Below are 113,611 nucleotides of genomic sequence, written 5' to 3'. Positions count from 1 at the left end.
GCCCACCACGGCACCCTCACCGCGCCGATGCCCGGCACCGTCACGGTGGTCAAGGTCGAGCCCGGCGAGCGGGTGAACCGGGGGCAGGCCCTGCTGGTCCTGGAGGCGATGAAGATGGAGCACGTCATCTCCGCGCCGCACGACGGCACCGTCGAGGACCTGCGGGTCACCGCCGGCGCGACGGTGGCCATGGACGCGCCCCTGGTGACGGTCACGGCGGCCGAGGAGCCGTCCGTCCCCGCCGAGCCCCTCCCGGAGGCGGCCCGATGACCGCCACGCCGTCCGGGCCGACCGCCCCCGCGTCCACACCCACGACCACGCCCTCCGCCGCAGCCGAACCGACCGTGCTGGAGCTCGGCCTCCCGCAGCCGGTGCGCGATCCCGGGCTGCCCGCCCGGGTCCGCATCCACGAGGTCGGCGCGCGCGACGGGCTGCAGAACGAGGCGGCCCGCGTCCCCGTCGAGGTGAAGGCCGAGTTCATCGCCCGGCTCGCCGCCGCCGGGCTGCGCACCGTCGAGGCGACCAGCTTCGTCCACCCCAAGTGGGTGCCGCAGCTGGCGGACGCCGAGGAGCTGATGCCCCGGCTGGCCGACCTGCCCGCGCGGTACCCGGGCCTGCGGCTGCCCGTGCTGGTGCCCAACGAGCGCGGGCTGGACCGGGCGATGGCGCACCACGCCGCCGAGGTCGCGGTGTTCGCCAGCGCCACCGAGACCTTCGCCCGGCGCAACCTCAACCGCTCGGCGGACGAGGCGATGGCGATGTTCCGTCCGGTGGTCGGGCGCGCGGCGGACGCCGGGATCCCGGTGCGCGGCTACCTGTCGATGTGCTTCGGCGACCCCTGGGAGGGCCCGGTGCCCATCGAACAGGTGGTCCGCCACGGCCTGGCGCTGCTGGAGATGGGCTGCGCCGAGCTGAGCCTCGGCGACACCATCGGCGTCGCCACCCCCGGCCACGTCAACGCGCTGCTCGACGCGTTCACCCGTTCCGGCGCCCCGGTCGAACGGCTGGCCGTGCACTTCCACGACACCTACGGGCAGGCGCTCGCCAACACGCTGGCGGCGCTGCGCTCCGGCGTGGCCGTGGTGGACGCGTCGGCCGGCGGCCTCGGCGGCTGCCCGTACGCCAAGAGCGCGACCGGCAACCTCGCCACCGAGGACCTCGTCTGGATGCTGCACGGCCTGGGCATCGAGACCGGCGTGGACCTCGCGGCACTCGCCGCGACCAGCGGCTGGATGGCCCGTCACCTCGGCCGCCCCAGCCCGTCGAGGACGGTCCGCGCCCTACTCGGGCCGACGTCCTGATCCTCGACACCCTCCGACTCCCCACCCTCACTAGGCCCACCAGGCCGCGATCCCGGGAGGATCAGCCGTGCTCGACCACCGCCTGAGCAGTGAGTACGAGGAACTCCGCCGCACCGTCGAGGAGTTCGCCAACGATGTGATTGCGCCGAAGATCGGCGAATACTACGAGCAGAATGAATTCCCGTACGAAATCGTCCGGGAAATGGGGCGGATGGGCCTGTTCGGACTGCCGTTCCCCGAGGAGTACGGCGGCATGGGCGGCGACTACTTCGCGCTCTGCCTGGTCCTGGAGGAGCTGGCCCGGGTCGACTCCTCGGTGGCGATCACCCTGGAGGCCGCGGTCTCGCTCGGCGCGATGCCGATCCACCTCTTCGGCACCGAGGAGCAGAAGCGCGAGTGGCTGCCGAAGCTGACCTCAGGCGAGATGCTCGGCGCCTTCGGCCTGACCGAGCCCGAGGGCGGTACGGACGCCGGGGCGACCCGGACCACGGCGCGCTACGACGAGGCCACCGACGAGTGGGTGATCAACGGCAGCAAGTGCTTCATCACCAACTCCGGCACCGACGTCACCGGGCTCGTCACCGTCACCGCACTGACCGAACCGATCACACATTCGAGTGAAGGATCGGCAAATCACTCGCCCACCAGGGAAATCTCCTCCATCATCGTTCCCACTGGGACTCCCGGGTTCCAGGTGTCGAAGAAATATTCGAAGGTCGGGTGGAACGCCTCGGACACCCGCGAACTGTCCTTCACCGACTGTCGCGTACCCGCCGCCAACCTGCTCGGACGCCGGGGCCGCGGTTACGCCCAGTTCCTGCGCATCCTCGACGAAGGCCGCATCGCCATCGCGGCCCTGGCCACCGGCCTGGCCCAGGGGTGCGTCGACCAGTCCCTCTCGTACGCCGCCGCCCGCCGCGCCTTCGGCCGGCCGATCGGCGCCAACCAGGTCATCCAGTTCAAGCTCGCCGACATGGAGATGCGCGCGCACACCTCCCGCCTGGCCTGGCGGGACGCCGCCTCCCGGCTGCTGCACTCCGATCCCTTCAAGAAGGAGGCAGCGATCGCCAAGCTGTACGCGTCCGAGGCTGCGGTCGACAACGCCCGCGAGGCGACCCAGATCCACGGCGGCTACGGCTTCATGAACGAGTACCCGGTCGCCCGCATGTGGCGCGACTGCAAGATCCTGGAGATCGGCGAGGGAACTTCGGAGGTCCAGCGGATGCTCATCGCCCGTGAACTCGGCATGACGTCCTGAACCGCACCGGTCAGGATGGGAACGGGGGCAGGGCCGAGGCCCCGGCGTTGCGGTCGATCTGGTCGTAGCGCTCCAACGCCAGTCGGAACGCCGTCGGCTGAACGCGTGCCGCGCCGGAGAACGGCCCGCTCATCACCGCCACCATGCTCACCCCGAACGCCACGGAGGCGCCCACGAAACACATCAGCACCAGGTTCCGCGGGTTGGAGGTCAGCCCGATCACCGAGGGGGTGGCCAGCACGAACACCGCCCCCACCAGCAGACCGCCGATCGCCAGCGCGGGCACGGACGCACGGAGATCACCCAGCCGCGCGTTCCGCTTGGCGTTGACGTCGGACAGGCTCCGCAGCACGTCGGTCCGGGCACTCGCCTCGGCCTGGCTGTGCACGGCGGCCCGGTCGACGGCGGCCCGCACCTGGTCGACTGCCCGCCAGGCGGCCTGACTCCCGGTGCCGTGCCGCATGGTGGCCCACTCGTCGTCGATCACCACCCTGGTGTAGGTCCGCAGCCTGTCCCGCACGGCGGGGCGGTCGGCCTCGGGCAGGCCGCCGGCGGTCCAGTAAGCCTCCGTGAGGGCCCGCGACTCCTCATAGGTGTGCTGGCGCGCCGAGTTCAGCTGCTGCCAGGTGCCCGTGATGCTGAACCCCAGGAAGAGCGCGAAGAAGCCGAGGATCGCCGCCCCGGCAAAGGACATCGCCTGCGGTGTCGTCGCCCCTTCCCGCGCCCGCTTGGTCCGCCCCAGCAACAGGCCGATCACCAGCGCCAGCGCCGCGCCCGACACCGCGGCGAGGGCGACGGTCAGCATCGCGGCCCGACCGTGCCGGCGGCTGCGCCTGCCCTGCCGCCGGCCTCAGGAGCGCGCTCCGAACCGTTCCTTGACTCGACAAGAATGCCAACAGGACCGCTGGGGCGGCGCCGTGTGCTCCGCCACGGTGCCGCCACCGCCGCCCGCGCCGTCGCTGTCCCCGTGGTCACGGCCGTCCCCGCCGACCGCGGTTCGGTGTGGTGAAGGCCGCCGCCAGCACGCACAGCACCGGCAGGAGGACCGCCAGCAGGAGCATCATCACCTCGGCGCCGTCCCAGGTGTCGTCCTCGCCTCCCCGGGGCCAGTCCTCCTCCGCGAACTGGCTCTGTGCCTGCACGCCCGGGGACCGGCCGGTGGCGGGCGTCGACGGCTGTCGGCCCGCCGCGGTGCCGGAGGCCCGGTCGGGCTCCCGGCTCGGGCCGGAGACGGGGGTGGAGGCGAGGGCGGAGGAAGATGCGAGGGCGGAGGCGATCCGGCTGTCCGTCGTGCTCGCCGCCGGGTTTCCGGAGAAGGGGTTCGCCGCACCGGACCGTCCCGGCGCGGCGAAGGGTAAGGCGGGCGAGGCGAAGGCGGTCCCGCCTGGCAGCAGCACCGGCGCCTGACCGGGGAGGAACGGTACGAGCAACTGCCCTGCCAGGACCGGGGCTCCCGCCGCGGGCTGCGCCTGCCCTGCGACGCCGGGCTGCTTCCCGACCGCAGCAGCCTCCGGTCGGGTGCCGGGCGGGACGGAGACCGGGAACAGCCCGGGCGGGACGGTGTCGTTCGAGAGCGCCGGAGCCGTGCCCGTAGCAGCGGTGCCACCGGTGCCCGTCGCGCCGGGAGCGGCAGGCCCGGCACCGGCAGCCACACCGCCGGCCTGCCCCTGGCCCTGGCCCTGGCCTTGGCCCGCGCCTGCTCCCGGTCCGGTGACGGGACCCGAGCCAGGGACGGTGCCCGGCCCGGCCCCCGAGCCGGAACCGACCCCCTGGCCGACGGGGGCGGGCTCGGTCGGCTCCGGGTTGGACGGGGTCGGTCGCAGCCCGTCGTAGGCCCCGTCCGCCTCGGCGGAGACCTGGCGGGGTGCTTGGCGGTTGCCGTCCGGGCCGACGGTCGCATCGTCCGCCAGGCCGACCGCCCGGGCCGTACCGGTCTGGCGTCCCGGGCGGGCGGTCCCCGTTGCCCGGCAGTCGACGGCCTGCCCGGGGGGAAGGGTGTGCCCACCGTCCGGGCCCGCACAGTCCACCGTGCCCAGGCCGGGTAGTCCCTCGGTGACCGAGGCGGCGGTGATCGGGACGTCACCGAACGCCTCCAGGCGGTACTGGAGTTCAACGGTGCCGCCGACACCGGCAACCGCCCTGGTCGCAGGTCGGGTGGCCGCACCGGTCGTGGGACCGGAGGCGGTTCCGGTCGCGGATTCGGCCGTGGATCCCAGGACGGATGCGCGAGTGGATTCGAGGATGGATCCGCGGAGATCGCTCGGGGGCGTCCGAGGTGCAAACCGGCGGGACAGGCCCGTGCCGCCGGGCGTGCCCACCCGGGTGAGGCGGATGCCTGCGGCGATGCCCAGGTAGCCGGTGAGCGTTTCGGTGTGCGCCTGCGGCAGGTGGTCGGGCGCCTCGGCGACTGCCGCGACCTGCGCGGTCTGCGGGCCGGCCGCAACGGTGAAGGTGGCGGTGCAGTCGAGGGTGCCGCCGGGCGGGATGCTCCGGTCGGCGCCGCACGAGAGCCGCCCGCCGGGGAGTTGGGGGTCGCTCAGCACCACGCTGCCGAGCGGGTACTCGGCGTGGTTGCTCAGGTGGTACGTGCGGGTGGCGGGCTCCCCCGCCCGGAGCCGCACGCCGGGGTCGGTGCCGGCGTTGGTGCTGACGTTCAGCCTCAACTCGTTGTGCACCTCGCCACCGCGGGTGGTGCCCGCCCCCGACGTCCAGGTGCCAAGGACGGCGGGGGCCAGCAGCGCGATCCCGAGCACGGTGGGCACGGGGCGGTGTGGTGCGGCTGTGGCGAGGCGCCGTCGAGCAGCCAGTACGTCGATATGACGATTGGTCACTTCGGCATGATCGGCCAAGAGGGCGATCGTCCCTTGGCGCGGCGCACCGGTGTGGTGGGGAACGACTCGATCGGCCGATACCGCCAGGTCGCGCGGTAGCAGCCCTCGTCCTGGCGGTGGGACTGCCGGAGGGCGGGACGGGGCAGTGCGGGGGCGGGGCGGTGCGAGCCCGGTCGGGGCGGTGCGGGGCGGTCAGGGGATGACGATCACCGGACGGTTGGCGCGGCGGGCGAGTCGGCCGGAGACGGAACCGAAGAGCTTGCCGAGCAGGCCGTGGGTGCTGCCGACCACGATGGCGTCCGCGGCGTACTCGCGGCCGACCTCTTCGATCTCGTGGCAGATGTCCCCGCCGCGTTCGATCAGGATCCAGGGGACGCCGGAGAGGAAGTCGGCGCAGGCGAGTTCGAGGCCGAGGATCTCGGTGCGCTGGTCCGGGAGGTCCACGAAGACGGGCGGTTCACAGCCGGCCCAGACGGTGGTGGGGAGCCGGTTGGCGACGTGGACGATCACCAGGCCGCAACGGGAGCGTCGGGCCATGCCGACGGCGTAGGCCAGGGCGCGCTCGCTGGAGAGCGAGCCGTCGAAACCGACCACCACGCCGTGCTGGAACTGCGGGTCGCAGGCGCGCGAACCGTGTTCCTGGAGCCGGGGTTCGCCTTCGCCGTCGCGGCGACCGACGGTGGGACGGGATCGGTCGGTCATCGCGTCCTCCGCAGTACCGGGTCGTGGTCCGACGACGGCGTCCGCCGCAGGTCCGGGGGTGTCGTTTCCTGGGGTGTCACGTGCAGGGGTCCCACGCTCCGGGCCGCGCCGCGACCGACCGGGAGCAGGGTCCGGGTCGGGGGCGGACTCAGCGGCACGGTCCGGCCCAGGGGCAGGGCCGGGGCCAGGGTCGGCGTTGCGGCGGTGGGCGGCGCGGCCGAACAGTCCGGCCCAACCTGCCCGACTCGCCCGGCCGGAGCGGGCGGCGGGCACGGGGGGACGGACGGGCGGCGGAGGCGGGGCGAGCGCGTCCGCAGGGGCTGCGGGAGCGGCGTCGGGGAGGTGCGGGCTGTCCTCGTGGTCTGGGTCGGGACGGGGTGACTCGTGGCCGGAGGCGACGCCGAGGCCGAGACCGGGTCCAGTTGCAGGTTCGGGGGCAGAGACGGGGGCGGGGTCGGCAGGCCGGGCGTCGGGGTGACGTGGCTGATCGGCGAGCGGCGGAACGCCGGGATTCTCGACAGCTGACCTGCTGTCGTGCGGGCTGCCGTGGGCAGAAGCGGAAGGCTCTTCACCGGCCATGGCTCAAAACTCTTCAACTGAAACGGGCCTACGCAGGGGGACGCGGCGGGGGACCGCCAGGCCCCGGTGGCAGGAACGGCAGCGGTGGCGATGCGTCCGGGAACGACTGGCACCGTTGGCGACCTCTGCCTTTCAGAGTACGGCTCGGAACGGGCCCCGCCCAGCGACGGCACCCTCGTGCGATGAGGTTCCCGCTTGTGGGGGAAACACGCGCTCTGGCGTGCGCCCCCTCGCGGCGTGTTCCCAGGAGCTTGACCGACGGGACGCGATGCGCGCAACAGTGCGACGACACAACGTGACCCGACTGTCATCGCTCCTGCCGATGGGCGGCGCACGGTAGTTGCCCGTCGGTCGCACCCCGCCCGGTGTCCTCCGGTGCCCGGCTGTCCCGGTCGGGGCCGTCCGGCCGGGTGCCGGAGCGGGTGTGGCGATTCGGCCTGGTTCCGGCCCGCGCGAGGTTCCTTTTGGGATCATGATCCGGGTTGCCCGCGTACCGACCGGATTCGGCCAATTCGCGGAAATTCCAATGACCTTTGGCAATTGCCACGTGCATACATGCTGGCCGCTGGCAGCATGCTCGGCATGCCGCTGCTCCTGCTCGACCTCGACAACACCCTGCTGCCCAGGGACGCCGCGTTCAGAGCGTGGGCGGAGGGCTTCCTCGCCGAGAACGGACTGCCAGCCGGAGACCTCGACTGGCTGGTCATGCTCGACGGCAGCGGCTACGTACCGCGCAGCACCGTACTGGGTGCGGCGAAGCGCCGCTACGGCATCGACCGGTCGGTCGACTCGTTGCTCGCGCACTACCGGAAGGGCGTCAACTCCCACATCCAGTGCCCGGATTCACACGTCGCGGCGCTCCGGGAGGCGCGCGAGGCGGGGTGGACGCTGGGGATCGTCAGCAACGGCGGGACGCTGCCCCAGCTGGAGAAGATCCGGCTGACCGGGCTCGCCTCGCTGGTGGACGGGTGGGTGATCTCGGAGGAGGCCCGCTGCCTCAAGCCGGACCCGTTGATCTTCGAGGTTGCGGCGCGGCGGTGCGGCTTCCGGCCGGCCGGGGACTGGAAGGCGCAGACCTGGATGGTCGGCGACTACGGTCCGGCCGACATCGCGGGGGCGGAGGCGACGGGGCTGCGCAGCGCGTGGCTGCACCACGGTCGGCCGTGGGCGGAGCGGGCCTACCGTCCGACGGTCAGCGCGCCGAGCCTTCCGGAGGCGGTGCGGGTGATCCTCACCGCAGGTGAACACCCCCTCGTCGGGCGGGGGTTCGCCGCGGCCACGCCCGCCCGACCTCAGCGGTCGCGTGGCCAACTCGCCATCCCGGCATCCCGGTTGACGCCGCATGGTCCGAGTACCTCGAACATTCCGAGCGTCCCGAACGCTCCGGCCGCGTCGAAGTCGCCGCTCGTCCCGGTCACTCCACTCGCCCCGGCAGCCTCGGGCGCACCGCTCGCCCAGCCGGTCCTGCGGACGAAGGCCGTAGCGCTCATGCCGATCGAGTCCGCTCCGGCTCCGACCTCGGCCGCCGTCGCCCAGGTCCGTTGGAACGACACCGCGACCGCCGCGAGCTGACCTGACGTCGGACCCGGATGGGGCTGGGTGGAGTCGGTGCGCCGGTTCGACGGTCCGGGGGCTTCGGGGCGGGCCGGGGCGACGCCGGTGCCGGTCTGCGGGCGCGGGGGTCGGGTGAGCGGTGCGGAGGGGCGGCTCGGCGGCAGCGGAGGCTGGGCGGGGTGATGGCGGGGTGCCGCCGGGGCGTGGCTGCGTGGCGCGCGTGACCGCCTCGGGAGGGATTGGATTCGGACGAATGTGCGGCGTCCGGGTCGACGGGCCCGGGGTTTCGGGGCGGCGAGGAAGCGACGGGGCGGCCGGGGCGGGTGGGGGTCGTGGTGCCAGTGGGGCGCAAGCGGAACAGAGGGGTTCAAGTGACGGAGTGTGAGGTGAGAGGCGTTCGGGAGTGGCCGGTTCGGGTTGGGCCGGGGGGCTGACGGGGCGCGGAGATCATGGCTCAGGTGTGCGCTGTGGCGCGTGGAAGACGGTTTCACGCCCCCGATTTGAACCGTACGTTTTCGGCCAACTTGCCTCACTGCCCTGCTGTTCGGGCAAATCCGCAGCACACAGCGGGCGGTGGGTGCACCGTCGACGGGTGAATCGCCGACAGGTCGTGCGACAACCGGCCACGGTTGTTCGCGCCCCCTTCACAGCGGGGTCGACGGGTGCCACGCTTCGTGATCGAATGCTTCACGCCAAATTGCCATGTCGACATAGCGTCGGATGGTGAACTTGTCACAACGGCAACGGTCCACCAAGTAGATTCGATCTTGGCTCGCAGAGCGGCAGCCGAGACCACCACACCACCGAGGGGGCTGGAGCGCCTTGAGCAGGGTGAGCAGGAGCGACGCGGGTCCTGAAAGCGGCCGCCAGCCGTCGTCCCATCCCGGTGGCACGGCGAGACTCGGCAAGTTCGGTGGCGCGTCGACCGGTTCGCTGGGTGGCAACCCCGGCGGTGGCCACGGCTCCGGAACCGGTATCGGCACCGGCACCGGCACCGGTGGCCCGAACGGCGGCCAGCTCCAAGGCGGTCCGGGAGCGGTGACGGGCGCTCAGCACGCCGCGACCCAGTCCCCCGTGCAGGCGGCCTCCGGCCACGGCGGTCTCACCCCGGGCGGCCACGCCGCCCACAGCTCCCACAACTCCCATGGCGCTCACGGCGGTGCGGCCACCGCGACGGCGGGCGGCGCGGGCGGCGCGGGCGCGGGCGGTGCGCCGGACGTGCTCGCCGGTCCCGGTCTGCTCTCCTCCCCGCGCAAGCTGGCCGGACGGCGGCGGCGCGAGACGGTGGCGGTGCTGCTGTTCAGCGGGGCGCCGATCTTCGAGAGCTCGATCCCGCTGTCGGTCTTCGGCGTGGACCGGCAGGACGCCGGCGTCCCCCGCTACCGCCTGCTGGTGTGCGCCGGCGAGGAGGGCCCGCTGACCACCACCGGCGGCCTGACGCTGACCGCCCCGTACGGGCTGGAGGCACTGTCCCGGGCGGGCACCATCGTGGTTCCAGCTTGGCGGTCGATCTCGCAGCCGCCGCCGGTCGAGGCGATCGCCGCGCTGCGCAAGGCCCACCACGAGGGCGCCCGGATCATCGGCCTGTGCACCGGCGCCTTCGTGCTGGCCGCCGCCGGGCTGCTGGACGGCCGCCCGGCGACCACCCACTGGATGTACGCGCCGACGCTGGCGAAGCGCTACCCGCGGGTCCACGTCGACCCGCGCGAGCTGTTCGTGGACGACGGCGACGTCCTCACCTCCGCGGGCACCGCGGCCGGCATCGACCTCTGTCTGCACGTGGTCCGCAGCGACCACGGCGCCGAGGCCGCCAACGCGCTGGCCCGCCGGCTGGTGGTGCCGAACCGCCGCGGCGGCGGAGGTCAGGCCCAGTACATCGATCAGTCTTTACCTGAGGAGATCGGCAACGACCCGCTGGCCGAGGTGGTCACCTGGGCGTTGGAGAACCTCAACCAGCAGTTCGACGTCGAGGTGCTGGCGGCCCGCGCGTACATGTCGCGACGCACCTTCGACCGCCGCTTCCGCACCCTGACCGGCAGCGCGCCGCTGCAGTGGCTGATCACCCAGCGGGTGCTGCAGGCGCAGCGGCTGCTGGAGACCTCGGACCTGTCGGTGGACGACGTCGCCCGCCGCTGCGGCTTCCGCTCGCCGGTGGCGCTGCGCGGGCACTTCCGGCGGCAGCTCGGGGTCTCCCCGGCCGCGTACCGGACCACCTTCCGGGCCCGCCGCCCGGCCGCCAGCGGTCAGGTGGCCCCGGTGGTCCCGAACAACGCCCTGGCCGAGCGCGGCCCGGGCCAGAACGGGCACGCCCCGGCGTCCCACGGGCCCGCCGTCCACGGCGCTCCGGCGCACGGGCCGGTGACGCACGGTCAGCCGACTCCGGCCGGTGCCGGTTCGGCGGGCGGTCCGTTGGGCGGTCCGCTGGGCCGGCCGACCGGTCCGGGCGGGGGTGCGGCGGGGCAGCAGCGTCCGCGTCCGCTGGTGCCGCCGCAGGCCGGTCCGCCGCCGAGCGCCTTCGGTGCGCGCTCGGCGGAGCGTCCGGGCGACCCCCGGTACGCGGGCCGCGGCACCGGCCCGGCGGCGCACGGCGGCCAGTCCGGTCAGCCCGGTTACAGCAGCCAGCCCGGTCACAGCGGTCAGGCGGGCCACGGCGGCGGCCAGCCCGGCCAGGCCGGGGGCCCGTACCCCGGCGCCCAGCAGGGGTCGTCGCCCGCGCACGCGCACGCGCAGCCCTCTCCCGGGCAGCCGGTGCGGCCGAGCGCGGCGTACCCGGGTGGGCGCGGGTCGGGTCCGGCGGAGCGCCCGGACCGTCCGGTGGAGCACGCCATCGCGGAGGACGCGACCGGCGAGCAGCCGAGCGCCCGGGGCCGGCAGGCGGCGCACCGCCCGGAGGCCGAGCCGGAGCGCGGGGCGCGCGACGCGGCGGACTTCGCCCCGGACGGGGCGCGTGCGGTGTCGGGGGCGCGCGATCGCGCCGTAGGGTGAAGGCGTGAATGACCGTCTGGTATGGATCGACTGTGAGATGACCGGCCTCGACCTCGATCGGGACGCCCTGATCGAGGTCGCCGCCCTGGTGACCGACTCCGAGCTGAACGTGCTCGGCGAAGGCGTGGATGTGATCATCCGCCCGCCCGCCGAGGCGTTGGCGAGCATGCCCGAGGTGGTGCGGCAGATGCACACCTCCTCGGGCCTGCTCGACGAGCTCGCGGACGGTCTGACCATGGCCGAGGCCCAGGAGCAGGTGCTGGCCTACGTCCGCGCGCACGTCCCGGAGGCCGGCAAGACCCCGCTGTGCGGGAACTCGGTGGCCACCGACCGCGGCTTCCTGGCCCGGGACATGCCCGAGTTGGAAGGGCACCTGCACTACCGGATCGTGGACGTCTCCTCGATCAAGGAGCTGGCCCGCCGCTGGTACCCGCGCGCCTACTACAACAGCCCGCAGAAGGGCGGCAGCCACCGCGCGCTGGCCGACATCCGCGAGTCGATCGCCGAACTCCGCTACTACCGCGAGGCGGTGTTCGTCCCGCAGCCCGGCCCGGACAGCGACACCGCGCGGGAGATCGCCGCCCGCCACCAGGTGCCCACCACCTGACCAGCGGACCGGTCCGATCGGTCGGGGAAACCCTGGCGCGAGCATCCCTCCGCATCCTGTAGAGTTCTTCCTGTCGGAGCGGGAACGCGAGAGCGGGAAAGCACCTGACAGATGGTGGGTGTAGCTCAGTTGGTAGAGCACCTGGTTGTGGTCCAGGTGGCCGCGGGTTCGAGTCCCGTCACTCACCCCATCACACGAAGGCCCCGGTCGAGGAATCGACCGGGGCCTTCGTCGTTCCCGCTCGGAACGCCAGTAAGCCGGTAAGCCGGTAAGCCGGTAGGCCGGCACACCGAAACGCCGAAACGGCTGCGGCGGCGGCGGCGGCGATTCGGGACGGGGGCGCACCGGTCGGAGCGGTCGGTGCCGCGCGGCGGGAGGGGGCCGCCGACCGGGCATGGACGGCCAAACTACCCGCTAGTAACATCGCGGCATGACCACTACTGCGATCGGCGAGCTGCTCACGTCCACCGTCCCGATGGTGAAGACCCTGCAGCTGGAGTACCTGGAGACCACCCCGGAGCGGGCCGTGCTGCGGCTGCCCGACCTGCCGGAGTACCGCAACCACGTGGGCGGGCCGCACGCGGGGGCAATGTTCACGCTGGCCGAGTCCGCCAGCGGGGCGATCGTGCTGGCGGCGTTCGGCGACCAGTTGGGGCGCGCGGTGCCGCTGCCGACGGTCGGCGAGATCTCGTTCAAGAAGCTCGCCCGCGGCGTGGTGACCGCCACCGCGACGCTCGGCCGGCCGGTCGCCGAGGTGATCGCCGAGCTGGACGAGGGACAGCGCCCCGAGTTCCCGATCACCGTGGAGATCACCCGCGAGGACGGCGCCGTCACCGGCGTGCTGGAGATCGTCTGGACCCTGCGCCCCAACTCCTGAGCACCCGGCGGGCCGACCGGGCCGGGGCGACCGCACACCCCGACCCGGGCGGCACGCGGGGAGACCGCGCCCCACGCCCGCCCCCACGCCCGCCCCCGGAACGCCCGCGTCCCACGCCCACCCCCAGCCCGCCTCCCCCGAGCCCGCCCCGCCGTCAGGCGGAGTCGCGGACGATCAGCTCGGTCGCCAGCACCACCTGCCGCCGGGCCCGGCCGCGTTCGTGGATCTCGTCGAGCAGCAGGCGGGCCATGGTGCGGCCCATCTCCTCGATCGGCTGGCGGACGCTGGTCATCGGCGGGTCGGTGTGCCGGGCCACGATCGAGTCGTCGAAGCCGATCACCGCGACGTCGTCGGGGATCCGCCGCCCGGCGGCCCGCAGCACCTGCATCGCGCCGGCCGCCATCACGTCGGAGGCGCAGAACACGCCGTCCAACTCGGGCTTTCGGTCCAGGAGTTCGCGCATCGCGACCCGGCCGCCCTCCTCGGTGAAGTCGGCCAGGCCGACCAGTTCCTCGTCGTAGGCGTGGCCGGCCTCCTCCAGGGCCCGGCGGTAGCCGCCGAGGCGGGCCTGGGCGACCTCCATGTCGAGGGGGCCGGTGAGGGTGGCCACCCGGGTGCAGCCGCGCCGGAGCAGGTGGCGCACGGCCATCCGGGCGCCGCCGGCGTTGTCGGCGTGGACGTAGCTGAGCGGTTCGAGGTCGCTGCGGCGGCCGGCCAGCACGGAGGGGATCTCCAGGCTCTCCAGCAGCCCGGGCAGCGGGTCGTCGCGGTGCACCGAGACGACCAGGACGCCGTCGACGCGCTGGGCGGTCAGGTAGGCCGAGAGCCGGTCCCGCTCGCGCTGGTTGCGGACCAGGATCAGCAGCAGCTGCATGTCCGTCTCGGCGAGTTCGGCCGAGACGCCGCTGATGATGTCGGAGAAGTACGGCTCGGAGAACAGCCTGGTCTCGGCCTCGGGCACGACCAGCGCGATCGAGTCGGTGCGCGAGGTGACCAGGGTGCGGGCGGCCCGGTTGGGCACGTAGCCGAGTTCGGCGATGGCGGTCTGGACGGCTTCGCGGGCCTTGGCGCTGACCCGGGGGGAGCCGTTGATCACTCGGGAGACGGTGCCGCGGCCGACGCCGGCCAGCGCGGCCACCTCCTCCAGGGTGGGGCGCGCGGTGGCTCTGCCGCCGGCGCCCGGATGGAGCGCGTCGGGGCGCTGTGCGGTCGGGCTCATCGCTACACCTCTCGGTCTCTGGGACGGACGGGACGGACGGGGCGGACGGGATGGATCCGGTGGACCCGCCCGGGCCCGTACGGACTGTTCATTGTGGCCGGTCCCGCCGCGTTTCCGACCATCCGGGGCGGTCCGGAGCGGTCCGGGGCGGTCCGGGGCCGACCTGGGCGGGAGCCCGGGAGCGCCGGCGACGGCGGTGACGGGAGTGGAAACGCTCCGGCAACGTTTATGTCACCACGTCTTGACACTCACCCCCGCGACACAGCAACCTTCCGGCATGCCAGCTGTGGGAGCGCTCCCACACTGTAGCCAAGATTCGGCGCACCAAGAACACCCGCGAAGCTCTCGTTTCCCGCTCGGTCAGACCCGCGTCAGACCGGCGTCAGACCCGCATCAGATCCGCGTCACACCCGCTCCAGAACCGCGTCACACCCACGCCACACCCACGGAAGACACCCGGACAAAGGAGTTCGCCCCCATGCGCACCACCTCCCGCCCCCGCAGGGCAGCCGTCGCCGCCACCGCCGTGCTCGCTGCGTCCACCCTGCTGCTCACGGCCTGCTCGTCGAGCTCGGACAAGGGCGGCTCCACCGACGCCAGCGGGAAGATCACCCTCAACGTCGGCGACTTCGGCACCTTCGGCTACGTGGAGGCCGGCCTGTACGACGAGTACATGGCCGCGCACCCGAACATCACCATCAAGTACGACACCGTCCAGGACGGCCAGAAGTACTGGGACGCGCTGACCACCCACCTGGCCTCGGGCAGCGGCCTGGCCGACATCCAGGCGGTCGAGGTCGGCTACATCGCGCAGGCCACCAACACGCTGGGCGACAAGTTCGTCGACCTCGGCAAGACCGAGGGCGTCAACCCGGCCAACTGGCTGGACTGGAAGTCGAAGCAGGCCACCACCCCGTCCGGCTCGCTGATCGGTCTGGGCACCGACATCGGCCCGATGGCGATCTGCTACCGCACCGACCTGTTCCAGCAGGCCGGCCTGCCGACTGACCGCGCGGAGGTCGCGAAGCTGTGGGCGGGCGACTGGTCCAAGTTCGTCGAGGCGGGCAAGGCGTACCAGGCCAAGGCCCCGGCCGGCACCTTCTTCACCGACTCCGCCTCGGGCCTGTTCAACGCCGCGCTGTCGGCCCAGCCCGAGCAGTACTCGGACGCCTCCGGCAAGCTCGTCTACAAGACCAGCGCCGGCGTGAAGACCGCCTGGGACCTCGCGGTCGCCGCCTCGCAGGCGAAGATCAGCGCCGGTCTGCGCCAGTTCCAGGACCCGTGGAACGCCGCGTTCGCCAACGCCAAGTTCGCCACCGTGGTGTGCCCGTCCTGGATGACCGGCATCATCAGCAAGTACTCCGGCGACTCCGGCAAGGGCAAGTGGGACGTCGCCGCCCCGCCGGTCGCCTCCAACTGGGGCGGCGCCTTCCTGACCGTCCCGAAGGCCGGCAAGCACACCAAGGAGGCCGCGGCGCTCGCCGCCTGGCTGACCGCGCCGGAGCAGCAGGCCAAGGTCTTCACCAAGGTCGGCAACCTGCCCTCGACCGTCGGCGGCCTGCAGCAGCCCGCCGTCCAGGGCGCCAAGCAGGAGTACTTCAACAACGCGCCGACCGGCCAGATCTTCGCCGCCGCCGCGCAGTCCATCAAGCCGGCGCCGATCGGCGAGCAGGACGGCAACGTGAAGACGATCATCACCGACAACGGCGTCCTCGACATCGAGGAGCACGGCACCGACCCGGCCAAGGCCTGGGCGAACGTGTCCAAGCTGATCGACGACAAGACCAGCAACTGATCCGGGCCGGCCGCGCGCCGGTAGCCGGTCCCTACTGCCCGGCCGGGTCCGCCCACCCGGCCGGGCGCCGTTCCGCCGCCCCTCGCCACCTCCGGGAAGGAAACCCCAAGTGGCCACCCACGTCCGCGCCGAGGCCCCGCCCGCGCGCCCCGCCTGGCGCTCCCGCCTGTACCGGTTCGACCTGAAGGCCTCCCCGTACGCCTTCATCGCCCCGTTCTTCCTCTGCTTCGCCGCCTTCGGCCTCTTCCCGCTGATCTGGACGGGCTGGCTGTCGCTGCACTACGTCGACCTGCTCAAGCCGGACGTGATGGAGTGGCGGGGCTTCGGCAACTACACCCGCCTGTGGTCGAACGACCAGTTCTGGACGGCGCTGCGCAACACCTTCACCATCGGCGTCATCTCGACCGTCCCGCAGCTGCTGACGGCGCTCGGGCTGGCCCACCTGCTCAACTACCGGATGCGCGGCCGGGGCTTCTTCCGGGTCGCGATCCTCGCCCCGTACGCCACCTCGATCGCCGCCGCGACCCTGGTGTTCGTCCAGCTGTTCAACCCGGACTACGGGTTCGTCAACTGGATGCTGGGCGCGGTCGGGATCCACCCGAACTGGTACTCCGAGACCTGGCCCTCGCAGATCGCCATCTCCACCATCGTGACCTGGCGCTGGACCGGCTACAACGCGCTGATCTACCTGGCCGCGATGCAGGCGGTGCCGAAGGACCTGTACGAGGCGGCCAGCCTGGACGGGGCCAACCGCTGGCAGCAGTTCACCCGGATCACCGTCCCGTCGATCCGCCCGACGATCATGTTCACCATCATCGTCTCCACCATCGGCGCCACCCAGCTGTTCGGCGAGCCGATGCTGTTCGGCGGCGGCGTCGGCGTGTCCGGCGGCTCGGCGCACCAGTTCCAGACGCTCAGCCTCTACCTGTACGAGCTGGGCTGGCCGTCGCGCCAGCTGGGCCGCGCCTCGGCGGTGGCCTGGACGATGCTGCTGCTCCTGCTGCTGCTCGGCCTGGTGCAGTACCTGATCACCCGTTACCGCAAGCGCCACGAGCTGGGAGGCTGACATGGCCGCCACCCTGTCCACTCCTTCCACCCGCGGGGCGGTGCCCGCCGAGCAGGACCGTCCGCGCGGCCTGTTCCGGCGCGGGGCGGGCGACCACGACAAGGCGGGCCCGGTCGCCTACCTGCTGCTCGGGATCGCCGCCCTGGTCTCGCTGTTCCCGCTCTACTGGACCTTCGTCGCGGCCTCCAGCACCGGCGAGCGGGTCGCCCAGTCGCCGCCGCCGATGGTGCCCGGCGGCGAGCTGTGGACGAACATCACCACCGCCTGGGACCAGGCGGACATGGGCACCGCGCTGCTGAACTCCACCGTCGTGGCGGGCTGCGTGTCGCTGTCCACGGTGCTGTTCTCCACGCTGGCCGGCTTCGCCTTCGCCAAGCTGCGCTTCCGGGGCCGCAACGCGCTGCTGACCCTGGTGGTCGCCACCATGACCATCCCGCCGCAGCTCAGCGTCATCCCGCTGTACCGGATCGTCACGAAGCTGGACTGGGGCAACCACCTGCAGTCGGTGATCCTGCCCTCGCTGGTGGCCGCGTTCGGCGTGTTCTTCATGCGCCAGTTCCTGACCGAGGCGCTGCCGTTCGAGCTGATCGAGGCGGCCCGGGTGGACGGCGCGAACAGCCTGCGGATCATCTGGCACGTGGTGTTCCCGATCGCCCGGCCCGCGATGGCGGTGCTCGGCATGCTGGTGTTCGTGCAGTCCTGGAACGACTTCTTCTGGCCGTTCGTGGTGCTCACCCAGCAGAACCCGACCGTGCAGGTCGCGCTCTCCGCGATCGGCGGCGGCTCCGGCCACGACATCAACCAGGCCGTGATCATGACCGGTGCGCTCGTCGGCACCCTGCCGCTGCTGTTGATCTTCGCCGTTCTGGGGAAGCACATCGTGGGCGGCATCACCTCCGGCGCCGTCAAGAGCTGATCCGCCGGAAGTCCGGATACACCGCCTTGTCCACCCTCGAACCATGGGAGCGCTCCCGTATGACCATGACCGATCGGCCCACCGCCGCCCACTCCTCCGTGGCGGCCCCCCGGGTGGCCTTCCCGCCCGGCTTCGCCTGGGGCGCCGCCACCGCCGCCTACCAGATCGAGGGCGCCGCCGCCGAGGACGGCCGCACCCCCTCCATCTGGGACGCCTTCGCCAGGACCCCCGGCAAGGTGCTGAACGGCGACACCGGCGACGTCGCGGTGGACCACTACCACCGCTTCCGCGAGGACGTCCGCCTGATGGCCGACCTCGGCCTCACCTCGTACCGCTTCTCGCTCTCCTGGCCGCGGATCCAGCCGACCGGCCGCGGTCCGGCCGTCGAGCGCGGCCTCGACTTCTACCGCGCCCTGGTCGACACCCTGCTCGAACACGGCATCTCCCCGGTCGCCACGCTCTACCACTGGGACCTCCCGCAGGACCTGGAGGAGGCCGGCGGCTGGCCGGTCCGGGAGACCGCCCACCGCTTCGCCGAGTACGCGGCGCTGGCCGCCGGCGCGCTCGGCGACCGCGTCCCGGTCTGGACCACCCTCAACGAGCCCTGGTGCAGCGCCTTCCTCGGCTACGGCTCCGGCGTCCACGCCCCCGGCCGCACCAACCCGGCGGACGCCCTCAAGGCCGCCCACCACCTCAACCTCGGCCACGGCCTGGCCGTCGGCGCGCTGCGCGAGGTGCTGCCCGCCTCGGCGAAGGTCTCGGTCTCGCTCAACCTGCACCTGGTCCGCCCGCTCACCGACACCCCGGAGGACCGCGAGGCGGCCCGCCGGATCGAGGCGGTCGGCAACCGGGTCTGGACCGGCCCGATGTTCAAGGGCGGCTACCCCGAGGACCTCAAGGCCGACACCGCCCACCTGGTCGACTGGGACGAGCTGGTGCGCCCCGGAGACGAGGCGGAGATCGGCCGTCCGATCGACCTGCTCTGCCTCAACTACTACAACCCGACCGTCGTCTCGGCCCCGCGCGCCGACGCCGCGGGGAGCGCCGAGGCCGCCCGCAACGACGGCCACGGCGACAGCGAGTTCAGCTGCTGGCCGGGCTCCGAGGACGTGGTCTTCCACCTCGCCAACGACGACGTCACCGCGATGGGCTGGCCGATCGACGCCTCCGGCCTGACCGACTCGCTGGTCGGCATGCACCGCGACTTCGGCCTGCCGCTGATGGTCACCGAGAACGGCGCCGCCTTCGACGACGCGGTCGGCCCGGACGGCGAGGTCCACGACCCGGAGCGGGTCCGCTACGTCGAGCTGCACCTGGCGGCCGTGGCCGAGGCGATCGCGGCGGGTGCCGACGTCCGGGGCTACTACCTCTGGTCGCTCCTGGACAACTTCGAATGGGCGTACGGCTACAGCAAGCGCTTCGGCATCGTCCACGTCGACTACGAGACCCAGCGGCGCACCCCCAAGACCAGCGCCCGCTGGTACGCGGAGGTGATCCGGCGCGGGGGGCTCGCCTGAACTCCCGTGCGCCCGCACGGTGTGACGGAGGGTGGGCGACGGGCGTGACCGCGGGGAGTCCCGCTCGTTCTCCCCTGGTGTGCGGACCAACCACGCGAAGCGACCGCGACGTTCGGACACCACCCGGCAGCGGTGGGGCCGGCCCGGGGCACTGGCGGCGGGCGGCATGCTCGCCGCCCAGGTGCTGGGCCTCGGCCTCGGGGCGGCCGACGCCCGCGCCGCCGACACCGGGCGCCCGCCGCACCACCCCGGCCGCGCCCTCGGCACCGTCGTCCGCCCCGGCTCGGACGACGGCGACCCGCTCGACGGGCCGGTCGGCGAGGCGGCGGGCGCAGCCGGTACGGTCGGCGCCGTCGGTGCGGCCGGTGCGGCCGGTGCCGTGGACGCCCTCGACCCGGTCGGCACCGCGAGCGGCGCGGGCGGCGCGCTCCCCCTCGGCTCGGGCGGCGACCGGCCGGTCCAGGGCCTCGGCGCCGCCCTCGGCCACCACCTCGGCACCGGCGAACTCCCGCTCCCCGGCCACCACGCCGACGCCTTCTCGCTCGCCGCCGGCCTGCTCTCCGGCGTCCCCCCGCAGTCCCGTCCCGAGAACGGCCCCCGCGCCTCCCGCTCCGGCCCCGCGAACGGCCGCGAACCCGACGGGAGCACCGCCCCCGGCACTGCCGCGCCCACCGTCCCGGCCCAGCGCACCTCCGCCGGCACCCCCGCCACCACCGCCGCCGCGGCCCTGCCCGCCGCCCCCGCCGAGCCCCGCACCCCGGCCCCCCGCCCCGCCCCGCCGCTCGGCACCCCGGCCCCGCGCCCCGCGCCCACCGCCCCCGACCGCGTCGCCCTCACCGCCGCCCCCACCCGCCCCGCCGGCGAGGGCACCGTCGCCGTCCTGCTCCCCATCGCGGCCGGCCTGCTGCTCACCGCCGCCGCCATGTACAAGCACCGCGGCCTCCCGGGCGGCGGCCACTGACCCGGTCTCCCCCTGGTATCGCCGAACGGCGCCTGTGGAGACAATGGAGGCATTCCGCTCCACGGCGTCGAAGGAAGGTAGGAAGGATCGTGAGTGTCGCCGTTTCCGATCACCCTGGGCCGTGGACGGTCGAAGACGTTCTCGCCCTGCCCGAAGACACCCGCCATCGCATCGAACTGGTCGGGGGGGCCCTGCTGATGAGCCCCAATCCCGGAGTTCCGCACCAGCGAATCAGCTCGCGGCTGTGGGCACTCCTCGATGCCGCAATCCACACCTCGGGCGCCCCGTTCGAGGTGCTGGAGGCCGTCAACGTGCTCGTCCCCGACGGCCTGCTGATCCCCGACCTGGTGATCGCCGACGCGTCCGCCGCCGCCGGGGCGGGGGCCACCCTGCACGCCGACGACGTGGTGGTCGTCGTCGAGATCGCCTCGCCGTCCACCAGGGTCATCGACCGCCGCACCAAGCCCGGCCTGTACGCCGCCGCCGGCATCCCGCACTACTGGCGGCTGGACCTCGACCCGCTGCCCGGCCTCCACCTCGGCCGGCTCGACCGGGACGGCGGCTACCTCGACCGCACCGTCCGGCCCGGTGAATCCACCGCCCTCACCGACCCGTTCCCGCTCGATCTCGATCCGGCCGTGCTGCGCCGCTGACCGCAGGCTGCGGACGGCGGACGGCGGATCGGCGGGGGGCTGTCAGCCGAAGGCCCGCGGCGGCGGGGCCGGGGACGGGACGGCGGTGCCGTCGGTGGTCGGGATGGTGCCGGCCGTGAAGTCGGTGAGGTCGCGGCCGTGCAGCAGGCGGGCCTGGGCGGGGTCGGTGGCCAGGCGGCGGGTGAGTTCGGGGAGCGGGAGGGGGGTGTGGGCGGCCAGCAGGACGAAGTTGCCGAAGCGCTTGCCGCGCAGGACGGCGGGGTCGGCGATCAGGCAGAGTTCGGGGAAGACGGCGGCCAGGGTGGCGGCCTGGGCGCGGGCGAAGGCGAGCGGGCCGCCGTCGGTGATGTTGGCGGCGTAGTGACCGCCGCCGGTGAGGGCGCGGGCGGCGTGGCGGGCGAACTCGACGGTGGCGCAGTGCGCGGGGACCCGGGCGCCGGCGAAGACGTCGGCGATGACCAGGTCGGTGGAGTCGTCGGGGGTGCGTTCCAGGGCGGCGCGGGCGTCGCCGCCGCGGACCTTGATCTGCCAGCCGCGGTCGAGCGGCAGTTCGGCGCGGACCAGCTCGGTGAGCCCGGTGTCGATCTCGGCGACCTGCTGGCGGGAGCGCGGCCGGGTGGCGGCGGTGTAGCGGGCCAGGGTGAGCGCGCCGCCGCCGAGGTGCAGGGCGGTGAGCGGCTGCCGGGCGGGGGCGGCCAGGTCGATCAGGTGGCCGATCCGGCGCTGGTAGGCGAAGCCGAGGTGGCCGGGGTCGGCGAGGTCGACCAGGGACTGCGGCGCGCCGTCGAGGAGCAGCTGCCAGGCGTGCGGCCGGTCGCGGTCGGGGCGGAGCTCGGCGGTGCCGGAGGCGACGGCCGCGGTGAGCGGGCCCTGGCTGTGCGCGCGGCCGGGGACGGCGGGGGTGGTGCGTGGACGGCCCATGGCCCCATTATCCGGTGCCCGCCCCGGAGTGGTCGCCGGTCGGGGTCGCGCCCCGTCGCAGCGCGGGCGGAGCGGCGGGGGGCCCGTCGACGAGGGGGCCCGTCGACGAGGGGATGCGACGGTGGGTGACGGGCGCTGCCCGCTGCGGGGTCGGGCGTTCCGCCCGCTGAGACGACGGTTGCATGCCAACTGGCGTTTCGGGCAGGTTCTCTGATGAGCCGTCAGGAGAAGTCCGGGCGCGCTCAGAGCGGGCCGAGACCGCCCGCGGTGAGGGTGGTGGCGGCTTCGCAGAGCGCGGAGCGCAACACCCAGGCGTCGGTGGGGCGCGGGTACGGCTGGGAGCCGGAGGGCGGGATGATCCAGCGCGGGTCGGTGGGCGGGAGCAGCTCGGCCCCCGGGGTACAGGCGGAGCCGGACAGGTGCCAGCGCAGCGCGGTGCCGGCCGGGACCAGGAAGGCGATCGCGCCGCCGGAGGCGGTCTGCTGGACGGCCCCGCAGGCGCGCCGCAGCCGGAGGATGTCGACCGCCTCCAGGCCGTGCCGGACCTGGACGGTGACGGTGTCGTACTGGACGACGCGGGCGGCCGAGCTCACGGGCGCGGGGGCCGGCGGCGCGGCGGGGACGGCCGGCCGTCGGTACTGGGGAACTCCGGTGGCCATGGGGGACCTCCTGTCGCCTCGGGTCGCGCGGAAACCGGACGGCGCTCCGTCACCCGGTCGTGCGACGGGTGCCCGGTGCGGGAGGGGGCCCGCACCGCCGGTGTCCATGTACCAGGACAACGCGGGACCGGGCGTCCAGGCCACGGCCTCCGATACAGCAAGCCATGGCATTTCATGGCACAACGCGGCAACTAGGTCCGTATTGTCCGCAATTGACCCACCTACTCTCCGCAACTCGACGTGTTCACGCGGTGACTGCCGGTACTGTCGTGGCGACGCGGCGGCCCTCCCCCAGGGGCCGGCGCGACCACCCCGGCACGACCTCGGAGTGCAGCATGGCAGCCACGCGAACCGGCGGGCCCCGTCCGGCGCCCGTCCCCAACCAGGCGATGCGCGAGCTGCGCGGCACCCTCTCGCCGGGGGAGTTCGCCACCCTGGTCCGCCGGGCCGCCCGGGAGATCGGCGAGCACGTGTCCTGCGACGCGCGCTACGTCGGACGGGTCGAGTCCGGCGAGATCCGCTGCCCCAACTACGCGTACGAGCGGGTGTTCCGGCACCTGTGGCCGGAGAAGTCGCTGGCGGAGCTCGGGTTCGCCCCGCGCACGGCGGTCCGCCGCCGGGCGCCGGCCACCGAACCGTCCGTCCCGGCGCACCCGCCGGACGCCCCGCTCCGGTCTGACGAGGAGAACGACGACGTGCTTCGCCGTACGTTCCTGAACGGCGGTCCCACCGCCCTGGCGGCCGTGCTCGGCCTGGACCAGGCCCCGCCCTCCGCCGCCGCCCCGCTGCCCGCCGCCCCGCCGCCCGCGGCCCCGCCCCGGCCGGAGCGCCGCCGGGTCGGCGCGGCCGAGGTGGAGGGCGTCGAGCAGGCGGTCCGCGACATCCGGCTGCTGGACGACGCGCACGGCGCGGACGCCCTGTTCGAGTTGGCCGGGCAGTCGCTGCGCAGCGCCTACGTGCTGCTCAACGACGGCGAGTACAACGCCGCGACCGAGCGCCGGTTGCAGGGCGGAGCGGGCGAACTCGCCATCTCGGTAGGCTGGTTGGCCCACGACTCGAACCGGCTGACGGACGCCAGGTCGTTCTACTCGGAGGCGCTGGCCACCGCCCGGATGGCCCGCGACCCGCACCTGGAGGCGCACGTATTCAGCAACAGCGCCTTCCTGGCCCGGGACGCCGGGCGCCCCCGGGAGGCGCTGCGGGCCGCCCAGGCCGGGCAGGCCGCGGCGGACGGACTCGGCTCGGACCGGCTGCTGTCGCTACTGGCGCTGCGCGAGGCGGGCGGCTGGGCGCTGCTCGGCGACCGGTCGGCCTGCGAGCGGGCGCTGGCCCGGGCGTACGCGCTGTTCGACCGGGGCGAGCGGCCGGACGACCCGGAGTGGATGTCCTTCTTCGGCGAGGCCGAACTGGCCGGGCAGGAGGCGCAGTGCTGGTCGGCGCTGGGCGAGTGGGACCGGGCCGTTGACCGGGCCGAGCGGGCGATCGGCCTCCAGGAGCCGCACTTCGTGCGCAACCGGGTGCTGTACACCGCCGAGTTGGCGCACGACCGGCTGGGCCGGGGCGACCTGGCGGGCGCGGCCGAGCACGGCGCGGCGGCGGTGGCGCTGCTCGACCGGGTCCGGTCCGCGCGGATCCGCGGCATGCTGGCACGGACCGCGGACCGGCTGCGCGGCCACGTCGCCGTGCCGGAGGTCCGGAACTTCCTGGACGGCTACGACGCGGCGGCGGCCTGAGCGGGCGTCAGCACCCGGACTAGCGTCGGCGCTCGCCCGGACGCCAACACCCGGGCGGACGCGAACACCCGGGCGGGCGTCAGCACCCGGGCGGACGTCGGCGCTCGCCCGGACGCGAACACCCGACCGGACGTCAGTGCCCCAGCCGCTCCAGGTGGCTGTGGTCGTTCCAGACCTCGACGGCGGGCAGCCCGTACTCCCAGGACAGCACGCAGAGCGCGGCGGTGCCGAGCTTGAGGCGCTGGCCGTACTCGGCGGGCAGGCCGAGCCAGCGGGCGGTCAGGATGCGCAGCAGGTGGCCGTGGGCGAACAGGACGACGTCGCGGTCCGCGCAGTGCATCGTGGTGGTGTCGGGGTCGGGCGTGCCGTGCTCCGCGTTGAGTTCGGCGAGGAAGCCGTCGACCCGGCCGGAGACCTGGGCCAGCGTCTCGCCGCCGGGCACCCCGTCGCGCCAGATCAGCCAGCCGGGCCGGTCGGTCTCGCGGATCTCGGTGCCGGTGCGGCCCTCGTACTGCCCGTAGTCCCACTCCAGGAGTTCGGGGCGGACGGTGGCGCGGTCGCCGAAGCCGGCGAGTTCGGCGGTCTCCCGGGCCCGGGAGAGCGGGCTGGTGTAGACGGTCGCGTCGGGCAGGCCGTTCCACGGGGCGCGGGCGAGGCGTTCGCCGAGGGCGTGGGCCATGGCGCGGCCCTCGTCGGTGAGCGGGACGTCGGTGCGGCCGGTGTGGCGGCCGGTGGCCGACCAGGAGGTCTCGCCGTGGCGGACCAGCACGATGCGGGCGGGCATGCGGGGTACCTCGTTCGGAAGGGTGCGGTTCACTGGCCCCGCCGTCGAGGGCCACCGCCCCATGATCCCCCACCCGACCCACCGGACCGACCTCCGGGCTCCGCGTTGTCGGCTGCGGATGCGAGACTGGGCCGCACCATGAACGTCTCGCACCTGGGGCAGGCCACCCCGCCGCTGCGGCGGCTCTCCGAGCTGCGCGGCCCGGCGCCGCAGCGCAGCCTCGACGCCCGGGCCCTCGCCGCCCTCGCCGCCAATCCGGGGTGCCGCCGCCGCACCCTGCTGGACGCCGCAGGCGTCGACAAGACCGCGCTCGCACGGCAGTTGGGGCGTCCCGCGCCGTTCGGCCAGTCGCCGTTCGCGATCCGCCGCGGCCTGCAGTTCGAGTCCTGGCTGAAGCGGGACGGCTACGCGGTGCTGCTCGATCCGCTGCGCCGCCGGCTGGGGGTGGCGGCGGACGAGGCGTCCTCGCCCGCCGTGCCGGACCTGCTGCCCGCGGCGGCCCCAGCGGTCCGCGCGGAGCGGACGCTGGCGGCGCTCGCCGAGGCCGCGGCCGATCCGGCGGCCTGGACGCTGCTGGACCACCCGATGCTGCGGCTGGACGTGGCGGGCAGCCCGGCCTACCTGGAGCCGGACGCGCTGGTCGTGCACGCCGGGCGGTGCACCGTGGTGGAGATCAAGTCCTTCCCGGTGCTGGACGGTTCGGCCGATCCGGCGCACGTCGGCGCGGCGGCCCGGCAGGCCGCGGTGTACGTGCTGGCGCTGCAGGAGGCGGCGGCCCGGCTGGCCGGCCGGCCGCTGTCCAGCGACCCGTACGCCGTCCAGGAGCTGCCGGGGGCACCGGAGTTGACGGTGCTGCTGGTCTGCCCGAAGGACTTCTCCGCGCAGCCGGTCGCCGTCCCGGTCGACGTGCGGCGCGAACTGGCGACCACCCGGCGGCAGTTGTCCCGGATGACCAGGGTCGAGCAGCTGCTCGCGGCGCTGCCCGAGGGGGTGACCTTCGACCTGGCCCGGGACGACACGGGCGCGCCGACCCGGCCGGTCGGGGAGCTGACGGCGGCGGTCGACGCGGTGCCCGCCGCGTACGCCCCGGAGTGCATCTCCACCTGCGAGTTGGGCTTCCACTGCCGGGCGCAGGCGCGCTGCGCGGGCGCGGTGGAGCAGTTGGGCCGCGGGGTGCGCGGCGAGCTGGGCGCGCTGCGCACCGTCGAGGAGGCGCTGGCGGCGGCGGAGTCCGGGGCCGCGGTGGAGTCCGGGGCCGTGACGGAGTCCGGGGCCGCGGCGGGCCTGGAGCCGGAGCCGGCGGCCGGGTCGGGCCTGGACGAGGCGTCCGAGCGGCTGGCGTACGCGGCCCGGCTGCGGGCCGAGGCGCTGGCGTCGGCGGAGGGCGCGCGGTGAGCCTGCTGTCCACGCTGGCCCGGTTGGAGGCGGTGCGGGCGCAGCGGGCGCGGCCGTCGGCGACGGTGCGGCACCGGCACCTGTCGGAGCGTCCGATGGTGCTGGTGCCGTTGGCGGCCGCGGGCGAGGCGGGGGCCCCGCTGGCGGTGCTGCTGGGCACCGACCGGGAGGCGCCCCGGCTGCACTTCGTGCCGCAGCCGCTGAACCGCACCCAGCGTGCGGAGTTCCTGGCCGCGGTGGCCCGGGACGTGGTGCCGTACCTGGAGTCGTTCGGGGACGAGGTGGAGCTGCTGGAGGGCTCCGAGAAGGACCCGGTGAGCGGCGAGAAGGTGCCGGTGGTGCGGGAGTTGTGCGCGGACGCGCCGCAGCTGGTGGTGCCGAACGCGGGGGGCGTGGCGCACCTGGCGCTGCTGGGCCGCTCCACCCGGTTCCGCCGCACGGCGCAGGACCCGGATCCGGGCGAGTACCCGGCGCCGACCGAAGTCCCTTTGCTGGGGCGCTGGTTGACGCACCTGACGGACCGGGCGCAGGTGCCGGGCTCCTCGATGCTGCTGACCGTGACCGGTCTGCTGGCGCGGCACTGGGCGACCGGGCAGAGCAACCTGGAGGACCAGCACCTGGCGGCCCGGCTGGCCTGGCACCTGCCGCCGTCCGGGCTGGAGCCGGCCGCGACCGGGGCGGCGGCGGCCGAGTGGGTGGAGTCGGCGCGGGACGGCGACGGCCTGCTGCTGCACCCGCCGGCCGGTCCGACCACCGATCCGAAGTTCGACGAGCGGGTGCTGGCCCCGGCGATCCTGCGGCACGACGCGGCGGTCGCGGTGCGCGAGCGGGCCGAGGCCGCCCGGGACGGCGCGGAGTCCCGCCGGGCGGCGGCCCTGGTCGAGCAGGCGCGGGCCGAGCTGGCCCGGGTGCTGCGCGCGGCGACGCTGCCGACCTGGCACGACGTCTGGTGCGGCCTCGACCTGCTGCGGGCGCTGCCGGCGGCCGGGCACCTGCCGGAGCGCTGGGAGGGCGACCGCTGGTCGTTCACCATGCACCGGGACCGGGTGGCGGCGGGCGAGCCCCCGCAGCCGCGCCGGGACGACGCGGTGACGGCGGCCCGCAAGCTGGCCCAGCGCGAGCGCGAGCAGGCCAGGTTGGAGATCCAGGAGTCGCTGGACGACCCGCTGGCGATGGCGGAGCGCCGGCTGTCCGGCGAGGCGTTCGCCGGCGAGGTGGTGGACGTCGTTCCGGAGTGGTCGGCGGGCCGCTCCCCCAAGCCGCGCCCGCTGCTGGTGGTGCGCACCGACGACCGTCCGCACGCCGATCCGGGCCGCGAGGTGCACCGGGCGCACGCGGAGCCCGCCCAGCGGGCCGAGGTGGTCTCGGCCGCGCCGGGCGAGGTGGTGGTGCGGCTGCTGTCCGGGATGGGGCGCCGCCGGGAGCCGGAGCCGGGCAGCGTGCCGGAGCCGGGCACGGCCGTGGTGTTCACCCTGTTCGAGTTGGCGCCCCGGCAGTCCGCGCCGCTGCCGGACCCGGCGGACACGCCGTGGACGCACGGCGGCCCCCCGGTGGCCGTCGAGGAGGTGTCGGCCGGTGCGGACGAGTGGGAATGATCAGCGCATGGACCTTTCCGGAGCGCCGGTGACCGGCCGTCAGACCTCCTCCCCCGCCGGGCCGGCCCCGGGCGAGGCCGCCGACCGGGCCGTCGCGGGCATCCTGGACGCCGTGGTGCGCCCGGTGCCGGGCGCGCCGCGCGGCGTGGTGGTGGACTCCCCGCCGGGTGCGGGCAAGTCGACGCTGGTGGTGCGGGCGGCCCGCGAGCTGGTCGGCGCGGGCGAGCGGCTGATGATCGTCGCCCAGACCAACAGCCAGGTCGACGACCTGGTCGACCGGCTGGCGTCCAAGGCCCCCGGGATCACCGTCGGCCGGCTGCACGCGAGCGACGCGCGGCCCGCGCCGGAGGCGCTGCGGCATCCGAACGTCACCGCGAAGGACAAGGTCGCCGACCTGCTGGAGCAGGACGTGGTGATCTCCACCGCGGCGAAGTGGCAGTGGGTGCGGACCGAGCAGCCCTGGCGGCAGGCCATCGTGGACGAGGCGTACCAGATGCGTTCGGACGCGCTGCTGGCCGTCGCCCGGCTCTTCGAACGGGCGCTGTTCGTCGGCGACCCGGGCCAGCTCGACCCGTTCACCGTGGTCGGCACCGACCAGTGGGCGGGCCTGTCCTACGACCCGTCCTCCTCCGCGGTGGTGACCCTGCTGGCCCACAACCCGGCGATCCAGCCGCACCGCCTGCCGGTCTCCTGGCGGCTGCCCGCCTCGGCGGCACCCCTGGTGTCCGCCGCGTTCTACCCGTACACGCCGTTCCGCTCCGGCACCGGCCCGGGCGACCGCACCCTGCGGCCGGGGCTGCGCGGGGACGGTTCGGCGGTGGACGCGGCGATCGACGAGGCGGCGGGCAGCGGCTGGGCGCTGCTGGAGCTGCCCGCCCGGCACACCGTCCGCACCGACGTCCAGGCGGTCGCCGCCGTCGCGGCGACCGTCCGCCGGCTGCTGGAGCGCGGGCTGACGGCGCACTCCGAGCAGGGCAGCGCCCCGCTCACCGCGGGCCGGGTCGCGGTGGGCACCGCGCACCGGGACCAGGCCGCCGCGGTGCGCGCCGAACTGGCCCGGCTCGGCGTCCCGGTCGACCCGGCGGCGGGCGAGGCGGTGACGGTCGACACGGCGAACCGGCTGCAGGGCCGCGAGTACGACGTGACGGTCGTGCTGCACCCGCTCTCCGGCCGGCCCGATGCCACCGCGTTCCACCTGGAGACCGGCCGGCTCTGCGTCCTGGCCTCCCGGCACCGGCACGCCTGCATCGTGGTCGCCCGGGCGGGCATCCCCGAGCTGCTCGACGACCACCCGGCCACCGAGCCGGTCCAGCTCGGCGTGGCCGTCAAGTTCCCCGACGGCTGGGAGGCCAACCACGCGGTCCTCGCCCACCTGGCCCACCACCGCGTCCGGCTCTAGGGCCCGTCCGGCCGATCTCGCCGAGCGCTGCCGGGGGCGCGCGGAGCCACCCGTACGCCCCCGGCGGGGAATAGCGCTCGCGGGCGCACCGTTCCGGTTCTGGCGGTCCGCGCGCGACAATGGACGGCGGCCGTCTTTCCCCCGTCACCCCCGGAGGTGCCCCCGTCATGCCCGACTCGCATCCGCAGGCGTCCGACCAGGGCGGTTCGCCGACTCCGGCGGTCGTCCCGCCGGTGCCGGGGCCGGCCCGACGGATCCGTCCGGCTCAGCTGATCTTCGAGCCGGAGGGCGCGGCGCCCGAGCCGGAACGGTTCTTCGACCTGGAGTCGATCGACGACCCGTCCGAACTGCTGTCGCGTTCCACCCAGTTGGCCCTGGCGTTCCGGGCCGCGGCGGAGCGGGCGACGGACTTCCAGGCGCTGGCCGCCGCCCAGCTCGCCGATCCGCGCCGGTTCGACGCGCTCTCCGCGGAGCAGATCGCCGAGCGGGCGGACTGGACGCCGGACTACGCGGTGAAGATGGTCGAGTACGGCCGGTCGCTGCAGCGGCGCGGCCCGGAGGAGTAGGGCCCGTCCTCGAACCCCCGCCGCCGGCTCCGCCAGGCCGCTGGCATATGCGGCGGACGATGATACGCCCGGACCGCCGCCGCTGTCCGGCGAACGCCGTTTTCGGCGCGCCCGGCCGCGCCGCCGGGCCACCCTGGCCGGGTGGACATCTGGACCTATCAATCGGTGGAGTACGTCAGTGTCGCCGGGGAGGCGTGGCTCGCCTCCGCCAGCGAGTACCCGAGCAGCATGCGCGCGCTGTGGGAGGCCCGCCCGTGGGCGCCCGCGGTCCTGCCGTGCGGCCGGGTCTTCGACGTGATCAGCCTGCCGGCGGTGTTCGGCCGCCGGGTGCTGGACGAGCTGTGGACCTCGGGCCCGGGCTGCGGCCCGGTGGCGGCGTACCGGGGCCGGACGCTGCTGTTCGTGCAGCCGGGGACGGCGGCCCGGCTGCGGTCCCTGCTGGCCTGGGAGGAGTGGGCCCGGGACGTGCCGCCGCTGCTGTGCCACGGCCCGGGGGACGCGATCACGGTGCCGCCGGTGCAGCGGGCGATCGACGAGCCGGAGTCCTCGTCCAGCCGGTGGATCGTCGCGCCGGACACCGGCGAGCCCTGGCTGCCGGGGGCCTCGGTGGTGCTGTGGGCGTGCGTCCGGGCGGCGCGCGGCCGGACCCGGGAGGCGGGCGACCCGGGGTCGAACGCGCGCTGAACGGGGGGTGCCGTCCGGGCCGGAATCGATTTGGGCCCCGGCCCCGGCCGCTGCTAGAGTCTTCCACGTCAGCAGGCGCCGCTAGCTCAGTTGGTTAGAGCAGCTGACTCTTAATCAGCGGGTCCGGGGTTCGAGTCCCTGGCGGCGCACCGACAGCGAGAGGCCCCCCTTCACCGGGGGGCCTTTCGCGTTGCGCCGCACACCCGGAGGGTGTGTAAAGGGCTGCTAATGTCCGGGTCATGGCGTCCGACGATCTTCACTCCGACTGGGCCGCCTGGCTCGGCGCGGAGCTCGCCGAGGCCGAGGCGGCCGCCCTGCGCGCGCACCGGCGGGAGCGCCGCAGACGGGGTCTGGGCCGCGCGCTGGCCTGGACGGGTGCGGTGGCGCTGGCGGCCGGCCTCGGCTTCGGGCTGGTGTACACGGCGCAGCACGGCCCGGCCCCGCGCCCGGCGGTCTCCGCCCCGCCCAGCCCGGCCGGCTAGCCCGACCCGTCCGGCGAGCCCGGCCCTGCCGCCCGGTCCAGCAGGACGACCACCAGCCGGCGGGGCCCGTGGACGCCCTTGACCCGGATCATCTCGATGTCGGCGGTGGCGGACGGCCCGCTGACGAAGGTGAGCGGCCGGGCCGGGTCGAGCCGGGCGAGCGCGCTGGGCAGCGCGGAATGCACCTGTTCGGCCCGGACCACGCACACGTGCAGGTCGGGCAGCAGGGTGGCGGCGCGGCGCCCCTGGGCGGGTCCGCCGTCGAGGACCAGGGTGCCGGAGTCGGCGACGGCGACCGCGCAGGCCGTCAGGACGGCGTCGGTGGCGTCGAGTTCGGCCTTCCCGAGCGGCGGCCGGTCGGTGCGCACCTCGCCGTCCCACCCGGCGGGCAGCCACCCGGCGGGCAGCCCGTCCGGGACGACGAGGCTGCGGGCGCCCTCGTCCGCGAGCGCCCGGGCGACGGCGGGGCCGGGGTCCGCGGCGCGCAGCACGGTGGCGCCGTACTCGGCGAGCCGTTCGGCGAACAGCGCGAGCACGGCGGGCCGGTCGCCGGGGTCGAGGCCGGGGGCGTGCCGGAGGTAGTCGCGGGGCGGTGCGGGGGCGGGCGGGACGGCGGCGGCGCGGATGCGGCGCAGGATCTCGTCCCGGGCGGTGCCGGTCATGCGTGTCCTCCTCGGTTCCGTGCGGCCCGCCCGCCGGGTTCGTCCGGCCCGCCGGGTTCGTCCCGCCCGCCTGGTTCGTCCCGTCCGCCACGCCCGTCCCGTCCGGCGCGCTCGTTCCGCTTCCACCAGCTGCGGAAGGACTCCCCGGGGATCTCGGGCAGCGCCCGGTTGTCGGTCCAGCCGCCGAGCGGGCCGGGCAGCGCGGTGCGCCGGGGCAGCAGCGGTCCGACCAGTCCGGCGCCCTTCACGGCGGCCTTCCACACCGCGGGGCGGGCCATCACCGCGCCGACGGTGTTCAGCGCGGCCCGTTCCACCGGGTGCCGTCCGCCGTCGGCGACCTGGGCGCGCAGGTCGAGCAGCACGTCGGTGAACCGGATCCGCACCGGGCAGACCTCGTTGCAGGCGCCGCACAGCGTGGAGGCGTACGGCAGGGAGGCGGTCTGCGCGTCGTCGAGGCCCTTGAGCAGCGGGTTGAGGATCGCGCCGATCGGCCCGGGGTAGACGGAGCCGTAGGCGTGGCCGCCGGTGCGCTCGTAGACGGGGCAGGTGTTCATGCAGGCGCCGCAGCGGATGCAGCGCAGGGCCTGCCGGCCGACCGGGTCGGCGAGGGCGCGGGTGCGGCCGTTGTCGACCAGGACGAGGTGGACGTCGCGCGGTCCGTCGCCGTCCGTGGTGCCGGTCCAGGTGCTGGTGTAGGGGGCCATCCGCTCGCCGGTGGCGTTGCGGGCCAGCAGTTGCAGGAAGACTTCGAGGTCCTGCCAGTCGGGGACGGTCTTCTCCAGGCCGACGACGGAGATCAGGGTGTCGGCGAGGGTGAGGCACATCCGGCCGTTGCCCTCGGACTCGACGACCACCAGCGTGCCGGTCTCGGCGACCACGAAGTTGGCGCCGGAGACGGCGACCCTGGCGCCGAGGAACTTCTCCCGCAGGTGCAGCCGGGCGGCTTCGGCGAGTTCGGCGGGGTCGTCGGTGAGCCCGTCGGGGGCGGGACGGCCGTGCCGGCCCATCTCGCGGGCGAAGATGTCGCGGATCTCGCTGCGGTTGCGGTGCAGCGCGGGGACGACCACGTGCGAGGGCAGGTCGTCGCCGAGCTGGACGATGGTGGCGGCGAGGTCGGTCTCCCGGGCGTTGATCCCGGCGGCCTCCAGGGCGGCGTCGAGGCCGATCTCCTCGGTCAGCATCGACTTGACCTTGACGATCTCGCGCTCGCCGGTGGCCCTGACCAGGTCGGTGACGATCCGGTTGGCCTCGGCGGCGTCGCGGGCCCAGTGCACGGTGCCGCCGGCCGCGGTGACCTTCTCCTCGACCTGGAGCAGGTACCGCTCCAGGTCGGCCAGCACCCGGTCCTTGATCGCGGCGGCGCTGTCGCGCAGCTGCTCCCAGTCGGGGCGTTCGGCGGCCAGCACGGCCCGCTTGCCCCGGATGGTGTGGGTGGCGCGGCGGACGTTCTCCCGCAACTGCCGGTTGTCGACCTCACGTTCGGCGGCCTCGGGGAACGCGGGCCAGCCCAGGAACGACCTCGTCATCGCACGGCCTCCGCCACCGGGACACCGGGCAGCGGCCCGTCCTGGGCGGTGCGGGCCAGGATCTCCACCAGGTGCAGGGTGCGCACCCGGTGGCCGTCCCGGGTGAGCCGGCCGCCGATGTTCATCAGGCAGGAGTTGTCGACGGCGGCCAGCACCGGCGCCCCGGTCTCCAGGACGTGCCGGGCCTTGTCGCCGTTCATCGCGCCGGAGACCGCCGGGTTCTTCACCGCGAAGGTGCCGCCGAAGCCGCAGCACTCCTCCTGCGCGGGCAGTTCGACGAGGTCGATGCCGTCGACGGCGCGCAGCAGCCGGTGGGGCCGGTCGCCCAGCCGGGCGGCCCGCAGGCTGTGGCAGGTGGGGTGGTAGGTGACCCGGTGCGGGAAGTGCGCGCCGACGTCCTCGACGCCCAGCCGGTCGGTCAGGTACTCGGTCAACTCGACTACCCTGGGGGCGAGTTCGGCCACCTCCCGGGCCAGCCCGGGGTCGCCGACAGCGGCCAGGGGGTACGCCTCGGCGGGCATCCCGGCGCAGGAGGCGGAGGGGACGACGATCTCCTCGTAGCCGCCGAAGGTGTCCACGAAGTGCCGGGCGAGCCGGGCGGTCTCCCGGCGGTAGCCGGTGTTGAAGTGCATCTGCCCGCAGCAGCTCTGGCCCGGCGGGAAGTCCACCTCCACGCCCAGCCGGCGCAGCAGGGTGACGGCGGCGCGGCCGGTGCCGGGGAAGAGGGTGTCGTTCAGGCAGGTCACGAACAGGGCGGTCCGGGAGCGGGGGGCGTTCGGAGGCATGCCCGCATCATAGATGCAAGCTTAGATGCAAGCCAGCGGGCGTGGCAGAATGACGACGTGAGCGACCCCGCCCTCCCCAGCGCCGACCCCGCCCTCCCCAGCGCCGACCCCGCCCGGCCCAGCGCCGATCCCGCCCGGCCCAGCGCCGACGCCGTCCTCCCCACCGCCGACCGGGCCTACCGGCACGTCCGCACCCGCCTGCTGGACGGCAGCTGGCCCGGCGGCACGCTGCTCTCCGAGGGCGTCGTCGCCACCGAGCTCGGGCTCTCCCGCACCCCCGTCCGCGAGGCGTTCCTGCGCCTGCAGTCCGAGGGCTTCCTGCGCCTGTACCCCAAGCGCGGCGCCCAGGTCGTCCCGATCGCCCCGGGCGAGGCCCGTGACGTCCTCGCCGCCCGGGTCCTGTTCGAGCACGCCGCCGTCGACGCCCTGGCGGCCCGCGGCCCCGCCGCGCTGGCGGCCGCCGCCGCGGAGCTGCTGGCCGCCTGCGAGCACCGCGACCCGCACCCCGTCGAGGCCGGCCGGCACTTCCACCTCACCCTGCTGCGCGCCGCCGGGAACCCCGTCCTGACCTCCCTCTACGAGACGCTCTGGGACCGGCAGGTGCGGATCTCCGCCACCGCGACGGCCTCCCCCGCGCACGCGGAGCGGGACCACGCCGAGCACCTGGCGCTGGCCCGCGCCCTGGCCGCCCCCGACCCGGCGCTGGCCCGCGAGCTGGTCACCGCGCACGCCGGCTCCCTGCTGGCCCGGGTCACCTGAGGCACCCGGAGCCCGGGGCGCCCCCGGCACAGGACGCTCCCGGCCCGGGGCACGCGAAGGGGGACGGCCGGAGCTCCCGGCCGTCCCCCGCTCCCCCGTCGGGTCCGAAGGGCCCTACTCCCGGCCGCGCAGCTCGCGGTACCGGCCGACCAGGTGGGCGGTGGAGGCGTCCAGCGCGTCGGTGCCCTCGCCGGTGAGCAGCACGGGCTCGATCTTCTTGGCGAGCACCTTGCCGAGCTCGACGCCCCACTGGTCGAAGGAGTCGATGTCCCACACCGCGCCCTGGACGAACACCTTGTGCTCGTAGAGGGCGATCAGCTGGCCGAGGACGTGCGGGGTCAGCTCGGGGGCCAGGATGGTGGTGGTCGGGTGGTTGCCGCGGAAGGTCTTGTGCGGCACGAGTTCGGCGGGCACGCCCTCCGCGGCGACCTCCTCGGCGGTCTTGCCGAAGGCCAGCGCCTGGGTCTGGGCGAAGAAGTTGGCCATCAGCAGGTCGTGCTGGGCGACCAGGCCGGGCTGGAGGTCGGCGACCGGCCGGGCGAAGCCGAGGAAGTCGGCGGGGATGACCTTGGTGCCCTGGTGCAGCAGCTGGTAGTACGCGTGCTGGCCGTTGGTGCCGGGGGTGCCCCAGACCACCGGGCCGGTCTGCCAGGAGACCGGGTTGCCCTCGCGGTCCACGGACTTGCCGTTGGACTCCATGTCGAGCTGCTGGAGGTACGCGGTGAACTTCGACAGGTAGTGCGAGTACGGGAGCACGGCGTGCGACTGGGCGTCGAAGAACGCGCCGTACCAGACGCCGAGCAGGCCCAGCAGCAGCGGGACGTTCTCCTCCGCGGGGGCGGTGCGGAAGTGCTCGTCGACCAGGTGGAAGCCGGCCAGCATCTCGCCGAACCGCTCCGGGCCGATGGCGATCATCAGCGAGAGGCCGATCGCGGAGTCGAAGGAGTAGCGGCCGCCCACCCAGTCCCAGAACTCGAACATGTTGGCGGTGTCGATGCCGAAGTCGGCGACGCCCCGGGCGTTGGTGGAGAGCGCCACGAAGTGCTTGGCGACGGCCTCCTCGCCGGCGCCGAGCCGCTCCAGCAGCCAGTCGCGGGCGGCGACCGCGTTGGTGACCGTCTCGATGGTGGTGAAGGTCTTGGAGGCGACGATGAACAGCGTCTCGGCGGGGTCCAGGTCGCGGACCGCCTCGTGCAGGTCGGCGCCGTCGACGTTGGAGACGAAGCGGACCGTCAGGTCGCGGTCAGTGTAGGAGCGCAGCACCTCGTAGGCCATCGCGGGGCCGAGGTCGGAGCCGCCGATGCCGATGTTGACGACGTTGCGGATCCGCTTGCCGGTGTGGCCGGTCCACTCGCCGGAGCGCACCCGGTCGGAGAAGGCGGCCATCTTGTCGAGGACGGCGTGCACGGCGGGCACCACGTTCTCGCCGTCGACCTCGACGACGGCGCCGCGCGGGGCGCGCAGCGCGGTGTGCAGGACGGCGCGGTGCTCGGTGGTGTTGATCTTCTCGCCGCGGAACATCGCGTCGCGCAGCTCGGCGACGCCGGTGGCGGCGGCCAGTTCGCGCAGCAGGTCCAGGGTGCGGTCGGTGACCAGGTGCTTCGAGTAGTCGACGAAGAGGTCGCCGACCTGCAGGGTGTAGCGCGTGCCGCGGTCGGGGTCGGCGGCGAACAGCTCGCGCAGGTGCTGTTCGCCCAGCTCTGCCCGGTGCTTCCCCAGCGCGGCCCACTGCGGGGTGCGGTCCAACGGGGTCCGGCCGTTGGCGGGGGTGTCCGACATCGGTTGCTCCTAGCGTCGTCGGGTGCAGATACCGGCTGGTTCCGGCGGGAGGGTGGCGCCGGGCCCGGCGGGTACGGGTGCCGGCGCCGTCGACGGCCTCGCCCGCCTCCAACCCTATGCCCTGGATGCGGCCGGGCAGTGCTGCACCGCGAGGGGTCGACGGGGCGTCACTTCCGGGCCGACTGGAGGTCGAGCGCGCGCAGCACCCGGTCGGCGACCTCGGGGTCGGCGCCGGCCTCGCCGCGGGCGACCAGCACCTCGCGGCGGGAGGCGGCGATCATCTCCTGCTCGATCGCGAACGCCTGCCGCCACTGCTTGCCGCGGCGCTTGGCCTCCAGCGCCTCCTCCTCCTCGTACTTCTCCGGGCAGAGCCGGGCGAGGCGGTCGTGCTGGCGCTCGCGCAGGCGCTCGGTGATCTCGGGCGGGAGCTGGTCCTCGTCCTCCAGCTCGGCGAGCCGGTGCAGCCCGGCCCTGGCGGCGCGCCACCACAGCTCCCGGACGGCCCGCTCGTGCTCGTCTCCGGTGTCGTCGATGCGCAGCAGCCTGACCACGTACGGCAGGGTGAGGCCCTGCACCACCAGGGTGAACAGGACGACGCTGAACGCGATGAAGACGATCTCGCTGCGGGCCGGGAAGTCCAGCCCGTTGTGCAGGGTGAGCGGGATGCCGAGGGCGAGGGCGACGGTGGCCACCCCGCGCATGCCGGACCACCACAGGACGACGGTCTCCCGCCAGCTGATCGGGGTGTCCTCCTCGCCGTGGGTGACCCGGCGGGAGAGCCAGGCGGCGGGCAGCAGCCAGAGCAGGCGCAGCACCACGACGACGGCGATGACGGTCGCGGTGTCGCCGATCATGGTGTGCCAGGTGTCCCGGACGTCCTGCAGGACGGTGGACAGCTCCAGGCCGATCAGGCCGAACGCGACGCCGGTGATCAGGGTCTCGACGATCTCCCAGAACGCGTTGCCGACCAGCCGGTAGGAGACCTCGTCGGCGTCGGAGGCCCGGTCGGCGAGGTAGAGCGCGCAGACCACCACGGCCAGCACGCCGGAGCCGTGCGCCTCCTCGGCCAGGGTGTACGCGGCGAACGGGACGAGCAGGTTGAGCGCGACCTGCTGGGTCGGGTCCTCCAGGAACCCGGCGATCTTGGCGTTCAGCCAGCCGAGCCCGATGCCGACGGCCACCGCGACCACGGCGGACAGCAGGAAGCGCTCCGCGGCCCGGCCCACCGACAGGTCGCCGTCGACCACGGCCTCGACGGCCAGCGAGTAGATCACGATCGCGGTGACGTCGTTGAACAGGCCTTCGCTCTCCAGCACCGCCGTCAGCCGGCGCGGCAGCCCGACCTCGCCGGCCACCGCGACGGCCGCGACCGGGTCGGGCGGCGAGACCAGCGCGCCCAGCGCGACCGCGGCGGCCAGCGGCGCGGCGGGCACCAGCCAGCTGAACACCCCGGCCACCGCGGTGGTGGTCACCACCACCAGGGCGACGGCCAGCAGCAGGATCGAGCGGATGTTCGCCTTGAAGTACCGCACCGAGGAGCGCCGGGCCACCGCGAAGATCAGCGGCGGCAGCACCAGCGGCAGGATGAACTCGGGGTTGATCTGGATGTTGGGGATCTGCGGGATCAGCGCGAAGGCCAGGCCGACCAGGGTCATCAGCACCGGCTGCGGGATCCTGGTCCGGCGTGCCAGCGGCATCGTCACCACCGAGGCGAGCAGCACCAGGAAGAGCAGGGTCAGCTGGCCCACGGTGGTTCCTCTCGGCAGGTGCGGGGTGCGCCGACCTCAGCATACGTCGGCGCCCCGGCCGGGCCGATTGTGTGTTTCGGGCGCTGACCAGGTAATGTTCTCTCCGTCAGCACGCGCCGCTAGCTCAGTTGGTTAGAGCAGCTGACTCTTAATCAGCGGGTCCGGGGTTCGAGTCCCTGGCGGCGCACCGACAGCGCGAAGACCTCCCTCCGGGGAGGTCTTCGGCGTTTCCGGCCCCTCTCACTCCGCGGGCAGTTCGTTGACGCACAGCACGTTGCCGTCCGGGTCCTTGAACCAGGCGGCCCGCATCCCGTCGGCCTCGGCCACCCCGTCGAGGGTCTTCAGCCCGGGCTGGTCGTACTCCTCGAACACCACGCCTCGGCCGCGCAGTTCGGCCATCTCCGCGTCCAGGTCCGCGACCTTCCAGCTGGCCAGGGTATGGCCGGCCCGTCCGCCGTACGGCGTCTCGTACATCCCGAACTCGGTGCTCCCGCTGCGGAAGGCCACCTCTCCGGTGCCCTCCCGGGACAGGGTGAGCCCGAGCGTGTCGCGGTAGTACCGCTTGGCCCGTTCGAGGTCGGTCACCGGGATCACCGCGAGCAGGGGCGCGTCTGCCAGCATCGCCACCACCTCCTTCCCCTCCAGGCTAGGCGCGCCGCCCCGGCCGGTCGACCAGCGGCGGTCGGGCCCGGAGGACGGCCGGAACCGCCCCCTCCCTCCCCCGCGGCCTGGTGCCGGCCGCCCGCCCCCTCCCCCGCGACAGCCGGAGCCGGCCGCCCCCGCGAGGGGCGACCGGCTCCGCGTTCCGCTGCTGTCGGCCGGGCTCAGCCGAAGTAGCTGTGGAAGTTCTTCGAGAACTCGTTCCCGTTGTAGTTGTCCCAGTTGATCGACCAGGTCATCAGCCCGCGCAGGTTCGGCTGCTTGCCGGCCCGCGGGGTGTAGGAGCCGCAGCTGGTGCCCTTGGTGAGGCAGTCCAGCGCCTGGTTGACCACGGCCGGGGCGACGTAGCCGTTGCCGGCGTAGCTGTTGGCGGGCATGCCGATCGCGACCTGCGAGGGCTTGAGCGCCGGGAACATGTTGCTGGTGTTGCCGGCCACCGGGAAGCCGGTGAGCAGCATGTCGGTCATCGCGATGTGGAAGTCCGCGCTGCCCATGTTGTGGTACTGGTTGTCGAGGCCCATGATCGAGCCCGAGTTGTAGTCCTGGACGTGCAGCAGCGTGAGGTCGTCGCGCAGGCCGTAGATGACCGGCAGGAAGGCGCCGGCCCGCGGGTCCTGGCCGCCCCAGGGGCCCGAGCCGTAGTACTGGTAGCCGAGCTGGACGAAGAAGGTCTCCGGCGCCATGGTGAGCTGGAACTTCGCGCCGTACTTGGCCTTGAGCGTCTTGACCGCGGAGATCAGGTTGGTGATCACCGGGGTGGTCGGGTTCTTGAAGTCGGTGTCGCCGGTGTTGAGCGACAGCGAGTGGCCCTCGAAGTCGATGTCGAGGCCGTCCAGGCCCCACTTGTCGATGATCGCGGAGACCGAGTTGACGAAGTTGTCGCGGGCGGCGGTGGTGGTGAGCTGCACCTCGCCGTTCTGGCCGCCGATCGACAGCAGGACCTTCTTGCCCTTGGCCTGCTTGGCGGCGATGGCCGCCTTGAAGTCGGCGTCGGACTCGACGCCGGGGCACTCGGTGGCCGGGCAGCGGTTGAAGTGGATGGTGCCGCCGGTGATGGAGTCCGGCTCGCCGAAGGCCAGGTCGATGATGTCCCAGCTGTCGGGGACGTCGGCCATCTTCAGGTAGCCGGCGCCGTTGGCGAAGCTGGCGTGCAGGTAGCCGACCAGGGCGTGGCCGCCGGGCGGCGGCGGGGTGGTCGGCGAGCTGGACGGGGACGCCGAGGGCGAGGGCGAGGCCGACTTGGAGGGGCTGCTGGACGGGGACGCCGACGGCGAGGGCGAGGCCGACTTGGAGGGGCTCGCGCTGGCGGAGGGCGAGGCGGGCGCGCCGGGGCCGTCCAGCGAGACGTCGTCCGCGTAGTAGGTGCCCTGGCCGTACCAGCCGTGGGTGAAGACGGTGGCGGAGGTCTGGGTGGCGGTGGTGGTGAAGCTGACCGAGAGCTTCTGGTAGCCGCCGCCGGTGCTCGGGGTCCAGGTCGAGGCGCCGCCGTTGACGCCGAGGTAGACGTAGGCGCCGTTGACGTACGCGCTGAGCGTGTACGTGGTGTTGGGGGCGACGGCGACGGTCTGGACGCACTGGGCGGTGTCGGACGCGGACGCGGCGCCCGCGAGCGCGTAGCTGCCGGTGTGGGCGTGGCCGGTGACCACGGAGCCGGTCGAGCCGGTACAGGTCCAGGGGTTCAGTGCGTTGGTCTCGAAACCGCCGTTGACCAGGAATTCTCCGGCCGATGCCGACCCGGCCAGGCCGAAGCTGAGCGCGACGGCGCCGGCGGCGGCCACCGCCCAGGCGGTTCCGGCGGCGAGCAGCCGCTTCCTTCGGGGAGTACGCATGTGGGGATGCTCCTGCCTCTGTGTGGGGGACGCCCTCCTCCGTCCGCCGGGCTGTGGGGTTCCCGGCCGGGTCGGACCGCCGCACCGGCACCCACCCAGGGAGTTGGACTAGACCACTGAACCGGCTGTGACTCCCCCCTGTCAATGGACGGGGGAACACGGTTCACTGACCCGCCGTCAGCCGCCCCGGACTCCGTGCGCCTACCCGCCCGGCCGCGCGTCCGGCCGCCCGCCCGGCCCGGCCGCGTTTGCGGGCCCCGGCCGCCGATCGAACCATGGAGGGGTGTCCGGATACCTGCGGTACCCCCATGTACGCGGCGGTCTGCTCGCCTTCACCGCCGAGGACGACGTCTGGGTCGCGCCGCTCGCCGCGGACGGCGGGGTGGGGCGGGCCTGGCGGGTGAGCGCGGACCGGACCCGGGTGAGCCACCCGCGGCTGTCGCCGGACGGCGAGGCGCTGGCGTGGACCAGCTGGTTCGCGCTGACGCCGGAGGTGTTCACGGCGCCGGTGGGGGGCGGCCCGGCGGTGCGGCTGACGTACTGGGGCAGCCAGGACACCCGGGTGCGCGGCTGGCTGCCGAACGGCGAGGTGCTGGCGGTGACCTCGTACCACGAGCCGTTCGCGCACTACGCCTGGGCGTGGGAGCTGCCGCCGGACGGCGCGCCGGGGCGGCGGATGCCGTGGGGGCCGGTCGCGGACGCGCAGGTCGGTGAGGGGCACACGGTGCTGCTGACCGACGCGGCGCCGCACGAGCCCGCGTTCTGGAAGCGCTACCGGGGCGGCGCGACCGGCCGGCTCTGGGTGGACCACGACCTGCTGCTGCCCGGCCTGCCCGGGCACCTGGCCTCGCCGATGCCGGTGGCCTGCGCCGACGGCACCCGGATCGCGTTCCTCTCCGACCACGAGGGCGTCGGCAACCTGTACTCGGTCCGCCCGGACGGCACCGGCCTGCGCCGGCACACCGACCACGCCTCGTACTACGCCCGGGAGGCCGCCACCGACGGCGTCCGGGTGGTCTACCAGCACGCCGGGGACGTCTGGCTGCTCGACTCGCTGGACGCCCCGGCGCCGCGCCGCCTGGAGGTGCCGCTGGGCGGCGCCCGGGCCGGGCGGCGGCCGTACCCGGTGAGCGCGGCCAACAACGTCAAGGACCTGGCCTGCGACGCCACCGGCCGGGCCGGGGTGCTGAACGTGCGCGGCGCGCTGTACTGGCTGACACACCGCGACGGCCCGGCCCGGGTGCTGGCCGACACCCCGGGCGTGCGCTGCCGGCTGCCGCTGGTGCTCGGCTACGGCAACCAGGCCGCCTGGGTGACGGACGCGGACGGCGCGGACGCGATCGAGATCGCCGCGCTGCCCGGCAAGGACGACCCGGACGAGCGCCCCGCCGGCCGGCGGATCGCGGGCGGCCGGATCGGCCGGGTGCAGGAGCTGGCCGCCGCCCCGGACGGCGGGCGCCTCGCGGTGGCCTGCTCGGACGGGCGGCTGCTGCTGGTGGACACCGCGGACGGCGCGGTCGCCGAGGTCGCCGCGTCCCGGTTCGGCCCGGTCTCCAGCCCCTCGTTCTCCCCGGACTCGCGCTGGCTGGCCTGGTCCGAGCCGGTCGCGGGCCGCTCGCTGCGGGCGATCCGGCTGGCCCGCACCGACCGGCCCGAGGAGCGGGTGCACGTCACCGGCGGCCGGTTCGAGGACGAGCACCCGGTGTTCACCCGGGACGGCCGCTTCCTGGTGTTCCTGTCCTGGCGCGGCTTCGACCCGGTGCACGACGTGCACACCGGCGACCTGTCATTCCCGCTCGGCTGCCGCCCGTACCTCGTCCCGCTGGCGGCCGGCACCCCGTCCCCCTTCGCCTCGCCCGCCGAGGGCCGCCCGCCGGTCGGCCTGGACCCGGAGGAGGCCACCGGCGACGGCACCGTGCACGTCGACCGGGAGGGGCTCAGCAAGCGGCTGGTGCCGTTCCCGGTGATCGCCTCCAAGTACTCGGCGACGGCCGCGGTGCGCGGCGGCGTGGTGTGGCTGCGCTGGCCGATCTCCGGCGCGCTCGGCCAGACCTTCGCCCACCCGGAGGACACCTCGGGCCGCCCCGCCCTGGAGTACTTCGACCTGGCCCGGGGCCGCCGCACCACCCTGGTCGAGCAGTTGGACGGCTTCGCGGTCTCGGCGGACGGCTCGGCCCTCTCGGTGTTCTCGGCCGGCGCGCTCAAGCTGTACCCGCTGGCCGCGCCGACCGCCCCCGTCCCGGTCGACCTGCGCCGGATCACCCACACCGTGCACCCGGCCGCCGAGTGGCGGCAGTCGTACTTCGAGGCGGCCCGGATCGTCGCCGACCAGTTCTGGGACCCGGGCATGTGCGGCCTGGACTGGCCCGCGCTCACCGAGCAGTACGCCCCGCTGCTGGAGCGGATCGCCTCCCCCGACGACTTCGCCGACCTGCTGCGCGAGCTGCTCGGCGAGCTCGGCACCTCGCACGCCTACGTCACCCCGGCCCGGCGCGGCGAGGGCCCGGCCATCGCCCAGCAGCCGCTCGGCCTGCTCGGCGCCAACGCGCACCGCGCCCCGGACGGCCGCTGGCTGGTCGACCGGATCCTGCCCGGCGAGTCCTCCGACCCGAAGGCCCGCGCCCCGCTGGCCGGCCACGGCCTGCACGACGGCGACGAACTGCTCGCGGTGGACGGCCGCCCGCCCGACCCGGTGCGCGGCCCGACCCCGCTACTGGCCGGGACGGGCGGCAGCACCGTCGAGCTCACCCTCCGGCACGACGGGCGGGTCCGGCGGATCGCGGTCACCCCGCTCACCGACGAGCGGCCGATCCGCTACCAGGACTGGGTGGCCAGACGGCGGCACCTGGTCCGGGAGTTCAGCGACGGCCTCTGCGGCTACCTGCACATCCCGGACCTCGGCGGCTCCGGCTGGGCCCAGTTCAACCGGGACCTGCGCTCCGAGCTGGCCCGCCCCGCACTGGTGCTGGACGTCCGGGGCAACGCCGGCGGCAACGTCTCCGAACTGGTCCTGGAGAAGCTCCACCGCCGGGTCCTGGCCTGGGACTTCACCCGCGGCCGGCAGCCCGTCCGGTGGCCCCGGGACGCGCCGCGCGGCCCGGTGGTCGCGCTCGCCGACCACGCCACCAGCTCCGACGGCGACGTCATCATCACCGCGATCAAGGCGCTCGCCCTGGGCCCGGTGGTCGGCACCCGCACCTGGGGCGGGGTGGTCGGCATGACCGGGCGGCACGCGCTGGGCGACGGCACCCAGATCTCGGTGCCGAAGAACGCCAGCTGGTTCACCGGCGGGATCGGCTTCTCGGTCGAGAACCGGGGCGTCGACCCGGACGTCGAGGTGGTCCGCACCCCGCGCGACTGGGCCCGCGGCGCGCACACCGACCTGTCCGCCGCCGTCGACCTCGCCCTCACCCTGCTCGCCGCGACCCCCGCCGCCGCGCCCCCGCCCGCCGGCACCCCCCGCCCCGACCTGCGCCGCCCGCCGCTGCCGCCCCGGCCCTGAGACCCGCCGCACCCCGGCGTCCCCCGGTGGGCGGGGCCGTTCTCGACCGGCGTCTCGCCCGGGAGCTTCACCGCTCCGTCGGCGCACGGGACGACCGGCCTGTCGTCCGCCCACGCGGTGCCACCGGCCGCGGTGGTGGCGGCGAGCATCAGCGCGGCGACGGCGGCGGCCTTCGTCGCGGCGGCGGTGGGCGGCGCGGTCCGGCGGGTGTTCCTGGTGTTCCCCCCAAGGGATGTGGGTGGTGCGGCTGGATGCGGGAGGCGCGTCCCGGCGGCCGGTTCCCCCTCGGCCCGCTCGGTCGCGCGGGGAAGGCGATTCCAGCTCGACGTCCCTGCGACGTACACCTACTGTCACCGCCGTGTCACGGCGTCCGGCGGGTGGGCCTGCGGCGGTCGGGGCCTGTCGAAGCCGCCCGTGTCTCCTCCTCGGACGGGCGCTCCCCGTTGCCGCAGCACGCCGGAGGGACGGGCCCGGCAGGCCCGTCCCTCCGGCGTGCGGACGGTCAGGAGGACTCGCCCTCCTGGTGCTGCTGGTCGTCCGCGGACTCCTGGCCGCCCGGCATCACGCCCTCGGCCTGTTCGCGGGCCTTCTGCTCGGCCTCCTCGGCCTTGGAGCCGTGGTCGCCGAGCGCCGACTTCGCCTGGTCGGCGAGGTCCTTGGCCTTGTCCTTGAACTGGTCACTCAGGCCCATGTCTCCTCCTGGGGGTGTCGCGGACAACGGGCTGGGTCCACCCTCGCACCGGCTCCGGGCGGTCGCACCCGGACGACCCCGCGCTCACCCGTCCGGCGCAGGACCGCTCCCGCCCGGGGTCCGGGGCGAACTGCCGTGCCGGGCACCGGAGAAGGCCGTTGGTCCCGGGCGGGCAGCGGCGAACGGCCGTAGCGGTGCGACGCCGCGCCGACAGAGGGTGGAGGCGTCAGGCCGAGTCCCGGCAGCGCCGCCGGGGCGATCCCGCAGCCGCACCCCCCCAAGAGGTGAGCGCGCCATGTCCCGCGACCAGTCCCCCGCTGCCGAGACCACCGACGAGAACACCGCCGAGAACGCCCCCGGGAACACCGACGGGAGCACCCCCGAGCACACCGGTGGGAACAGCGCCGAGAGCGCCGCCGAGGCGGCCGCCGCCGTCGACGTGCTGGTGCGCAACGGCCGCAGGGCCCTCCAGGAGTACTCCGGTCTCACCCAGGAGAAGGTGGACCGGATCGTGAAGAAGGCGTCGCTGGCCGCGCTGGCCGCGCACACCCGGCTGGCGGCGCTGGCGGTCGAGGAGACCGGGCGCGGGGTGTTCGAGGACAAGGCGGTGAAGAACGTCTTCGCCTGCGAGAACGTGGCGCACTCGATGGCGGGGATGAAGACCGTCGGCGTGATCTCCCGGGACGAGATCGACGGGATCACCGAGATCGTCGAGCCGGTGGGCGTGGTCGCGGGCGTCACGCCGGTCACCAACCCGACCTCGACCACCATCTTCAAGGCGCTGATCGCGCTGAAGACCCGCAACCCGATCGTCTTCGGCTTCCACCCGGCGGCGCAGCGCTGTTCGGCGGAGGCGGCCCGGATCGTCCGGGACGCGGCGGTCGCGGCGGGCGCCCCGGCGCACTGCGTGCAGTGGATCGAGCGGCCGTCGACGGCGGCGACCGGGGCGCTGATGCGGCACGAGGACGTGGCGACGATCCTGGCCACCGGCGGCAACTCGATGGTGCGGGCGGCGTACTCGTGCGGGAAGCCGGCGCTGGGCGTGGGCGCGGGCAACGTGCCGGCGTACGTGGAGAAGAGCGCGGACCTGGCGCGCGCGGTGAACGACATCGTGCTGTCGAAGTCCTTCGACAACGGGATGGTCTGCGCCTCCGAGCAGGCGGTGATCCTGGACGCGGAGGTGTACGACGCGGCGCTGGCGGAGTTCGGCCGGCTGAGGGCGCACCTGGCGACGGCGGAGCAGAAGGCGCTGCTGGAGGAGTACGTGTTCGGGGTCGGCGCGGGCGCGGACCGCGCGGGCGCGAGGCTGAACGCGGCGGTGGTGGGGCGGTCGGCGCCGGAGATCGCCGCGGCGGCGGGCTTCGAGGTGCCGGAGGAGACCTCGGTGATCCTGGTGGAGGTCGGCGAGGTCGGCGAGGCGGAGCCGCTGACCAGGGAGAAGCTGTGCCCGGTGCTGGCGGTGCTGCGGGCGGAGGGCCGGGTGCAGGGGCTGAAGCTGGCGGCGCGGATGGTGGAGTTCAACGGGCTGGGGCACTCGGCGGCGGTGCACACCGAGGACGCGGCGTTCGCCGAGGAGTTCGGCACCGCGGTGAAGGCGTGCCGGATCATCTGGAACGCGCCGAGTTCGCAGGGCGGCATCGGCGACGTGTACAACGCGTTCCTGCCCTCGCTGACCCTGGGCTGCGGCAGTTACGGCCACAACTCGGTGGCGGGCAACGTCTCGGCGCTGAACCTGCTCAACGTCAAGCGGATCGGGCGGCGCAACACCAACATGCAGTGGTTCAAGGTGCCGCCGAAGATCTTCTTCGAGCGCCACGCGATCAGGTACCTGGCCGACATGCGCGGGGCCCGCCGGGTCGTCGTGGTGACGGACCGGACGATGGTGGAGATCGGGCACCTGGACCGGGTCCGGGACGTGCTGGGGCGGCGCACCGAGCCGGTGGAGGTGCGGGTGGTGGACTTCGTGGAGCCCGAGCCGAGCATCGCGACCGTGGAGCGGGGCGCGGAGCTGATGCGGGACTTCCGGCCGGACACCATCGTGGCGCTGGGCGGCGGTTCGCCGATGGACGCGGCGAAGGTGATGTGGCTGCTGTACGAGCACCCGGAGGTCGAGTTCGCGGACCTGAAGGAGAAGTTCTTCGACATCCGCAAGCGCGCCTTCGCCTTCCCGGACCTGGGCGAGCGGGCCAGGCTGGTGTGCGTCCCGACCACCTCGGGCACCGGCAGCGAGGTCACCCCGTTCGCGGTGATCACCGACCCGGAGACCGGCCAGAAGTACCCGCTGGCGGACTACGCGCTGACCCCGACGGTGGCGATCGTCGACCCGGCGCTGACCACGGACCTGCCGCCGGCGGTGACCGCGGACTCCGGTTTCGACGCGCTGACGCACTGCATCGAGACGTACGTGTCGGTGTACGCCAACGACTTCACCGACGGGCTGGCGCTGCAGGGCGTCCGGCTGGTGTTCGAGAACCTGCGGGCGGCGGTCGAGGACGGCCCGAACGACCCGGTGGCGCGGGAGCGGATGCACAACGCGGGGACGATCGCGGGCATGGCGTTCGGCTCGTCCTTCCTGGGCGTGGTGCACGCGATGGCGCACACCCTGGGCGCGACCTTCCGCGTGGCGCACGGGCGCACCAACGCGCTGCTGCTGCCGCACGTGATCCGCTGGAACGGGTCGGCCCCGTCGAAGGTGACCGGCTGGCCGAAGTACCGCAGCTACGCGGCGCCGGAGCGCTACCGGCAGATCGCCCGGACGCTGGGCCTGCCGGCGGACACCCCGGAGCAGGGCGTGGAGTCGCTGGCGGCGGCGGTGGAGGAGCTGCGCGAACGGGTGGGCATCCCGCGGTCGTTCAAGGAGGCCGGGGTGGACGAGGCGGCCTTCCTGGCGGCGCTGCCGCAGCAGGCGATGAACGCCTACGAGGACCAGTGCGCGCCGGCCAACCCGCGGATGCCGATGCTGCGGGACATGCGGCGGCTGATGACCCAGGCGTACTACGGCGAGCGGGCGGTGTGACGGAAGGGGACCAAGGTCCCCCGGACCGAGGACCTTCCGAGCCCCCGCGACTTCGTGAAAACATTCACGATGGTGCTCGTGGGCCTCGTGGGCCTCGGAGGAGAAGACGGCGGGAGCGGGAGCAATGAGCACTCAGCACGCGGAACACACCCTGAGCGGTGCGTGGGACGGCTTCAAGGGCGGACTGTGGCGGGACGCCGTCGACGTCCGGGACTTCATCCAGCAGAACTACACCCCCTACGAGGGCGACGGCGCCTTCCTGGCCGGCCCGACCGGGCGGACCACCCGGATCTGGGAGCGGATCACCGCGCTGTTCCCCGAGGAGCGCGCCAAGGGCGTCCTGGACGTCTCGTACGACACGCCCTCGACCATCACGGCGCACGCGCCCGGGTACATCGACCGGGACGAGGAGCTGATCGTCGGCCTGCAGACCGACGCCCCGCTGAAGCGGGCGATCATGCCCAACGGCGGCTGGCGGATGGTCGCGGGGGCGCTGGAGACCTACGGCTACCCGGTCGACCCGGAGCTGGAGGAGGTCTTCACCCGGTACCGCAAGACCCACAACGCGGGCGTGTTCGACGCCTACACCCCCGAGATCCGGGCCGCCCGCAAGGCGGGCGTCGTCACCGGCCTGCCGGACGCCTACGGGCGCGGCCGGATCATCGGCGACTACCGGCGGGTCGCGCTGTACGGCGTGGACCGGCTGATCGCCGCCAAGCACGAGGAGAAGGCGTCGCTGGACGCCGCGCCCCGCGACCCGCGCGCCCTGGAGGAGACCATCCGGGAGCGCGAGGAGCTGGCCGAGCAGATCCGCGCCCTGGGCGAGCTGAAGGAGATGGCGGCGGCCTACGGCCACGACGTCTCCGGCCCGGCGGCCGACGCCCGGCAGGCGATCCAGTGGCTGTACTTCGCCTACCTGGCGGCGGTGAAGGAGCAGAACGGCGCGGCCATGTCGCTCGGCCGCACCTCCACCTTCCTGGACGTCTACCTCGAACGGGACCTCGCCGCGGGCCGGCTGACCGAGGAGCGGGCCCAGGAGCTGGTCGACGACTTCATCGTCAAGCTGCGGATCGTCCGCTTCCTGCGCACCCCCGAGTACGACGAGCTGTTCTCCGGCGACCCGACCTGGGTCACCGAGTCGATCGGCGGGATCGGCGCCGACGGCCGCCCGCTGGTCACCCGTACCTCGTTCCGCTACCTCCAGACCCTGTACAACCTGGGCCCGGCGCCGGAGCCGAACATGACGGTCCTCTGGTCGCCGAAACTCCCGCAGGGCTTCAAGGAGTTCTGCGCCCGGGTGTCGATCGACACCTCCAGCGTGCAGTACGAGTCGGACGAGCTGATGCGCCCGCGCTCCGGCGACGACACCGCGATCGCCTGCTGCGTCTCCGCGATGGAGGTCGGCCGGCAGATGCAGTTCTTCGGCGCCCGGGTCAACCTCGCCAAGACGCTGCTGTACGCGATCAACGGCGGCCGGGACGAGAAGTCCGGCACCCAGGTCGGCCCGGCCACCGGGGCGATCGAGTCCGAGGTGCTGGACTACGACGAGGTGCTGGAGCGCTTCGACCGGCAGCTGGAGTGGCTGGCCGAGACGTACGTGCACGCGCTGAACGTCATCCACTACATGCACGACAAGTACGCCTACGAGCGCCTGGAGATGGCCCTGCACGACCGGGCGGTGCGCCGCACCATGGCCTGCGGGATCGCCGGGCTGTCGGTGGCCGCGGACTCGCTCTCCGCGATCCGGTACGCGCGGGTGCGCCCGGTGCGCGACGGGAGCGGCCTCGCGGTCGACTACCTGGTCGAGGGCGACTACCCGGCGTACGGCAACAACGACGACCGGGCCGACGAGCTCGCGGTGTGGCTGGTCGAGGAGTTCAGGCGCAAGGTGCGCAAGCACCCCACCTACCGGGGCGCCGAGCACACCCAGTCGGTGCTGACCATCACCTCCAACGTGGTGTACGGCAGGAAGACCGGCGCCACCCCGGACGGCCGGCGGGCCGGCGAGCCGTTCTCGCCCGGCGCCAACCCGATGAACGGGCGCGACACCCACGGCTACGTGGCCAGCTCGCTGTCGGTGGCGAAACTCCCCTACGACGCGGCCGAGGACGGCATCTCGCTGACCAACACCGTCACGCCCGACGCGCTGGGCCGCACCCCCGAGGAGCGGGTCCGCAACCTGGCCGGCGTGCTGGACGGGTACACGGCCGTCGGCGGGTTCCACATGAACGTCAACGTGCTGGACCGGGAGACCCTGCTCGACGCGGTGGAGCACCCCGAGCGGTACCCGCAGCTGACCATCCGGGTCAGCGGCTACGCGGTCAACTTCGTCCGGCTGACCAGGGAGCAGCAGCTCGACGTGCTGAACCGCACCTTCCACGGCTCGCTCTGAGCCCGCCCCGCCGACCGCTCCCAGGAGGCACCGCCATGACCGTCCAGCTCCCCGCCGCCCCGCCGGCCGGCCCGGCCGGCCCGGTCGCCGGCGGGTCGGTGCACTCCTGGGACGTGTCGACCGGCGTCGACGGCCCCGGCACCCGGTTCACGGTCTTCCTGGCCGGGTGCCCGCTGAGCTGCCTGTACTGCCACAACCCCGACACCCTGCGGATGGCCGACGGGCGGCGCACCGGCGCGGACGAGGTGGTCGCGGAGGCGGCCAAGTACACCGCGTTCATCCGGGCGGCGGGCGGCGGCGCCACCGTCAGCGGCGGCGAACCGCTGCTCCAGCCCCGCTTCACCGGCGAGCTGTTCCACCGCTTCAAGCACGAACTGGGCCTGCACACCGCGCTGGACACCTCCGGCTTCCTCGGCGCCCGGGCGGACGACGCCCTGCTCGCCGACGTCGACCTGGTCCTGCTGGACGTCAAGTCCTGGGACCGGGAGCTGTACCGGCGGGTGACCGGGCAGCCGCTGGAGCCGACGCTGGATTTCGCCCGCCGGCTGGCCGGCCTCGGCAAGGAGGTGTGGGTCCGCTTCGTGCTGGTGCCCGGCCTGACCGACCCGGCGGAGAACGTCGCCGGGGTGGCCGCCTTCGCCGCCTCGCTGGGCAACGTCTCCCGGGTCGACGTGCTGCCCTTCCACCGGCTCGGCCGGGCCAAGTGGGCGGCGCTGGGGCGGGAGTTCACCCTCGCGGACACGCCCGTGCCCAGCGCCGGGCAGGTGCGGGCCGCGCGCGGGGTGTTCGCCGCGCACGGCCTGCACGCCGTCTGATCCGTCCGCCCGGGCGGTGCGTTCGGGCCGCCCGGACCGCCCGGGCCTTTCAGCCCGTTCGGATCGTTCAGCCCGTTCAGCCCGAGATCGAGGGCGCGCCGGTCTCCAGGTGGCCGGTGAACCGCTGCGACCAGCTCGCGTCCCCGCTGACCGTCACCGTGAAGTCGTACCAGCCGTTGGTGTAGGCGGCCGCGTTGAAGTAGTCGCTGGTGCGCGCCCCGGCCGCGACGGTGTACGTCCACGGGCCGTCCGAGCGGTAGGCGTTCGAGGTGACGGTGAAGGTCACCGCGGCGGTGCCGGTGTTGGCCAGCCCGAACCAGAGCGCGAGCTTGCCGGTGTCCGGCGCGGGCGCGTACGTGGCGGTGACGGCCGCGTTCTTGCCCGCGGCGGTGGCGTCGCCGGTGAAGCGGCGCAGGAAGCGGTTGGGGCCGACCACCGTCAGGTCGTACTTGCCCGCGCCGTAGCCGGTGCCGCAGTTGAAGAAGTCGCTGGTCGAGCTGGCCGGGTCGACGGTGTACTGCCAGGGGCCGCCGGAGCGGTAGGCGTTGGCGTACGCGGCGAAGTGGCTGCTCGCGGTGCCCTGGTTGGCCATCGCGATCCACACCTTCATCACCCCGCCGGAGCCGAACTCCAGGTGGTCCAGGTTGGCCACCGGCTGGTACGGCAGCGCGCGGGCCGGGCGGGTGCCCGCCTCCTGCACCGGCAGCCGGTTGTCGACCGGCGCCGGGTTGGGCAGCGGGCCGCAGGCGGCCAGGCCGATGGTCTGCGAGGTGTCGGGCAGCGCGGGCATCCCGTACACCGGGTGGGCGAAGTCGAACATGCCGGTCAGGTCGCCGGTGACCTTGCGCCGCCAGGCCGAGATGTTCGGGCAGGTCGCGGGCTTGCCGAGGGCGGCCGTCCACTTCTCCAGGAAGCGCAGCACCGAGGTGTGGTCGGAGGTCTCCGAGGAGACCCAGCCGCCGCGGCTCCACGGCGAGACCGCGATCATCGGGACGCGGAAGCCCAGGCCGATGTTGACGCCGTTGTAGAACTCGCCGGCCGTGCCGGCCGGGGCGGCCGGCGGCGGGACGTGGTCGAAGAAGCCGTCGTTCTCGTCGTAGTTGAGGAACAGGATCGTGGAGTCGAACACGGCCGGGTCGGCGTTCAGCGCGTCCAGCACGTTGTGCACGAAGTGCGCGCCGTCGGCCGGGGTCGCGTACGGGTGCTCGGAGGACGCCTGGTCCGGCACGATCCAGGACACCTGCGGCAGGGTGCCGCCCAGCACGTCGGCCCGGATCGCGGCGACGATGTCGTCCGGGGTCCGCCCGGTGGCCTTCGGGACCGAGCCCATGCCCTTGACCGCGAGCGCGCTGCCCGCCGGGGCGCCGGAGAACGTGGTGAAGTACGCGAGTGCGTTGTCGCCGTAGTTGTCGGCGGCGTTCTGGTAGACCTTCCAGCTGACGCCCGCGTGCTCCAGCGCCTCCGCGTAGGTCTGCCACTTCAGGCCGGACTCGTCGCCGCCGTCGTACGCCGGGCCGCCCGCCGTGCCCGCCGGGTCGATCTGGCCGGACCAGTGGTAGGTGCGGTTGGGGCCGGTCGCCGAGAGCACCGAGCAGTGGTAGGCGTCGTTGACCGTCCAGTTGTCGGCCAGCGCGTAGTGGAACGGGATGTCGGCCCGGGTCAGGTAGCCCAGCGTCCGCACGTTGCCCTTGGCGGCCACCCAGGCGTCCATCTTCCCGCTGTTCCACGCCTTGTGCTGGTCGCTCCAGCCGTGCGCGAGGTCGCCGTTGCACTGGGCCAGGCGCTCCGGGTCGGCGCCGCCGGCGGGCTTGGTGGCGGAGAACTGCCACGGGTACTGGCGGCCCAGCAGGTTCGGCTGGTTGAAGACGCCGTAGCCGCCGGACAGTTGGATCGTCGCCCGGTCCGCGAAGCCGCGGACGCCCTTCAGCATGCCGAAGTAGTGGTCGAAGCTGCGGTTCTCCTGCATCAGGACCACGATGTGCCTGGCGTCCGCGAGGGTGCCGGTGGCCCCCGCCGCGGCGGCCGCGGCGGGTGCCGCCCCGGCCCCGGCCGCGGTGCCGGCGACCGCCGCCCCGGCCGCCGCGCTCGCCGACAACGCCATGAACTTCCTACGGCTCAGCTCTGCCATGGTGTCCCGCCCGTCCCGTCCGCTGCTGGTGGTGTTGTCCAGACACCTTCGTGTCGAACGCCGAGCATCCTCGTCCAGGACGGGCCGCCGGGCCATGGGGCCGGAGGAAGGTTTGACGGATTGTTCACCACCGGCCGCAACAGCGGCCGGGAGGTGAACGACCGGGGGAGGGCCGCCGTCAGTCCTTCACCGCGATGCCCAGGGCCTGGGCGAACTGCGGCGCGAGGTCGAGGAGTTGGGTGGTCGAGATGACGGCGCCGCGCAGGCCCAGGTGGCCGTCGGGCAGGCCGAGGCGGACGGCGGTGCGCAGGTCGGTGTTCTTCAGCGCCGCACCGCGCAGCCGCACCTCCTCCAGCGTGCTGCCGGGGAAGGAGACGTCGGTGAGCTTGGCGTCGGCGAGGTCGACGTCCCGCAGCAGGCAGTCCTCGAACACCACGTCGCGCAGCACCGCGCCGCGCAGGTTGACCGCCTCCAGCTTGCACTGCCGGAACACCGTGCGCCGCACCGCCGAGCTGTACGCGGAGACGCCCGCCAGCACGGTGGACTCGACCTCGGTGTCCTGCCACTCGCTCTCCGCGAGGTCGACGCCCACCAGCCGCCCGCCGTGCACCCACGCCTCGTTGAACCCGGCCCGGCGCAGCCCCGCCTCCTCGATCCGCACCCCGGTGAAGGCGCACTCCAGGAAGTGCGCGCCGCCGAACTGCCCGGTCAGCGCGAGGCCGTCGAAGTGCGCGGTGTCGTACCGGGCGTCGGGACGCAGCGGGCCGGCGTGGCGGCGCAGCAGGTGGGCGTACGGGAGGTCTTCGAGGCGCACGGGTCAGCTCCGTTTCGCGGACAGGGTGAGGCCGGCGGCGACGGCGAGCGCCACCAGGAGCCCGGCCACCAGCACGCCGGACTCCCCCGCCAGCGTCGCAGCCAGCACCGACAGCGCGGCCACCGGCAGGACCGCCTGGGCGGCGCCCCGCTTGTGGTGGCGGGCGTGCAGCACCCAGACGGTGAACAGGAACAGCGCGGTGGGGACGGTCACGGCGGCGGTCGCGGCCCGCTCCGAGACGTGCGCGGCGCCCACGGCGTGCTCGACCGCGACCTCCAGGCCCGCGCCGACCGCGGCGGCCGAGGCGAAGATCAGGTAGTGGCCGTAGCCCCAGGGCAGCGCCTGCCGGTTGTCGCGCAGGTGGTCGTGGCTGTCGTCGGCGAAGTAGATCCACCAGGCGCCGAAGCAGATCAGCAGGCCGCCGGCCGCGATCGGCAGCAGTTCGGCGATCGCCTCGTGCTCGTCCAGGGCGGTCTGGATGGCGACGGTGGCGGCGGCGACCGTCTCGCCGAGCACGATGATGGTGAACAGGCCGTAGCGCTCCACGATGTGGTGCCGGTGCCAGGGCGTCTGCCGGTCCTTCTCGGCCCAGACCGGGACGGCGAGTTCGACCAGCACGCCGAGCGGGAACAGCGGGCCCTGGACGCCGTGCGGCAGGAACAGCAGCACCACCCAGAACACCTGGACGAGGGTGATCCCGGCCGCGTAGCGCAGCGCGCAGGTGCGGGCCGGCCCGCTCTCGCCGCGGGCGGCGCGCAGCCACTGGGTGACCATGGCCAGCCGCATCAGCACGTACCCGGCCACGCCGAGCGTCAGGTCCCGGTCCTCGAAGATCCGCGGGACGCCGGCCGCGAGCACCAGCACGCCGGTGATCTGCACCAGGGTGGTGAGCCGGTAGGGCACGTCGTCGACGTCGTACGCGGAGGCGAACCAGGTGAAGTTCATCCAGGCCCACCAGACCGCGAAGAAGGACATGGTGAACCCGGTGAGGGCGGTGCCGAGGTGGCCCCCGGCCAGGGCGTGGGCGAGTTCCCGGCCGGCCTGGGCGATGGCGACCACGAAGCACAGGTCGAAGAACAACTCGAGCGGGGTGGAGGCCCGGTGGGACTCGTCCCGGTCGCGGGCCAGCATCCGGCGGACCGGGCGGTAGGGGTCGGGGGCGGAGCTCATGGCGCTGCCTTCGCGGTGGGCCGCGCGGCAGGGGGCGGGCGCGGCAGGCGAGTTGGACACCGGCGATCCTGGCAGCCCGGGCCGGGCGGCGCACGCACCGTGCGCGGCACGCGGATTGTCGGGATTCCATCCGATCCGACGAGTCGTCACGCGGAGTTGACGCCGCAGTGCGCGATCCGAGTGACAGCGTGGCCCATTTCGGCGCGTGTTGCGCCGATTGCCCCTTCTGTCCGAATTCGACCGATAGATTCCTCTGTGGATGGACGGACGACGAGGGCGCTTCGCGGGCAACGCGGAAGGTCAAGGACGAGGGTGGAACGCGGGACCGGCTCCCGCGCTCCGCAGGACCCGAACTCCTCGTGATCACCGCGCTGCCCGACAGCGCCGCCCGCCGCACCGCCCCGCACTGGACCACGGGACCAACGTCCCGCCGGACCGGGCCCTTCCCCCCCTGCCCCCGGCCCGCCCCCGACGTAGCGTTCGAGGAGGAGACCCACCCGCCCGCGCCGAGGGGAGCGCCGCCATGCACCGCACCGACCCGCCCCACGCCGTCGAACTGGCCACGCCGGACGGCGACTGGATCGCCGTCTGCGACGCCCGCGCACTGGAGCCCGACTCCGGCACCGCCGTCCTGCTGCCCGACGGCGACCAGGCCGCCGTCTTCCGCACCCCGGCCGGCGAACTGCTGGCGGTCGGCAACCGCGACCCCTTCGCCGACTCCTGGTCCATCGCCGACGGCATCACCGGCAGCGTCGACGGCACCCCCACCGTCTCCACCCCCCTCCACCAGCGCCTGTTCGACCTGCGCACCGGCATCTGCCTGGACGACCCCTCCCACGCCCTCCCCGTCTGGCCCGCCCGCCTCCGCCCGCCCACCTGACCCCCCGCCCGCCCGACCGAGCGGCCGTCCGCCCGGACCCGGGCCCGGCGCCCCGGGAGGGGTCCCGGTCGGGTGGCATTGGGACTAGCTCCGCTGGCCCGGGGGCGGGCGGGCGCGGTGTGATGACCGTATGCGCACAGTCGGGCACCGAGGGCAGCGGGGGGCGTCGTGAACTGGGTCGATGTGGCGATCATGGTCGGCACGCTGGTGGGGACCGCGGCGGGGATGCTGCTGGTGCAGCGGTACGCGCCCGTCCCGGCGCGGGAGAACTGCAACGACGTGGCGGGGTTCATCTTCGCCGCGGTCGGGGCGTTCTACGCGGTGCTGGTGGCGTTCGTGGTGATCGTGGTGTGGGAGAACGCCTCGACCGCGAAGGCGACCACCTTCGACGAGGCGGACGAGCTGGCCGGGGTGTACTGGATGTCCCGGCAGATGCCGCTGCCCGAGGGCGCGGTGCTGGAGGGCCTGACGCTCAGCTACGCGCACGCGGTGGTGGACACCGAGTGGCGCGAGATGAACGAGCACCACAGCGACCCGGCGGCGACCGCGCTGATGTACCGGATCCGCGACACCGCGCTGTCCTTCGAGCCGAACGGGGACCAGCAGACGGTGATCTACGAGAACCTGGTGCAGCACGTGGACGGCCTGGCCAGCAAGCGCCGGGCCCGGCTGAACCTGATCGCGGACTGCGTGCCGCCGCTGCTGTGGGCGGCGCTGATCGCGGGCGCGGTGGTCACCATCGCCTTCACCTTCCTGTTCGGCCTCTCCAACACCTGGGCGCACCTGGTGATGGTGCTCAGCCTGGCCGGGCTGATCGCGCTGTCGCTGGTGGCGATCAAGGAGATGAACTACCCGTTCGACGGGGCGAACGCGGTGAAGCCGACCGCCTTCCAGGTGTTCCTGAACCGGCTGCCGCCGCCGCGCTGAGCCACGTCGGGCGACCGTGGGCCACGCCGGGTGACCGCGCCGTCACGATTTCGGCGGGCGGCCCGGGGCGTGTAGTGTTCTCCGGGTCAGACAGGCGCCGCTAGCTCAGTTGGTTAGAGCAGCTGACTCTTAATCAGCGGGTCCGGGGTTCGAGTCCCTGGCGGCGCACCGACGGTCGAGAGCCTCCCTCCGGGGAGGCTCTCGGCGTTCCGGGGCCCGGCCGGGTCCGACCGGCCCCGCCTGCCCGGCCCGGGAAGCCGGTTTTCGCCGCAGGTCGGGGAGCGTGTAGTGTTCTCCACGTCAGCGCGCGCCGCTAGCTCAGTTGGTTAGAGCAGCTGACTCTTAATCAGCGGGTCCGGGGTTCGAGTCCCTGGCGGCGCACCGACGGTCCGAAGGCCCCTCGCGAGAGCGAGGGGCCTTCGGCGTTTTTCCGGCCGCTCCCGCCGCGTCCCATGTCCCCGGCCCGGTGCGCTCGTTGAGAAGGGGGAGAAGAGGAAGCTAAGGGGTATTTAAAGATCGTCTTAGGAGAAATGGGACATAGGTCCCTAACATCTGACAAGTCGATCAGTCAGGCTGGCGAGGTTCACGCCGTCGCCCGAGCGAGCAGCCCGTCCGGGGCCTGCGGGAAGGTCTCCGTTGCCTCGAAAGCCCCGTGAGCGCAGTGAGCGGAAGAAGCGCACCGGCTGGCGCCGCCTGATACCCACCTGGCGGATCACCCTGCTCGGGCTGGCCGCGTCCGTGCTGCTGGGGGTCGGGCTGTTCGCCCTGGGCGTCGCCCTGGTGAAGGTGCCGGACGCGCACGCGGCCGCCACCGCCCAGTCCAACACCTGGCTGTACGCGGACGGCTCGGTGCTGGCCCGCACCGGCCAGACCAACCGGCAGAACGTCTCGCTGGACAAGGTCTCCCCCGAGGCGCAGCACGCCGCGCTGGCCGCCGAGGATCGCAACTTCTACGCGGAGGGCGCGGTCAACTTCAAGGGCATGGCCCGGGCCGCGTTCAACACCGCCTCCGGCGGCGCCACCCAGGGCGGCTCGACGATCACCCAGCAGTACGTGAAGAACGCCTACCTGAACCAGAAGCAGACCGTCAGCCGCAAGGTGAAGGAGGTGTTCATCGCGATCAAGGTGGACGCCACCCAGAGCAAGGACGAGATCCTCTCCTCCTACCTGAACACCTCGTACTACGGGCGCGGCGCGTACGGCGTCCAGGCCGCCGCGCAGGCGTACTTCGGGGTGGACGCGAGCCGACTGACCGCCGCGCAGGGCGCCTACCTGGCGACGCTGCTGAACGCGCCGAGCGCCTTCGACGTCTCCTCGGCCAGCGAGGCCGGCAAGGAGAAGGCCATGGCGCGCTGGAACTACGTGCTGGACGGCATGGTGGCGAAGAAGTGGCTGGGCGCCGAGGAGCGGCAGCACACCGCGTTCCCGGAGGTGCTGTCCCCCAAGTCGGCGCCGGGCCTGTCCGGGCAGGCGGGCTACCTGGTGGCCGCCGCCACCTCGTACCTCACCGACCGCGGCATCGTCTCGGACGCGCAGCTCGCCCAGGGCGGGTACACCATCACGCTGACCGTCGACCCGAAGAAGCAGCAGCAGCTGCAGGACTCGGTGCAGAGCCAGCTGACCGACAGCCTCAAGCCGGACAGCCGCAAGGTGGACGCGGCGGCCCAGGCGGGCGCGGTGTCGGTGGACCCGAAGAGCGGGCAGGTGCTGGCGCTGTACGGCGGCGCGGACGCCACCAAGCACTGGATCGACAATGCCACCCGCACCGACTACCAGGCGGGCTCGACCTTCAAGGCGATCGCGCTGGCCGCCGCCCTGGACTCCGGGGCGCGCACCCAGTCCGGCGAGCGGATCACCGCCGACACCGTATACGACGGCACCAACCGGCGGGCGGTGCGCGGCGCCAAGGGCACCCCGTACGCGCCGCCGAACGAGGGCGAGCACTCGTACGGGCAGATCTCGCTCCAGCAGGCCACCGACTGGTCGGTGAACTCGGTGTTCGCGCAGCTCGCGCAGGACACCGGGCTGGAGAAGGTCCGCGCCACCGCGGTGGCGCTCGGCCTGCCCGCCGACACGCCGGGCCTCAAGGCCGTCCCGTCGATCCCGCTGGGCGCGGCCACCCCGAGCGTGCTGGAGCTGGCCGGGGTGTACGCCGCCCTGGACAACGACGGGCAGCAGATCACCCCGTGGCTGGTGAAGGGCCTGGAGCTGGGCGGCGGGCAGGTCGCGCTGCCCGCGCACGACGCCACCCGGGCGATCTCCAAGGACGCCGCCCGGGCCACCACCGCGGTCCTCCGGGGCGTCATCGAGGACCAGGGCGGCACCGGCTACCGGGCCGCCGCGCTGAACCGCCCGGCGGCCGGCAAGACCGGCACCACCGACGACTCCAAGTCGGTCTGGTTCGCCGGGTACACCCCGGAGCTGGTCACCGTGGTCGGCCTGTTCGGGCAGGAGCCGGGCACCGGCAAGCAGGTCAGCCTGGACGGCGTCGGCGGCACCGGCAGCGCGGCGGGCGGCAGGTACCCGGCGCAGGTCTGGACGGCGTACATGAAGGCGGCGCTGGCCGGCCAGCCGGTCGGCGACTTCGCCGGGCCGACCCGCTCCCCGGCCGCGAGCGCCCCCACCTCCGGCCCGACCGGTTCGGCCTCTCCCAGCCAGAGCCCGGCCGCGCCGGAGGACGGGGCCGGCGGCACGCCCTCGCCGTCCGCCGGGGACGACCAGCCGACCCGCTCGCCGTCCGCCCGCCCCAGCGGCAGCGCCAGCACCGGCGCGGGCACCGGCGGGGAGGGCGGGCGGCCGACCCGCTCCCCGTCCGCCCGGCCCAGCGGCGGGGCCGACCGCAGCCCGTCCGCGAGCACCGCGCCGGGGCTCGGCGGGGCCGGGGGCCTGCTCGGCGATCAGGACCAACCGGCGGAGTAACGCCTTACGGCGGAGGGGTCCGGGCTGGCAGAATGCGGCGATGCGCAGCAGCTCGGACCCCTCCGCCGTTCCCGTCGACACCCCGGCGGCCCCCGCCCCTGCCCTGGCTCCGGCGGCCCCGGCGGCCCCGGCGGCCCCGACGCCGACGTCAGCGTCCGCGCGGCGGGCGGCTTCGCTGGGGCTGGGGCTCGCGCTGGTGTCGGCGTTCGCGTTCGGCGGTTCGGGGACGGCGGCCAAGCCGCTGATCGAGGCCGGGCTCTCCCCCGCGCACACCGTCTGGCTGCGGGTGGCCGGGGCGGCGCTGGTGCTGCTGCCGGTGGCCTGGCGGCACCGGGAGGCGGTGCTGCGGCGGCCCGGGGTGCTGCTCGGGTTCGGGCTGCTGGCCGTCGCGGGGGTGCAGGCGTGCTACTTCGCGGCGATCTCGCGGATCCCGGTGGGCGTGGCGCTGCTGATCGAGTACCTGGGGCCGCCGCTGCTGATCGCCTACGTCCGGCTGGTGCAGCGGCGGCCGGTCTCGCGGCGGGCGACGGCCGGGGCGGGCGTCGCGGTGGCGGGGCTGGCCTGCGTGGTGGAGGTGTGGAACGGCCTGTCCTTCGACCCGCTGGGCGTGCTGTTCGCGCTCGGCGCGGCCTGCTGCCAGGTCGGCTACTTCGTGCTCGCCGACGCCGGTCGGCGCGGGGAACGCCCGATCGATCCGCTGGCGGTCTCGGCGCACGGGCTGCTGATCGGCGCCGTGCTGCTGACCGCCTTCACCCGGCCCTGGGAGGCGGACTGGTCGCTGCTGGGCCACTCGGTGGCCATGAACGGGCACCGGCTGCCCGCGCTCGTCCCGGCCCTGTGGATGGTGCTGGTGGCCACCGTCCTGGCGTACCTGACCGGGGTGGTCTCCGTGCAGCACCTCTCCCCGCCGGTCGCGGGCGTGGTGGCCAACCTGGAGGCGGTGGTGGCCACCGTGCTGGCCTGGGTGCTGCTCGGCGAGCACCTCGGGGCCCCGCAGCTCGCGGGCGGCGCGCTCGTCCTGGCGGGCGCGTTCGCCGCGCAGTCGGCGAGCCGGGGCTGAGAGAGCGTCGGGCACCGGACCGGGGGTCGGCAGGCGCCGGGCCGACAGGCGTCAGGCCGGCAGGGTCTGGCGGTGGGCGGCCAGGGCGGGGGCGGTGGTGGTGGCGAGGAACTCGGTGATCCGGTACGCGGCGACCCCGGCGGGGACGAACGGGTCGGTGGCGGCGATCGCCTCGACGGCGGCGCGGTCGGGGGCGACGGCCAGGATGACGCCGCCGTCGCGCGGGACCTTGCGGCCGGAGGCGAGGAAGGCGCCGTCCGCGTAGTGCCGCTCCAGCCAGGCGACGTGGGCGGGCAGCAGGGCGTCGACCCGCTCCAGCGGGGCGGTGTAGGTCAGTTCGAGGATGAACACGTGATCATCGTACGCCGGGCCGGGGCGGACCGGGCCGGGCCCGATCAGCGGGCGTCGGCGTGCAATCGGGCCCGGCGGCCCTCGGGCGCGGGCTCGGCGGCCGGGCTCAGCGGCCGGTCCAGCCGAACCAGGTGAAGTGGCCGAGCGGCCAGACCACCGCGCTGGTGGGGCCGACCAGGTCCGCGACGGGGACGGCGCCGCCGTCCGGCCCGTCGCGGTGGTAGCGGGAGTCGGCGGAGTCGCTGCGGTGGTCGCCCTCGACCCAGACGTGGCCGGCGGGGACGGTCACCGGGCCGAAGTCGAGGCCGGAGCAGGAGTCGTCGCCGGGGTGCAGGTAGGGCTCGGTGACGGTCCTCCCGTCGACGGTGAGGGTGCTGCCCTGGCAGGAGACGGTCTGGCCGCCGGTGGCGATGACCCGCTTGACCAGGTAGTCGTCGCCGGGCGGGAGCAGGCCGACGGCGCTGAGGCCGGAGTGCACGGCGCGGGTGAAGGCGTTGCCGCTCGCGGGGGCGGGCGGCAGCCAGCCGCCCGGGTCCTTGAACACCACGGGTTCGCCGGGCTCAGGCTTCCACCCGGTCAGGGGGGCGAACTTGTTGACGGCGACCCGGTCGCCGACCTGGAGGGTGTTCTCCATCGAGCCGGACGGGATGGAGAACATCTGGAACAGGCAGGTCTTGATCAGCACGGCGACGACCAGGCCGATCACGATCATCACGGGCAGTTCCACGTACCAGGGCCGCCGCCTGCGCGGACTCCGCTCCTGGGTGGGCCCCTCGGTCACCGCAACCGACACCGACACCGCCTCCTTGGCAAGGACAGCACGCTAACCCGAGCCGGGGGCAGGGCGAAATCCGGCCCTTACCCCGCGCCGACACCCGGCCCCGGCGGAGCGGCCGCTCAGGACTCGTTGGCGATGGCCTCGTGGTGGCGGATCACCTCGGCGATGATGAAGGTGAGGAACTTCTCGGCGAACACCGGGTCGAGGTTGGCGCTGAGGGCGAGTTCGCGCAGCCGCTTGATCTGGCGGCGCTCGCGGGCCGGGTCGGCGGGCGGCAGCTGGTGCTCGGCCTTGAGGCGGCCGACCTGCTGGGTGGCCTTGAAGCGCTCGGCCAGCATGTGGACGACGGCGGCGTCGATGTTGTCGATGGACTCGCGCAGGCGGGTCAGCTCGGCCCGCACGGCGTCGTCGATCCCCGCCGGGGAGGGGGTGGGCTGGTCCGTCATGTGGGGTGGCTCCGATGCGGGATTACGGGTGGGCGCTCGGGCGCGGCGAACGGCCAATCTAACAGGGCGGGCCGGGCCGGTCCGCCCGGATGTCCCGCGCGTTCCGGCATGTGGGACGCCGTGTGGGACGGTGTGGGGGACGCCCTGCGGGACGGCGTGGAGGACGTCCGGCGGGACGGCGTGGAGGACGTCCGGCGGGACGGCGTGGAGGACGTCCGGCGGGCGGTGCCGGAACGGTGGCGCGGCGGCACCGGACCGGGTGGCCGACTCCGCGCGGCGTTCGCCCGCCGAGGGGCGGTGCGGGCCGTAGGCTGGGCGGGCCCCGGCCGGAAGTCCGGTCGCGGGCGCAGCAGTTCGACCGCTGTCCTGATCTCATGGGAGGTACCTGATCGTGGCGACGACCCGCACCGCGCACACCGAGTGGGAGGGCAACCTGCTCGACGGCAAGGGCCTGGTGACCTTCGACTCCTCCGGCGTCGGCGAGTTCCCGGTGTCCTGGCCGTCCCGGGCCGAGGGCGCGAACGGGAAGACCAGCCCGGAGGAGCTGATCGCGGGCGCGCACTCGGCGTGCTTCTCGATGGCGCTCTCGCACGGCCTGACCGGCGCCGGCACCCCGCCCACCAAGCTGGAGACCAAGGCGGACGTGACCTTCCAGCCGGGCACCGGCATCACCGGCATCCACCTGACCGTGGTGGGCACCGTCCCGGGCCTGGACGAGGCGGGCTTCGTGAAGGCCGCCGAGGACGCGAAGGCCAACTGCCCGGTGAGCCAGGCCCTGTCCGGCACCACCATCACGCTCTCCGCGAGCCTGGGCTGACCTCGGGGCGGGCCCGCCGGCCCGCCCCCCGCCCGTGCTCGCGACCCGCACACGGCGCGTGAGCGCGGGCGCACTCCCCGCAATCCGTCCTCGCCGCGGCGGTGCCGGGCCCGGCGCGCTCCGGCCGGGGCCCGGGTGGCTCGTACAGAATGTAACGGGCATGTGCGGACAACCGTCACCAATCACCCTGGCGGCGGTCGCGGACAGTGACGCCTGCGGCCTATGATCGGCGGACGTGGCCCGAGGCCGCCGACCGCTCCCCGGTCACCGGCCGGGGTCCGCGAGCGGGCACGGGCCGCCCGGCCGGTGGCCGTCCGCGAGGAGCAGCCGGCGCGACCAGTGGCAGCAGCGGACGGGAGCGTGCCGTGCCGGGCCGGAACGTCGGGACCGACGCACACCATCGGGGTGGGCGGCCCGAGACGCCGCGCCCGGGAACCGGGCCCTGCGCCGCCTGCGGCACCCCGCCGGACACCGAGGCCGAGCGGCTGGCAGCCGCCCTGCGGGCCAGCGAGTCGCGGTTCCGGGCCGCGTTCGCCGACGCCGGGATCGGCATGGCGCTGATCGACTCCGAGGACCTGGTGATCGAGGGCAACCCGGTGTTCGCGGCGATGCTGGGCCGCGAGGTGGCCGAGCTCCCCGGCATGCACATCCACCAGATCATCGAGCCGGAGGAGCCGTCCCGCAGCCGCTACCGCGAGCTGGTGCGCGGCGAGCGCGACCGGATGCGCGCCGAGAAGCGGCTCAAGCACCGCGGCGGGCGGGAGGTCTGGGGCCGGGTCACCGTCTCGCTGATCCGGGACGGCGCGGGCGAGCCGTACTACACGATGGTGATGGTCGAGGACGTCACCGAGCGCCGCCAGCTCGGCGACCGGCTCGCCTACCAGGCGCTGCACGACCCGCTGACCAGGCTGCCCAACCGGACGCGGTTCTACGAGCGGCTGGAGAGCGCGTTCAAGCCGGACGGCCGGGACGGCCCGGGCACCGGCGGCGAGGCCCGGATCGGGCTCTGCTACGTCGACCTGGACGGCTTCGCGACGATCAACGAGACGCTCGGCCACCACGTCGGCGACCAGCTGCTGGTGGCCGTCGCCGCCCGGCTGGAGCACGGCTTCGCCCGGGACGGACGGCAGTTGGTGGCCCGGCTGGGCGGCGACGAGTTCGCCGTGCTGGTCACCGGCAGCGCCGGCCACCAGCAGCTGACCCGGCTGGCCGCCGACCTGATGGAGGCCCTGGAGCGGCCCTTCGAGGTGGCCGGGCACCGGCTGACCGTCACCGCGTCGATCGGCGTGGTGGAGCGCCCGGTGCGCGGCTCCACGCCCGCCGACCTGGTCCGGGACGCCGACTCCACGCTGTACTGGTCGAAGTCCGACGGCCGCGCCCGCTGGACGCTGTACGACCGCGACCGGGGCGCCGACCAGCTCACCCGGCACCTGCTGGCGACCGAGCTGCGTCCGGCCGTGGAGCGCGGCGAGTTCACCGTCGTCTACCAGCCGCTGGTGGGCCTGGCGGACGGCGCGGTGCACGGCGCCGAGGCGCTGGTGCGCTGGAACCACCCGCGGTACGGGCTGCTGTCGCCGGACCGGTTCATCCCGCTCGCCGAGGAGTCCGGGGCGATCGTGGCGCTGGGCAAGTGGGTGCTGGAGGAGTCCTGCCGGCAGGCCCGCCGCTGGCTGGAGGAGTTCCCCGGGCAGCCGGTGCTGGTCAGCGTCAACCTGGCGCCCCGCCAGATCTGGGACTCCGACGTGGTCGCGGACGTCGCCGACGTGCTGGAGCGCACCGGGCTGCCCGCCCGCCTGCTCCAGCTGGAGATCACCGAGAGCGCGCTGCTCGGCCCGGGCGGCCGGCCGTTGCAGGCGCTGCAGGCGCTGGCCGACATGGGCGTGCGGATCGCCATCGACGACTTCGGGACCGGCTACTCCAACCTCGCCTACCTGTCCCGGCTCCCGGTGCACGCCCTCAAGCTGGACGCCACCTTCATCGAGGCGTTCCGCGAGTCCGCGCCCGGCGCGGACGGCCGGCGCCGGGCCGCCGACGAGCAGATCGTCGGCGCGATGGTGCAGCTCGCGCACGCCCTGGGCCTGACCGTCACCGCCGAGGGCATCGAGCACGCCGCCCAGGCCGAGCGGCTGCGCGAGACCGGCTGCGACACCGCCCAGGGCTGGTACTACGCCCGCCCCGGCGGCCCCGAGGTGGTCGCCGCGATGCTCCGGGACCGGCCGCGGTAGCGACCGCGGCCTCCCGGCGCGACGGGGACCGCGGCGGCGACCGGGGCGGTGGCCGGGGCGGTGGGACGTGCGGACGCGGCGCCGGACGGGCTCAGCCCGCGGCGGCGGTGAGCCCGTACGCCTCGGCGATCAGGCCGTAGGAGGCCAGCCGGTTCTCGTGGCCGTGGATGTGCGAGGTGACCATCAGCTCGTCGGCCCCGGTGCGCCGCCGTAGCGCCTCCAGGCCCTCGGCGACCTCCGCCGGGGTGCCGAGCACCACGTTCGCCAGCCAGGACTCCAGGAAGTCCTCCTCGGCAGCGGTGTAGGGGTGCGCGGCGGCCTCCTCCGGCGTCGGGATCGGCCCCGGCCGGCCCTGCCGCAGCCGCAGCATGCCCAGCCCGGCCGAGCGGGCCAGCCACAGCGCCCGCTCCCGGCTCTCCGCGGCCACCGCGCTCACCCCGATCAGCGCGTACGGCTCCTCCAGCACCTCGGACGGGGTGAAGCCCTCCCGGTACAGGTCGAGCGCGGGGACGGTGTTGGCAGCGCTGAAGTGGTGCGCGAACGCGAACGGGTAGCCGAGCCGGGCGGAGAGCTGGGCGCTGAACCCGGAGGAGCCGAGCAGCCAGACCGGCGGCCGGGACGTCGAGCGCGGCACCGCCTCCAGCCGGGCGTACGGGTGGCCGGCCGGGAAGTCGCCGTCCAGGAAGTGGGTCAGCTCGGCGAGTTGGCGCGGGAAGTCCTCCGCGCCGTCGGCCAGGCCCCGGCGCAGTGCCCGGGCGGTGCCCTGGTCGGTGCCGGGGGCGCGGCCCAGGCCCAGGTCGATCCGGCCCGGGTGCAGGGCCTCCAGCAGGCCGAACTGCTCGGCGATCGCCAGCGGGGCGTGGTTGGGGAGCATCACGCCGCCGGAGCCCAGGCGCAGCGTGCGGGTGTGCGCGCCGAGGTGGGCGAGCAGCACGGCGGGCACCGAGGAGGCCACGCCGGGCATGCCGTGGTGCTCGGCCACCCAGAACCGGTGGTAGCCCCAGCCCTCGGCGGCCCGGGCCAGCTCGGTGGTCGCGGCGAGCGCCTCGCCCGCGGTGTGGCCGGAGCCGACGGTGGCCAGGTCCAGGATGGAGAGCGGGGCGGGCGCGCGGCCCGCGGCCCGGCCGCGGATCCGGTCGGCGGCGGTGGCCGTGGCGGTGGCGGGGCCTGCGGCGGCGGCCCGGTCGGGGGCGGTGGCGGCCCCGGGGGCGGCCGGCTCCGGTGCGGTGCTCATGCGGTGCGTCCTCCTGGTGCCCCGGCCGGGTGCCCGGGCGTTCGTCGGAGCACAACCCGCCCGGCGTCCGGGCTGTTCCCGCCCCGGCGCCGGCCTTCCGGCCGCCGTTCCCACCACCGCTCCCGGCCCTCTCCCGGCCCTCTCCCGCTGCTCCTTGCACCGCTCCGCCCGCCGTCGCGCCTGACGCACCGACAGGAGGCCACGCTGCGTGGCGACTTCACGCCACAGCGAGAAGTCGCCAGGTCCGGCGGTCCGATCGGGGGCGCGGATGGGGCAGTCTGGAGATCGGCGCGGATCACGTACCGGTTCCGCGCGCCAGCGACAGATCGACGGGCTCGACCAGCGTCGTTCGATCCCACGAGCCCCCGGAGCGGCACCCCGCCCGGGGGCTCTCGCCGTTCCCGGGCCCGTGTGTGCGGTATGCCACACGGGGGTGCTTCATGCCATGAAATTTGCCCGCGCTAGCGTTGTCCCCCGTTGCAGCTGCTCCCCCCGGGCGTGCTGGAGGGAGAGACACCGTGGACCCGAACGCCGTCATCGGCCCCGCCTGGTACTGCGCGCTGGCGCTGGCCGCCGTCCTCGGTGACGCCTTCCTGCCGTTCCTGCCCAGCGGGACGCTGGTGATCCTCGCGGTGCTGAAGACCGCGCACGTGGACGGTTCGCCGCTGCTGCTGGGCGCGGGCGTGGCGCTCGCCTCCTTCCTCGGCGACCTGCTGCTGCTCAACCTGGCCCGGCGCGGCGCGCCCGCGGTGCACCGCCGGCTGGCCCGCCGGCCCCGGCTGGCCGCGAGCGTGGAGCGGGTGCAGCTGGCGCTGACCGGCCGCACCACCAGCCGGGCCGCGGCGGCCATCGTGATCGTCGCGCGCTTCATCCCGGCCGGGCGGACCGTGCTGGACCTGGCGGTGGGCCACTCCGCGAACCGGCCCTGGACCTTCCTGCGCTGGTCGGCGGTGGCCGCGGTGGTGTGGGCGGCGTACATCGTCAGCCTCGGCTGGTTGAACCTGCACTGGTTCGACACCGCCTGGCTGAGCTTCGTGATCTCCTGCGCGGCGGCCACCGCGATCAGCTCGGCGGTGGTGCAACTCGTCCGGCGGCGGCGCCGGCTGGCCGCCCTGGTCGAGAGCGAGTAGGCCGCCGCCGCGGGGCCCGGGCGGGTCCGCGACCTCGCGTTCCGTGTCTCAGGACGGCAACAAGGCGGCCGGCCCGGGAGCCGGGTGGAACCCCTCCGCGTGATGACCTGGTGAGGGTGGGCGGCATTGGACCGTCCGTCCCGGGCATGCCATCCTTGGGTGGCAATACCGTCAAATTGTCCGATTTTGCCAGAAGTTGACCCCGGGAGCCGCGTGTCGGCGCCCGGGTCCTCGTTCCGGCCGGGCCCACCGTGGCAGGGGAGACCATGAGCAGCATCTCGCGCAGGACAGTGCTGACCGCCACAGCGGCCACGGCGGCCCTCGGCGCCGTCGCGGCCTGTTCCAGCGGAGGCGGCACGGCGAACCGCCCCGGCTCCGACGCCGCCTCCGGCGGCACCGGCGGCACCGGCACCGGCAGCGCCTCCGCCGGCACCAGCCCGTCCGCCGTCAAGGGCACCCCGCTCGGCGACGGCTCCACCGCCGACACCGGCACCCAGCCCCGCCAGCCCACGCCGGAGAAGCTGAAGCCGGGTGAGACGCCGCCGCAGTTCGTGGTCTTCTCCTGGGACGGCGCCGGGGCCACCGACGACGGCCAGTTCGCCCGCTTCCTCAAGCTCGCCGAGGAGCACAAGGCGGCGATGACCTTCTTCCTCTCCGGCATCTACACCCTGCCGAAGGAGAAGTCCTCGCTCTACCACCCGCCGCAGCACCCCGTCGGCGCCTCGGACATCCCGTTCCTGTCCGACAACGCCGTCCGCAACACCATCAAGCTGATCACCCAGGCCTGGCAGGCCGGCCACGAGATCGGCACCCACTTCAACGGGCACTTCTGCTCCACCCGCTCCGACCACAACGGCGTCAACAAGTGGACCCCGGAGGACTGGGAGAGCGAGATCCAGCAGGCGGTGTCCTTCGTCACCCAGTGGCGGACCAACACCGGCTTCACCGACGTCGACCCGTTCCCCTTCGACTACAAGAAGGAGCTGATCGGCGGCCGCACCCCCTGCCTGGAGGGCCAGAAGGCGCTGCTGCCGACCGCCGCCAAGCTCGGCTGGAAGTACGACGCCAGCTCCCCCGGCGGCCTGCAGATCTGGCCGCAGAAGGTCCAGGACGGCAAGATCTGGGACTTCCCGCTCCAGGGCATCCCGTTCCCCGGCCACAACTTCCAGGTGCTGTCCATGGACTACAACATCCTGGCCAACCAGTCCGGCGGCTCCACCAAGGGCGACCCGGCGAAGTACGGCCAGTGGCGCGACCAGGCCCGCGACGCGTACCTGGCGGGCTTCGAGCGCGCCTACACCACCAACCGGGCCCCGTTCTTCGTCGGCAACCACTTCGAGCAGTGGAACGGCGGCATCTACATGGACGCGGTCGAGGAGGCCCTCCGGCAGATCGCCGACAAGCCCGACGTCCGCCTGGTCTCCTTCAAGCAGCTCGTCGACTGGCTGGAGGTCCAGGACCAGTCCACCCTCCGCAAGCTGCGCACCCTCAACGTCGGCCAGGCCCCGGCCGGCGGCTGGCAGACCTTCCTGGGCGCGTAGCGGACGGGACGGCCGGGGGCCCGGGAAGCGGAGTTCGCTTCCCGGGCCCCCGGCCGTGTCGCCGTGCCGCCGTCAGACCAGCAGTTCCACCAGGCGCGCGGAGCGGATGATCGAGTAGTGGTTGGTGTCCGCGACCGGCTCGGTCGGGACGGTGACCTTCGCGGCCTCCAGCCGGGCGGGGTCGTAGAGCGCCCGGGGCTCGTCCATCAGGCCGCGCTCGGCGTAGAGCAGGCGGGCGGGGACGGTCAGCCGGTGGACCGCCCCGGCGGCCTCCGGGTCGAGCAGGACCTGGGCGCCGTCGGTGGTGACCGCCTCGTGGACGCAGGAGGAGACCAGCTCGGGGGCCTCGCCGACCAGGTCGCGCTGGGTGTAGGCGTCGAGCTCCTCGGTCCACGGGTCGAACGCGGGGTGGGCCTGCCAGAACGCCCGGTAGGCCGCGCGGTCGGGGAAGGTCATCGAGAGCCGGGCCAGCGCCGGGCCGAGGACCGCGGCGAGGGCGTCCCGCTCGCTGACGCCGGGCGGCAGCGGGAAGGTCACCGCGCCGTCCACCAGGGTGAGTTCGGCGACCAGTTCCGGGTGCCGGGTCGCGGTGAGGGCCGAGACCCAGGCGCCCATCGAGTGGCCGACAAGCCGGACCGGGCCCGCGTCCAGGGCGGTGACCAGCGCGGCGACGTCCTCGGCGTGCCGGGCCAGGCCCCAGGGGCCGGGCAGGTCGCGGCTGGCGGCCCGGCCGCGCAGGTCCGGGGCGTACAGCGCGGCCCGGCCGTCGAGCAGCCGGGCCAGCGGGGCCCAGGCCAGCGCGTTGGCGGTGATGCCGTGGACGGCGACCACCACGGGCGCGCCGGGGACGGTCGCGGGCCAGTGCAGGACGGCGAGGTCGCCGCCCTCGACGGGGACGGTCAGGGCGACGGGCTGGGGGCTGGTCATGCGGCGCCTTCCGGGACGGCGGTGACGGGGGCCGCGGCCCCGGCGGTGCGGCCGCCGCGCAGCCGGGCGGGGAGCTTGGCGAGGCCGCCCGGCAGCAGGTAGACCACGGCGACGAAGAGCGTACCGAGCAGGAACAGCGGCTGGGAGAGCGGAACCCGCAGCACGGACGGCAGTTCGGCGACCGAGTCGGAGTTGGCCAGGTCGCCGAGCCGGTGCGCGGCCCAGGTGTAGAGGACGCCGCCGAGCAGCGGGCCCCAGCGGGTGCCGGAGCCGCCCAGCACCACCATCACCAGCAGCGCGAGCGTGGCGTCGGAGCTCGCCGCCTGCGGGGTGGCGCCGCCGGTGAGCAGCAGGTAGACCACGCCGCCCGCGCCGGCCAGCGCGCCGGAGACGGTGAACGCGACCAGCTTGAAGCCGTACGGGCGCAGGCCCAGCACCTCAACCCGGCGTTCGTTCTCCCGGATGCCGGACCAGACCCGGCCGGTGGGCGAGGAGACCGTCCAGTGCACGACGGCGAGCGTGCCGACCAGGTAGGCCAGCGCGATCCAGTACAGGTTGGCGGTGTTCTGGATGCCGATCAGCGCGTCGGGCAGGTGCGCGGCGGGCACGGAGCGGCCCTCCTCGCCGCCGGTGAGGCCGCCGGGGTTGCGCTGCACCAGGATCGAGCCGGCCTGGGCGAAGGCCAGGGTGACCATGGAGAAGCCGATGCCGGTGACCCGGAGCGAGACCGCGCCGAGCGCCAGCGCGAGGGCCACCGCGCAGGCCACGCCGAAGAGCGCGGCGGGCCAGAAGCCGAGGCCGAGTTCGAGCATGGCCAGGTCGGTGGCGTACAGGCCGGTGGCGAAGTACAGCGCGTGCCCGAAGGAGAGCAGCCCGGTCCGGCCCAGCAGCAGGTCGTAGCCGGTGGCCAGGCCCCCGTACAGCAGGCAGAGCGCGATCAGTTGCAGGCTGCCGGGGCTGCCGAGCGGCCCGTCGAGCAGGCCGGGCAGCGGCAGGGTGCTGTAGGGCGCGGCGAACAGGACGAGCAGCAGGGCCAGCGGCCACCAGCGCTTGAGGTGGGTGGTCACGCGAGTCTCCCGGTGAGTCCGCGGGGCTTGACGAGCAGGAGGACGGCGAGCAGGACGACCACCGAGAGGTCGCCGAGGCCCGCCGCGGTGTAGTAGTTGGCGAACTGCTGGACGAGGCCGACGCCGACCGAGGCGACGGCGGCGCCGGTGACCGAGCCCATGCCGCCCATCACCACCACGACGAAGGCGAAGATCAGCAGTCCGGTGCCCTGGGAGGGGTTGATCGAGCCGAAGTAGAGGCCGGCCAGCGCCCCGCCGAGCGAGGCGGCGGCGCCGCCGATCGCGAAGACCAGGGTGAACGCCCTGCGGACGTCGATGCCCAGGGCGGTGACCATCGCGCGGTCCTCGACGCCGGCCCGGACGATCAGGCCGTAGCGGGTCCGGGCCAGGAACAGCCGGAGCAGGACCAGCACCACCAGCGCGGCGGCCATCAGCACGAAGCGGTTGACCGGGACGGTCGCGCCGAGCAGGCCGACCGTGCCGGAGAGCGCGGCGGGCTGCGGGAAGGGCCGGGCGTCCGAGCCCCAGACGCCCATCAGCAGGGCGGGCAGGGCGAGTCCGACGCCGACGGTGGCCAGGATCTGGTCCCGGGGGCGGGCGTACAGCGGGCGGATCAGGGCGAGTTCGAGCAGCACCGAGGCGGCGGTGCCGACCAGGGTGCCGAACGGGACGGCCAGCCAGAAGCCCATCCCGCCGTCGGTGGCGGCCCACCAGGCGGCGTAGGCGCCGACCGAGAGCAGCGCGCCGTGGGCGAAGTTGAGCACGTCCATCAGGCCGAAGATCAGCGAGAGGCCGGAGGCGACCAGGAAGTACAGCGCGCCGAGCCCGAGTCCGGTGCAGGCGAGCAGGACGACGGTGTTCATCGGGGCGTCACCTCGGGTGCGGGGGCGGGGCGGTGGCCGCCGACGCCGAGCAGGCGGCGGGCGGCGTCCTCGTCGGCGAGCAGGGCGCGGGCGTCGCCCTGGTGGGCGGTGCGGCCGTCGGCGAGGACGGCGCAGTGGCCGGCCACCCGGCGGACCAGGGCGAGGTTCTGTTCGACCAGCAGGACGGGGACGGTCTCGGCAGCCCGGGCGAGCACGTCGGCGACCTCGGTGACGATCTTCGGGGCGAGTCCCTTAGTGGGCTCGTCGGCGATGATCAGCCGGTTGCCGTTGAGCAGGGTGCGGGCGATGGCGACCATCTGCTGCTGCCCGCCGGAGAGCGTCCCGGCGGGCTGCCGGTGGCGCTGCTTGAGCTCGGGGAACAGCTCGAAGACCAGGTCGTAGGCGGGGGCGGTGTCGCGTTCGGCGAGCCGGAGGTTCTCGGCGACGCTGAGGCCGGCGAAGATCCCGCGGTCCTCGGGGGCGTAGCCGATGCCGCGGCGGACCACCAGGTGGGTGGGGAGCCGGCCGATGTCGGCGCCGTCGAAGGTGAGGGCGCCGGTGCGCGGGACGAGGCCCATGACCGCCTTGACGGTGGTGGTCTTGCCGGCGCCGTTGCGCCCGAGCAGGGCGGTGACGCCGGTGGCGGCGACGTCCAGGTCCACCCCGTGCAGGATGTGCAGGCCGTCGATCACCACCCGCAGGTCGCGGACCGTCAGCAGGCTCACAGCGCCTCCCCGAGGTAGGCCCCCTGGACGGTGGCGTCGGCCATCACGGCGTCGGGGGTGTCGAGCGCGAGCAGGGTGCCGTGGTGCATCACGGCGAGCCGGTCGGCCAGGCCCAGCAGCACGTCCATGTGGTGCTCGACCATCAGGACGGTGCGGCCCTGCTCCTGGTGGACGGAGCGGATCAGCTCGACCAGCGCGGGCACCTCCTCGGCGCTGACGCCGGCCATCGGCTCGTCCAGCAGGATCAGCCGCGGCTCGCCGACCAGCAGCACCGCGAGTTCGAGCTTGCGCTTGCCGCCGTGCGAGAGCGAGCCGGCCGGGTCGTCGGCGCGGTCGGCCAGGCCGGTGCGCTCCAGGGTCTCCTCGACCTGCTGCCGGTGGCGTCCGGCCCGCCGCCAGATCCGGTAGGAGGCGGCGGGTCCGGCGGCGGCCTGGGCGGCGAGGCGCAGGTGCTCGGCGACGGTGAGGCCGGGCCAGAGCGAGGAGGTCTGGAAGGTCCGGCCCAGGCCCCGCCGGGCCCGGGCGGGCACCGGCAGGGCGGTGATGTCGGCGCCGTCCAGGTGGAGGGTGCCGCGGGTGGCGGGGTGGATGCCGGTGATCAGGTTGAACAGGGAGGTCTTGCCCGCCCCGTTCGGGCCGATGAAGGCGACGAACTCGCCCTCGGCGACGTCGAGGCTGACGTCCTGCACGATCGGGACGCCGCGCACGGACCAGCCGAGTCCGTCCAGCCGCAGGACCGGGGCGGGGGTGCTCATCGGGCTCAGCCCGCCATCGGGGCGACCGGCGGGGCGACCTGGTCGGCGTCCAGGGTCCTGACCGCGGTGGGCTTGGCGTCGGCGCCGCTGCCGACCAGCTTGACCTGGAACATCGGCTGGAGCAGCGCGTGGTCCTCGGCCCGGACGGTGAGCTTCCCCTTGACGCCGTCGAAGCTCCAGCCCTCCAGGGCCTTGACCAGCGCGTCGGTGTCGGCGTCGGAGCCCTGGGCGGCCTCCAGCGCGTGCACCACCATCTGGGCGGCGGTGAAGCCGTCGGGGGTGAACAGGTCGGGCTTGGAGCCGGCCCCGGTGACCGCGTCGGTCATCGCCTTCTCGGCCGCGGTGCCGGCGGCGCCGCCGAAGTAGTGGTTCAGGAAGTCGATCTTCTCGGCGGCCGGGCCGAACAGCGGGTACGAGGCGGCCACGTCGAGGCCGGTGACGACCTTGGTCGCGGAGAACACGTCCTGCTGGTTGAGCGAGGTCCACAGCGCGGACGCGGTGTCGCCGGCCCAGGCGACGTACAGCAGGTCGGGCTTGGCGTCCTTGGCCTGGGTGGCGAACGGGGTCAGGTCGGTGGCGGACGGCGGGGCCAGCACGGCGTCCACGGTGGCGCCCTCGGCGCCCAGGACGGCCTTGACGGCGGCCACGTTGGCCTGGCCGAAGGCGTTGTCCTGGGCCAGCACGGTGACCTTCCTGCCCTTGGCGTCGCCGATGAACGAGGCGGCGGCCCGGGTGTCCTGGTACGACTGGCGGCCGGAGCGGAAGGTGTACTTGTTCAGGCCGGTGACCTTGTCGGCGGCGGCCGGGCCGGAGATGAACAGCACCTTGTTCTGGGCGGCGATCGGGCCGACCTGGAGCGCCACGCCGGAGGCGGTGGAGCCCGCCAGGATCTTGTAGTTCTTGCCGATCAGGTCCTTGGCGGCGGAGACCGCCTTCGCCGGGTCGCCCGCGTCGTCCTGCTCGGCGACCTCCACCGGGTGGCCGTCCACGGCGCCGGTGCCCTTGGTGGCGTACGCCAGGCCCGCCTTGAAGCCCTCCAGGTACTGCTTGCCGTAGGCGGCCAGCGGGCCGGTCTTCGAGTACACCAGGCCGACCTTGACCGGGCTCTTGTCGCCCCCGCCGCTCCCGGCCCCGGTCGAGGTGCCCGCGGTGCCGGCCTTCGCGCAGCCCGCGGCGAGCAGCACGCAGGCGGCCAGCGCGGCGAGCTTCCGGACGGGGCGTCTGTGGGTGGCGTCCGTGACTGGCATGGTGGGGGGCTCCTGACGTACCGGTGCTGGTGGGATGCCGGAACCGTAGGGGCGCGCCCGGTGGGACGACATGTGACGGAACCACACATCGGCCGCCCGCACTGCGTGGCCCGCCGCCATGTCGCGGCGGCGGGCGTCCGGGGGTGTGCGGCGGGCACATGGCGGGCGCCCGCGCCATGGCGCCGTCCGCCATGGAAAGCCCCGGGGCCTGCGGGGAGGGTGGTGCGCCAGTCGGTCCCTCCCCCGCACCCCTCCCCTGCACCTCCCCGCACCCTTCCCCTGCACCTCCCCTGCACCTCCCTGCCCTCTCCTGCCCTCTCCTGGTAAAGGCGGCCCCCCTTGGACAAGGTCCTGGACTCCCCGGCCCGCGCGGTCGGGGACATTCCCGACGGCGCGCTGCTCGCGGTCGGCGGCTTCGGCCTGTGCGGCATCCCGTCCACCCTGATCGGCGCCCTGGTCGACGCCGGCACCACCGGCCTGCGGGTCGTCTCCAACAACTGCGGGGTGGACGACTGGGGCCTGGGCCTGCTGCTGCGGGCCGGCCGGATCGCCCGGATGACCTCCTCCTACGTCGGCGAGAACAAGGAGTTCGCCCGCCGGTACCTGAACGGCGAGCTGGAGGTCGAACTCACCCCGCAGGGCACCCTGGCCGAACGCCTGCGGGCCGGCGGCGCGGGCATCCCCGCCTTCTACACCCCGGCCGGGGCCGGCACCCAGGTGGAGGAGGGCGGCCTGCCCTGGCGCTACGCCCCCGGCGGCGGCGCGGTCGCGCTGGCCTCCCCGCCCAAGGAGGTCCGCGAGTTCGGCGGCCGCCGCCACCTGCTGGAGGAGGCGATCAACGCCGACTTCGCGCTGGTCCGCGCCGAGGTCGCCGACCGGCACGGCAACTGCGTCTTCCACGCCGCCGCCCGCAACTTCAACCCGCTGTGCGCCACCGCCGGCCGGGTCACCGTGGTCGAGGCCGACCGGATCGTCGAGCCCGGCGAGATCCCGCCGGACGCCGTCCACCTGCCCGGCGTGTACGTCGACCGGATCGTCGCCGCCGACCCCGCCGACCGCCGCGTCGAGCGGCGCACCGTCCGCCGCCCCGCCGCCCCGGAGGAGTCCCGATGACCACCGCCGCCCCCTCGGACCCGCGGGCGGCGCTCGCCGCCCGGGCCGCCCGCGAACTGCGCGACGGCCAGTACGTCAACCTCGGCATCGGCCTGCCCACCCTGATCCCGGACCACCTGCCGCCGGGCGTGCACGTCGTCCTGCACTCCGAGAACGGCATCCTCGGCACCGGCCCCTACCCGGCGGACGCCGACGTCCACCCCGACCTGATCAACGCCGGCAAGGAGACCGTCACCGTCAACCCCGGTGCGGCGTACTTCGATTCGGCGTTCTCCTTCGGCATGGTGCGCGCCGGGCGGATCGACGTCTCGGTGCTCGGCGCGATGCAGGTCTCCGCGGGCGGCGACCTCGCCAACTGGATGATCCCCGGCAAGATGGTCAAGGGCATGGGCGGCGCGATGGACCTGGTGCACGGGGCCCGCCGGCTGATCGTGGTGATGGAGCACACCGCGAAGGACGGCACCCCCAAGATCGTGGACGAGCTCTCGCTGCCCGCCACCGGCCGGGCCGTCGTCCACCGGATCGTCACCGACCTGGCCACCCTCGACGTCACCCCCGGGGGCCTGCGGCTGGTCGAACTCGCGGACGGCGTCACCCTCGACCGGCTGCGCGCCGCCACCGAACCGCCGGTCCTCGCCTGAGGCGGGCACGGCCGTGGCCCGGAGGAGGCGCTCCCCCGGGCCCGGGCCCCGGCCGTGCCGCTACGGGTTCAGGTTCGGGATCTGCCAGTCGACCGGCTTCCGGCCGAAGCCCTCCAGGGCCTCGTTGATCTGCGAGAACGGCTTGCTGCCGAGGAACAGCTTCGCGGACAGCGGCGACGGGTGCGCGCCCTGGACGACCACGTGGCGGCTGGTGTCGATGAGCGGGAGCTTCTTCTTCGCGTAGCCGCCCCAGAGCACGAACACGCAGGGCTCCTCGCGGGCGCTGACCGCCTTGATCACCGCGTCGGTGAACTTCTCCCAGCCCTTGTTCTTGTGCGAGTTGGCCTCGTGCGCCCGCACGGTGAGCACCGCGTTGAGCAGCAGCACGCCCTGCTCGGCCCACGGCATCAGGTACCCGTTGTCGGGCACCGCCAGGCCGAGGTCGGTGTGCAGCTCCTTGTAGATGTTGCGCAGCGACGGCGGGGTCCGGACGCCCGGCAGCACGGAGAAGCTCATGCCGTGCGCCTGGCCGTTGTCGTGGTAAGGGTCCTGACCGAGGATCAGCACCCGGACGTCCTGGTACGCGGTCGCGGCGAGCGCCGAGAACTCCTGCCCGGCGGGCGGGAACACCTCGTGCTCGGCGCGCTCGGCGGCCAGGAACCCGGTCAGCTGCGCGTAGTAGGGCTTGCCGGTCTCCTCGGCGAGCACCCCCCGCCAGGACTCGGGCAGTTCCGGCGCGCCGTTCGCGGGCGTCTGGGCCAGCTCCGTCACGTTGTACCTCCCACCGGCCGCGCCGCACGGCGGCCGCTCTCACTCGTGCGTTCCGCGGGCCCGTCCCGGACCCGCCGCGGTGAACGCTACACAGTCGCGCCGACAGCCCGCCGCGCCCGCCGCGGCCCGGGGCGCGGGGCGCGGGGCGCGGCGGGCGCGGACGCCCCTGTGGCCGGCCGACCGGGACGACTAGGCTGATCGGCGTTGGGGCAGCCTGTGGCGCCCGACCGGCCAGTGGTGTCCGGTCGGAGCGATCACGAAGATCGTTCGACCTGTGCAAGACCAAGGAGACACCCACGTGGCAGACCGCAAGCCCATCGAGACCTGGCTGACCGACATGGACGGAGTCCTCATCCACGAGGGCGTGCCGATCCCGGGCGCCGATGCCTTCCTCCAGCGGCTGCGTGAGTCCGGAAAGCCCTTCCTGGTGCTCACCAACAACTCGATCTACACCCAGCGCGACCTGCACGCCCGGCTCGCCCGGATGGGCCTGGACGTGCCCGCCGAGCACATCTGGACCTCCGCCCTGGCCACCGCCAAGTTCCTGGACGACCAGCGCCCGGGCGGCACCGCGTACGTGATCGGCGAGGCGGGCCTGACCACCGCGCTGCACGACATCGGCTACGTGCTGACCGACACCGCACCGGACTTCGTCGTGCTGGGCGAGACCCGGACGTACTCCTTCGAGGCGATGACCAAGGCCGTCCGGCTGATCAACGACGGCGCCCGGTTCATCGCCACCAACCCGGACGAGACCGGCCCGTCCGCCGAGGGCGCGCTGCCCGCGACCGGCGCGGTGGCCGCGCTGATCACCAAGGCGACCGGCGTGGAGCCGTACTTCGTCGGCAAGCCCAACCCGCTGATGATGCGCGCGGGCCTGAACGCGATCGGCGCGCACTCGGAGAACAGCGCGATGATCGGCGACCGGATGGACACCGACATCGTCTCCGGCATGGAGGCGGGCATGTCGACCTTCCTGGTGCTGACCGGCCTGACCCACGCCTCCGACGTCGACCGCTTCCCGTACCGGCCGACCCAGGTGGTCAACTCGATCGCCGACCTGGTCGAGCTGGTCTGACGCCCCGGCGCCCCGCCCGGACCGTCGACCCCGGTGCGGGGCGCCCCGACACCGCCTCAAGCCGACCGTAACCACCCTGACGTACCGGCAGTTACCGCACTGAGAACGGTCAGCGTCCCGGACACGCCCGCTCCGCCCGACGCAAGGGAGCCCCGGATGGCCTCCGTCCACCGCACCGCCACCGCCCGCGCCGCCGTCCTGCTGGCCGTCGCCGCCCTGCTGGCCGGGCCGGCCGTGCGGCTCGCCGGGTCCGGGGAGGGCGCCGCGGTGCTCAACGGCGTGCTGCTGTCGGTGGGTTCGGTGCTGCTGCTGGCCGGTGCCGCGTCCGCCGTACGGCACCGGTGCCGCCCCCCGTCCGAGCGCTGACCGGCCCCTCCCCGGCCCTCCCCACCGGCGGGGCGGGCCGGACCGGGCGGCCTCCGCCGCCGCGACGGGCCGGGGTGGTTGAGTGGAGGCCATGAGCAGCACGCCCTCCGCCCCGTTCCGCGTCGGCCTGATCGGCTACGGCCTGGCCGGTTCCGCCTTCCACGCCCCGCTGATCGCCGGCACGCCCGGACTCCGGCTGGACGCGGTGGTCACCGCCAACCCCGACCGCCGCGCCCGGCTGCACCGCGACCACCCGGACGCCCGCGCCCTCGACACCCCCGAGCAGCTGTTCGAGGACGCCGACCGGTTCGACCTGGTGGTGATCGCCTCCCCCAACCGCACCCACGTCCCGCTCGCCCGCACCGCCCTGCTCGCGGGCCTGGCCACCGTGGTCGACAAGCCGCTGGCCGCGACCAGCGACCAGGCCCGCGACCTGTGCGAGTTCGCCGAGAAGTCCGGCCTGCTGCTGTCGGTGTTCCAGAACCGGCGCTGGGACGGCGACTTCCTGACCGCGGCCCGCCTGATCGCGGAGGGGCGCCTCGGCCGGGTGCACCGCTTCGAGTCCCGCTTCGAGCGCTTCCGCCCCAAGCCCAAGGCGGGCTGGCGCGAGCTGGCCGATCCGGCCGAGGTCGGCGGCACCCTGTACGACCTGGGCAGCCACCTGGTCGACCAGGCGCTCACCCTGTTCGGTCCGGTCGAGACGGTGTACGCGGAGATCGACGTGCGCCGCGACGGCGCGGTGGTCGACGACGACGCCTTCCTGGCCCTCACCCACACCGGCGGCGTCCGCTCCCAGCTGTGGACCAGCGCCCTCGCCCCGCTCGCCGGGCCCCGGCTGCGCGTCCTCGGCGACAGCGCCGGCTACGTCAAGTTCGGCATGGACCCGCAGGAGGCTGCGCTGCGGGCCGGCCGCCGCCCGGGCGCGCCGGACGGGCACTGGGGCGACGACGACCCGGCCGCGTACGGCCTGCTCGGCAGCGACGGCGACGCCGAGTCCGTCACCACCGACCCCGGCGACTACCCGGCGTACTACGCGGGCATCGCCGCCTCGCTCGCCGACCGCACCCCGCCGCCCGTCGACCCGCGCGACGCCGTCGCCACCCTCGCCGTCCTGGAGGCCGCCCGCGCCTCCGCCGCGACCGCCTCGGTGGTCCGCCTGCCCTGACCCCCGCGTCGACGGCGGGAAGGCGGGAACCCCGGACCGCCGCCCCGCCGTTGACGTACCATCGGACCCGAACCCGGGCCCCGGCCCCGGCCCCAGGAGGTGCGCACCGTGTCGGCCACGCCGCTGCTGCTCGCCCTGCTCCGGGTCCTCACCGGCGACCTGCCCGCCGGTCCGGGCGCGCTGACCGCGGCCGCCGCGCTGCTCCTGCTCGCCGCCGTCGCCACCGGCACCGCCCTCGCCGCGGCCCGCCTCCCCGGCGCCCGCACCCCGGCCGCCGTCCACGCGGGCGCCCTGCGCCGCCGGGCCTACCGCACCGCCTACCTCCCCCCGCGCGACCCGGACGCCCCGGGCCGCGCCCGCCCCCGCGCCCCGGGACGGCGGCCCGCGGCCGCCTGAGGGGCCCGTCCCTCCTCCGCGCCTCCCCGCACTCCCGCACCCCACCGGGGCCGGGACCGCGTCCGGGGACGCGCGCGAGCGACCACGCACCGTCCCCGACCCCCGCCGCGCGCGCCCGCGCGCCCGGCGCCGTCGGCCCCCTCCGCGCGTCCGCCCTCCGAGCACCGTCGCCGTCCCGCCGACTCCCGGAGAGCCACCGTGTCCGTCCTCAGCGTCCTCGACCCCGCCGTCCACCTCGCCCACGCCGCCGTCGCGGCCCTCGCCACCGCCGTCCCCACCGCGGCCGCGATCGTCCTGTTCACCCTGGCGGTCCGCGCCGCCCTCCACCCGCTGGCCCGTACCGCGGCCCGCACCGAACGGGCCCGCGCCCGGGTCGCGCCGCAGGTGGCGCGGCTGCGCGAGCGGCACGCCGAGGACCCCGCCCGGCTGAACCGCGAACTGCTCGCCCTGCACCGCGCGGAGGGCACCGGCCCGCTCGCGGGCCTGCTCCCGGCGCTGCTCCAGGCCCCGTTCTTCTCGGTGATGTACCGCCTGTTCACCACCGCCCCGGGCCACCTGCTGGACGCGACCCTCGCGGGCGTCCCGCTCGGCACCCGCCCCGCGACCGCCCACACCCCGGCCCAGTTCGCGCTGTTCGCCGCCCTGGAGGCGGCCCTACTGGCCCTGGCCTGGTACAACGCCCGCCGCGCCGCGCACTCCCCCACGGCGGCCGGCCCGTCCCGCTGGCTGGCCTTCGGCACCCCGCTGTTCGCCCTGCTGCTGCCCGCCGCGGGCGCACTCTACCTGCTGACCAGCACCGCCTGGACGACGGCCGAGCGCCGGTACCTGCACCGCCCGGCCGCGGGGGGCGCCGGCGCTCAGGCGGTGGGCCAGGCCGCCAGGTAGGTGTCGATCTCGCCGGTCAGCCGGCGCTTCGCGGCCCGGTCGAGGAAGGACGCCTCGACCGCGTTGCGGGCGAGCGCCGCGACGCCGGACTCGTCCAGGCCGAGGAGCTTCGCGGCGACCGCGTACTCGGTGTTCAGGTCGGTGCCGAACATCGGCGGGTCGTCGCTGTTGATGGTGACCAGCAGGCCGGCGTCGACCATCTGCCGGACGGGGTGGTCCTCGATCCGCTCGACCACCCGGGTCGCCAGGTTGGAGGTCGGGCAGACCTCCAGCGGGATGCGGTGCTCGCCCAGGTAGTCGACCAGCGCCGGGTCCTTCACCGACTGGGTGCCGTGCCCGATCCGCTCCGCGCCGAGCAGCCGGATCGCGTCCCACACCGTCTCGGGGCCGGTCGACTCGCCCGCGTGCGGCACGCTGTGCAGGCCGGCCGCCCGGGCCCGGTCGAAGTACGGCTTGAACTGCGGGCGCGGCACGCCGATCTCGGGGCCGCCGAGCCCGAACGAGACCAGCCCGTCGGGGGCCAGGTCGAGGGCGAGGCGGGCGGTCTCCTCGGCGGAGGCCAGCCCGGCCTCGCCGGGGATGTCGAAGCACCAGCGCAGCACGATGCCGAGGTCCTTCTCGGCGGACCGCCGGGCGTCCTCGATCGCCTCCATGAAGGCGGTGTCGGGGATGCCCCGGTTGACCGACGAGTAGGGGGTGACGGTCAGTTCGGCGTACCGGATGTTCTGCCGGGCCATGTCCTGGGCGACGCCGTACGTCAGCGCCCGGACGTCCTCGGCGTCCCGGATCAGGTCGACGACGCTCAGGTACACCTCGATGAAGTGCGCGAAGTCGGTGAAGGTGAAGTACTCGGCGAGCGCCTGCGGGTCGGCCGGCACCCGGCTGCGTCCGGCGTGCCGGGCCGCCAGCTCGGCCACCACCCGCGGCGAGGCCGAGCCCACGTGGTGGACGTGCAGCTCCGCCTTCGGCATTCCGGCGATGAACGCCTCGATCCCCTGGACACCCTCGGCCACGGCACGCTCCCGTTCTGCTCTCACCCGGACCCGGACAGACCTCGCATGCTAACCCGCGGCGGCCCGCCGCCCCGGCACCGCCCGGCGGCCCGCCGCCCGGTCAGCCGCCCAGCGCGGTGCTGACGGTGTGGATGAACAGGCCGGCCAGCGCGCCGACCACGGTGCCGTTGATCCGGATGAACTGGAGGTCGCGGCCGACGTTGGCCTCGATCTTGCGGGAGGCGTCGGCGGCGTCCCAGCCGGCCACCGTCTCGGAGATCAACGAGGTGATCTGCTCCCGGTAGTTGGTGACCACGTAGTCGACGGCGTTCAGCAGCCAGCTGTCGGTCTTCGCCTGGAGCCGGCCGTCGGTGGCGAGCCGGCGGCCCAGCGTGCGCAGCGCCTCGGTGAGGCGGCGGCGCAGCTCGCTGTCCTCGTCCTCGGCGGCGTTCAGCACCAGGGCGCGGACGGCCGCCCACGAGGAGGCGATCAGGTCCTGCACCTCGGGGCGGGCCAGCAGGTCGGACTTGGCGCGCTCCACCCGCTCGATGGTGGCGGGGTCGTGCTGGAGCTCGCGCGCGAAGTCGGCGAGGAAGTTGTCGAGCGCGCCGCGCGCGGGGTGGACCGGGTCGTCGCGGACGTCGCCGACGAAGCGCAGCAGCTCCTTGTAGACCCGCTCCCCCACCTGCTGGTCGAGGAATTTCGGCGTCCAGCCCGGGGTCTTGGCGGTGACCCGGGCGACCACCTCGCCGTGGTGCGCGACCAGCCAGTCGTGGGCGCGCGCCACCACCAGGTCGACCACGCCCTTGTGGCCGTCGTCGGCGACGATCCGGCCGAGCAGCCGCCCGGCGGGTTCGGCGACCGAGGTGGCGGCGGCCCGCCGGGTGACCGCCTCGGCGACCACGGCCTGCACGTCCTCGTCGCGGAGCACCTCCAGCAGGCCGCGCAGCGCGGCGGCGGCCTCGTGGGTGACGCGCTCGGGGTTGCCGGGCGCGCGGAGCCACTCGCCGAGCAGCCGGGACACCCCGATCCGGCCGAGCCGGGCCCGGACCACCGGCCCGGAGAGGAAGTTGTCGCCGACGAAGTCGCCGAGCGAGCGCCCGAAGGCGTCCTTCTTGGTCGGGATGATCGCGGTGTGCGGGATCGGCAGCCCGAACGGCCGGCGGAACAGCGCGGTGACGGCGAACCAGTCGGCGAGCGCGCCGACCATGCCCGCCTCGGCGGCGGCCGCGACGTACCCGGCCCAGGCGCCCGCGCCGGACGCCTTCGCCCAGGTGGCGAGGGCGAACACCAGCGTGGCCAGGGCGAGCAGCCCGGTCGCGACGGTCTTCATCTTCCGCACACCGCGCCGCTTCTCCTCGTCGGCGGCGGTGAAGCTGACCCCTGGGGCCGTCTGGTCCGTGCTCACCCCGCCAGCCTGGCACACCGCGCGCCGGAAAAGGCAGCCGCCCCGCACATCCGTCCGTCCGGGGCCGGGGCCGCGGCGTCCCCGCCGCTCAGCCGCCCCCGCCGAGCACGATCCGCCGCACGCCCTCCCACCGTTCGGGGTCGGTGACCCGGCGGCCGTCGAGCAGCACCCGCACGCCCGGGAAGTCGATCGCGCCCAGGTCCCGGTACTCGGGGTGGTCGGCCTGCACGACCAGCGCGGCGGCGGGCTTGCCCTGGTCGGGCGGCAGGCCGAGCGCGGCCAGTTCCTCCGGCGGGTAGAGCGGGTCGCTGACGCCGACCTCCGCCCCGGCCGCCCGGAGCGCGGCGACCAGCGGGAAGACCCCGGAGTACGCGGTCTCCTTGACCCCGCCCCGGTAGGACGCGCCGAGCACCGTCACCGCGACGCCCGCCAGCGGGCCGATCGCGCCCTCCAGCAGGCCGACCGCGTACGCCGGGACCTGCTCGTTGGCCTCGCGGGCGGCCCGCACCACGCCGGCCCCCGGGTCGTTCCACAGGTACAGCCGGGGGTAGACCGGGATGCAGTGGCCGCCGACCGCGATGCCGGGGCGGTGCAGGTGGCTGTAGGGCTGCGAGTTGCAGGCGTCGATGACCTCGGCGAGGTCGACGCCGACCCGGTCCGCGTACCGGGCGAACTGGTTGACCAGCGCGATGTTGACGTCCCGGTAGGTGGTCTCGGCGAGCTTGGCGAACTCGGCGGCCTCCGTCCCGGACAGCGCCCAGACGCCGTTGCCGCGCGGCAGGTCGGGGCGCGGGTCGAAGTCGAGCACCGCCCGGTAGAAGGCGACGCCGCGCCGGGTGGACTCCTCGTCGATGCCGCCGACCAGCTTGGGGTAGCGCCGCAGGTCGGCGAAGACCCGCCCGGTGCGGACCCGTTCGGGGCTGAACACCAGCGCGAAGTCCCGTCCGGCGGCCAGCCCGGAGCCGGCCTCCAGCCGCCGGGCGAAGCGGCCGCGGACGGTGCCCACCGGCAGGGTGGTCTCGTAGCTGACCAGGGTGCCGGGGCGCAGTCCGGCGGCGACGGCGTCGGTGGCGGCGTCCAGCAGCGCGAAGTCGGGGTTGCCGTCGGGGTCGGTGACCAGCGGGACGACGATCACCACGGCGTCGGCCCCGGCGGTGGCGGCGGCGGTGTCGGTGGTGGCGCGCAGCCGGCCGGCCGCGACGGCCTCGGCGAGCCGCTCGTCGAGGTGCGCCTCGCGCGGGAAGGGGGGACGGCCGGCGGTGACGGCGGCGACCACCTCGGGGGCGATGTCGGCGCCGGTCACCAGGTGGCCCTTGCCGGCGTACTGGACGGCCAGCGGCAGGCCGATCTTGCCCAGGCCGACCACGCAGACGTCCAGCACCGCGTTCCGCTGCGGGGCCGCGCCCGCCGCGTCTGGCTCCGGGCCCGCCGGGGACCCGGCGGGCCCGGCGTCCGGCTCCAGGAGCGCGTCCCGCACCGGAGTGCCGTGCGCCGCGTCCCGCTCCGGCACCCCGTTCACCGGGCACCCCGCAGCAGCCCGGCCAGGCCGTCCCGGCGGGCCCTGCGCAGCCCGCGCTTGACGGCCCACCGGGCGCGGCGCAGCGGCGCGGGGACGAGGCGGCGCCAGCCGGCCGGCCCGGGGGCGCGGCCGAGTTCGAACAGCGCGTCGGGCAGGCCGAGGCGCCTGTCGCGGAACATCGGGTGGTCGGCGTAGAGCCGGGAGCCGCGCCGGACGGCGGGCGGCTCGCCGTGGTCCTGCTCCCAGGTGATCAGGTCGCACAGGGCGAGCAGTTCGCCGCGCCGGGCCAGGGCCAGCCGGAGCCGGGCGGGGACGGGCAGGGTGCGGAACACGGCGGGCGAGCAGTGCCGGTCGGTGAACCGGCCGATCTCCTGGACGATCCGGCGCTGCGCGTCGGGCGGTTCGGCGAGGAACGGCGCCTGGAGCAACTGCGGGACGTCCCAGCTGAAGTAGCGGGCCCGCACGGCGTCCCGGTCGGGCCCGGGCAGGGTGCTGCGGTCGAGCACCTCGTGGGCGGCGGTGAAGCCGCGCAGCCGGTCCATCGGCCCGGCCCGGTGGGTGACGTTGGAGCGGTCCCGGCGCAGCACCAGGTGGTAGTAGTCGTAGTCGGCGAGGACGGAGACCTTGCGGGCGTGCAGCAGCGCGCCGAGGGTGAAGGGCTGGTCGGAGTGGATGACCAGGTCCTCGCGGCGGCGCAGCCCGTGGGCGGTGACGAGTTCGCGGCGGAACAGCTTGGTGTCGCCGAGCGCCCAGGCGAGCGCGGAGTCGGTGAAGCCGACCTGTTCGGCGGTGCGGTCGAAGATGCCCTGCGGGACGACCCGGCCGTGTTCGCCGACCTGCTTGGGGATCAGCACATCGGACTGCCAGCGGTCGGCGGCCTCGACCATCCGCTCCAGCGCCTCGGGTCCGAGCCAGTCGTCGGCGCCGAGGTACAGCAGGTAGCGGCCGCGGGCGAGTTCGGTGCCGCGGTTGGTGGGGCTGGCGGGGCCGCCGGAGGCGGGCTGCCGGACGGTGCGGAACAGTCCGGGGTGGGCGGCCGCGTAGCGGGCGAGCTCCTCGGTGCTGCCGTCGCCGGAGCCGTCGTCGACGGCGACCACCTCCATCCGGTGCGGCTCGATGCTCTGGCCCACCAGCGAGTCCAGGCAGGCGGTCAGGTAGGGCATGGTGTCGTGGACGGCGATCACCACGCTGACGTCCGGTCCTTGCTCGGTCACGAGGTGCCAACTCCCGTACCGGCCGACTGGTCACCTTCGCCACCCGAACGGGTGAGGGGGTTCGGGCCACCGGCGCGGCGGCTTCAGGCCACCGGCGCGGCGGCGCTCCCAGCGTAGATCCGGGCGATCACGTCCTCGATCGCGGGCTCCCGCAGCGACAGGTCGACCAGCGGGTAGCGCTCGGCGACGGCGGCGACGATCGGCGCGGCGCTCTGCCGGGCCGGGAAGGCCAGCCACTGGCGCGGGCCCTCGGCCTTGACCACCCGGACGCCGGGCAGCTCGATCGGCGGGTGCGCCCCGGCCAGGTCGACCACCAGGGTGCGTTCGCTGCCGCCGATCTCGTGCAGCCGCTCCAGCGGGCCGTCCAGGACGAGGCGGCCGTGGTCGATCACCATCACCCGGCCGCACAGCTGCTCGATGTCGGTCAGGTCGTGGGTGGTGAGCAGCACGGTGGTGCGCCGCTCCCGGTTGGTCTCGCGCAGGAACGCGCGGACCTTGGCCTTGCTGACCACGTCGAGCCCGATGGTGGGCTCGTCGAGGTAGAGCACGCCGGGGTCGTGCAGCAGGGCGGCGGCGAGGTCGCCGCGCATCCGCTGGCCGAGCGAGAGCTGCCGGACGGGGGTGTCCAGCAGGGCGGCCAGGTCGAGCAGTTCGACGCAGCGGTCGAGGTTGGCCCGGTACCTGGCGTCGGGGACGCGGTAGATCCGCCGGGCCAGTTCGTAGCTGTCGCGCAGCGGCAGGTCCCACCACAGGGTGGTGCGCTGGCCGAACACCACGCCGATCCGGCGGGCGAGTTCGGAGCGGCGGGCGGCCGGGTCGACGCCGGCCACCCGCAGCCGTCCGCCGGTGGGCACCAGGATGCCGGTGAGCATCTTGACAGTGGTGGACTTCCCGGCGCCGTTCGGGCCGATGTAGCCGACGCACTCGCCCTCGTCGACGCTGAACGTCAGCCCGTCGACGGCCCGCACCTCGCGCCTGCCGCGGCGCCAGCGCCCTTCGCCGGTGCGGACGGTGAAGCTCCGCCGGACGTCCTCGACCTCGATCATCGCCATGGTTCCCCTTCCGTCAGCTTCCGGTGGAGCGGTAGGCGCGCAGCCCGGCCCGCCAGGCCAGGCCGGCCGCCAGCAGGCAGAGCGCGGCGGCCAGCGGCGCGGCGAACCGGAAGCCGGCCGGCAGGCCGAGCGGGTCGGGGCGGCCCAGGACGTGCAGGGCGGGCAGCCAGTTGACGAAGGCCAGCGGGACGCCGAACACGGTGCCCGCGACGACCTCCCGGGCGAACACGGTGGGCGGGTACTGGAGCAGGGTGGCCCCGCCGTACGTCACCGAGTTCTGCAGTTCGGCGGCCTCGCCCCACCAGAACTGCACGCAGGAGCAGCCGACGAACAGCGCGCAGAAGATCAGCGTGCCGCAGAGCAGCAGCGCGGGCACCATCAGCACCCGGTCCCAGGTCCAGTGCACGTCCAGCGCGGTGAGCGACCAGCCGAGCACGGCCAGGGCCTGGAGCAGCCGGCCCAGGCGGCGCAGCGAGAAGCGCTCGGCGGCGAGTTGGGCCAGCGCGGGGGCGGGCCGGACCAGCATGGTGTCCAGGCTGCCGGCCCGCACCCGCTCGCCCAGCCCGCTGACCGAGCCGACCAGGACGTTGGCCGCGCCGAGCGCGATCGAGGAGGTGGCGTACAGGAAGGCGGTCTCCGGCAGCGTCCACCCGGCCAGCTGCCGGGTGTGGCCGAACATCAGCAGCAGGACGGTGAAGTCCAGGAAGGTGATCAGGGCGTTGGCGACCAGGCTGAGCACGAACGAGGCCCGGTAGGCCATGGTGGAGCGGATCCACATCCCGGCGATCAGCCACCAGGAGCGCACCGCCCAGCCGGCCCGGGCCACCGGGCCCTCCGGCTCAACCACCCTGCACCACCACCCGGCGCACCGCCAGCGCCTGCCCGACCCGGCCGAGGGCCAGCAGCGCGGCGGCCCAGGCCAGTTGGAACCCGTACAGGCTCAGCAGGCCGGTGCCGGTGCGCCGCCGCAGCAGCACGTCGGCGGGCAGCTGCACCATCGCCGAGAACGGCAGCGCCCGGGCCGACTCGCCCAGCAGGCCCGGGAAGAGGGCCAGGGGGAGCAGCATCCCGGAGAAGAACATCGACACCACGGTCATCGCGGCCCGCACCCCCTCGGACTCGTGCAGCCAGAACCCGGTCAGCGAGGCCAGGAAGCGCAGCCCGAAGCTGACCAGCACCGCCAGCGCCACCGCCAGCAGGAACTCGGCCCACACCAGCGGGCTGCGCGGCAGCGCCAGGTCGAACAGCGCGGCGCCCACCAGCACCGGCAGCGCGCCCCTGGTGACCAGTTGGAACGCGGCCCGCCCCAGGTCGGTGGCCAGCCACCAGCCCTGGAAGTCCACCGGCCGGTACAGGTCGACCGCGATGTCGCCGCTGCGGAAGCGCGCCTGGAGCTCGTCCTGGAAGCCGCCGCCCCAGACCGCGACCGTCGCCAGCAGGGCCTGGCTGATCCAGATGTAGGTGACCGCCTGCGCGGCGTCGTAGCCGCCCAGCCCGGGCCGGGCCCGCCAGAGCGCGAGCACGGTGTACGCCAGGATGATCCCGAACACGCTGTTGGTGACCGTCCCCGCGACCGTCGCCGCCCGGTACGTGGAGTAGCGCCGGAACGCGCCCCGGGCCACCGACCAGTAGAGCGCGCCGACCACGGTGCCCCCTCGCCGACGATTCCGGTACCCGGACGGCCCACCACGCTACGCCCGGTACCGGCCGTCCCGCACCCCGTTTGTTCCGGGTCCGGCCCGGCCGGCACGGCCGCTACAGGCCCGGCCGCTACAGGTACAGCCCGGTCGAGCCCTCCAGGTCGCCGAACCGCCCGGCCGCCACCGCGTGCAGGTCGCGCTCGCGCAGCAGCACGTACGTCGCCCCGCGGACCTCGACCTCCAGCTTGTCCTCCGGGTCGTACAGCACCCGGTCGCCGGGCTCGACGGACCGGACGCTCTGGCCGACGGCCACCGCCTCGGCCCACGCGCAGCGCCGCGACAGCTCGGCGGTCGCCGGGATCAGGATGCCGCCGGTGGAGCGGCGCTCGCCCTCGCCGGTCTCGGTCCGCACCAGCACCCGGTCGTGCAGCATCCGGATCGGCAGCTTCTCGCCGAGCCGGTCGTGCCGCCCGTGCCGGTCGTGCGGTTCGTCCCGGTCGGCCGCGGCCGTGTTCTGCGTGTCGTTCTCGCTCACGCCCCGACCGTACCGGACCCCGGAAACGGCGGGGCCCCGGGCACCGGCCCGGGGCCCCGCGGCGGGCTGCGGTCAGCCCTTGCGCCGCCGCCGCGCCGAGGCGATCAGCAGCACCACGCCGACGCCGACCAGCGCGGCCGGCACCACCCGCTCCGTCCGCAGCCGCCCGTCCTCGTCGACGAACTTCGACTTCACCTGCTCGACGGCGCCGCTCGCGGCCACGTACGCCTGCCCGGCCTTCTGCTCGACCGAGGCCCGGACCTTGGCCTTGGCCTGCGCGGCGACGGTGGCCGGGTGGACGCGCATGGCGAGCTCGTCGAGGGTCACGGCGAGCCGGTCCCTCGTCCCGGCGATGTCCGCCTCGATCTGGGCCGTCGTACGCGGTGCCGACGTGTCCTTGCCGCTCGCTGCCACTGGGGCCACCCCATCTCTGTTACCGCTAGGTGCTTCTTCTCCGTCGACAGTCTGTCAGCTCGCCGCCGCACGCGCGCAGCGCCACCCACCAACGGGAGTAGGTTGATCCCGCAGCACGACCACCCGTCCACTCCCGAGGAGAGCCCCGACCGTGAGCGAGCGCCTGCAGCCCGGCGACACCGCCCCCGCCTTCACCCTGCCCGACGCCGACGGGAAGGAGGTGTCGCTGGCCGACCACCTGGGCCGGAAGGTGATCGTCTACTTCTACCCCCAGGCGCTTACCCCGGGATGCACCAAGCAGGCCTGCGACTTCACCGACAACCTGGAGGTGTTCGCGGGCGCCGGCTACGACGTGATCGGCGTCTCGCCGGATCGGCCGGAGAAGCTCGGGAAGTTCCGCGAGACCGAGCAGCTGAAGGTGACCCTGCTGTCCGACCCGGAGCACCGGGTGCTGGAGGCGTACGGCGCGTACGGCGAGAAGGTGAACTACGGCCGCACCTACCGGGGCGTGATCCGCTCCACGGTCGTGGTGGACGAGGAGGGCAGGGTGGAGCGGGCGCTGTACAACGTCCGGGCCACCGGCCACGTCGCCAAGCTGCTCAAGGACCTGGAGGTCGGCCGGTGAGCTCCTGAACGGCGCAGCGGTGGCGGCCGACCCCCCGACCGGGTCGACCGCCACCGCCGTTCATGGGCCCGGGGCCGGGCTCAGCAGGCCCCGAGGTCCGTCCAGACGCCCCAGGCGCCGCTCAGCGCGGGGTCCTCGTTCGTGGTCCACCACTTGTTCTGGTAGTAGTGGCCCTTCCACGACACCTTGGTGACGGTGGCGTAGACGGCGCCCGCGCTCCAGCTCGGCGCGCCCGAGCAGGTCCCGGTGCTGGCCGACGGGGACGCCGACTGCGAGGCGCTGGCCGACGGCGAGGCCGACTTCGAGGGCGACGCGGAGGCGCTGGCCGACGGGGACGCCGACTTCGAGGGCGAGGCGGAGGCCGACGCGGACGGCGAGGCCGACTGCGAGGGCGACGCGGACGCCGAGGTCGACGGGGACGGCGAGGCGGTGCCCGCGGCGGTGCCGCGGGTGAAGTCGCCGGTGATGCCGTACAGCGTGCCGCCGACGTTCACGGTCCAGTTGGCGGGGGTGGAGACCGGCAGGTAGTAGACGAAGGCGACGTCCACCGAGGCGCCGGGCGCCAGGGTCTGCCAGGTCGGCAGCTTCAGCGAGACCCGGTTGTAGGTGCCCTTCAGGCCGCCGACGTTGCTGCCGGTGTGGTCGGCCCGGATCACCTTGGAGCCGAAGCCGGACTGGTCGGCGGCGTTGGCGGGCGCGGAGACCGAGTAGTCGAACTGGAACTCGGTGCCGCCCGGCAGGGTGGTGGTCGAGTTGTTGACGATGTGGATCTTCGGGTTGATCGGGTAGTTGTTGTCGCCCAGCGCGAAGTCGGTGAAGGACACGTCGATCGGCAGGGTCTGCTGCGGCAGCGCGATGGTGGAGCGGGTCGCGCCGTACGCCGGGGCCGACTTGAACTTGTCGTACAGCAGCGAGGTCAGCGTGGAGCCCTGGACGTACTCGCCCTTGCCGCCGTTGGCGGTGGCGTCCCACTTGTAGTCGCCGGCCAGCTCCCAGATCATCGCGCCGCCGACGCCCTGGTTGACCACGTAGTCGGCCTTGGCGCCGATCGACTGGTCGTCCTCGGTGGAGAGGAAGACCTTCTTGTCGGCGTTCCACAGCCACGGGGCGACCAGCGACGAGCTGTAGTTGCGGGCGTAGGTGCCCTTGAGCGAGGTGTCGCTCACGCCGTACTTGGCGAGGTAGTCCGGCAGGACGCCGGCCTCCAGGTTCTTGGCGTGCCACATCGGGTTGGAGCCGGCGGGCGACTCCTTGCCGTTGTCGTCCAGGTCGTGCCAGATGTTGTCGACGCCGACGGCGCCGTCACCGCAGGTGGTCAGGCCGGAGCCGGCCGGGCAGGTGGTGGTGGAGGAGGTGCCCCACAGGCCGTTGGTGCCGCCCTGCACGTTCTGGAAGCCGCGGGTGTAGTACGGCACGCCGAGGTTGATCCGGCCGGCCGGCATCGCGCCGCGGAAGTAGTGCACGGCCCAGTCGGTGTTCAGGTAGCCGATGCCGCCGTACTGCGAGGTGCCGTACACGTTGGCGGCCGCCAGCTCGGCGTCCTTGCCGTCGTCGTACAGCGCGGCGTTCGGGCCGACGTACTTGTTCCAGGCGCCGTGCAGGTCGTACGACATGATGTTGACGTAGTCCAGGTACTGGGTGACCTGGAAGGTCTCCATGCCGCGCAGCAGGTAGCCCGAGGACGGGGCGGCGACCGACAGCAGGTAGTACTTGCCGTCGGCGGCGGAGGCCCGGTCGAGCTTCTCGCGCATGGTCTTCAGCAGCGCCGCGTAGCCCTTCATCAGGGAGGCGCGCTTGGCGTTGGAGAGCGAGTAGTCGAGCGGGTTGCCCGCGTCCTTCATCGAGGTCGGGTACTCGTAGTCGAGGTCGACGCCGTTGAAGCCGTACTTCTTGATGAAGCCGACGGCCGAGTCCGCGAAGGTGTTGATGCCGGCCTGGTTGACCGACCCGTCCGCGTTGGTGGTCATCGAGTAGAAGCCGCCGGAGTTGACCCGCTGGCCCGAGTCGTCGAAGTAGCCGCCGGTCTCGGCCCAACCGCCCACCGAGATCATGGTCTTGACGTTCGGGTACTGCTTCTTGAACTTGCTGAGCAGGTTGAAGTGGCCCTTGTACGCGTACGCCGGGTCCATCTCCGCGCCCGCAACGCCGGGGAAGGTGATCCCGGTGGAGGCGTTGTTCGCGTTGTCCGTGCCGACCGACAGCGTGTTGTCGGACGCCACGTGCGCGAACGCGTAGTTGAGGTGGGTGACCTTGTCCCAGGGGATGTTGTTCACCAGGTAGGCGGGCGTGCCGTCCTTGCCGGTGCGCCAGCTGGTGAAGTAGCCGATGACGCGGCGCTGGTGGTCGGCGCCCATCTGCTCGCGCCCGCCGGTGTCGTAGACGTTGCAGTAGGGGACGTCGACCCCGGGCGTGGTGTACATGCCGTCGGGACGGCACGCCTGGTTGTCGACGGCGGCGGCGGACGGGGCCACGCCGAGCGTGCTCATCAGCAGGCCCGCCAGGCCGGCGGCCGCGGTGGTGGCGAAGGCCGCCCGGCGGCCCTTGGAGTGGCGGCCGGCAGCGGTGGGACGCTGCTCCACCTTGGTGCGGATCAACACTCGGTCCTCCTGGAGAGAGTGTCGTGCGCGCGGCCGAGGGAAGCCGCGCACCTGTGGGGGAAGTTCCGCCGAACCTAAAAGGTCTGGACCATCCCCGTCAACAGGTCTGTACCAACTTGATATGAAGCGCCGGACCGCCCGGACGCGGACGATCCGGCCCTGACCAGGGGGAACTGACGCCGCTTCACGCTCCCGGCCGTCGCGTCGGCAAGGGTTCCGGCGCCGTCGCCGGCCTCCGGCGGGCGGGCGGGGACGCCGCCGGGGCCCCTGGCCGCGGCGCACGGGCCGCGCGCCGCGCCCGCCTGCGGGGCGCCACCGGCCCACCGGCCGGTGCCGTCGCGGCTCCACGGGGTGGTGCACGCCCGCGCGACGGGCCAGTAGCATGGCGGGCATCAGGTATCGGCGGTCTTGGCGGAATTGGCAGACGCCCGGGTTTTAGGTGCCCGTGAGAGCAATCTCGTGAGGGTTCGAGTCCCTCAGGCCGCACCGGCGTCGAGCACGCCCAGAGGCCCGCCCCGGGGAGCCGGGGCGGGCCTCTTCGCGCGTCCGGCGTCCTCAGCCGAGCAGTTCGGCGACCACTGGCGCCAGCGAGCGGAACGCCTGTCCGCGGTGGCTGATCGCGTTCTTCTCCTCGGCGCTCAGCTCGGCGCACGTCCGGCTCTCGCCGAGCGGCTGGAGGACCGGGTCGTAGCCGAAGCCGCCCGCCCCGGCCGGCTCGGTGCGCAGGGTGCCGTGCAGCCGGCCCTCGACCACCCGCTCGGTGCCGTCCGGCAGCGCGAGCGCGGCGGCGCAGGCGAAGGAGGCGGCCCGGTGCTCCGCGGCGATGTCGCCGAGCTGGGCCAGCAGCAGGTCCAGGTTGGCCTTGTCGTCGCCGTGCCGCCCGGCCCAGCGGGCGGAGAAGATCCCGGGCGCCCCGCCCAGCACGTCCACGCACAGCCCGGAGTCGTCCGCGACGGCCGGCAGCCCGGTCGCCCCCGCCAGCGCGTGCGCCTTGAGCAGCGCGTTCTCGGCGAAGGTCACCCCGGTCTCGCGCACGTCCGGCACCTCGGGGAAGGCGTCGGCCCCGACCAGCTCGACCTCCAGCCCGGCCGCGCCGAGGATGTCGCGCAGTTCGGCGAGCTTGTGCTGGTTGCGGGTGGCGAGAACGAGTCGCTTGGTCATGGGCCCCAGCCTAGTGCGCCCCTGCCGTGCTCAGCCGGTGCACACCGTGCTGACCCGCCCGGCCGCGCTGCCCAGCGGCCCGAGGTCGGGCGTCCGGTTGTCGTCGAGCGCCTTCTGCACGCTGTCGACCTGGGTCCGCAGGTCGGTGACCGCCCGGCCCAGGTCGGCGTCGTTGGAGTTGCGCCCGAGCCGGTCCACGTCGCCCTTGAGGTTCTGCAGCGCCTGCCCGGCGGCGGCCGGGTCCTGGTCGGCGTGGTCGAACGCCGCGCCGAGCTGGGCGACGTGCGTGCTGACCTGCACCGCGGTGTTGGCGCAGCTGAGCGCCTTCTCCGCGGCGGAGCAGCTCACCGCGCTCAGCGGCAGGACCAGCGCCAGGGCGGCGACGGCGAGCGCGGTGGTGCGGTTGATGCTCAGCGGCTGCTGCATCGGCGAGTCCTCCAGGAGGGTGTGCGGGCTCACCCCGAACGGTAAGGCCGGGTCCGCGTGCCTGTACAGCACTCCCGGGCCCGCCCACCCTCTCTGACGGCCGTTCAGCCCCCGCGGTTCCCTACGCCTCCAGCGCCTTGCGCTGGATCTCGTCCAGCTCGGCGCAGCCCAGGCTGCCGAGGTCGAGCAGTTGGTTGAGCAGGTCGCGGTCGAACGGGGCGCCCTCGGCGGTGCCCTGGACCTCGACGAAGCGGCCGTCGGAGGTGCAGACGATGTTCATGTCGGTGCCGGCCCGGACGTCCTCCTCGTACCGGAGGTCGAGCATCGGGACGCCGTCGATGATGCCGACGCTGACCGCGCTGACGCCGCCGGTGATCGGCTGGCCCTTCGCGCGCAGCAGCTTCTTCTCCCGGGCCCAGGAGACCGCGTCGACCAGGGCCACGTAGGCGCCGGTGATCGCCGCGGTGCGGGTGCCGCCGTCGGCCTGGAGGACGTCGCAGTCAAGCACGACGGTGTTCTCGGCGAGCGCGCGGTGGTCGACCACGGCGCGCAGCGAGCGGCCGATCAGCCGGCTGATCTCGTGGGTGCGGCCGCCGATCTTGCCGCGGACGGACTCGCGGTCGCCGCGGGTGTTGGTGGCCCGGGGCAGCATGGCGTACTCGGCGGTGACCCAGCCCTCGCCGCTGCCCTTGCGCCAGCGCGGGACGCCTTCGGTGACGCTGGCGGTGCACAGCACCTTGGTGTCGCCGTAGGAGACCAGGACGGAGCCTTCGGCGTGCTTGCTCCAGTTCCGTTCGATGGTGACGGGGCGGAGCTGGTCGGGGGTGCGGCCGTCGATGCGAGACATGGGCACGAGCGTATCGGGTCGGCGCCCCGGCCCCGGCGGGGGCGCACGCGCGGGGGCCCGCCGGCCGGTGGTCTCCGGCGGGCGGGCCCCCGCGGGTGGAGCGGGCCTGCGGGGAGGCTCAGCTCACATCATGTCCTCGATCTCGGCGGCGATCGGGTCGGCGTCGGTGCCGATGACGACCTGGATGGCCGTGCCCATCTTCACCACACCGTGCGCGCCGGCCGCCTTGAGCGCCGCCTCGTCGACCTTGGAGGCGTCGTGGACCTCGGTGCGCAGCCGGGTGATGCAGCCCTCGACCTCGTCGATGTTCTCGATTCCGCCGAGACCGGCGACGATCTTCTCAGCCTTGCTGGCCATGGTCTTTCTCCCTCTGTCTCGGCGCTTCGGCGGTCGGTCGCCGGGTGCCGTACTGCGTGTGCGGTGGTGCCGGCCGGAGGTGACCCGGGATCAGTCTGCCGCGCCTTCCGACGACGCGACCAGCATCACCCGATTCCGACCGATATGCCACGTTAGTCCACTTTCGGACTACCTCCGCGCGCGGCCTCCCCCCGGGCCGCCGGAGGATGGCGGTCATCGGGCTCTCGAAACCCGCGAACCGCCACTGCCCCATAAATGGTCTACACCAATTCTAGGTGTACTCGGGACAACGCCGGACGGTCCGCAGGTGTTCCTGGCCCCACGCACGGATGAACCCAGAGGCAGCGGGAACGGCAGCGGAGGGCCGACGATGAGTTCGACAGGCGCCACAGCGAACCAGTCCACCTGGTGGCACACCTTCTACGGCGGCCTGCAGAAGATGGGCCGCAGCCTCCAGCTGCCGGTGGCCGTCCTGCCCGCCGCCGGCCTGCTGACCCGTCTCGGCCAGGACGACATCTTCGGCAAGGACGGCCTCGGCTGGAACAAGGTCTCCGCCGCGATCGGCGCCGCCGGCGGCGCGCTGCTCAACCCGGCGCTCGGCCTGCCGCTGCTGTTCTGCATCGGCGTGGCGATCGGCATGGCCAAGAAGGCCGACGGCTCCACCGCGCTCGCCGCGGTGGCCGGCTTCCTGGTCTACTACGCCGTCCTGCACGCCTTCCCCAAGGACTGCCCGACCGGCTCGACGCTCGACGGCACGATCTGCGTCAACTACACCGACAAGACGGTGGTGTCGGCCGACTTCCAGAACCCCGGCGTGCTCGGCGGCATCCTGATGGGCCTCTTCTCGGCCTGGCTCTGGGTGCGCTACCACCGGGTCAGGCTGGTCGACTGGCTGGGCTTCTTCAACGGCCGCCGCCTGGTCCCGATGATCACCGCCCTGGTCGGCCTGCTGCTCGGCTCGCTGATGGTGTGGATCTGGCAGCCGATCGGCTCCGGACTGGAGGACTTCTCCAAGTGGCTCTCCGACCTGGACGCCGTCGGCTCCGGCATCTTCGGCGTCGCCAACCGCGCCCTGCTGCTGATCGGCATGCACCAACTGCTGAACACCTTCGTCTGGTTCCAGTTCGGCTCCTACACCAACCCGGACACCGGCAAGTCCGGCACCGGCGACATCGGCCGCTTCCTGGCCGGCGACCCGGACGCCGGCCAGTTCCTCTCCGGCTTCTTCCCGATCATGATGTTCGCGCTCCCGGCCGCCGCGATGGCCATCGCGGCCTGCGCCAAGCCGCACCGGCGCAAGGAGATCTACGGCCTGATGACCTCGGTCGCGCTGACCTCCTTCGTCACCGGCGTCACCGAGCCCATCGAGTACTCCTTCGCCTACGTGGCCCCGCTGCTGTACGGCATCCACGCGGTGCTCACCGGCGTCTCGATGGCCGTCACCTGGGCGCTCGGCGTCCACGACGGCTTCAGCTTCTCGGCCGGACTGATCGACTACCTGCTCAACTGGAACCTGGCCACCAAACCCTGGCTGATCATCCCGATCGGCCTGTGCTTCGCGGTGGTCTACTACGCGGTCTTCCGGTTCGTCATCGTCAAGTTCAACCTCAAGACCCCGGGTCGCGAGGACGACGACGAGATCGACGACGTGACCAAGGCCTGACCTCCGGTCGGCACACCGCGCGCCCCCGGCCGGGAGACCCCTCCCGGCCGGGGGCGCCGTGCTGCCGGGACGTAGGCTGACCCGGCGTCAACCGTTCGAAGGTTTCGATTCAGCGGCGCTTGTCCCCGGCGAACCTTAAGAGGGTTCCGGTCGCTGTTCGGCGCGTGCTAGAAAGCTGGAGGAGGCCACAAGTGGTCTAGACCAGGATCGCGCTGCCGTGAGGAACCGCCGCTATGAGTACCACCGCGCAGAACCCCCTGCCCGCGGCGGCGTCCGGCGGCCGGGAGCGGCGCTCCCGGGTCTTCGCGGCGCTCCAGAAGATCGGCCGCAGCCTCCAGCTCCCGATCGCCGTGCTGCCCGCCGCCGGCATCCTGCTGCGGCTCGGCCAGGAGGACGTCTTCGGTGACCAGGGCCTGGGCTGGACCAGGGTCGCCGAGGTGTTCTCCGCCTCCGGCCACGCCGTCTTCGACTGGATGCCGCTGCTGTTCTGCGTGGGCATCGCCATCGGCTACGCCCGGAAGGCCGACGGCTCCACCGCGCTGGCCGCCCTGGTCGGCTTCCTGACGTACCACCAGGTGCTCACCGCCTTCCCCAAGACCGCCTACCAGGTGCTGCCCGGCCGGGACGTCGCCGCCACCTACCAGGACCCCGGCGTGCTCGGCGGCGTGGTGGTCGGCCTGCTCTCCGCGATCCTCTGGCAGCGGCTGCACCGCACCCGCCTGGTCGACTGGCTGGGCTTCTTCAACGGCCGCCGCCTGGTCCCGATCGTGATGGCCTTCGTCGGCACCGCCCTGGGCGTCTTCTTCGGCCTGTGCTGGGGCCCGATCGGCGCCGTCGTCGACCGCTTCAGCACCTGGGCGATCGGCCTCGGCGCGCTCGGCGCCGGCCTGTTCGGCCTGATCAACCGGGCCCTGCTGCCGTTCGGCCTGCACCAGCTGGCCAACACCTTCTTCTGGCAGCAGGCCGGGCACTACACCGTCGGCACCCAGGAGTTCCACGGCGACCAGACCCGCTTCTTCCAGCACGACCCGGCGGCCGGCCAGTTCATGTCCGGCTTCTTCCCGATCATGATGTTCGGCCTGCCCGCCGCCGCCCTCGCCATCGCCCACTGCGCCCGCCCCGAACGCCGCCGCGCCGTGCTCGGCATGATGTTCTCGCTGGCCCTCACCTCCTTCGTCACCGGCATCACCGAGCCGATCGAGTTCGCCTTCCTGTTCATCGCCCCCGCCCTGTACGTCCTGCACGCCGTGCTCACCGGCCTGTCCATGGCGCTCACCTGGGGCCTGGGCGTGCACCACGGCTTCACCTTCTCCGCGGGCGTCATCGACTACGTCCTGAACTGGAACCTGGCCACCGAGCCCTGGCTGGTCATCCCGATCGGCCTGTGCTTCGCGGTGGTCTACTACGCCCTCTTCCGGTTCGTCATCCTGCGCTTCGACCTGAAGACCCCGGGACGCGAGGACGACGACGGCTTCGAGGACGGGTAGCCCCGGGCGGTTTCGGACCGGGCGGTTTCGGGCCCGGGCGGTTTCGGCCCGAGCGGTTTCGGGCCCGGGCGGTCCCGTCAGATCCACCCCAGCCGGGCCGCGTGCACGCCCGCCTGGAAGCGCGACTGCGCGCCCAGCGCCGCGGTGAGGTCGGCGACCAGGCGGCGCACCGTGCGGTCGGACACCTCCAGCTTGCGGCCGATCGCCTGGTCGGTGAGCCCGGCCGCGAGCAGCCGCAGCACCTCGCGGTGGCGGTCGTCCGGGGCGGTGCGGCCGAGCAGCTCCGGCGGGACCCAGCTGGCCGCCCAGAAGTGCTCGAACAGCTCGCGCACCACGCTGACCACCGCCGGGTCGCGGACCACCACCGCGGCGCTGCCCGGCGGCTCCCCCGGCGCGGGCAGCACGGCGAGGCCCGCGTCGACCACGATCAGCCACAGCGGCAGGGTGTGCGCGACCCGGATCCGCGCGCCGGCCGCGGTCAGCGCCTGGACGTGGGCGAGGACCGCGCCCTGGTGCAGCGCGGCGGCCGGGTAGATGGTGCGCAGCGCGACCCGGTGGGCCAGCGCGATCCGCTCGCGGGCGAGCTTCTCGGCCAGGCCGCTCTCCGACTGGTCCTGGCCGGGCCGCAGCGACAGCGCCTCGGTGCGGGCGGCCCGGGCGGCGTCCTCCAGCAGGGCGGCCACCCGGTCGGCGCCGCGGACCAGCTCGTGGGCGGTGCCGGTGTGCAGCGGCAGGTAGCGGGCGTGCAGGTGCTCGACCCGCTCGCGGGTGCGGCGGGCCTCGCCGAGCAGCGCGGTGAAGCGGCGGTCGGAGTCGGCCAGCAGTTGGCGGACGGCGGTGTCGATCGAGACGGCGGCCATCCCGCTGGTGGTCGCCGATGTCCGCTGGAGCAGCCCGAGGCCGTGCAGCTCGCCCAGCGCCTGCTCGAACTCGCTTTCCTCGCAGCCGATTTCCTCGCGCAGGGAGTCCAGCGGCAGGCCGGGGTCGGCGAGCAGGCGGGCGTACAGGGCGGTGCTGGTCTCCACCCTCCGGGAGCCTAGGGCCACGGGCGGGGGACAGAGCGCGGTTTTCAGCATGCGAGACGGCCCCGCGGGCGGGCGGGCGGCGGGGCGGGCGGACGGCGCGGTGGTGGGGCGGCCGGGAGCGGGTCGGCGCCCGAGGGGTGGTCCCGGCATCCGAGACGGGCGCTCCGGTGGCGGCCATGGCCTGATCCGGCGGGGCCGGGGGCCTTCGCCGGGCGGGCCGGGGTCTCCAGGATGGGCGGCATGGCGATTCCCGAGTCTTCCGTGATCTGGTTCGACGGCGCGCTGGTGCCCTGGCAGGAGGCCCGCGTCCACGTCCTGACCCACGCCCTGCACTACGGCACCGGGGTGCTGGAGGGCACCCGGGTGTTCGAGACGGCCGACGGGCCCGCGGTGTTCCGGCTGGCCGAGCACCTGGCCCGGCTGGAGCGCAGCGCGCACATGCTGCGCATCGAACTCCCGTACAGCCGGGAGGAGTTGGCGGCGGCGACGGTGGCGCTGGTGGCGGCCAACGGCCACCGCTCCTGCTACCTGCGGCACCTGGCCTTCCTGGGCTACGGCTCGATGGGCCTGGACATGCGGCACTCCCCCACCAGCGTGTCGATCGCCTCCTGGGAGTGGCCCGCCTACCTGCCGGCGGGGCGCGGACTGCGGCTGATGACCAGCAGCTGGCGGCGCACCGACCCCAACACCGTCCCCCCGGCGGCGAAGGCCACCGGCCCGTACCTGAACTCGGCGCTGGCCCGGCGGGAGGCCACCGACGCGGGCTTCGACGAGGCGCTGCTGCTGGCCCCGGACGGCACGGTCAGCGAGTGCAGCTCGGAGAACGTCTTCGCGGTCCGCGGCGGCGTCCTGCGCACCACCCCCGCCAGCGCGGGCGCCCTGGAGGGCGTCACCCAGGACACCCTGCTGACCCTGGCCCGGGACCTGGGCGTGGAGGTCCGGGTGGAGAACCTGCTGCGCTCGGACCTGTACGCGGCCGACGAGGTCTTCCTCTCCGGCACGGCGGCCGGCGTCGTCCCGGTGGCCTCCCTGGACAACCGCGAACTACCGTCCGCCGAAGGAGAGTTGACCAAGCGCCTGGCCGAGGCGTACCGGGGCGCGGTGAGCGGCGCGGACCCCCGCTACCGGCACTGGCTGACGCCGGTTCACAGCTCGTAGACGGCTCCGGCGCGGGCGAGTTCGACCGGGCCGGGGAAGGCGGCGGCGGCGTCGCGGCGGTTGCGTTCGGCGTCGGTCCACGGCGGGATGTGGGTGAGGACCAGGCGGGCGGCGGCGGCCTCGGCGGCGTGCTCGCCGGCCTGGGTGCCGTTGAGGTGGATGGAGTCGAAGGTCTCCTTGCCGTCCGTGTAGGCCGCCTCGCACAGGAACAGGTCGGCGCCGCGGGCGAGTTCGACCAGGGCGGGGCAGACGCCGGTGTCGCCGGAGTAGACCAGGCTGCGGCCGCCGGCCTCGATCCGGAAGCCGTACGCCTCGCAGTCGAGGTGGTTGACCCGGGCGGCGGTGACGGTGAACGGGCCGAGGGCCAGCCGGGCGCCGTCGGCGAGGTCGCGGAAGTCGAAGACCTCGGTCATGCCGGGCTTCTCCGGCATGTCGTAGGCGCGGGCCAGGCGTTCGGCGGTGCCGGCCGGGCCGTGCACCGGCAGCGGGTCGGGGCAGCCCTCGACCCGGTAGTTGCGGGCGACCCAGTAGGCGCACAGGTCGACGCAGTGGTCGGCGTGCAGGTGGCTGAGCAGGACGGCGTCCACGTCGTAGAGGCCGGCGTACTTCTGCAGGGCGCCGAGCGCGCCGTTGCCGAGGTCGACGACGAGGCGGTAGCCGTCGTGCTCCACCAGGTAGCTGGAGCACGGGGAGTCCACGGACGGGAAGCTCCCCGAGCACCCCACCACGGTCAGTTTCATGCCGAGCCCTTCCCGCCCCGTCGGGCCATCGTCCGCGGCCGTCCGCGCCGCCGGTCGGGCGGGGCGGGGTTCTTCGACTCCGTCGGTGCTTCGACTGTCGAGGGTAAGGGCCGGGCGGCACTTTGCCCCCTCTCCCGTGCCGGGCTGTGGGCGGAATCACCAGGACGGGGCGGGGCCCGGTTCAGCGGCGTCCCGGGCGGGCCAGCGCCCAGCCGCGGATGGTCTCCGGGTACCAGCGGGGATGCCCCGCGGCGTCCACCCGGTCGGGTTCGGGCAGCAGCCCGTGCCGCTTGTAGTTGCGGACGGTCTCGACCCGCACGTTGATGTGCCGGGCGATCTCGACGTAGGACCAGAGCTCTCGGCCGGGCATCGCGCCCACCTCCGGGTGACGGCGTACCAGTGGTGCGCCGCCAGCCTGGCGCGGCGGACTCCGGCGGCCGGGGCGCGACCGGCGCGGTGACCGTTCCGTGACGGAGCGGTCACCCGGAACGGACAAATACCCGGATGTCACAGCGGGCCGATGATCGGACGAGCGGACGGCGCGGCCCCCTCGACGGGGTGCCGCGCCGTGGTTCTGCCGCGGGGCTCAGGCCCAGAGCTGGCCCTGCAGCGCCTCGACCGCCGCCTCGGTGGTCTCGGCGGTGTAGATGCCGGTGGACAGGTACTTCCAGCCGCCGTCGGCGACCACGAACACCACGTCGGCCCGCTCGCCGGCCTTGGCGGCCTTGCGGGCCACGCCGATCGCGGCGTGCGCGACTGCGCCGGTGGAGACGCCCGCGAAGACGCCCTCCTGCTGGAGCAGTTCGCGGGTGCGGGTGACGGCGTCGGCCGAGCCGACCGAGAAGCGGGTGGTGAGCACCGCGGCGTCGTACAGCTCGGGGACGAAGCCCTCGTCCAGGTTGCGCAGGCCGTAGACCAGGTCGTCGTAGCGCGGCTCGGCGGCGACGATCTGCACGCCCGGGACCTTCTCGCGCAGGTAGCGGCCGACGCCCATCAGGGTGCCGGTGGTGCCCAGGCCCGCCACGAAGTGGGTGACGGTGGGCAGGTCGGCGAGGATCTCCGGGCCGGTGGTGGCGTAGTGCGCGCCGGCGTTGTCCGGGTTGCCGTACTGGTAGAGCATCACCCAGTCGGGGTGCTCGGCGGCGATCTCCTTGGCGATCCGCACCGCGGTGTTGGAGCCGCCGGCGGCGGGCGAGGAGATGATCTCCGCGCCCCACATCCGGAGCAGCTCGCGGCGCTCCTCGCTGGTGTTCTCCGGCATCACGCAGACCATCCGGTAGCCCTTGAGCCTGGCCGCCATGGCGAGCGAGATGCCGGTGTTGCCGCTGGTGGGCTCCAGGACGGTGCAGCCGGGGGTGAGCCGGCCCTCGGCCTCGGCCCGCTCGATCATGCGCAGCGCCGGGCGGTCCTTGATCGAGCCGGTCGGGTTGCGGTCCTCCAGCTTGGCCCAGAGCGTGACCCGGCCGTCCTCGTTCCCGGGGATCCCGGCCGAGAGCCGCGGCAACCGCACCAGTGGCGTGTTGCCGATGGCCTCGATCGGGCTGTCGTAGCGCATTACTTCATACCGCCGGCCACGGCCGGGAGGATGGTGACGCTGTCGCCGTCGGTGAGCGCGGTGGAGACGCCGTCCAGGAAGCGGACGTCCTCGTCGTTCAGGTAGACGTTGACGAAGCGGCGCAGCTCGCCGCCGTCCAGCAGCCGGGCGGCGATGCCGGGGTGGCGGGAGTCGAGGTCGGTGAAGAGCTCCCCGAGGTCGGCGCCGTTGCCGTCGACGGCCTTGGCGCCGTCGGTGTAGGTGCGGAGGATGGTCGGGATGCGGACCTCGATGGCCATGGCTGCGCTCCTGTGGAGGGTGAGTTCGGGTTGCCGGGCCGGGCGGGGCGCGGCAGGGGAAGGGGCCCCGGCGCGCGGGGCGGGTGCTGTCTGGGGCTCGCCGGTCGGTGGCTCGCCGGTCGGTGCCGCCGGTCAGTGCGCGGCGGTGCCGGGACAGATCGCGCTGGCGAGCCGGCACAGGTCGACGTGCAGGCGCGCCACGAGGCGGGTGCCTGGGGCCTGATTGCTCACATCGACGGAACGCATGGACTCATCGTATAGATTCCCGCCCCCGCTTTGACATGCTTGTCTCGGCATCCGGTCGGCGGCGTTCCGAGGGGTGGGAAAGCGGGCCAGTCCGCCGCGCGCGGGCGGCCCGGACCGGGAACGGTTCGGGCCGCTCCCGGCCCGGGCCGGGTCGGTGGTCGCTCAGCCCTGGTGGGCCTCGACCACCTCGACGTCTTCCTCCGTGATCACACCGTCCACGATGCGGAACGAGCGGAACTGGTAGGGGTCCTGCTCGCCGGTGCCCTCGGCGGTGGAGACCAGCACGTAGTGGGCGAACGGCTCGGAGGCGTAGCTCACGTCGGTGCGGGAGGGGTACGCCTCGGTGGCGGTGTGCGAGTGGTAGATCACCACCGGCTCCTCGTCGAGGTCGTCCATCTCGCGGTAGAGCTTGAGCAGGTCGCCGGAGTCGAACTCGTAGAAGGTGGGCGAGCGGGCCGCGTTGAGCATCGGGATGAACCGCTCGGGACGCCCGGTGCCGGCCGGTCCGGCGATCACGCCGCACGCCTCGTCCGGGTGGTCGGCGCGGGCGTGGGCGACGATCCGGTCGCGCAGTTCTCGGGTGATGGTCAGCATGCGGCCAGGATAGCGACGGGTCAGTCGCCGTCCCCGGCCCGGAGGTGGGCGTGCGGGTCGGCGCGCAGGGCGGCCGGGTCGCGGCGGCGCAGTACCGCGTAGCCGACCGCGAGGCAGATCGCCCAGCCGGGGAAGACGTACAGCGAGATCCGGGCGTCGGGGTCGAAAGCGATCAGGACGGCGACCAGGACCAGGAAGGCCAGCGACAGCCAGCGGCTCCAGTTGCCGCCGGGGGCGCGGAAGGTCGGGGCGGGCAGCCGGCCGGCCTTCCAGGCGGTGCGGTAGCGGATCTGGCTGGCCAGGATGACGCCCCAGGTCCACAGGCCGCAGACGGTGGCGATCGAGGTGATGTACTGGAACGCCCGCTCCGGGACGAGGTAGTTGAGCACCACGCCGACGCCCATCAGCAGGCAGGAGACGGTGATCGCGGCGGCGGGGGTGCGGTGGCCGTTGAGCCGGGTGAGCCGCCCGGGGGCCTGCCGGCGCAGGGCCAGGTCGCGCAGCATCCGGCCGGTGGAGTACATCCCGGAGTTGCAGGAGGAGAGCGCGGCGGTGAGCACCACGAAGTTGATGATCCCGGCCGCCGCCGGGATGCCGATCCTGCCGAAGGCGGCGACGAACGGGCTGACGCCGGGCTGGAACTCGGTCCACGGCACCAGCGACAGGATGACCAGCAGCGCGCCGATGTAGAACAGCGCGATCCGCAGCGGCAGGGTGTTGATGGCCCGCGGCAGGGTCTTCTCCGGGTTCTCGCTCTCGCCCGCGGTGACGCCGACCAGTTCCACGCCCAGGTAGGCGAACATGACGATCTGCAGGGTCATCACGGTGGCGCCGACGCCCTTGGGGAAGAAGCCGCCGTCCTGCCACAGGTGGGTGACCGAGGCGGTGTCACCGGCGTCCGAGAAGCCGAGGGTGAGCACGCCGACGCCGATCAGGATCATCCCGAGGATCGCGGTGACCTTGACCATCGAGAACCAGAACTCGATCTCGCCGAACAGCTTCACCGAGATCAGGTTGGCGGCGTACAGCACCAGCAGGAAGGCCAGCGCGGTGGTCCACTGCGGGATGTCGGGCGCCCAGAAGCGGACGTAGACGGCGGCGGCGGTGGTCTCGGCCATGCCGGTGACCACCCAGAACAGCCAGTACGTCCAACCGGTGACGAAGCCCGCGAACGGGCCGAGGAACTCCCGGGCGTACTCGGCGAAGCTGCCGGCCACCGGGCGGTAGGTGAGCAGTTCGCCGAGCGCCCGCATGATCACGAAGATCACCACGCCGGCCACCGCGTAGCTCAGCAGCAGGCTGGGCCCGGCCTTGGAGATCGCGGTGCCGGCGCCGAGGAACAGGCCGGTGCCGATCGCGCCGCCGATGGCGATCATCTGGATCTGCCGGGTGCCCAGCCCCCGCTGGTAGCCCTCCTCGTCGGGGGCGGACCCGGCCGCCTCGTCCGTCACCTGCTGCGTCATCCGCCCGCCTCGCCTCCCGGTCCGCGCCGACCGGCCGGCCGACGGGCCCCGTCTATCCCGGGGAGGCAGCAGTGAACCACGGCGGGACCCCGGAACGCCTCATATCTGAGCTTTAGCTGAGCAATCGGACAATCTGAACGAAAGGAGAGGGGCCAAATGGGGGGCGCGGACGGGAGCGCGAGCGGCGGCCTGGACGGGGACGGCCGGGGGTCGGGCGGGTCCCGTCAGCCCGTCATCGCCTCCAGCAGGCTCTCCTGCATCGCGCCCAGCCACAGGTAGGCGATCACCAGCGGCTTGCGCGGGTCGGAGTCGGGCAGCCGGTACAGGCCCTCGTCCTCCTCCTCGGAGACCTCCAGCCGGGCGCCCAGGGTCAGCCGCAGGTCGTTCAGCGCGCCCAGCCAGCGCGGGAAGTCGTCCGGCTCGACCTCCAGCACCCCGCCCGCGCCGCCCAGCCCGTCCAGCGCCCGGACCACCGCCAGCGCGTCGTCGCGCTTGCGGGCCCGCAGGTCCAGCTCGGTGTAGCGGCGGAACTCGGCGGCCCGCTCGGCGGTCCGCGGGTCCTCGGGCGCGCCCGGCCCGCCGTACCCGTCGGGGAACAGCCGCAGCAGCGCCGGGTCCTCGGGGGCCTCGCTGGGGCCCTCCGCGAACAGCGCGGCCAGCGGGTCGCCGCCGCCGCCGGGCGGCGGCCCGATCAGCTCCAGCATCTGCACTTCCAGCGAGCGCAGGATGGACGCCTCGAACTCGTCCAGCGCGATCGCCGCGCCACCGTCGCCCGCACTCTCGAACAAACCGGCCATGGGTGTCGAATCAGTCCCTCGTGGATGGTGGGTGACGGGCCGTCAGTCGTGCTGCAGGGTGGCCCACAGGCCGTAGCCGTGCATCGCCTGCACGTCGCGTTCCATCTCCTCGCGGGTGCCGCTGGAGACCACCGCCCGCCCCTTGTGGTGCACGTCCATCATGAGCTGGTGGGCCTTGTCCTTCGGGTAGCCGAAGTAGCTCTGGAAGACGTACTGGACGTAGCTCATCAGGTTGACCGGGTCGTTGTGGACGATGGTCACCCAGGGCGTGTCCGGCTCCGTGACCGGAACCCCCTCCGTCTCCGGGCGCTCGACCTCCACCGGCGCGACACTCACAGTCCGTCTCTCCTCGTCGACCTCGGCTTCCCCCCGGCCCATGCTTCCATCCGAGGGACCCGGGAGCGAATCAGGGTGGCCCGACACGGGGACCGGAAGAGAAATCGTCACTTTGACGCTAAGTGGTAGTAGCATCATCCCCATGGACGCCATCACCGCGCACCGCAGCTCCGCGCTGCTCACCGACCGCTACGAACTGACCATGCTGCAGGCCGCGCTGCGCAGCGGTGCCGCCCACCGCCGCTCGGTCTTCGAGGTCTTCACCCGCCGCCTCCCGTCCGGCCGCCGCTACGGCGTGCTGGCCGGCACCGGCCGGGTGCTGGACGCCATCGAGGACTTCCGCTTCACCGCCCCGCAGCTCGACTGGCTGGCCGACCAGCGGGTCGTCGACGACGAGACCCTGCGATTCCTCGCCGACTACCGCTTCACCGGCAGCGTGCACGGCTACCCCGAGGGCGAGGCGTACTTCCCCGGCTCGCCGCTGCTCACCGTCGAGGGCAGCTTCGCCGAGGCGGTGATCCTGGAGACGGTGATCCTGTCGATCCTCAACCACGACTCGGCGATCGCCGCCGCCGCCTCCCGGATGACCGCCGCCGCGGGCGACCGCCCGGTGATCGAGATGGGCGCCCGGCGGGCCCACGAGCAGTCCGCGGTGGCCGCCGCCCGGGCCGCCTACCTGGCGGGCTTCTCCGCCACCTCCGACCTGGAGGCGGGCTTCACCTACGGCATCCCGACCACCGGCACCGCCGCGCACGCCTTCACCCTGCTGCACGACAGCGAGCGGGACGCCTTCACCGCGCAGATCGACTCGATGGGCCGCGACACCACCCTGCTGGTGGACACCTACGACCTCGGCGAGGCGGTCCGCACCGCCGTCGAGGTGGCGGGCCCGCAGCTGGGCGCCGTCCGGATCGACTCCGGCGACCTGACCCTGCTCGCCCACCGGGTGCGCCGCCAGCTCGACGAGCTCGGCGCCACCGCCACGAAGATCATCGTCACCTCCGACCTGGACGAGTGCGCCATCGCCGCGCTCGCCGCCGCCCCGGTCGACGGCTACGGCGTCGGCACCAGCCTGGTCACCGGCAGCGGCCACCCGACCTGCGCGATGGTCTACAAGCTGGTCGCCCGCGAGTCGGTGCCCGGCGGCGAGCTCGTCCCGGTCGCCAAGCGCTCGGCCGGCGGCAAGACCAGCGTCGGCGGCCGCAAGTGGGCCGCCCGCCGCCCCGACCGGGACGGCGTCGCCGAGGCCGAGGTGGTCGGCACCGGCCCCGTCCCGGCCGAGCTGGAGCCGCACCTGCTGCACGTCCCGCTGATCACCGACGGCGAGGTGGTCGGCCGGGAGCCGCTGGACGCCGCCCGGGACCGCCACCGCCGGGCCCGCGCCGCGCTGCCGCTGTCGGCGACCCAGCTCTCCCGCGGTGAGCCGGTGCTCACCACCGAGCGGCAGGCCGACTGAACCGCTGGACGCGGACCCGGGCGGGGCGGGGCACGCTCGGACGCGAGGGGGGCGGGCGCGGACGCGGCTTTGCCCGGCTTTGCCCCGCAGCGATCCCGCAGCGGCGCCCCGGCGGCACCCCGGCCCTTTCGCGCCCGCCCCGCACTGCCTAGAGTGCCAACCGCTGTACCGTCCGGGCCCGCCCGGGCCACCCCGACGCCACCGCGGCCGAGACCCCCGGGCTCCGGGCCGCACCCCAGCTCGCCACGAGCCAACGAGAGAAGAGCCAGCCATGCACCGGGCCCTGATCGTCGTCGACGTGCAGAACGACTTCTGCGAGGGCGGCAGCCTTCCCGTCGCCGGCGGGGCCGAGGTCGCGGCCGCGATCACCGACCTGATCGCCGAGTCCGCCCCCGGCTACGCCCACATCGTCGCCACCCGCGACCACCACATCGACCCGGGGCCGCACTTCGCCGCCGAGCCCGACTACGTCCGCTCCTGGCCGGTGCACTGCGTGGCCGGCACCGAGGGCGTCGGCTTCCACCCCAACTTCGCCCCCTCGGTGACCTCGGGCGCGGTCGAGGCGGTCTTCTCCAAGGGTGCGCACGCCGCCGCGTACAGCGGCTTCGAGGGCTTCGACGAGCACGGCGGCACCCTCACCGACTGGCTGAACGAGCGCGGCGTCACCGACGTCGACGTGGTCGGCATCGCCACCGACCACTGCGTCCGCGCCACCGCCCTGGACGCCGCCCGCGAAGGCTTCGCCACCCGCGTCCTGCTCGACCTGACGGCCGGCGTCGCCGCCGCCACCACCGCCGAGGCGCTGGAGGAACTGCGCTCCGCCGGGGTCGAGCTGGCCGGCACACCGGTCGTCCGCACCTGACGTACCGTCAATCCCGTTGTCTCCACGGCGGGTTCACCGCTCGCTGACCACCAGCTCCACCACGTCCTCGCCGCCGGTCCCGTACGCCTGCGCCAACTCGTCGCCGACCGCGTCCCGTTCGGCGGCGAGGCGGGCGGAGCCGACGTACACCACCCGCACGCCCAGGTACTCCATCCGGTGCTGGCCGCCGCGCACCCAGGCCGCCTCGCCCTCGCTGACGCAGCGCAGCTCGGAGTCGACCTCCACCGCCACCGCGGCCTCGGGCCAGTACAGGTCCGGCACCGCGATGTAGGTGCCGCCGCGCATCCGCAGCTCGGGGCCGGGCAGCGGCAGCGGCAGGCCGCGCTCCACCGCCAGGGCCACCAGCTCGGTGAACGCGGCCTCCCGGCGCGCCGCCAGCAGTTCGTCCACCGCCGCCCGCACCCGGGGCGCCTCCAGCAGCCGCGCCTCGGCCAGTTCGGCCAGCAGCTCCGCCACCGTGCAGCCGCCGCGCGCCAGCAGTGCCTCGCGCAGCAGCGCCCGCAGCAGCCCCGGGCCGACCCGGCCGGAGTCGAACGCGCCCTGCTCGGCCCACTCGCTGATCGCGTCCGCCACCGCCCGGGCCACCGGGGCGACCGCCAGCCCGTGCACCGAACGGGCCTCCAGCTCCCGCTCGGTGCGCCGGATCCGCACCTGCCCGGCGTCCCGCAGCCGGCGCTGCCGGGGCACCAGCACCTCCACCCCGAGTACCGCGGGTAGCCGCGGCACCGACACGAACCCGTACAGCGCCAGCGCCGCCGCGCCGGTGATCACCGCGCCCTCGCGGGTGCCGTCCCCGGCCGGGCCGTTCTGCGCCGCGTACAGTAGTGCCGCCCACATCCGCTGCTCGGGCGTCGGCGCGCCGTCCTGCAGCAGGTAGACCCGCGGCAGCAGCCGCTGCCACGGCCCGCCGCTGCGGCAGTGCTCGCTCACCATGCGGGCCGGGACGCCGCGGGCGCGGAGCTGACTGGCCGTCACCACGTTCTGCTGGCGCCGGGCGAGTTCTTCGAGGGAGGCGGGCTGCTGCGGAATCCGGTAGCTCATGCCGTCCACGTTCCCCCTCGGCTCCGACACCCGACGCCCGACCTGGCGACCTGTTACGCAACCGTCGTCAAACCGGGACTGCTCCGCACTAAAGTCCCCATACCCTCACCCATTCGGCGTATCGGGTGTTCACTCCGTTGCCGTAATAGATCGGACTTGTTTTCTACTATCCGATTTTCATCGGATCGACACAGCATTGCGATCCGATCGAGTCCGCGCCGCCGACCTGCGCGATCTGACCGGAAGTGACCGATCACACGCGCAACGTCACACCCGCTGGCGTCGGCGGCCGTCACGAATTGCCTACCATCGGGCACATGCCCCGCGACGACTCATCAGCCCAGCGCGCCGCCCGACTACGCCTCGGCCGCCTGCCCGGCTACGTCCGCCAACCCGACCCCGCCAGACGCGGCGGAGAGGACGGCCGTACGTACAAGAAGGGTTGGGAAGTCCGTTTCACGGCGCGCAGCGAAGAGGAGATAACCGAGATCCGCGAGCTGGTGACCGCCGCCGGATTCGCCCCCGCCCGGCCCTTCTTCAAGGGCCACCAGCTCATCCAGCCGGTCTACGGCATCGCCGCCGTGCAGGCCTACCTGGCCGCCCGGGAGAGCGTCGAGGCCGCCGAGACCACCGTCCGGACCGACCGCCGCACCGCCGGCATCCCCGAGCAGATCCGCCGCGACCCCGACAGCGTGGCCGCCGCGGTGCGGGCCGCCGAGAGCGCCGCGGCCGAGGCCGCCGCCGGAGCGGCGGCGCGGGCGGGCGGGAGCGCGGGCGGAGCCGGTGCAGGAGCCCTCGACGGAGGAGCCGTCGGCGGGGCCGCGGACGGGTCCGCCGCCGGAGCGGGCGGGGACGCGGTGCGCACCGGCGAGGCCGCCGGGCGGACGGGCAGTGAAGCGGCGGCGCGGACCGCCGGGAGTGCGGGCGCCACCGTCCGGTTCGGCGGGGCCTCCGCCACCCGGTCGGCGCACGAGAGCTGAGCCCCGGGCCGGACCAGGGAACGTGACGGTCCGGCCCGCGGACGTGAAGACCGGCCCGCAGACGCGGCAGGCGCGAAGGCCGTGAAGGGCCCGCGAGCGGGCCCGGGCAACCCCTGAGGCCCCCGGGGTCGCCGAAGCCCTCCGCAGGCCCTAATGGACCTACTGGAAGGCTTCCTGACGGCACGTCAGCTACGGCGCTCGGCTTGCGGCTCCCCGCTCCGGCCTCCGACGCCCGGACGCGGTCAGCGCGCCCCGGCCGGGACGTGGTCGACGTGCACGGTCACGGCCAGCAGCCGGGGGACGGCCCGGATCAGGGCCCGTTCGGCGTCCTCCGCCACCCGGTGGCCGGCCACCACCGTCAGCGCGCCGTCGACCACCACCTCCGCCTCGGCGCGCAGCGCGTGCCCGACCCAGCGCATCCGCACCGCGCCGACCCCGCGCACCCCGTCCACGCCCGCGAGTTCGCGCTCCGCCGCGTCCAGCAGCGCCGGGTCGACGGCGTCCATCAGCCGTCGGCCCACCTCGCGCACCGTGCCGCGCAGCACGCCCAGGATCGCCACCGTGATCAGCAGCCCCACCACCGGGTCCGCGTACCGCCAGCCCAGCGCGCCGCCCCCGGCGCCCAGCAGCACCGCCAGCGAGGTCAGCCCGTCGGTGCGGGCGTGCAGGCCGTCCGCGACCAGCGCCGCCGAACCGATCCGGCGGCCGGTGGCGATCCGGTAGCGGGCCACCCACTCGTTGCCGACGCACCCCGCGAGGGCCGCGGCGGCCACCGCCCACAGGTGCCCGACCGGCTCCGGGTGCAGCAGCCGCTCCACCGCCGTCCACCCCGCCACCAGCGAGGACGCCGCCACCGCCAGCACCACCGCGACGCCCGCCAGGTCCTCGGCCCGCCCGTACCCGTACGTGTAGCTGCGGTTCGCCGCCCGCCGCCCCAGCAGGAACGCCACGCCCAGCGGGACGGCGGTCAGCGCGTCCGCGACGTTGTGCACGGTGTCGCCGAGCAGCGCCACCGAACCCGACAGCGCCGCGATCACCGCCTGCGCGGCGGCCGTCGCGCCCAGCACCAGCAGCGAGACCCAGAGCGTGCGCAGGCCCTCGGCGGAGGACTCCATCGCCGCGTCGACCCGGTCGGCGGCGTCGTGCGAGTGCGGGCGCAGCAGGTGGGCCAGGCGGTGCCGCAGGCGGGCGCGGGCGTGGCCGTGGCCGTGCTGGTGGCCGTGGCCGTGCTGGTGGCCGTGGCCGTGCTGGTGGCCGTGGCCGTGCTGGTGGCCGTGGCCGTGCTGGTGGCCGTGGCCGTGCTGGTGGCCGTGGCCGTGCTGGTGGCCGTGGCCGTGCTGGTGGCTGCGGTCGTGCTGGTGGCTGCGGTCGTGATCGTGATCGTGATCGTGATCGCGTTGATCGTGCGGGTGAGGGTGGTGGCGCTCGGCGTGGTCGGGGGGCGCGTGGCCGTGGGACGCGCTCCGGCGGGTGGGGAGGATTTCCGGGCCCCGGACGGTG

Annotated in this window: 102 protein-coding genes, 6 tRNA genes and 1 pseudogene (2 of these 109 cut by a window edge); 54 read left to right on the top strand and 55 right to left on the bottom strand. The window is 74.2% G+C overall.

Going from position 1 to position 113,611, the window contains the following annotated elements; translation table 11 throughout:
* From K353_RS11305 to K353_RS11295, 3 genes are all read left to right on the top strand, one after another.
* On the top strand, positions 1-270 hold the end of the coding sequence (locus tag K353_RS11305; RefSeq protein ID WP_111553436.1) for a biotin carboxylase N-terminal domain-containing protein. 1,911 nt of this gene lie to the left of the window's left edge; only the last 270 of its 2,181 coding nucleotides appear in the window; its start codon lies off the left edge, out of view; the stop codon is at positions 268-270.
* Positions 267-1,301 (top strand): hydroxymethylglutaryl-CoA lyase, encoded by a 1,035-nt coding sequence (locus K353_RS11300; protein WP_233533506.1) that lies wholly within the window; start codon positions 267-269, stop codon positions 1,299-1,301. The genes K353_RS11305 and K353_RS11300 overlap by 4 nt, the downstream gene beginning before the upstream one ends.
* Before the next feature lie 67 nt (positions 1,302-1,368).
* On the top strand, positions 1,369-2,559 hold the full coding sequence (locus tag K353_RS11295) for an acyl-CoA dehydrogenase family protein (RefSeq protein ID WP_111553435.1): 1,191 nt from the start codon (positions 1,369-1,371) through the stop codon (positions 2,557-2,559).
* A 10-nt stretch (positions 2,560-2,569) separates the two neighbouring features.
* Here the strand turns inward: K353_RS11295 and K353_RS11290 are convergent, their stop codons facing one another.
* From K353_RS11290 to K353_RS11280, 3 genes are all read right to left on the bottom strand, one after another.
* Complete coding sequence (locus K353_RS11290) at positions 2,570-3,364, bottom strand: DUF4239 domain-containing protein (protein ID WP_111553434.1); 795 nt, start codon at positions 3,362-3,364, stop codon at positions 2,570-2,572.
* Between the two features lie 166 nt (positions 3,365-3,530).
* The gene (locus K353_RS11285) at positions 3,531-5,408 is read right to left on the bottom strand and encodes a hypothetical protein (RefSeq protein ID WP_146616444.1); all 1,878 of its coding nucleotides are present in this window, start codon (positions 5,406-5,408) and stop codon (positions 3,531-3,533) included.
* A gap of 174 nt (positions 5,409-5,582) precedes the next feature.
* On the bottom strand, positions 5,583-6,092 hold the full coding sequence (locus K353_RS11280; RefSeq protein ID WP_111553432.1) for a universal stress protein: 510 nt from the start codon (positions 6,090-6,092) through the stop codon (positions 5,583-5,585).
* Between the two features lie 1,119 nt (positions 6,093-7,211).
* On the opposite strand from K353_RS11280, the gene K353_RS11275 reads away from it, so the two are divergent.
* The 5 genes and pseudogenes from K353_RS11275 to K353_RS11255 all read left to right on the top strand — a co-directional run bounded on the left by K353_RS11275 (position 7,212) and on the right by K353_RS11255 (position 12,694).
* On the top strand, positions 7,212-8,243 hold the full coding sequence (locus K353_RS11275) for an HAD family hydrolase (protein ID WP_233533505.1): 1,032 nt from the start codon (positions 7,212-7,214) through the stop codon (positions 8,241-8,243).
* A gap of 1,200 nt (positions 8,244-9,443) precedes the next feature.
* Positions 9,444-10,461: pseudogene (locus K353_RS35495) on the top strand (helix-turn-helix domain-containing protein); the annotation flags it as partial.
* 753 nt (positions 10,462-11,214) lie between these two features.
* The gene (gene orn, locus K353_RS11265; RefSeq protein WP_100838183.1) at positions 11,215-11,817 is read left to right on the top strand and encodes an oligoribonuclease; all 603 of its coding nucleotides are present in this window, start codon (positions 11,215-11,217) and stop codon (positions 11,815-11,817) included.
* Positions 11,818-11,931: 114 nt separating this feature from the next.
* Positions 11,932-12,007: transfer RNA gene (locus K353_RS11260), tRNA-His, on the top strand.
* A 240-nt stretch (positions 12,008-12,247) separates the two neighbouring features.
* Complete coding sequence (locus K353_RS11255) at positions 12,248-12,694, top strand: DUF4442 domain-containing protein (protein WP_111553431.1); 447 nt, start codon at positions 12,248-12,250, stop codon at positions 12,692-12,694.
* Positions 12,695-12,848: 154 nt separating this feature from the next.
* On the opposite strand, the gene K353_RS11245 is transcribed toward K353_RS11255, so the two are convergent.
* Entirely contained in the window at positions 12,849-13,913 is a 1,065-nt protein-coding gene (locus K353_RS11245; protein WP_111553430.1) for a LacI family DNA-binding transcriptional regulator, read from the bottom strand.
* A 478-nt stretch (positions 13,914-14,391) separates the two neighbouring features.
* Here K353_RS11245 and K353_RS11240 point away from each other — a divergent pair, with 478 nt between their 5' ends.
* The 6 genes from K353_RS11240 (at position 14,392) to K353_RS11215 (ending at position 20,821) form a co-directional block, all read left to right on the top strand.
* Positions 14,392-15,708, top strand: coding sequence for an ABC transporter substrate-binding protein (locus tag K353_RS11240; protein ID WP_111553429.1), 1,317 nt, complete (start codon positions 14,392-14,394; stop codon positions 15,706-15,708).
* Between the two features lie 109 nt (positions 15,709-15,817).
* Positions 15,818-16,774, top strand: a complete 957-nt coding sequence (locus tag K353_RS11235; RefSeq protein WP_111553428.1) for a carbohydrate ABC transporter permease — start codon at positions 15,818-15,820, stop codon at positions 16,772-16,774.
* A 1-nt stretch (position 16,775) separates the two neighbouring features.
* A complete protein-coding gene (locus K353_RS11230) occupies positions 16,776-17,690 on the top strand; it encodes a carbohydrate ABC transporter permease (protein ID WP_111553427.1) in 915 nt (304 codons plus the stop codon).
* 65 nt (positions 17,691-17,755) lie between these two features.
* Entirely contained in the window at positions 17,756-19,207 is a 1,452-nt protein-coding gene (locus tag K353_RS11225; protein WP_111553461.1) for a glycoside hydrolase family 1 protein, read from the top strand.
* 166 nt (positions 19,208-19,373) lie between these two features.
* A complete protein-coding gene (locus K353_RS11220; RefSeq protein WP_111553426.1) occupies positions 19,374-20,168 on the top strand; it encodes a hypothetical protein in 795 nt (264 codons plus the stop codon).
* A gap of 89 nt (positions 20,169-20,257) precedes the next feature.
* On the top strand, positions 20,258-20,821 hold the full coding sequence (locus K353_RS11215) for a Uma2 family endonuclease (RefSeq protein ID WP_111553425.1): 564 nt from the start codon (positions 20,258-20,260) through the stop codon (positions 20,819-20,821).
* 42 nt (positions 20,822-20,863) lie between these two features.
* Here K353_RS11215 and K353_RS11210 read toward each other — a convergent pair whose 3' ends face one another.
* Complete coding sequence (locus K353_RS11210; RefSeq protein WP_111553424.1) at positions 20,864-21,742, bottom strand: spermidine synthase; 879 nt, start codon at positions 21,740-21,742, stop codon at positions 20,864-20,866.
* A gap of 242 nt (positions 21,743-21,984) precedes the next feature.
* A complete protein-coding gene (locus tag K353_RS11205; protein ID WP_233533504.1) occupies positions 21,985-22,401 on the bottom strand; it encodes a hypothetical protein in 417 nt (138 codons plus the stop codon).
* A gap of 335 nt (positions 22,402-22,736) precedes the next feature.
* Here K353_RS11205 and K353_RS11200 point away from each other — a divergent pair, with 335 nt between their 5' ends.
* A complete protein-coding gene (locus K353_RS11200; RefSeq protein ID WP_111553423.1) occupies positions 22,737-24,134 on the top strand; it encodes a tetratricopeptide repeat protein in 1,398 nt (465 codons plus the stop codon).
* A 133-nt stretch (positions 24,135-24,267) separates the two neighbouring features.
* On the opposite strand, the gene K353_RS11195 is transcribed toward K353_RS11200, so the two are convergent.
* Positions 24,268-24,918, bottom strand: coding sequence for a histidine phosphatase family protein (locus tag K353_RS11195; RefSeq protein WP_111553422.1), 651 nt, complete (start codon positions 24,916-24,918; stop codon positions 24,268-24,270).
* Positions 24,919-25,056: 138 nt separating this feature from the next.
* On the opposite strand from K353_RS11195, the gene K353_RS11190 reads away from it, so the two are divergent.
* The 7 genes from K353_RS11190 (at position 25,057) to K353_RS11160 (ending at position 31,039) form a co-directional block, all read left to right on the top strand.
* A complete protein-coding gene (locus tag K353_RS11190) occupies positions 25,057-26,313 on the top strand; it encodes a hypothetical protein (RefSeq protein WP_111553421.1) in 1,257 nt (418 codons plus the stop codon).
* Positions 26,310-27,908, top strand: coding sequence for a hypothetical protein (locus tag K353_RS11185; RefSeq protein WP_111553420.1), 1,599 nt, complete (start codon positions 26,310-26,312; stop codon positions 27,906-27,908). The genes K353_RS11190 and K353_RS11185 overlap by 4 nt, the downstream gene beginning before the upstream one ends.
* Positions 27,909-27,915: 7 nt before the next feature.
* Positions 27,916-29,307: an AAA family ATPase gene (locus K353_RS11180; RefSeq protein WP_199528066.1), complete on the top strand. Its 1,392-nt coding sequence runs from the start codon at positions 27,916-27,918 to the stop codon at positions 29,305-29,307.
* Between the two features lie 167 nt (positions 29,308-29,474).
* Complete coding sequence (locus K353_RS11175; protein ID WP_233533503.1) at positions 29,475-29,873, top strand: hypothetical protein; 399 nt, start codon at positions 29,475-29,477, stop codon at positions 29,871-29,873.
* Between the two features lie 141 nt (positions 29,874-30,014).
* Positions 30,015-30,557 (top strand): bifunctional DNA primase/polymerase, encoded by a 543-nt coding sequence (locus K353_RS11170; RefSeq protein ID WP_111553418.1) that lies wholly within the window; start codon positions 30,015-30,017, stop codon positions 30,555-30,557.
* A gap of 75 nt (positions 30,558-30,632) precedes the next feature.
* Positions 30,633-30,706, top strand: a tRNA-Lys gene (locus K353_RS11165).
* A 90-nt stretch (positions 30,707-30,796) separates the two neighbouring features.
* Positions 30,797-31,039, top strand: a complete 243-nt coding sequence (locus tag K353_RS11160) for a hypothetical protein (protein WP_111553417.1) — start codon at positions 30,797-30,799, stop codon at positions 31,037-31,039.
* Here K353_RS11160 and K353_RS11155 read toward each other — a convergent pair.
* The 3 genes from K353_RS11155 to K353_RS11145 are packed head-to-tail and all read right to left on the bottom strand — an operon-like array spanning position 31,036 to position 34,012.
* Entirely contained in the window at positions 31,036-31,701 is a 666-nt protein-coding gene (locus K353_RS11155) for an LUD domain-containing protein (RefSeq protein ID WP_111553416.1), read from the bottom strand. The two genes, K353_RS11160 and K353_RS11155, sit on opposite strands and share 4 nt — an antisense overlap.
* Positions 31,698-33,227 carry a LutB/LldF family L-lactate oxidation iron-sulfur protein gene (locus K353_RS11150; RefSeq protein ID WP_111553415.1) on the bottom strand — a complete coding sequence of 510 codons (1,530 nt, stop codon included), beginning with the start codon at positions 33,225-33,227 and terminating at the stop codon, positions 31,698-31,700. The genes K353_RS11155 and K353_RS11150 overlap by 4 nt, the downstream gene beginning before the upstream one ends.
* Entirely contained in the window at positions 33,224-34,012 is a 789-nt protein-coding gene (locus K353_RS11145) for a (Fe-S)-binding protein (RefSeq protein ID WP_111553414.1), read from the bottom strand. Before K353_RS11145 ends, K353_RS11150 begins: the two co-directional genes overlap by 4 nt.
* Before the next feature lie 57 nt (positions 34,013-34,069).
* On the opposite strand from K353_RS11145, the gene K353_RS11140 reads away from it, so the two are divergent.
* Positions 34,070-34,771, top strand: coding sequence for a GntR family transcriptional regulator (locus tag K353_RS11140; protein ID WP_111553413.1), 702 nt, complete (start codon positions 34,070-34,072; stop codon positions 34,769-34,771).
* A 114-nt stretch (positions 34,772-34,885) separates the two neighbouring features.
* Here K353_RS11140 and pgi read toward each other — a convergent pair whose 3' ends face one another.
* Together pgi and K353_RS11130 are read right to left on the bottom strand one after the other, a co-directional pair.
* Positions 34,886-36,550 (bottom strand): glucose-6-phosphate isomerase, encoded by a 1,665-nt coding sequence (pgi, locus tag K353_RS11135; protein ID WP_111553412.1) that lies wholly within the window; start codon positions 36,548-36,550, stop codon positions 34,886-34,888.
* 167 nt (positions 36,551-36,717) lie between these two features.
* The gene (locus tag K353_RS11130) at positions 36,718-38,298 is read right to left on the bottom strand and encodes a Na+/H+ antiporter (RefSeq protein WP_111553411.1); all 1,581 of its coding nucleotides are present in this window, start codon (positions 38,296-38,298) and stop codon (positions 36,718-36,720) included.
* A 113-nt stretch (positions 38,299-38,411) separates the two neighbouring features.
* Here K353_RS11130 and K353_RS11125 point away from each other — a divergent pair.
* Positions 38,412-38,485: transfer RNA gene (locus K353_RS11125), tRNA-Lys, on the top strand.
* Positions 38,486-38,538: 53 nt separating this feature from the next.
* Here the strand turns inward: K353_RS11125 and K353_RS11120 are convergent.
* Both K353_RS11120 and K353_RS11115 read right to left on the bottom strand, forming a co-directional pair.
* The gene (locus tag K353_RS11120) at positions 38,539-38,919 is read right to left on the bottom strand and encodes a VOC family protein (protein ID WP_111553410.1); all 381 of its coding nucleotides are present in this window, start codon (positions 38,917-38,919) and stop codon (positions 38,539-38,541) included.
* A gap of 203 nt (positions 38,920-39,122) precedes the next feature.
* The gene (locus tag K353_RS11115; RefSeq protein ID WP_111553409.1) at positions 39,123-40,787 is read right to left on the bottom strand and encodes a chitinase; all 1,665 of its coding nucleotides are present in this window, start codon (positions 40,785-40,787) and stop codon (positions 39,123-39,125) included.
* A 283-nt stretch (positions 40,788-41,070) separates the two neighbouring features.
* Here K353_RS11115 and K353_RS11110 point away from each other — a divergent pair, with 283 nt between their 5' ends.
* On the top strand, positions 41,071-44,289 hold the full coding sequence (locus K353_RS11110; RefSeq protein WP_111553408.1) for a S41 family peptidase: 3,219 nt from the start codon (positions 41,071-41,073) through the stop codon (positions 44,287-44,289).
* 502 nt (positions 44,290-44,791) lie between these two features.
* Here K353_RS11110 and K353_RS11105 read toward each other — a convergent pair.
* Positions 44,792-44,980 (bottom strand): hypothetical protein, encoded by a 189-nt coding sequence (locus K353_RS11105; RefSeq protein ID WP_111553407.1) that lies wholly within the window; start codon positions 44,978-44,980, stop codon positions 44,792-44,794.
* A 295-nt stretch (positions 44,981-45,275) separates the two neighbouring features.
* Here K353_RS11105 and adhE point away from each other — a divergent pair, with 295 nt between their 5' ends.
* The 3 genes from adhE (at position 45,276) to pflA (ending at position 51,203) form a co-directional block, all read left to right on the top strand.
* A complete protein-coding gene (adhE, locus tag K353_RS11100; RefSeq protein ID WP_111553406.1) occupies positions 45,276-47,996 on the top strand; it encodes a bifunctional acetaldehyde-CoA/alcohol dehydrogenase in 2,721 nt (906 codons plus the stop codon).
* A 124-nt stretch (positions 47,997-48,120) separates the two neighbouring features.
* Positions 48,121-50,388, top strand: coding sequence for a formate C-acetyltransferase (gene pflB, locus K353_RS11095; RefSeq protein WP_111553405.1), 2,268 nt, complete (start codon positions 48,121-48,123; stop codon positions 50,386-50,388).
* A gap of 35 nt (positions 50,389-50,423) precedes the next feature.
* The gene (pflA, locus tag K353_RS11090) at positions 50,424-51,203 is read left to right on the top strand and encodes a pyruvate formate-lyase-activating protein (protein WP_111553404.1); all 780 of its coding nucleotides are present in this window, start codon (positions 50,424-50,426) and stop codon (positions 51,201-51,203) included.
* Positions 51,204-51,279: 76 nt separating this feature from the next.
* On the opposite strand, the gene K353_RS11085 is transcribed toward pflA, so the two are convergent.
* The 3 genes from K353_RS11085 to K353_RS11075 form a co-directional block, all read right to left on the bottom strand.
* Positions 51,280-53,331, bottom strand: coding sequence for a phosphocholine-specific phospholipase C (locus K353_RS11085; RefSeq protein ID WP_111553403.1), 2,052 nt, complete (start codon positions 53,329-53,331; stop codon positions 51,280-51,282).
* Positions 53,332-53,509: 178 nt separating this feature from the next.
* Complete coding sequence (locus K353_RS11080; RefSeq protein ID WP_111553402.1) at positions 53,510-54,145, bottom strand: pentapeptide repeat-containing protein; 636 nt, start codon at positions 54,143-54,145, stop codon at positions 53,510-53,512.
* Between the two features lie 3 nt (positions 54,146-54,148).
* On the bottom strand, positions 54,149-55,315 hold the full coding sequence (locus K353_RS11075) for a low temperature requirement protein A (protein WP_233533502.1): 1,167 nt from the start codon (positions 55,313-55,315) through the stop codon (positions 54,149-54,151).
* A 523-nt stretch (positions 55,316-55,838) separates the two neighbouring features.
* On the opposite strand from K353_RS11075, the gene K353_RS11070 reads away from it, so the two are divergent.
* The 6 genes from K353_RS11070 (at position 55,839) to K353_RS11045 (ending at position 61,101) form a co-directional block, all read left to right on the top strand.
* Entirely contained in the window at positions 55,839-56,195 is a 357-nt protein-coding gene (locus K353_RS11070; protein WP_111553401.1) for a nitrite reductase (NAD(P)H) small subunit, read from the top strand.
* Between the two features lie 168 nt (positions 56,196-56,363).
* Positions 56,364-57,122 (top strand): DUF4239 domain-containing protein, encoded by a 759-nt coding sequence (locus K353_RS11065; protein WP_233533501.1) that lies wholly within the window; start codon positions 56,364-56,366, stop codon positions 57,120-57,122.
* Between the two features lie 94 nt (positions 57,123-57,216).
* Positions 57,217-57,290: transfer RNA gene (locus K353_RS11060), tRNA-Lys, on the top strand.
* Between the two features lie 139 nt (positions 57,291-57,429).
* Positions 57,430-57,503 (top strand) — tRNA-Lys (locus tag K353_RS11055).
* 255 nt (positions 57,504-57,758) lie between these two features.
* Positions 57,759-60,041, top strand: coding sequence for a transglycosylase domain-containing protein (locus K353_RS11050; RefSeq protein ID WP_111553400.1), 2,283 nt, complete (start codon positions 57,759-57,761; stop codon positions 60,039-60,041).
* Between the two features lie 40 nt (positions 60,042-60,081).
* A complete protein-coding gene (locus tag K353_RS11045; RefSeq protein WP_111553399.1) occupies positions 60,082-61,101 on the top strand; it encodes a DMT family transporter in 1,020 nt (339 codons plus the stop codon).
* Positions 61,102-61,152: 51 nt separating this feature from the next.
* Here K353_RS11045 and K353_RS11040 read toward each other — a convergent pair whose 3' ends face one another.
* From K353_RS11040 to K353_RS11030, 3 genes are all read right to left on the bottom strand, one after another.
* Complete coding sequence (locus K353_RS11040; RefSeq protein WP_111553398.1) at positions 61,153-61,452, bottom strand: YciI family protein; 300 nt, start codon at positions 61,450-61,452, stop codon at positions 61,153-61,155.
* A 106-nt stretch (positions 61,453-61,558) separates the two neighbouring features.
* A complete protein-coding gene (lepB, locus tag K353_RS11035) occupies positions 61,559-62,245 on the bottom strand; it encodes a signal peptidase I (protein ID WP_146616443.1) in 687 nt (228 codons plus the stop codon).
* Positions 62,246-62,349: 104 nt separating this feature from the next.
* Complete coding sequence (locus K353_RS11030) at positions 62,350-62,676, bottom strand: chorismate mutase (protein WP_100838145.1); 327 nt, start codon at positions 62,674-62,676, stop codon at positions 62,350-62,352.
* Positions 62,677-63,067: 391 nt separating this feature from the next.
* Here K353_RS11030 and K353_RS11025 point away from each other — a divergent pair, with 391 nt between their 5' ends.
* Entirely contained in the window at positions 63,068-63,493 is a 426-nt protein-coding gene (locus K353_RS11025) for an OsmC family protein (protein ID WP_111553396.1), read from the top strand.
* Between the two features lie 365 nt (positions 63,494-63,858).
* Positions 63,859-65,718 (top strand): bifunctional diguanylate cyclase/phosphodiesterase, encoded by a 1,860-nt coding sequence (locus K353_RS11020; RefSeq protein WP_111553395.1) that lies wholly within the window; start codon positions 63,859-63,861, stop codon positions 65,716-65,718.
* A 91-nt stretch (positions 65,719-65,809) separates the two neighbouring features.
* On the opposite strand, the gene K353_RS11015 is transcribed toward K353_RS11020, so the two are convergent.
* Positions 65,810-66,952, bottom strand: coding sequence for an LLM class flavin-dependent oxidoreductase (locus tag K353_RS11015; RefSeq protein WP_111553394.1), 1,143 nt, complete (start codon positions 66,950-66,952; stop codon positions 65,810-65,812).
* A gap of 518 nt (positions 66,953-67,470) precedes the next feature.
* Here K353_RS11015 and K353_RS11010 point away from each other — a divergent pair.
* Positions 67,471-68,082, top strand: a complete 612-nt coding sequence (locus K353_RS11010; protein WP_111553393.1) for a hypothetical protein — start codon at positions 67,471-67,473, stop codon at positions 68,080-68,082.
* Positions 68,083-68,348: 266 nt separating this feature from the next.
* Complete coding sequence (locus K353_RS11005; RefSeq protein WP_111553392.1) at positions 68,349-69,623, top strand: hypothetical protein; 1,275 nt, start codon at positions 68,349-68,351, stop codon at positions 69,621-69,623.
* Between the two features lie 72 nt (positions 69,624-69,695).
* Here the strand turns inward: K353_RS11005 and K353_RS11000 are convergent, their stop codons facing one another.
* The 6 genes from K353_RS11000 to K353_RS10975 are packed head-to-tail and all read right to left on the bottom strand — an operon-like array spanning position 69,696 to position 75,207.
* On the bottom strand, positions 69,696-70,550 hold the full coding sequence (locus K353_RS11000; RefSeq protein WP_111553391.1) for an alpha/beta fold hydrolase: 855 nt from the start codon (positions 70,548-70,550) through the stop codon (positions 69,696-69,698).
* Entirely contained in the window at positions 70,547-71,617 is a 1,071-nt protein-coding gene (locus K353_RS10995) for a branched-chain amino acid ABC transporter permease (protein ID WP_233533500.1), read from the bottom strand. Before K353_RS10995 ends, K353_RS11000 begins: the two co-directional genes overlap by 4 nt.
* Entirely contained in the window at positions 71,614-72,480 is an 867-nt protein-coding gene (locus K353_RS10990) for a branched-chain amino acid ABC transporter permease (RefSeq protein ID WP_111553390.1), read from the bottom strand. Before K353_RS10990 ends, K353_RS10995 begins: the two co-directional genes overlap by 4 nt.
* Positions 72,477-73,205 (bottom strand): ABC transporter ATP-binding protein, encoded by a 729-nt coding sequence (locus K353_RS10985; protein ID WP_111553389.1) that lies wholly within the window; start codon positions 73,203-73,205, stop codon positions 72,477-72,479. The genes K353_RS10990 and K353_RS10985 overlap by 4 nt, the downstream gene beginning before the upstream one ends.
* Entirely contained in the window at positions 73,202-73,960 is a 759-nt protein-coding gene (locus K353_RS10980; protein WP_111553388.1) for an ABC transporter ATP-binding protein, read from the bottom strand. Before K353_RS10980 ends, K353_RS10985 begins: the two co-directional genes overlap by 4 nt.
* 5 nt (positions 73,961-73,965) lie before the next feature.
* Positions 73,966-75,207 carry a substrate-binding domain-containing protein gene (locus tag K353_RS10975; protein ID WP_111553387.1) on the bottom strand — a complete coding sequence of 414 codons (1,242 nt, stop codon included), beginning with the start codon at positions 75,205-75,207 and terminating at the stop codon, positions 73,966-73,968.
* 339 nt (positions 75,208-75,546) lie between these two features.
* Here K353_RS10975 and K353_RS10970 point away from each other — a divergent pair, with 339 nt between their 5' ends.
* Positions 75,547-76,320 carry a CoA transferase subunit A gene (locus tag K353_RS10970; RefSeq protein WP_111553386.1) on the top strand — a complete coding sequence of 258 codons (774 nt, stop codon included), beginning with the start codon at positions 75,547-75,549 and terminating at the stop codon, positions 76,318-76,320.
* Positions 76,317-76,961 carry a 3-oxoacid CoA-transferase subunit B gene (locus K353_RS10965; RefSeq protein ID WP_111553385.1) on the top strand — a complete coding sequence of 215 codons (645 nt, stop codon included), beginning with the start codon at positions 76,317-76,319 and terminating at the stop codon, positions 76,959-76,961. The genes K353_RS10970 and K353_RS10965 overlap by 4 nt, the downstream gene beginning before the upstream one ends.
* Positions 76,962-77,021: 60 nt before the next feature.
* Here K353_RS10965 and K353_RS10960 read toward each other — a convergent pair whose 3' ends face one another.
* Positions 77,022-77,732, bottom strand: a complete 711-nt coding sequence (locus tag K353_RS10960; RefSeq protein ID WP_199528065.1) for a uracil-DNA glycosylase — start codon at positions 77,730-77,732, stop codon at positions 77,022-77,024.
* 298 nt (positions 77,733-78,030) lie between these two features.
* On the opposite strand from K353_RS10960, the gene K353_RS10955 reads away from it, so the two are divergent.
* The 5 genes from K353_RS10955 to yidC all read left to right on the top strand — a co-directional run bounded on the left by K353_RS10955 (position 78,031) and on the right by yidC (position 81,622).
* Entirely contained in the window at positions 78,031-78,810 is a 780-nt protein-coding gene (locus tag K353_RS10955; protein ID WP_111553384.1) for an HAD-IIA family hydrolase, read from the top strand.
* Positions 78,811-78,966: 156 nt separating this feature from the next.
* Entirely contained in the window at positions 78,967-79,176 is a 210-nt protein-coding gene (locus tag K353_RS10950) for a hypothetical protein (RefSeq protein ID WP_111553383.1), read from the top strand.
* 91 nt (positions 79,177-79,267) lie between these two features.
* Positions 79,268-80,341 carry a Gfo/Idh/MocA family oxidoreductase gene (locus K353_RS10945; RefSeq protein WP_111553382.1) on the top strand — a complete coding sequence of 358 codons (1,074 nt, stop codon included), beginning with the start codon at positions 79,268-79,270 and terminating at the stop codon, positions 80,339-80,341.
* 108 nt (positions 80,342-80,449) lie between these two features.
* Positions 80,450-80,737, top strand: coding sequence for a DUF6412 domain-containing protein (locus K353_RS10940; protein ID WP_111553381.1), 288 nt, complete (start codon positions 80,450-80,452; stop codon positions 80,735-80,737).
* A 198-nt stretch (positions 80,738-80,935) separates the two neighbouring features.
* Positions 80,936-81,622, top strand: a complete 687-nt coding sequence (gene yidC, locus K353_RS10935) for a membrane protein insertase YidC (protein WP_111553380.1) — start codon at positions 80,936-80,938, stop codon at positions 81,620-81,622.
* Here the strand turns inward: yidC and K353_RS10930 are convergent.
* From K353_RS10930 to K353_RS10890, 9 genes are all read right to left on the bottom strand, one after another.
* Positions 81,595-82,593, bottom strand: a complete 999-nt coding sequence (locus K353_RS10930; RefSeq protein WP_111553455.1) for an adenosine deaminase — start codon at positions 82,591-82,593, stop codon at positions 81,595-81,597. The two genes, yidC and K353_RS10930, sit on opposite strands and share 28 nt — an antisense overlap.
* A gap of 142 nt (positions 82,594-82,735) precedes the next feature.
* Complete coding sequence (locus K353_RS10925) at positions 82,736-84,022, bottom strand: DUF445 domain-containing protein (protein ID WP_111553379.1); 1,287 nt, start codon at positions 84,020-84,022, stop codon at positions 82,736-82,738.
* Between the two features lie 88 nt (positions 84,023-84,110).
* Positions 84,111-85,400, bottom strand: a complete 1,290-nt coding sequence (locus K353_RS10920; protein WP_111553454.1) for a nucleotide sugar dehydrogenase — start codon at positions 85,398-85,400, stop codon at positions 84,111-84,113.
* 137 nt (positions 85,401-85,537) lie between these two features.
* Positions 85,538-86,755, bottom strand: a complete 1,218-nt coding sequence (locus tag K353_RS10915; RefSeq protein ID WP_111553378.1) for a glycosyltransferase family A protein — start codon at positions 86,753-86,755, stop codon at positions 85,538-85,540.
* A gap of 83 nt (positions 86,756-86,838) precedes the next feature.
* Positions 86,839-87,807, bottom strand: coding sequence for an ATP-binding cassette domain-containing protein (locus K353_RS10910; RefSeq protein ID WP_111553377.1), 969 nt, complete (start codon positions 87,805-87,807; stop codon positions 86,839-86,841).
* A 13-nt stretch (positions 87,808-87,820) separates the two neighbouring features.
* A complete protein-coding gene (locus K353_RS10905) occupies positions 87,821-88,654 on the bottom strand; it encodes an ABC transporter permease (RefSeq protein ID WP_233533499.1) in 834 nt (277 codons plus the stop codon).
* Positions 88,647-89,453, bottom strand: a complete 807-nt coding sequence (locus tag K353_RS10900; RefSeq protein WP_199528064.1) for an ABC-2 family transporter protein — start codon at positions 89,451-89,453, stop codon at positions 88,647-88,649. Before K353_RS10900 ends, K353_RS10905 begins: the two co-directional genes overlap by 8 nt.
* Positions 89,454-89,577: 124 nt before the next feature.
* Complete coding sequence (locus K353_RS10895) at positions 89,578-89,880, bottom strand: co-chaperone GroES (RefSeq protein WP_051732111.1); 303 nt, start codon at positions 89,878-89,880, stop codon at positions 89,578-89,580.
* Between the two features lie 174 nt (positions 89,881-90,054).
* Entirely contained in the window at positions 90,055-90,405 is a 351-nt protein-coding gene (locus K353_RS10890; protein WP_370447587.1) for a DUF3618 domain-containing protein, read from the bottom strand.
* Positions 90,406-90,547: 142 nt separating this feature from the next.
* On the opposite strand from K353_RS10890, the gene bcp reads away from it, so the two are divergent.
* Entirely contained in the window at positions 90,548-91,021 is a 474-nt protein-coding gene (gene bcp / locus K353_RS10885; RefSeq protein WP_111553376.1) for a thioredoxin-dependent thiol peroxidase, read from the top strand.
* A gap of 80 nt (positions 91,022-91,101) precedes the next feature.
* On the opposite strand, the gene K353_RS10880 is transcribed toward bcp, so the two are convergent.
* Positions 91,102-93,507, bottom strand: coding sequence for a chitinase C-terminal domain-containing protein (locus K353_RS10880; RefSeq protein WP_233533511.1), 2,406 nt, complete (start codon positions 93,505-93,507; stop codon positions 91,102-91,104).
* A 513-nt stretch (positions 93,508-94,020) separates the two neighbouring features.
* Here K353_RS10880 and K353_RS10875 point away from each other — a divergent pair.
* Positions 94,021-94,104 (top strand) — tRNA-Leu (locus K353_RS10875).
* Between the two features lie 69 nt (positions 94,105-94,173).
* Here the strand turns inward: K353_RS10875 and rdgB are convergent.
* The 4 genes from rdgB to K353_RS10855 all read right to left on the bottom strand — a co-directional run bounded on the left by rdgB (position 94,174) and on the right by K353_RS10855 (position 96,409).
* Positions 94,174-94,779, bottom strand: coding sequence for an RdgB/HAM1 family non-canonical purine NTP pyrophosphatase (gene rdgB / locus K353_RS10870; protein WP_111553375.1), 606 nt, complete (start codon positions 94,777-94,779; stop codon positions 94,174-94,176).
* Positions 94,780-94,809: 30 nt separating this feature from the next.
* Positions 94,810-95,238 (bottom strand): hypothetical protein, encoded by a 429-nt coding sequence (locus K353_RS10865; protein ID WP_111553374.1) that lies wholly within the window; start codon positions 95,236-95,238, stop codon positions 94,810-94,812.
* Positions 95,239-95,326: 88 nt separating this feature from the next.
* Entirely contained in the window at positions 95,327-96,052 is a 726-nt protein-coding gene (gene rph, locus K353_RS10860; RefSeq protein ID WP_111553373.1) for a ribonuclease PH, read from the bottom strand.
* Positions 96,053-96,175: 123 nt separating this feature from the next.
* Positions 96,176-96,409, bottom strand: a complete 234-nt coding sequence (locus K353_RS10855) for a glucose PTS transporter subunit EIIB (protein ID WP_014135942.1) — start codon at positions 96,407-96,409, stop codon at positions 96,176-96,178.
* 370 nt (positions 96,410-96,779) lie between these two features.
* Between K353_RS10855 and K353_RS10850 the strand changes: the two genes are divergently transcribed.
* A complete protein-coding gene (locus tag K353_RS10850) occupies positions 96,780-98,072 on the top strand; it encodes a PTS transporter subunit EIIC (RefSeq protein WP_111553372.1) in 1,293 nt (430 codons plus the stop codon).
* 233 nt (positions 98,073-98,305) lie between these two features.
* Positions 98,306-99,559 (top strand): PTS transporter subunit EIIC, encoded by a 1,254-nt coding sequence (locus K353_RS10845; protein ID WP_111553371.1) that lies wholly within the window; start codon positions 98,306-98,308, stop codon positions 99,557-99,559.
* A 77-nt stretch (positions 99,560-99,636) separates the two neighbouring features.
* Here K353_RS10845 and K353_RS10840 read toward each other — a convergent pair whose 3' ends face one another.
* A complete protein-coding gene (locus K353_RS10840; RefSeq protein WP_111553370.1) occupies positions 99,637-100,584 on the bottom strand; it encodes a helix-turn-helix transcriptional regulator in 948 nt (315 codons plus the stop codon).
* A gap of 240 nt (positions 100,585-100,824) precedes the next feature.
* Between K353_RS10840 and K353_RS10835 the strand changes: the two genes are divergently transcribed.
* Positions 100,825-101,742: a branched-chain amino acid transaminase gene (locus K353_RS10835; protein ID WP_111553369.1), complete on the top strand. Its 918-nt coding sequence runs from the start codon at positions 100,825-100,827 to the stop codon at positions 101,740-101,742.
* Here the strand turns inward: K353_RS10835 and K353_RS10830 are convergent.
* From K353_RS10830 to clpS, 9 genes are all read right to left on the bottom strand, one after another.
* The gene (locus tag K353_RS10830) at positions 101,730-102,482 is read right to left on the bottom strand and encodes an MBL fold metallo-hydrolase (protein ID WP_111553368.1); all 753 of its coding nucleotides are present in this window, start codon (positions 102,480-102,482) and stop codon (positions 101,730-101,732) included. The two genes, K353_RS10835 and K353_RS10830, sit on opposite strands and share 13 nt — an antisense overlap.
* Before the next feature lie 181 nt (positions 102,483-102,663).
* Positions 102,664-102,852, bottom strand: a complete 189-nt coding sequence (locus K353_RS10825) for a MarR family transcriptional regulator (RefSeq protein WP_100838114.1) — start codon at positions 102,850-102,852, stop codon at positions 102,664-102,666.
* Positions 102,853-103,068: 216 nt separating this feature from the next.
* Positions 103,069-104,037, bottom strand: coding sequence for a PLP-dependent cysteine synthase family protein (locus K353_RS10820; protein WP_111553367.1), 969 nt, complete (start codon positions 104,035-104,037; stop codon positions 103,069-103,071).
* Entirely contained in the window at positions 104,037-104,315 is a 279-nt protein-coding gene (locus tag K353_RS10815; protein ID WP_111553366.1) for a MoaD/ThiS family protein, read from the bottom strand. Before K353_RS10815 ends, K353_RS10820 begins: the two co-directional genes overlap by 1 nt.
* A 132-nt stretch (positions 104,316-104,447) precedes the next feature.
* On the bottom strand, positions 104,448-104,561 hold the full coding sequence (locus K353_RS37155; RefSeq protein ID WP_318552237.1) for a putative leader peptide: 114 nt from the start codon (positions 104,559-104,561) through the stop codon (positions 104,448-104,450).
* Between the two features lie 162 nt (positions 104,562-104,723).
* Positions 104,724-105,155, bottom strand: a complete 432-nt coding sequence (locus K353_RS10810) for a Mov34/MPN/PAD-1 family protein (RefSeq protein WP_100838111.1) — start codon at positions 105,153-105,155, stop codon at positions 104,724-104,726.
* A 20-nt stretch (positions 105,156-105,175) separates the two neighbouring features.
* On the bottom strand, positions 105,176-106,618 hold the full coding sequence (locus tag K353_RS10805; protein ID WP_111553365.1) for an amino acid permease: 1,443 nt from the start codon (positions 106,616-106,618) through the stop codon (positions 105,176-105,178).
* A gap of 224 nt (positions 106,619-106,842) precedes the next feature.
* Positions 106,843-107,415: a DUF2017 domain-containing protein gene (locus tag K353_RS10800; RefSeq protein ID WP_111553364.1), complete on the bottom strand. Its 573-nt coding sequence runs from the start codon at positions 107,413-107,415 to the stop codon at positions 106,843-106,845.
* Positions 107,416-107,457: 42 nt separating this feature from the next.
* Positions 107,458-107,751 carry an ATP-dependent Clp protease adapter ClpS gene (gene clpS / locus K353_RS10795; RefSeq protein WP_199528063.1) on the bottom strand — a complete coding sequence of 98 codons (294 nt, stop codon included), beginning with the start codon at positions 107,749-107,751 and terminating at the stop codon, positions 107,458-107,460.
* Positions 107,752-107,893: 142 nt separating this feature from the next.
* On the opposite strand from clpS, the gene K353_RS10790 reads away from it, so the two are divergent.
* Positions 107,894-109,207 carry a nicotinate phosphoribosyltransferase gene (locus K353_RS10790; protein ID WP_111553363.1) on the top strand — a complete coding sequence of 438 codons (1,314 nt, stop codon included), beginning with the start codon at positions 107,894-107,896 and terminating at the stop codon, positions 109,205-109,207.
* 271 nt (positions 109,208-109,478) lie between these two features.
* Positions 109,479-110,069 (top strand): isochorismatase family protein, encoded by a 591-nt coding sequence (locus K353_RS10785; protein WP_111553362.1) that lies wholly within the window; start codon positions 109,479-109,481, stop codon positions 110,067-110,069.
* Between the two features lie 33 nt (positions 110,070-110,102).
* Here K353_RS10785 and K353_RS10780 read toward each other — a convergent pair whose 3' ends face one another.
* Positions 110,103-111,131, bottom strand: a complete 1,029-nt coding sequence (locus K353_RS10780) for a type IV toxin-antitoxin system AbiEi family antitoxin domain-containing protein (protein ID WP_111553361.1) — start codon at positions 111,129-111,131, stop codon at positions 110,103-110,105.
* Positions 111,132-111,448: 317 nt separating this feature from the next.
* On the opposite strand from K353_RS10780, the gene K353_RS10775 reads away from it, so the two are divergent.
* On the top strand, positions 111,449-112,111 hold the full coding sequence (locus K353_RS10775; protein WP_146616442.1) for a hypothetical protein: 663 nt from the start codon (positions 111,449-111,451) through the stop codon (positions 112,109-112,111).
* A gap of 242 nt (positions 112,112-112,353) precedes the next feature.
* Here the strand turns inward: K353_RS10775 and K353_RS10770 are convergent, their stop codons facing one another.
* Positions 112,354-113,226, bottom strand: coding sequence for a cation diffusion facilitator family transporter (locus tag K353_RS10770; protein ID WP_370447586.1), 873 nt, complete (start codon positions 113,224-113,226; stop codon positions 112,354-112,356).
* A gap of 33 nt (positions 113,227-113,259) precedes the next feature.
* On the opposite strand from K353_RS10770, the gene K353_RS37150 reads away from it, so the two are divergent.
* Positions 113,260-113,611, top strand: the 5' portion of a protein-coding gene (locus tag K353_RS37150; protein WP_370447585.1) for a hypothetical protein. It continues 194 nt past the right edge of the window; the window shows 352 of its 546 coding nt (coding positions 1-352); the start codon lies at positions 113,260-113,262; its stop codon lies off the right edge, out of view.

It is taken from the genome of Kitasatospora sp. SolWspMP-SS2h, from assembly GCF_003259315.1.
GTDB classification, from domain to species: domain Bacteria; phylum Actinomycetota; class Actinomycetes; order Streptomycetales; family Streptomycetaceae; genus Kitasatospora; species Kitasatospora fiedleri.
This window is presented reverse-complemented; position numbering and strand designations above follow the sequence as displayed.

Coding starts and splice junctions, on each gene's coding strand:
- K353_RS11300 (WP_233533506.1), top strand. CDS start 267: ATGACCGCCACGCCGTCCGGGCCGACCGCCCCCGCGTCCACACCCACG.
- K353_RS11290 (WP_111553434.1), bottom strand. CDS start 3,364: ATGCTGACCGTCGCCCTCGCCGCGGTGTCGGGCGCGGCGCTGGCGCTG.
- K353_RS11280 (WP_111553432.1), bottom strand. CDS start 6,092: ATGACCGACCGATCCCGTCCCACCGTCGGTCGCCGCGACGGCGAAGGC.
- K353_RS11255 (WP_111553431.1), top strand. CDS start 12,248: ATGACCACTACTGCGATCGGCGAGCTGCTCACGTCCACCGTCCCGATG.
- K353_RS11245 (WP_111553430.1), bottom strand. CDS start 13,913: ATGAGCCCGACCGCACAGCGCCCCGACGCGCTCCATCCGGGCGCCGGC.
- K353_RS11240 (WP_111553429.1), top strand. CDS start 14,392: ATGCGCACCACCTCCCGCCCCCGCAGGGCAGCCGTCGCCGCCACCGCC.
- K353_RS11230 (WP_111553427.1), top strand. CDS start 16,776: ATGGCCGCCACCCTGTCCACTCCTTCCACCCGCGGGGCGGTGCCCGCC.
- K353_RS11225 (WP_111553461.1), top strand. CDS start 17,756: ATGACCGATCGGCCCACCGCCGCCCACTCCTCCGTGGCGGCCCCCCGG.
- K353_RS11220 (WP_111553426.1), top strand. CDS start 19,374: ATGCTCGCCGCCCAGGTGCTGGGCCTCGGCCTCGGGGCGGCCGACGCC.
- K353_RS11210 (WP_111553424.1), bottom strand. CDS start 21,742: ATGGGCCGTCCACGCACCACCCCCGCCGTCCCCGGCCGCGCGCACAGC.
- K353_RS11205 (WP_233533504.1), bottom strand. CDS start 22,401: ATGGCCACCGGAGTTCCCCAGTACCGACGGCCGGCCGTCCCCGCCGCG.
- K353_RS11200 (WP_111553423.1), top strand. CDS start 22,737: ATGGCAGCCACGCGAACCGGCGGGCCCCGTCCGGCGCCCGTCCCCAAC.
- K353_RS11195 (WP_111553422.1), bottom strand. CDS start 24,918: ATGCCCGCCCGCATCGTGCTGGTCCGCCACGGCGAGACCTCCTGGTCG.
- K353_RS11190 (WP_111553421.1), top strand. CDS start 25,057: ATGAACGTCTCGCACCTGGGGCAGGCCACCCCGCCGCTGCGGCGGCTC.
- K353_RS11180 (WP_199528066.1), top strand. CDS start 27,916: ATGGACCTTTCCGGAGCGCCGGTGACCGGCCGTCAGACCTCCTCCCCC.
- K353_RS11175 (WP_233533503.1), top strand. CDS start 29,475: ATGCCCGACTCGCATCCGCAGGCGTCCGACCAGGGCGGTTCGCCGACT.
- K353_RS11160 (WP_111553417.1), top strand. CDS start 30,797: ATGGCGTCCGACGATCTTCACTCCGACTGGGCCGCCTGGCTCGGCGCG.
- K353_RS11155 (WP_111553416.1), bottom strand. CDS start 31,701: ATGACCGGCACCGCCCGGGACGAGATCCTGCGCCGCATCCGCGCCGCC.
- K353_RS11150 (WP_111553415.1), bottom strand. CDS start 33,227: ATGACGAGGTCGTTCCTGGGCTGGCCCGCGTTCCCCGAGGCCGCCGAA.
- K353_RS11145 (WP_111553414.1), bottom strand. CDS start 34,012: ATGCCTCCGAACGCCCCCCGCTCCCGGACCGCCCTGTTCGTGACCTGC.
- pgi (WP_111553412.1), bottom strand. CDS start 36,550: ATGTCGGACACCCCCGCCAACGGCCGGACCCCGTTGGACCGCACCCCG.
- K353_RS11120 (WP_111553410.1), bottom strand. CDS start 38,919: ATGCTGGCAGACGCGCCCCTGCTCGCGGTGATCCCGGTGACCGACCTC.
- K353_RS11115 (WP_111553409.1), bottom strand. CDS start 40,787: ATGCGTACTCCCCGAAGGAAGCGGCTGCTCGCCGCCGGAACCGCCTGG.
- K353_RS11105 (WP_111553407.1), bottom strand. CDS start 44,980: ATGGGCCTGAGTGACCAGTTCAAGGACAAGGCCAAGGACCTCGCCGAC.
- adhE (WP_111553406.1), top strand. CDS start 45,276: ATGTCCCGCGACCAGTCCCCCGCTGCCGAGACCACCGACGAGAACACC.
- pflB (WP_111553405.1), top strand. CDS start 48,121: ATGAGCACTCAGCACGCGGAACACACCCTGAGCGGTGCGTGGGACGGC.
- pflA (WP_111553404.1), top strand. CDS start 50,424: ATGACCGTCCAGCTCCCCGCCGCCCCGCCGGCCGGCCCGGCCGGCCCG.
- K353_RS11085 (WP_111553403.1), bottom strand. CDS start 53,331: ATGGCAGAGCTGAGCCGTAGGAAGTTCATGGCGTTGTCGGCGAGCGCG.
- K353_RS11075 (WP_233533502.1), bottom strand. CDS start 55,315: ATGAGCTCCGCCCCCGACCCCTACCGCCCGGTCCGCCGGATGCTGGCC.
- K353_RS11070 (WP_111553401.1), top strand. CDS start 55,839: ATGCACCGCACCGACCCGCCCCACGCCGTCGAACTGGCCACGCCGGAC.
- K353_RS11045 (WP_111553399.1), top strand. CDS start 60,082: ATGCGCAGCAGCTCGGACCCCTCCGCCGTTCCCGTCGACACCCCGGCG.
- K353_RS11030 (WP_100838145.1), bottom strand. CDS start 62,676: ATGACGGACCAGCCCACCCCCTCCCCGGCGGGGATCGACGACGCCGTG.
- K353_RS11015 (WP_111553394.1), bottom strand. CDS start 66,952: ATGAGCACCGCACCGGAGCCGGCCGCCCCCGGGGCCGCCACCGCCCCC.
- K353_RS11005 (WP_111553392.1), top strand. CDS start 68,349: ATGAGCAGCATCTCGCGCAGGACAGTGCTGACCGCCACAGCGGCCACG.
- K353_RS11000 (WP_111553391.1), bottom strand. CDS start 70,550: ATGACCAGCCCCCAGCCCGTCGCCCTGACCGTCCCCGTCGAGGGCGGC.
- K353_RS10990 (WP_111553390.1), bottom strand. CDS start 72,480: ATGAACACCGTCGTCCTGCTCGCCTGCACCGGACTCGGGCTCGGCGCG.
- K353_RS10980 (WP_111553388.1), bottom strand. CDS start 73,960: ATGAGCACCCCCGCCCCGGTCCTGCGGCTGGACGGACTCGGCTGGTCC.
- K353_RS10975 (WP_111553387.1), bottom strand. CDS start 75,207: ATGCCAGTCACGGACGCCACCCACAGACGCCCCGTCCGGAAGCTCGCC.
- K353_RS10965 (WP_111553385.1), top strand. CDS start 76,317: ATGACCACCGCCGCCCCCTCGGACCCGCGGGCGGCGCTCGCCGCCCGG.
- K353_RS10950 (WP_111553383.1), top strand. CDS start 78,967: ATGGCCTCCGTCCACCGCACCGCCACCGCCCGCGCCGCCGTCCTGCTG.
- K353_RS10945 (WP_111553382.1), top strand. CDS start 79,268: ATGAGCAGCACGCCCTCCGCCCCGTTCCGCGTCGGCCTGATCGGCTAC.
- K353_RS10930 (WP_111553455.1), bottom strand. CDS start 82,593: ATGCCGAAGGCGGAGCTGCACGTCCACCACGTGGGCTCGGCCTCGCCG.
- K353_RS10910 (WP_111553377.1), bottom strand. CDS start 87,807: ATGGCGATGATCGAGGTCGAGGACGTCCGGCGGAGCTTCACCGTCCGC.
- K353_RS10895 (WP_051732111.1), bottom strand. CDS start 89,880: ATGCTGCACGACCGGGTGCTGGTGCGGACCGAGACCGGCGAGGGCGAG.
- K353_RS10880 (WP_233533511.1), bottom strand. CDS start 93,507: ATGAGCACGCTCGGCGTGGCCCCGTCCGCCGCCGCCGTCGACAACCAG.
- rdgB (WP_111553375.1), bottom strand. CDS start 94,779: ATGACCAAGCGACTCGTTCTCGCCACCCGCAACCAGCACAAGCTCGCC.
- rph (WP_111553373.1), bottom strand. CDS start 96,052: ATGTCTCGCATCGACGGCCGCACCCCCGACCAGCTCCGCCCCGTCACC.
- K353_RS10855 (WP_014135942.1), bottom strand. CDS start 96,409: ATGGCCAGCAAGGCTGAGAAGATCGTCGCCGGTCTCGGCGGAATCGAG.
- K353_RS10850 (WP_111553372.1), top strand. CDS start 96,780: ATGAGTTCGACAGGCGCCACAGCGAACCAGTCCACCTGGTGGCACACC.
- K353_RS10845 (WP_111553371.1), top strand. CDS start 98,306: ATGAGTACCACCGCGCAGAACCCCCTGCCCGCGGCGGCGTCCGGCGGC.
- K353_RS10835 (WP_111553369.1), top strand. CDS start 100,825: ATGGCGATTCCCGAGTCTTCCGTGATCTGGTTCGACGGCGCGCTGGTG.
- K353_RS10830 (WP_111553368.1), bottom strand. CDS start 102,482: ATGAAACTGACCGTGGTGGGGTGCTCGGGGAGCTTCCCGTCCGTGGAC.
- K353_RS10825 (WP_100838114.1), bottom strand. CDS start 102,852: ATGCCCGGCCGAGAGCTCTGGTCCTACGTCGAGATCGCCCGGCACATC.
- K353_RS10820 (WP_111553367.1), bottom strand. CDS start 104,037: ATGCGCTACGACAGCCCGATCGAGGCCATCGGCAACACGCCACTGGTG.
- K353_RS10815 (WP_111553366.1), bottom strand. CDS start 104,315: ATGGCCATCGAGGTCCGCATCCCGACCATCCTCCGCACCTACACCGAC.
- K353_RS37155 (WP_318552237.1), bottom strand. CDS start 104,561: ATGCGTTCCGTCGATGTGAGCAATCAGGCCCCAGGCACCCGCCTCGTG.
- K353_RS10810 (WP_100838111.1), bottom strand. CDS start 105,155: ATGCTGACCATCACCCGAGAACTGCGCGACCGGATCGTCGCCCACGCC.
- K353_RS10805 (WP_111553365.1), bottom strand. CDS start 106,618: ATGACGCAGCAGGTGACGGACGAGGCGGCCGGGTCCGCCCCCGACGAG.
- K353_RS10800 (WP_111553364.1), bottom strand. CDS start 107,415: ATGGCCGGTTTGTTCGAGAGTGCGGGCGACGGTGGCGCGGCGATCGCG.
- K353_RS10790 (WP_111553363.1), top strand. CDS start 107,894: ATGGACGCCATCACCGCGCACCGCAGCTCCGCGCTGCTCACCGACCGC.
- K353_RS10785 (WP_111553362.1), top strand. CDS start 109,479: ATGCACCGGGCCCTGATCGTCGTCGACGTGCAGAACGACTTCTGCGAG.
- K353_RS10780 (WP_111553361.1), bottom strand. CDS start 111,131: ATGAGCTACCGGATTCCGCAGCAGCCCGCCTCCCTCGAAGAACTCGCC.
- K353_RS10775 (WP_146616442.1), top strand. CDS start 111,449: ATGCCCCGCGACGACTCATCAGCCCAGCGCGCCGCCCGACTACGCCTC.
- K353_RS10770 (WP_370447586.1), bottom strand. CDS start 113,226: ATGGAGTCCTCCGCCGAGGGCCTGCGCACGCTCTGGGTCTCGCTGCTG.